The 115343-nt window shown below is 40.0% G+C and carries 93 protein-coding genes and 1 pseudogene (1 of these 94 running past the window's edge); 82 read left to right on the top strand and 12 right to left on the bottom strand.

Annotated features, from left to right (window positions below; translation table 11 throughout):
* The 4 genes from AKA01nite_RS03405 to AKA01nite_RS03390 all read left to right on the top strand — a co-directional run.
* Nucleotides 1-875, top strand: partial view of a GntP family permease gene (locus AKA01nite_RS03405; protein ID WP_146923827.1) — the 3' portion only. Its footprint begins 469 nt before the window's first position; the window shows 875 of its 1344 coding nt (coding positions 470-1344); its start codon lies beyond the left edge, outside the window; the stop codon is at nt 873-875.
* A 93-nt stretch (nt 876-968) separates the two neighbouring features.
* The gene (gene gntK / locus AKA01nite_RS03400; protein WP_146923825.1) at nt 969-2501 is read left to right on the top strand and encodes a gluconokinase; all 1533 of its coding nucleotides are present in this window, start codon (nt 969-971) and stop codon (nt 2499-2501) included.
* Between the two features lie 806 nt (nt 2502-3307).
* The gene (locus AKA01nite_RS03395) at nt 3308-3811 is read left to right on the top strand and encodes a DUF421 domain-containing protein (RefSeq protein ID WP_146923823.1); all 504 of its coding nucleotides are present in this window, start codon (nt 3308-3310) and stop codon (nt 3809-3811) included.
* Between the two features lie 45 nt (nt 3812-3856).
* Nucleotides 3857-4867: a potassium channel family protein gene (locus tag AKA01nite_RS03390; protein ID WP_146923821.1), complete on the top strand. Its 1011-nt coding sequence runs from the start codon at nt 3857-3859 to the stop codon at nt 4865-4867.
* Nucleotides 4868-4989: 122 nt separating this feature from the next.
* On the opposite strand, the gene AKA01nite_RS03385 is transcribed toward AKA01nite_RS03390, so the two are convergent.
* Together AKA01nite_RS03385 and galE are read right to left on the bottom strand one after the other, a co-directional pair.
* On the bottom strand, nt 4990-6162 hold the full coding sequence (locus AKA01nite_RS03385; RefSeq protein ID WP_146923820.1) for an alpha/beta hydrolase family protein: 1173 nt from the start codon (nt 6160-6162) through the stop codon (nt 4990-4992).
* A 545-nt stretch (nt 6163-6707) separates the two neighbouring features.
* Complete coding sequence (gene galE / locus AKA01nite_RS03380; RefSeq protein WP_146923818.1) at nt 6708-7721, bottom strand: UDP-glucose 4-epimerase GalE; 1014 nt, start codon at nt 7719-7721, stop codon at nt 6708-6710.
* 322 nt (nt 7722-8043) lie between these two features.
* On the opposite strand from galE, the gene AKA01nite_RS03375 reads away from it, so the two are divergent.
* The 34 genes from AKA01nite_RS03375 to AKA01nite_RS03210 all read left to right on the top strand — a co-directional run bounded on the left by AKA01nite_RS03375 (nt 8044) and on the right by AKA01nite_RS03210 (nt 50094).
* Complete coding sequence (locus AKA01nite_RS03375; RefSeq protein WP_146923817.1) at nt 8044-9096, top strand: glycosyltransferase family 2 protein; 1053 nt, start codon at nt 8044-8046, stop codon at nt 9094-9096.
* Nucleotides 9097-9159: 63 nt separating this feature from the next.
* Nucleotides 9160-10596, top strand: coding sequence for a lipopolysaccharide biosynthesis protein (locus tag AKA01nite_RS03370; RefSeq protein WP_146923815.1), 1437 nt, complete (start codon nt 9160-9162; stop codon nt 10594-10596).
* Between the two features lie 19 nt (nt 10597-10615).
* A complete protein-coding gene (locus tag AKA01nite_RS03365; RefSeq protein ID WP_146923812.1) occupies nt 10616-11542 on the top strand; it encodes a glycosyltransferase family 2 protein in 927 nt (308 codons plus the stop codon).
* Between the two features lie 174 nt (nt 11543-11716).
* The gene (gene wecB, locus AKA01nite_RS03360; RefSeq protein ID WP_146923810.1) at nt 11717-12835 is read left to right on the top strand and encodes a non-hydrolyzing UDP-N-acetylglucosamine 2-epimerase; all 1119 of its coding nucleotides are present in this window, start codon (nt 11717-11719) and stop codon (nt 12833-12835) included.
* A 16-nt stretch (nt 12836-12851) separates the two neighbouring features.
* Nucleotides 12852-14045, top strand: coding sequence for a hypothetical protein (locus AKA01nite_RS03355; protein WP_146923808.1), 1194 nt, complete (start codon nt 12852-12854; stop codon nt 14043-14045).
* 30 nt (nt 14046-14075) lie between these two features.
* Nucleotides 14076-15164, top strand: coding sequence for a glycosyltransferase family 4 protein (locus tag AKA01nite_RS03350; protein WP_186805074.1), 1089 nt, complete (start codon nt 14076-14078; stop codon nt 15162-15164).
* Nucleotides 15165-15184: 20 nt separating this feature from the next.
* Nucleotides 15185-15928 carry a glycosyltransferase family 2 protein gene (locus tag AKA01nite_RS03345; RefSeq protein WP_146923805.1) on the top strand — a complete coding sequence of 248 codons (744 nt, stop codon included), beginning with the start codon at nt 15185-15187 and terminating at the stop codon, nt 15926-15928.
* Between the two features lie 13 nt (nt 15929-15941).
* Nucleotides 15942-17063 (top strand): glycosyltransferase family 4 protein, encoded by a 1122-nt coding sequence (locus AKA01nite_RS03340; RefSeq protein ID WP_146923802.1) that lies wholly within the window; start codon nt 15942-15944, stop codon nt 17061-17063.
* A gap of 49 nt (nt 17064-17112) precedes the next feature.
* Complete coding sequence (locus AKA01nite_RS03335) at nt 17113-18339, top strand: hypothetical protein (protein WP_146923800.1); 1227 nt, start codon at nt 17113-17115, stop codon at nt 18337-18339.
* Between the two features lie 22 nt (nt 18340-18361).
* Complete coding sequence (locus AKA01nite_RS03330) at nt 18362-19639, top strand: O-antigen ligase family protein (protein WP_146923799.1); 1278 nt, start codon at nt 18362-18364, stop codon at nt 19637-19639.
* Nucleotides 19640-19679: 40 nt separating this feature from the next.
* A complete protein-coding gene (locus tag AKA01nite_RS03325; protein WP_186805072.1) occupies nt 19680-20888 on the top strand; it encodes a polysaccharide pyruvyl transferase family protein in 1209 nt (402 codons plus the stop codon).
* A 24-nt stretch (nt 20889-20912) separates the two neighbouring features.
* Nucleotides 20913-22373 carry a lipopolysaccharide biosynthesis protein gene (locus AKA01nite_RS03320; RefSeq protein WP_146923795.1) on the top strand — a complete coding sequence of 487 codons (1461 nt, stop codon included), beginning with the start codon at nt 20913-20915 and terminating at the stop codon, nt 22371-22373.
* Nucleotides 22374-22392: 19 nt separating this feature from the next.
* Nucleotides 22393-23391, top strand: coding sequence for a nitroreductase family protein (locus tag AKA01nite_RS03315; RefSeq protein WP_146923793.1), 999 nt, complete (start codon nt 22393-22395; stop codon nt 23389-23391).
* A gap of 153 nt (nt 23392-23544) precedes the next feature.
* Nucleotides 23545-24993, top strand: coding sequence for an asparagine synthetase B family protein (locus AKA01nite_RS03310; RefSeq protein ID WP_146923791.1), 1449 nt, complete (start codon nt 23545-23547; stop codon nt 24991-24993).
* A gap of 78 nt (nt 24994-25071) precedes the next feature.
* The gene (locus AKA01nite_RS03305) at nt 25072-26091 is read left to right on the top strand and encodes a glycosyltransferase family 2 protein (RefSeq protein ID WP_146923790.1); all 1020 of its coding nucleotides are present in this window, start codon (nt 25072-25074) and stop codon (nt 26089-26091) included.
* 15 nt (nt 26092-26106) lie between these two features.
* Nucleotides 26107-27288 (top strand): glycosyltransferase, encoded by a 1182-nt coding sequence (locus tag AKA01nite_RS03300; protein WP_146923787.1) that lies wholly within the window; start codon nt 26107-26109, stop codon nt 27286-27288.
* Nucleotides 27289-27566: 278 nt separating this feature from the next.
* Nucleotides 27567-31361 carry an SH3 domain-containing protein gene (locus tag AKA01nite_RS03295; RefSeq protein WP_146923785.1) on the top strand — a complete coding sequence of 1265 codons (3795 nt, stop codon included), beginning with the start codon at nt 27567-27569 and terminating at the stop codon, nt 31359-31361.
* 80 nt (nt 31362-31441) lie between these two features.
* Complete coding sequence (locus AKA01nite_RS03290) at nt 31442-32485, top strand: LCP family glycopolymer transferase (RefSeq protein ID WP_246116976.1); 1044 nt, start codon at nt 31442-31444, stop codon at nt 32483-32485.
* 154 nt (nt 32486-32639) lie between these two features.
* A complete protein-coding gene (locus tag AKA01nite_RS03285) occupies nt 32640-33620 on the top strand; it encodes an LCP family glycopolymer transferase (protein WP_146923783.1) in 981 nt (326 codons plus the stop codon).
* Nucleotides 33621-33732: 112 nt separating this feature from the next.
* A complete protein-coding gene (locus AKA01nite_RS03280) occupies nt 33733-34902 on the top strand; it encodes a nucleotide sugar dehydrogenase (RefSeq protein ID WP_146923781.1) in 1170 nt (389 codons plus the stop codon).
* An 80-nt stretch (nt 34903-34982) separates the two neighbouring features.
* On the top strand, nt 34983-35990 hold the full coding sequence (locus tag AKA01nite_RS03275; RefSeq protein ID WP_146923779.1) for an NAD-dependent epimerase: 1008 nt from the start codon (nt 34983-34985) through the stop codon (nt 35988-35990).
* 268 nt (nt 35991-36258) lie between these two features.
* Nucleotides 36259-37002: a YveK family protein gene (locus AKA01nite_RS03270; RefSeq protein WP_146923778.1), complete on the top strand. Its 744-nt coding sequence runs from the start codon at nt 36259-36261 to the stop codon at nt 37000-37002.
* A 12-nt stretch (nt 37003-37014) separates the two neighbouring features.
* Nucleotides 37015-37713: a CpsD/CapB family tyrosine-protein kinase gene (locus tag AKA01nite_RS03265; RefSeq protein WP_146923776.1), complete on the top strand. Its 699-nt coding sequence runs from the start codon at nt 37015-37017 to the stop codon at nt 37711-37713.
* 19 nt (nt 37714-37732) lie between these two features.
* A complete protein-coding gene (locus AKA01nite_RS03260; RefSeq protein WP_146923774.1) occupies nt 37733-38503 on the top strand; it encodes a tyrosine-protein phosphatase in 771 nt (256 codons plus the stop codon).
* Between the two features lie 21 nt (nt 38504-38524).
* Complete coding sequence (locus tag AKA01nite_RS03255; protein ID WP_146923772.1) at nt 38525-40381, top strand: polysaccharide biosynthesis protein; 1857 nt, start codon at nt 38525-38527, stop codon at nt 40379-40381.
* 64 nt (nt 40382-40445) lie between these two features.
* Complete coding sequence (locus AKA01nite_RS03250; RefSeq protein ID WP_146923770.1) at nt 40446-41051, top strand: sugar transferase; 606 nt, start codon at nt 40446-40448, stop codon at nt 41049-41051.
* A 15-nt stretch (nt 41052-41066) separates the two neighbouring features.
* Nucleotides 41067-41936 (top strand): NAD-dependent epimerase/dehydratase family protein, encoded by an 870-nt coding sequence (locus AKA01nite_RS03245; protein WP_146923768.1) that lies wholly within the window; start codon nt 41067-41069, stop codon nt 41934-41936.
* On the top strand, nt 41937-42764 hold the full coding sequence (locus AKA01nite_RS03240) for a glycosyltransferase (RefSeq protein WP_146923766.1): 828 nt from the start codon (nt 41937-41939) through the stop codon (nt 42762-42764).
* A gap of 52 nt (nt 42765-42816) precedes the next feature.
* Nucleotides 42817-43974, top strand: coding sequence for a glycosyltransferase (locus AKA01nite_RS03235; RefSeq protein WP_186805071.1), 1158 nt, complete (start codon nt 42817-42819; stop codon nt 43972-43974).
* 55 nt (nt 43975-44029) lie between these two features.
* Nucleotides 44030-44956 carry an ATP-grasp fold amidoligase family protein gene (locus AKA01nite_RS03230; RefSeq protein ID WP_146923763.1) on the top strand — a complete coding sequence of 309 codons (927 nt, stop codon included), beginning with the start codon at nt 44030-44032 and terminating at the stop codon, nt 44954-44956.
* A gap of 19 nt (nt 44957-44975) precedes the next feature.
* Nucleotides 44976-46163 (top strand): O-antigen ligase family protein, encoded by a 1188-nt coding sequence (locus AKA01nite_RS09455; RefSeq protein WP_146923761.1) that lies wholly within the window; start codon nt 44976-44978, stop codon nt 46161-46163.
* A gap of 55 nt (nt 46164-46218) precedes the next feature.
* On the top strand, nt 46219-47412 hold the full coding sequence (locus AKA01nite_RS03220) for a CDP-glycerol glycerophosphotransferase family protein (protein WP_146923759.1): 1194 nt from the start codon (nt 46219-46221) through the stop codon (nt 47410-47412).
* Nucleotides 47413-47438: 26 nt separating this feature from the next.
* Nucleotides 47439-48731 carry a CDP-glycerol glycerophosphotransferase family protein gene (locus AKA01nite_RS03215; RefSeq protein ID WP_146923757.1) on the top strand — a complete coding sequence of 431 codons (1293 nt, stop codon included), beginning with the start codon at nt 47439-47441 and terminating at the stop codon, nt 48729-48731.
* 43 nt (nt 48732-48774) lie between these two features.
* Nucleotides 48775-50094, top strand: coding sequence for a lipopolysaccharide biosynthesis protein (locus AKA01nite_RS03210; RefSeq protein WP_146923755.1), 1320 nt, complete (start codon nt 48775-48777; stop codon nt 50092-50094).
* Between the two features lie 278 nt (nt 50095-50372).
* Here the strand turns inward: AKA01nite_RS03210 and AKA01nite_RS03205 are convergent.
* Nucleotides 50373-51673, bottom strand: a pseudogene (locus tag AKA01nite_RS03205) (IS1380 family transposase).
* 588 nt (nt 51674-52261) lie between these two features.
* On the opposite strand from AKA01nite_RS03205, the gene pseB reads away from it, so the two are divergent.
* The 7 genes from pseB to AKA01nite_RS03170 all read left to right on the top strand — a co-directional run bounded on the left by pseB (nt 52262) and on the right by AKA01nite_RS03170 (nt 60140).
* Nucleotides 52262-53266, top strand: a complete 1005-nt coding sequence (gene pseB, locus AKA01nite_RS03200; protein WP_146923753.1) for a UDP-N-acetylglucosamine 4,6-dehydratase (inverting) — start codon at nt 52262-52264, stop codon at nt 53264-53266.
* Between the two features lie 14 nt (nt 53267-53280).
* Nucleotides 53281-54471: a UDP-4-amino-4,6-dideoxy-N-acetyl-beta-L-altrosamine transaminase gene (gene pseC, locus AKA01nite_RS03195; RefSeq protein WP_222592470.1), complete on the top strand. Its 1191-nt coding sequence runs from the start codon at nt 53281-53283 to the stop codon at nt 54469-54471.
* 8 nt (nt 54472-54479) lie between these two features.
* Nucleotides 54480-55217, top strand: a complete 738-nt coding sequence (locus AKA01nite_RS03190) for a cytidylyltransferase domain-containing protein (protein ID WP_146923749.1) — start codon at nt 54480-54482, stop codon at nt 55215-55217.
* An 11-nt stretch (nt 55218-55228) separates the two neighbouring features.
* Nucleotides 55229-56689: a bifunctional UDP-2,4-diacetamido-2,4,6-trideoxy-beta-L-altropyranose hydrolase/GNAT family N-acetyltransferase gene (locus AKA01nite_RS03185; protein WP_146923747.1), complete on the top strand. Its 1461-nt coding sequence runs from the start codon at nt 55229-55231 to the stop codon at nt 56687-56689.
* Nucleotides 56679-57713 (top strand): pseudaminic acid synthase, encoded by a 1035-nt coding sequence (gene pseI, locus AKA01nite_RS03180; protein ID WP_146923745.1) that lies wholly within the window; start codon nt 56679-56681, stop codon nt 57711-57713. Before AKA01nite_RS03185 ends, pseI begins: the two co-directional genes overlap by 11 nt.
* A 301-nt stretch (nt 57714-58014) precedes the next feature.
* The gene (locus AKA01nite_RS03175) at nt 58015-58932 is read left to right on the top strand and encodes a bacteriophage abortive infection AbiH family protein (RefSeq protein WP_146923743.1); all 918 of its coding nucleotides are present in this window, start codon (nt 58015-58017) and stop codon (nt 58930-58932) included.
* Nucleotides 58933-59159: 227 nt separating this feature from the next.
* Nucleotides 59160-60140 (top strand): Lin1244/Lin1753 domain-containing protein, encoded by a 981-nt coding sequence (locus tag AKA01nite_RS03170; RefSeq protein ID WP_146923741.1) that lies wholly within the window; start codon nt 59160-59162, stop codon nt 60138-60140.
* A 43-nt stretch (nt 60141-60183) separates the two neighbouring features.
* Here AKA01nite_RS03170 and AKA01nite_RS03165 read toward each other — a convergent pair whose 3' ends face one another.
* Nucleotides 60184-61053, bottom strand: coding sequence for a competence protein ComK (locus AKA01nite_RS03165; protein ID WP_146923739.1), 870 nt, complete (start codon nt 61051-61053; stop codon nt 60184-60186).
* 470 nt (nt 61054-61523) lie between these two features.
* Here AKA01nite_RS03165 and AKA01nite_RS03160 point away from each other — a divergent pair, with 470 nt between their 5' ends.
* A complete protein-coding gene (locus AKA01nite_RS03160) occupies nt 61524-62558 on the top strand; it encodes an IS1096 element passenger TnpR family protein (RefSeq protein WP_146923737.1) in 1035 nt (344 codons plus the stop codon).
* Nucleotides 62559-62740: 182 nt separating this feature from the next.
* Here the strand turns inward: AKA01nite_RS03160 and AKA01nite_RS03155 are convergent, their stop codons facing one another.
* Nucleotides 62741-63844 (bottom strand): CdaR family transcriptional regulator, encoded by a 1104-nt coding sequence (locus AKA01nite_RS03155; RefSeq protein WP_146923735.1) that lies wholly within the window; start codon nt 63842-63844, stop codon nt 62741-62743.
* 152 nt (nt 63845-63996) lie between these two features.
* On the opposite strand from AKA01nite_RS03155, the gene AKA01nite_RS03150 reads away from it, so the two are divergent.
* Together AKA01nite_RS03150 and AKA01nite_RS03145 are read left to right on the top strand one after the other, a co-directional pair.
* Nucleotides 63997-65268, top strand: coding sequence for a GntP family permease (locus AKA01nite_RS03150; protein ID WP_146923733.1), 1272 nt, complete (start codon nt 63997-63999; stop codon nt 65266-65268).
* A gap of 30 nt (nt 65269-65298) precedes the next feature.
* On the top strand, nt 65299-66435 hold the full coding sequence (locus tag AKA01nite_RS03145) for a glycerate kinase (RefSeq protein ID WP_146923731.1): 1137 nt from the start codon (nt 65299-65301) through the stop codon (nt 66433-66435).
* 360 nt (nt 66436-66795) lie between these two features.
* Here AKA01nite_RS03145 and AKA01nite_RS03140 read toward each other — a convergent pair whose 3' ends face one another.
* From AKA01nite_RS03140 to AKA01nite_RS03130, 3 genes are all read right to left on the bottom strand, one after another.
* Nucleotides 66796-67413 (bottom strand): hypothetical protein, encoded by a 618-nt coding sequence (locus tag AKA01nite_RS03140; RefSeq protein ID WP_146923728.1) that lies wholly within the window; start codon nt 67411-67413, stop codon nt 66796-66798.
* Between the two features lie 354 nt (nt 67414-67767).
* Nucleotides 67768-68376, bottom strand: coding sequence for a plasmid pRiA4b ORF-3 family protein (locus tag AKA01nite_RS03135; RefSeq protein ID WP_146923726.1), 609 nt, complete (start codon nt 68374-68376; stop codon nt 67768-67770).
* 551 nt (nt 68377-68927) lie between these two features.
* Nucleotides 68928-69566 (bottom strand): nuclease-related domain-containing protein, encoded by a 639-nt coding sequence (locus AKA01nite_RS03130; RefSeq protein ID WP_146923724.1) that lies wholly within the window; start codon nt 69564-69566, stop codon nt 68928-68930.
* A 502-nt stretch (nt 69567-70068) separates the two neighbouring features.
* Between AKA01nite_RS03130 and AKA01nite_RS03125 the strand changes: the two genes are divergently transcribed.
* The 3 genes from AKA01nite_RS03125 (at nt 70069) to AKA01nite_RS03115 (ending at nt 73114) form a co-directional block, all read left to right on the top strand.
* A complete protein-coding gene (locus AKA01nite_RS03125; protein WP_246116975.1) occupies nt 70069-70602 on the top strand; it encodes a sigma-70 family RNA polymerase sigma factor in 534 nt (177 codons plus the stop codon).
* 21 nt (nt 70603-70623) lie between these two features.
* Nucleotides 70624-71472, top strand: coding sequence for an N-acetylmuramoyl-L-alanine amidase family protein (locus AKA01nite_RS09420; protein WP_146923720.1), 849 nt, complete (start codon nt 70624-70626; stop codon nt 71470-71472).
* Nucleotides 71473-71746: 274 nt separating this feature from the next.
* Complete coding sequence (locus AKA01nite_RS03115; protein WP_146923718.1) at nt 71747-73114, top strand: DUF4301 family protein; 1368 nt, start codon at nt 71747-71749, stop codon at nt 73112-73114.
* Between the two features lie 130 nt (nt 73115-73244).
* Here the strand turns inward: AKA01nite_RS03115 and AKA01nite_RS03110 are convergent, their stop codons facing one another.
* Entirely contained in the window at nt 73245-74279 is a 1035-nt protein-coding gene (locus AKA01nite_RS03110) for an amidase family protein (protein WP_146923716.1), read from the bottom strand.
* Between the two features lie 266 nt (nt 74280-74545).
* On the opposite strand from AKA01nite_RS03110, the gene AKA01nite_RS03105 reads away from it, so the two are divergent.
* The 18 genes from AKA01nite_RS03105 (at nt 74546) to AKA01nite_RS09375 (ending at nt 93598) form a co-directional block, all read left to right on the top strand.
* Nucleotides 74546-74914, top strand: coding sequence for a DUF2620 domain-containing protein (locus tag AKA01nite_RS03105; protein ID WP_091488664.1), 369 nt, complete (start codon nt 74546-74548; stop codon nt 74912-74914).
* A gap of 13 nt (nt 74915-74927) precedes the next feature.
* A complete protein-coding gene (locus AKA01nite_RS03100) occupies nt 74928-76229 on the top strand; it encodes a YhfT family protein (protein WP_146923714.1) in 1302 nt (433 codons plus the stop codon).
* 70 nt (nt 76230-76299) lie between these two features.
* The gene (locus AKA01nite_RS03095) at nt 76300-77172 is read left to right on the top strand and encodes a phosphotriesterase family protein (RefSeq protein WP_146923711.1); all 873 of its coding nucleotides are present in this window, start codon (nt 76300-76302) and stop codon (nt 77170-77172) included.
* Nucleotides 77173-77184: 12 nt separating this feature from the next.
* Entirely contained in the window at nt 77185-78303 is a 1119-nt protein-coding gene (locus AKA01nite_RS03090) for an aminotransferase class V-fold PLP-dependent enzyme (RefSeq protein ID WP_146923709.1), read from the top strand.
* Nucleotides 78300-79223, top strand: a complete 924-nt coding sequence (gene yhfZ / locus AKA01nite_RS03085) for a GntR family transcriptional regulator YhfZ (RefSeq protein ID WP_146923707.1) — start codon at nt 78300-78302, stop codon at nt 79221-79223. Before AKA01nite_RS03090 ends, yhfZ begins: the two co-directional genes overlap by 4 nt.
* 16 nt (nt 79224-79239) lie before the next feature.
* Nucleotides 79240-79593, top strand: coding sequence for a hypothetical protein (locus AKA01nite_RS03080; protein WP_146923705.1), 354 nt, complete (start codon nt 79240-79242; stop codon nt 79591-79593).
* Nucleotides 79594-79606: 13 nt separating this feature from the next.
* Nucleotides 79607-80767: a YhfX family PLP-dependent enzyme gene (locus AKA01nite_RS03075; protein ID WP_146923703.1), complete on the top strand. Its 1161-nt coding sequence runs from the start codon at nt 79607-79609 to the stop codon at nt 80765-80767.
* Between the two features lies 1 nt (nt 80768).
* Nucleotides 80769-81980 (top strand): phosphopentomutase, encoded by a 1212-nt coding sequence (locus AKA01nite_RS03070; protein ID WP_146923701.1) that lies wholly within the window; start codon nt 80769-80771, stop codon nt 81978-81980.
* A 107-nt stretch (nt 81981-82087) separates the two neighbouring features.
* Nucleotides 82088-83365 carry a serine hydrolase gene (locus tag AKA01nite_RS03065; RefSeq protein ID WP_222592469.1) on the top strand — a complete coding sequence of 426 codons (1278 nt, stop codon included), beginning with the start codon at nt 82088-82090 and terminating at the stop codon, nt 83363-83365.
* Nucleotides 83366-83740: 375 nt separating this feature from the next.
* Nucleotides 83741-84634, top strand: coding sequence for an SAP domain-containing protein (locus AKA01nite_RS03060; RefSeq protein WP_146923699.1), 894 nt, complete (start codon nt 83741-83743; stop codon nt 84632-84634).
* Between the two features lie 117 nt (nt 84635-84751).
* Complete coding sequence (locus AKA01nite_RS03055) at nt 84752-85012, top strand: DUF4282 domain-containing protein (RefSeq protein ID WP_218142358.1); 261 nt, start codon at nt 84752-84754, stop codon at nt 85010-85012.
* Between the two features lie 161 nt (nt 85013-85173).
* Complete coding sequence (locus tag AKA01nite_RS03050; protein ID WP_146923697.1) at nt 85174-86082, top strand: ROK family protein; 909 nt, start codon at nt 85174-85176, stop codon at nt 86080-86082.
* A gap of 36 nt (nt 86083-86118) precedes the next feature.
* On the top strand, nt 86119-87579 hold the full coding sequence (locus AKA01nite_RS03045) for a 6-phospho-beta-glucosidase (protein ID WP_146923695.1): 1461 nt from the start codon (nt 86119-86121) through the stop codon (nt 87577-87579).
* 51 nt (nt 87580-87630) lie between these two features.
* Nucleotides 87631-88746 (top strand): glycoside hydrolase family 5 protein, encoded by a 1116-nt coding sequence (locus AKA01nite_RS03040; protein WP_146923836.1) that lies wholly within the window; start codon nt 87631-87633, stop codon nt 88744-88746.
* A 183-nt stretch (nt 88747-88929) separates the two neighbouring features.
* Nucleotides 88930-90603 (top strand): hypothetical protein, encoded by a 1674-nt coding sequence (locus AKA01nite_RS03035; protein WP_146923693.1) that lies wholly within the window; start codon nt 88930-88932, stop codon nt 90601-90603.
* Entirely contained in the window at nt 90596-92155 is a 1560-nt protein-coding gene (locus tag AKA01nite_RS03030) for a hypothetical protein (protein WP_146923691.1), read from the top strand. Before AKA01nite_RS03035 ends, AKA01nite_RS03030 begins: the two co-directional genes overlap by 8 nt.
* 51 nt (nt 92156-92206) lie before the next feature.
* Nucleotides 92207-92989 (top strand): deoxyguanosinetriphosphate triphosphohydrolase family protein, encoded by a 783-nt coding sequence (locus AKA01nite_RS09380; protein WP_246116974.1) that lies wholly within the window; start codon nt 92207-92209, stop codon nt 92987-92989.
* A 189-nt stretch (nt 92990-93178) separates the two neighbouring features.
* Nucleotides 93179-93598: a hypothetical protein gene (locus tag AKA01nite_RS09375; RefSeq protein WP_246116973.1), complete on the top strand. Its 420-nt coding sequence runs from the start codon at nt 93179-93181 to the stop codon at nt 93596-93598.
* A 999-nt stretch (nt 93599-94597) separates the two neighbouring features.
* Here the strand turns inward: AKA01nite_RS09375 and AKA01nite_RS03020 are convergent.
* The gene (locus AKA01nite_RS03020; protein WP_146923689.1) at nt 94598-95395 is read right to left on the bottom strand and encodes a nuclease-related domain-containing protein; all 798 of its coding nucleotides are present in this window, start codon (nt 95393-95395) and stop codon (nt 94598-94600) included.
* Between the two features lie 427 nt (nt 95396-95822).
* On the opposite strand from AKA01nite_RS03020, the gene AKA01nite_RS03015 reads away from it, so the two are divergent.
* From AKA01nite_RS03015 to AKA01nite_RS02970, 10 genes are all read left to right on the top strand, one after another.
* Entirely contained in the window at nt 95823-96419 is a 597-nt protein-coding gene (locus tag AKA01nite_RS03015; protein ID WP_146923687.1) for a type IV toxin-antitoxin system AbiEi family antitoxin domain-containing protein, read from the top strand.
* Nucleotides 96416-97204, top strand: coding sequence for a nucleotidyl transferase AbiEii/AbiGii toxin family protein (locus AKA01nite_RS03010; RefSeq protein WP_146923685.1), 789 nt, complete (start codon nt 96416-96418; stop codon nt 97202-97204). The genes AKA01nite_RS03015 and AKA01nite_RS03010 overlap by 4 nt, the downstream gene beginning before the upstream one ends.
* Nucleotides 97205-97354: 150 nt before the next feature.
* Nucleotides 97355-98674, top strand: a complete 1320-nt coding sequence (locus tag AKA01nite_RS03005; RefSeq protein WP_146923683.1) for an IS1380 family transposase — start codon at nt 97355-97357, stop codon at nt 98672-98674.
* A gap of 725 nt (nt 98675-99399) precedes the next feature.
* A complete protein-coding gene (gene mazE / locus AKA01nite_RS03000) occupies nt 99400-99630 on the top strand; it encodes a type II toxin-antitoxin system PemI/MazE family antitoxin (RefSeq protein ID WP_146923681.1) in 231 nt (76 codons plus the stop codon).
* A gap of 151 nt (nt 99631-99781) precedes the next feature.
* Entirely contained in the window at nt 99782-102592 is a 2811-nt protein-coding gene (locus AKA01nite_RS02995) for a TOTE conflict system archaeo-eukaryotic primase domain-containing protein (RefSeq protein ID WP_186805070.1), read from the top strand.
* A gap of 550 nt (nt 102593-103142) precedes the next feature.
* The gene (locus AKA01nite_RS02990; RefSeq protein WP_146923677.1) at nt 103143-103373 is read left to right on the top strand and encodes a transposase; all 231 of its coding nucleotides are present in this window, start codon (nt 103143-103145) and stop codon (nt 103371-103373) included.
* 756 nt (nt 103374-104129) lie between these two features.
* Nucleotides 104130-105833, top strand: coding sequence for a sensor histidine kinase (locus AKA01nite_RS02985; protein ID WP_146923675.1), 1704 nt, complete (start codon nt 104130-104132; stop codon nt 105831-105833).
* Between the two features lie 2 nt (nt 105834-105835).
* A complete protein-coding gene (locus AKA01nite_RS02980; protein ID WP_146923673.1) occupies nt 105836-106021 on the top strand; it encodes an ATP-binding protein in 186 nt (61 codons plus the stop codon).
* A gap of 75 nt (nt 106022-106096) precedes the next feature.
* Nucleotides 106097-107152, top strand: coding sequence for a response regulator transcription factor (locus tag AKA01nite_RS02975; RefSeq protein WP_186805069.1), 1056 nt, complete (start codon nt 106097-106099; stop codon nt 107150-107152).
* Nucleotides 107153-107251: 99 nt separating this feature from the next.
* Entirely contained in the window at nt 107252-108244 is a 993-nt protein-coding gene (locus AKA01nite_RS02970; RefSeq protein ID WP_146923670.1) for an FMN-binding protein, read from the top strand.
* 308 nt (nt 108245-108552) lie between these two features.
* On the opposite strand, the gene AKA01nite_RS02965 is transcribed toward AKA01nite_RS02970, so the two are convergent.
* The gene (locus AKA01nite_RS02965) at nt 108553-109458 is read right to left on the bottom strand and encodes a nuclease-related domain-containing protein (protein WP_146923668.1); all 906 of its coding nucleotides are present in this window, start codon (nt 109456-109458) and stop codon (nt 108553-108555) included.
* A gap of 705 nt (nt 109459-110163) precedes the next feature.
* Nucleotides 110164-111042, bottom strand: coding sequence for a hypothetical protein (locus AKA01nite_RS02960; RefSeq protein WP_146923666.1), 879 nt, complete (start codon nt 111040-111042; stop codon nt 110164-110166).
* Nucleotides 111043-111349: 307 nt separating this feature from the next.
* Between AKA01nite_RS02960 and AKA01nite_RS02955 the strand changes: the two genes are divergently transcribed.
* The 3 genes from AKA01nite_RS02955 to AKA01nite_RS02945 all read left to right on the top strand — a co-directional run bounded on the left by AKA01nite_RS02955 (nt 111350) and on the right by AKA01nite_RS02945 (nt 115001).
* Nucleotides 111350-111985 (top strand): sigma-70 family RNA polymerase sigma factor, encoded by a 636-nt coding sequence (locus AKA01nite_RS02955; protein ID WP_146923664.1) that lies wholly within the window; start codon nt 111350-111352, stop codon nt 111983-111985.
* 36 nt (nt 111986-112021) lie between these two features.
* On the top strand, nt 112022-112876 hold the full coding sequence (locus tag AKA01nite_RS09415) for an N-acetylmuramoyl-L-alanine amidase family protein (RefSeq protein WP_146923662.1): 855 nt from the start codon (nt 112022-112024) through the stop codon (nt 112874-112876).
* A gap of 766 nt (nt 112877-113642) precedes the next feature.
* Nucleotides 113643-115001: a DUF4301 family protein gene (locus tag AKA01nite_RS02945; protein WP_146923660.1), complete on the top strand. Its 1359-nt coding sequence runs from the start codon at nt 113643-113645 to the stop codon at nt 114999-115001.
* The last annotated feature ends 342 nt before the right edge of the window (nt 115002-115343 follow it).

The following is a 115343-nucleotide window of genomic DNA, read 5'->3' as shown; positions in this document are numbered from 1 at the left end:
ACATTCCACCAACCCCAGGTCCGATCGCGGTCGCTGACTTGGTTGGTGCTGACCTTGGCTGGGTTATTTTATTCGGTGTGATTGCAGGGATTCCTTCCATGATTCTGGCAGGTCCTGTCTTTGGGAAATTCATTTCCAAACGCATCAATATTGGGATACCAGACTACATGAATATTGAAGATAAAAAATGGGAGAAAGAACTGCCAAGCTTTGGGATGATTGCTTCGATCATTCTTTTACCCCTAGCACTTATTTTGTTCAACACACTATCAACCGTTCTTTTAGAAGAAGGCAACATGATCAGAAGCATTTCTACCTTTATCGGTCACCCAATCGTAGCTCTACTTTTGGCAACACTATTGGCTTTTGTCATTTTAGGAACAAGACGCGGGTATTCACGCAAAGAAGTTCAAGACATAGCGACGAAATCTCTGGAACCTGTCGGGATCATCATCTTGGTTACCGGTGCCGGTGGTGTATTCAAACAAGTATTGATCGACTCAGGAGTGGCAGAAGTACTTGGCGAACAAATGGCGGCTTCACCACTGCCTCCGATTCTACTGGCCTTCGTTTTGGCTTCTACTGTAAGGATTGCTCAAGGGTCCGCGACCGTCTCAATGGTTACAGCTGCAGGTTTGATGGCTCCGATCCTGCCGACTCTTGGTGTTACTGGTCCTGGACTGGCATTGATCGTTATTGCAATCGCAGGTGGGGCAACAGCCTTCTCACACGTTAACGACTCCGGCTTCTGGCTCGTCTCCCGTTACTTTGGCTTGGACGAAAAAGCGACACTGAAAAGTTGGACAGTAATGGAAACGATCATTGGCTTCACCGGTTTAGCAGTGGCGATGCTTTTGGGTATATTCTTTATCTAAGCCTAAGCTGAAAAGAATACAGAAAAAGCTTCTCAAGCAGGGGCTTTTTCTTTTAAAATAGAAACGAGATGTATAACTGAAAGGAGTTATAAAATGAGTACGTATTCGATCGGTGCCGATATTGGGACAACCAGTACTAAAGCGGTGCTGTTTTCAGAAACTGGAGAAATCATTTACCAGTCGACAGTGGAGTATCCGCTTTTGACACCTGAACCAAAAATTGCCGAGCAGGATCCTGATGAGATTCTGGAAGCCGTGATTACCGCGATTCAAAATGTTATGAAAAAGTCAGCAGTAGACAAAGAAAAAATAACGGTGCTCTCATTCAGTGCCGCGATGCATAGTCTGATTGCCGTGGATGGCAAAGGAAAACCCCTGACGAACTCGATTACCTGGGCCGATCAGCGTGCTGAACCCTACGCGCAGCAGTTGAAAGAAACGACTGGCAAATCGATTTACGATAAAACGGGCACACCAATCCATCCGATGTCGCCTTTAACAAAGTTGATGTGGTTGAAAGCAGAAATGCCTGATGTATTTAATAAAGCACGTCGATTTATTGGCATCAAAGAATATATTTTCCACCACTTTTTCGGACAATACGTCGTGGATCATTCCATCGCTTCAGCAACCGGATTGTTTAACATGTACAACATGGACTGGGACGAAGAAGCACTGGAAACCGCTGGTGTGACGAGGGATAAATTATCCAAAATCGTACCCACGACAGAAGTCTTCACAAAGATGAACGATGACATTGCTGAGCGACTAGGCGTTCATCCAAACATGAAAACCGTTATTGGGGCAAACGATGGGTGCTTGGCCAACTTGGGAGTTAATGCAATAGAAAAAGGTGTGGTCGCCGTCTCTATTGGAACAAGCGGGGCGCTCCGAACGGTCACAGACAAGCCGGTAGCTGATCCTAAAGGACGTATTTTCTGTTACGCCCTGACAGAAAACCATTGGGTCATCGGTGGACCCGTCAACAACGGGGGGATGGTACTGCGCTGGCTGCGGGATGAATTAAGTGAGCGAGAAGTCGAAGAAGCTAAAGCGATCGGTGCGGATCCTTATGATGTGATTACCGATAAAATCGAAAAAATCCCTGCCGGTTCCAACGGACTTCTTTTTCATCCTTATTTGTCAGGAGAAAGAGCCCCTTCCTGGAATGCGAATTCTAGAGGATCTTTCTACGGCCTGGCTATCAATCACAAACGCGAGCACGTGATGCGTGCTGTCCTTGAAGGCATCAATATGAATTTGTATATGGTTCTTCTGGCCTTGGAAGAAGTGATCGGCATCCCCGACCGGATCCATGCAACAGGTGGCTTTGCCAAATCGACCGTCTGGCGTCAAATGATGGCCAATATCTTTAACCAGGAAGTCCATATCCCGCAAACGGTCGAAGGGGCGTGCTTAGGCGCGGCGGTACTCGGAAAATACGCGATCGGCGAAATCGATGATTTGAGAGAAGTTGAAAATATGGTCGAGACTAAAGCGATCAGCGTACCCGAAAAGGAAGAAGTAGCGGTTTATGAAGAACTCATGCCTCTGTATATCCGTTTGAGCCGACTATTCGAACAAGAATATGATGCCATAACCGAGTTCCAGCAGAAGTTTAAGTAAAAGAATGATTTTTGAAGTGCAGTCTCGCTTACCGGCGAGACTGTTCCTTTTTGTCTTAAGAACTTTAGTCGAAAAATAGCGAAACTGCTTAAGCTAAAGGATTTGCTCAAGGAGTTGAGACTATTCACGCTGAAACTGCTTAAGATAACCAATTTGCTTATGAAGTAAAGAAAGTTTCTGGACAAAGTCCTTAAGCTAACCCGTCTGCTTAACAAGTGAAAGCAAATAATTTAAGAACTCCTGAAGCTATCTTTTAAAAGTCGGACATACGCGCACGCCTGCGCGTATGCACAGCATTGAAAGCTTGATTCGGTGTGAAAAAAAGGGAAAAGAAGCACAACTCCTCTCGAATAGACGTAATCGAGTGAAAATAGTCAGAAAAACCGTACAATTCCTTTCGAAAAAGACTAATCGAGAGGAGTTCCAGGGGTTAGTCCATAAACTCCTCTCGAATAAACAAAACCAGACTATAAAAGATGAAAAAAGCCGCCGGATCGGCGGCTTTCCGATTGTTCTTAAGCACTTTTCGTTTCTCCAGTCAAAACTGCTTAAGCTAAACGATTTATTTAAGTAGTTGAGACTAAACACGTTGAAACTGCTCAAGCTAACCCATTATCTTAAGCAGATTAAACAAAAAATCAGCAAACTTCTTATGCAAACACGCAATCGACAAAACTTTGCCTTTATCACTCGCGATTTCCTAAGTGTATATGAATTGATTCTGTAAAATGTTTAAGATATATTTAAGAAAGGATCAACGGTGATCAAGAATATCATCAACCGATAACTGTGAAAGGAGAGAGAAGATGACACCGAAACAAATGCTTCTGCTATTTTTATTAGCACTATTTAGTTATATTGCAATTTTCATAGTGATTCGACTGTCGGGAAAGCGTACCTTATCCAAAATGAATGCCTTCGACTTCATCATCACTGTCACGATCGGCGCCGTTTTTGGCAGCACGCTACTTAACTATCAGACCAAATTCGTACAGGGCATTTATGTCATCGTCCTACTTTTACTGTTTCAGCTCATGACAAGTTTTCTCTCGTCACATATCTCATTTATGGAGTCTTTCTTAAGAGCTGAACCTGCAATCCTTTATTATAAAGGTGAGTACAAAGATGCGATCCTGAAGAAAGAACGTATTTCTAGAAATGAAGTGATTCAAATGGTTCGCGAAGAAGGCATTGGACAAATGGAAGACGTCGAAGCGGTCGTGCTGGAACCCAATGGCAGCTTGTCCGTTATAAAAGCTCAAAAAGGAAACGCCAAGCAATCAGATACCCTGGAAGATTTAAAAAAATAGCACGTTTTTAATGACAGTTACTTATTCAAGAAAGGAGACAAACGTATGACGAATCTGATCATTATGGTCGTCATCGGCTTAGCTATAGTCATTTTAACTATTGTAGACATCGTCTGGACGACTTTGTGGGTGGAAGGAGGAGCCGGCTTTATCACGGACAACCTGAGTAAAGGAACCTGGTTTGTGATGACGAAAATATCTGGTAATAACCGAAAAATATTACGCCTTACTGGCCCCTTACTCCTTATCGGTACGTTATTCATGTGGGTCGTTTTGTTATGGTTTGGTTGGTTTCTGGTCTTTTCAGCTAGCCCTCAAGCAATCATGAACACGTCAAATCCACAAGCGATCAGCTGGCACAATGTGATGTATTACTCAGGATATACCTTGTTCACGTTAGGATTGGGGGACTATTCTCCTGGCGGCCCTTATTGGCAATTACTAACAGCCTTAGCCAGCGGCACTGGTATGCTGTTTTTCACATTTGGAGCATCTTATATCATATCGATCGTCGGCGCAGTGGTAGATAAGCGCTCTTTTTCAAGCAGCATTTCTGAAATAGGGAAGAGTTCCGAAGAAATCATAAAAGCAGCCTGGAACGGGAAAGACTTCAGCGACATCGATTTACTCTTGATGAATCTGTCTGATAATTTAAGTAAAGTAGCCGTCAAGCATAAAGCGTATCCTTTATTACATTACTACCATACGAGTGATAAAGAAAAAACGATGTCGTTGACAGTACCGACGATCGACGACGCGCTTTCTATCTTGGCCTATGGGATAGAAGATAGAGCCAAACCTAATGGGATATTGCTGAAGAAGTTTAGAAATGGCGTGAAAGATTACTTAGATGTGCTTGAAGAGACCTACATGACCAAAGCAAATGACCCATTAAAGCTACCGGATTTAACTAAACTAAGAAAAGCCGGGTATCCAGTAGTAGCAGATGACGTGTTTGAGAAAAATATGAAGGGACATGAAGAAAGAAGACAGCAGCTCTTAGGCTTTGTCCTAAAAGATAACTGGAAAGAAGAAGATATTGTAACGTCAAAATAAGGATTAAGGCTAAGGCTAGACCATACGCGCTGCAGCGCGTATGCACATTATGAAACCCTTAAATGATGTTAAAAGCCGCCATCACGGCGGCTTTTGTCATATTAAGTATCACTTCTAGTATTTTAGCTATCTTGAGTCAGATCATAATTTTTGAGTAAACTATTAAAAGCTTCATTAGGTAATATCTCGTGGTCACCGTCGAATATTGTTAAAGATAAATTATTAATACCTTTACTGTATATTATATCTCTTTCGTCAAATAAAAAGGTTGGGGTGAATTTTTCGGATACACTTTGTGTGTAAACTAACTCAGAGAAAGCTTCTGGAGAAACCAGGTAATTTTTATCGTAATTTAAGTCGCGAACTAATTTATTATAAAAACGAATAGTATGACTGATAGGAACTGAACCTTTATACCCATCATTTATTCCAGCATATAACTGAATAATTGTATTACTTGCTTTTTTTATAGGAGTAGTTTGATGAAGAGGAGATCTCTTTCGTGCTTCCTCTAAATTAAGTTTATTATTTTGAGATTGAGTAATCTTAAGAATATCTTTTGAATAATTATTTTCTCTCACTTTACTTTCTCCATACCATGCAACTAGATCAGTTATAGGAACCCACGCAGAATAGGAGGCAACATCTTTAGTGGAAGTCATAAAGTGCTGGAGAGCAGCATGTCCGCCACCACTAGCGCCAACAATATGAATGTGCTCGGGATCGACATTGCCATTTTCTAAAGCATAATCTATAGCATCATCAATATCAGTCACAGCAAATTTACTCCCCCCAGCTTTGGGTGTTTTATTAGGACCTCTAAAGTTGGGTCGAATGTAATTCCATTTGTGATCAATAGCAAATGTAACAAGTGGGTCATAACGTTCAAATGATGCACTCCATTGATGCAGGCTTATAATTAAGGGCCGTTTCTCTTCTGATTTAACAAAGTATGCACCTTGTTGAGCGGAATCTATTGATGACATTATCTGAACGGTTACTGCCTCTTTAGGCCAAGATAAATCATTTACATCTGCTTTTTTTTCATTACTTTTTTTTATTTTGTCCTCATCAATTAATTTTTCTCGTGCACTATCATCCCGAATGTCTTCTTCATTTTTTTCATTATCCACACTGTTTTTTGTAATGTTATTTGAAGATTCATCACTTGTTATTTTCTCGTTTCTGGTTTCTTCGTCCGCCACTGAAATACCTGAGTCTCGTGTACCACTATATTCATTTACAAAGAAAATCAAAATGAACGATAGGAATAGAAAGGTTATAATTTTTTTCATTTAAAAACTCCTTAAGTAAAATCATGTATATAAAACTTAACATGAATTTCTGATAATATACATTTACTTTGTGACTAAATTATTTAATTTGCATTATTTAATATTAGAGCATCATAATTATTACTGAAAGTATCGATATCCAGTAGACCATACGCGCGACACAGCGCGTATGACCATTATGAAAAGCTTGAATGATGTAAAAAGCCGTCAAACGCTTGGCGGCTTTCCTATTGTTTTTCCATACTTTTCAGTTTTTCCAGCGAAACTGCTTAAGATAAGCGACTTTGTTAAGAAGTTTTGCTAAATGACGCCCAAACTGCGTAAGAAAGCTAATCAGCTTAAGCAGTTACCACAAATTTCCAACAAGCTCCTGAAGTAAACACAGTATCTTAAGAAGTTTCATCAAAATTATTCTAAACTACTAAAGATATTTTCAAAAAAAAGCAGACCATACGCGCAAGTCTGCGCGTATGACCATCATAAAAACCAATATAAACGTTAAAAGCCGCCATTCAGGTGGCTTTTCTCACAACAATCAAAATCTTTTAACTTTCATACCCGTTTGGATTGGTTTTCTGCCAATTCCAGGAATCGCGACACATGTCTTCGATCGAATGTGTGGCTTCCCACCCAAGCTGGTTTTTAGCTTTCGTAGCGTCTGCGTAACTTGTAGCGATATCACCCGAACGGCGGTCAACGATTTCATAAGGAATCTCAACATCATTTGCATTCTCAAAGGCATGAACGACATCCAAAACCGAATACCCTTTGCCGGTACCCAGGTTATAGGCTTCGACGCCAGTCATTCCCATGACTTTTTCCAAAGCCTTGATATGACCTTTAGCCAAATCGACCACATGAATATAGTCACGCACACCCGTACCGTCATGCGTGTCGTAATCAGAGCCGAAAACAGATAATTTCTCACGTTTCCCCACAGCGACTTGAGTAATGTAAGGCATCAAATTATTTGGAATATCATTGGGATCCTCACCGATACGTCCGGATTCATGCGCGCCGATCGGATTAAAGTAGCGCAAAAGGGCAGCGCTCCACTGATTATCCGCAATATACTGATCCTGAATGAACTGCTCGATAAACATTTTCGTGGTCCCATAAGGATTCGTTGTCGACAAAGGCATCTCTTCGACAAAAGGAGCCTCATTGTTCATACCATAAACCGTTGCGCTCGAACTGAAGACGATTTTCTTAACATTAAACTCGTTCATCAGCTCCATCAAAACGATCGTGCCATTCAAGTTGTTGCTGTAATACTTTAACGGCTTGGCCACCGATTCACCCACAGCTTTGTATCCCGCAAAGTGGATCACCGCATCCAATTCGTGTGCTTCAAACACCTCACGAAGTGCTTCTTTATCGCAAAGGTTTACTTCATGAAAAGGTACATCTTTTCCCGTGATTTCTTTCAATCGATTCAAGACTTCCGGTTTTGAATTTGAATAATCATCCACGATCACCACATCATAATTTTTTTCAATTAATTCTACGACTGTGTGACTGCCGATATAGCCAGCCCCGCCCGTTACTAAAATAGCCATCGTAATCGCTCCTAACAGTTTATTGTTTACTCGTGATCTTACACGCCTTCACACCAAACAGTTTACCACAGAATGTCCGCCGTTTATACAGGAACTAACCTTATATGACAAAATGATTAATTTTTAATAGCATTTGTAAAAATCTAAGTAAAAGCCTAGTTACTGAAAAAAACTGTGGTATAATTGCCTTTGATTAAAAATTCAATTAAAAAAGTGTCAGTATGCTAATTTTCAATGGATGAAACCAACCCAGGTAAACATTTCACCCAACTAATCCAGATAATTAAAATAGGGAACAGCCATTTAAGAGAGGATAATAATCATGTTTCCAGTTTCCATCATTATGCCCATATACAATGTAAAAGAACACTTAGCCAGAGCGATCGATTCGGCCTTAGATCAGAAAGAAATACTTGCTGAAATTATTTTAGTGGATGATGGATCCACTGACGGGAGTGCCGAAATCTGTGATGACTATGCTGAACGTGAACCGCTCTTAGTGAAAGTACTCCATCAGGAAAACAAAGGTTCCGGACCCGCGCGCAATGCCGGAATGGATCAGGCTAATGGTGAATACATATATTTTGCAGATCCTGATGATTATTTCGATAGACAGTTACTAAAGGACAATTACCGGCTTGCCAAAGAAACACGCCCGGACATTGTCGTCTTTGGGTATACAGAAGAAAAGGCAGGCAAGCCAAACGATCGAGAAGTCAAGCTACCTAATTTTCCGCAATTAACTACACAAAAGGGCTTCCGTAAGCATTTTGTGAATGTCTATCAGTTTTCACCTTATGCGCTCTGGAATAAATTATATAAAAAAAGTTTTTTGAAAAAGCACCACATTCGTTTTACCAGTCAAAAAACAGGACAGGATGCCTTGTTCAATATCGATGTATATAACTATTTAACCACCCTATCAGTGAACAGAAATGTTTATTATCACTACGTCACTCATTCTGGCTCATCTGTTAACCGCTACCGACCAGATCGTTATTTAATGGAAGATAATATCGCTCAGGCCTTTGAAGAAATGATCAAAGGGTGGGGCGAAGAGTACGCGTTCAGTCAATTGATAGCACAAGAATACTTCAACTCGGTTTACATCGAAACCAATAATTTAGTGCATAAAGACTGTCCACTGACCAATGAAGAAAAAGTAAAAAGACTTAAAGATATTTGGCAGTACGTTGGAGTCGAGAAAATCGTTCCATATAAAAAAAGTGACGCTAATCCGTTTCGTTATATGCTTTTAAAAAAATTGAAACAGAAAAAATTTGAACAAGCCTTGTTTTTAATGAAAAGCCGCAACCGAGTGGCCGAAAAATATACTCGAACATTTGGAAAAATCAAAAATCTTTTAAACACATGATCTTTAAAACTCGGTAACTAGTAACCGCAGAATAAAGAAACACTAAACAAGGAGAAAGCCGCTATGATGGAACAATTTAAACATGCCTTATTTTATACAGCGATCGGGAAGTATTCCATCGTGGTGGTTCAGCTGCTCGTCCAAGCCGTGTTGTCACGGATACTGACGCCCGCAGAATACGGCATCGTAGCAGCTGTCAATATCTTCCTCGTTTTCTTCCAACTATTGGCAGATTTTGGTATTGGACCAGCTGTTATCCAAAACAAAGAATTAAATAACAAAGAATTGAATGATATTTTTTCATTCAGTCTCTACATAGCTTTTGGCCTAGCCATCCTATTCGTTTTTCTCGGCTACCCGATGAGTCTCTTTTACGGCAATGACGTATTTATACCAATAAGCATGATCTTAGCCATCGCGGTCTTTTTCTACGGTATCTTAGTCGTTCCCCAGTCAATACTCCTTCGGGAAAAGAATTTCAAACTCGTTAACTTGACAACTGTTTTAGGATCCGTCGTTTCTGGAGTCATCTCAATCATTTTAGCCCTTTTGGACTTCAGTTATTATGCGATTATCATAGGAAACACAGCAAGAGCCGCGACATTATTCGTTGTGTTTTACATGAAGACCGATATCAAAATCAAACTGACATTTAATTGGGAACCGCTGAAAAAGATTTTCGCTTTTTCAAGAAACCAATTCCTGTTCAACTTTATCAACTACTTCTCACGAAATCTGGATAATCTACTGATCGGACGCTTTTTCTCTGCAAGTGCTTTGGCCTATTATGACAAAGCCTATCAAGTCTCACTCTATCCGAACCAAGTACTGACAAGTCTTGTGACCTCGGTGATCCATCCGATATTATCAGATTATGAAGAGGAAAAAGAACGCATCAAAAACGTCTATCTAAGAATTTCAAATTTATTAGCTACGCTAGGCATGCCACTGTCTGTCTTTTTATTTTTTACAGCAAAAGAAGTGATTTTATTTCTCTTTGGTGGACAATGGGACGGCAGTGTGCAGGCCTTTCAGATACTGGCCTTGTCGATCTGGGTTCAGATGATCCTCTCAAGCACCGGCGGCATTTTCCAGTCGGGGAACCGGACAGATCTCCTATTGCTGTCAGGCGTTCTGTCGACAGCCTTCAATATCACCGGGATCGTTATCGGTATTTTAATGGGACAGATCGAATATGTCGCAGCTTTTCTGGTTCTGGCATTCACACTGAACCTGATCCAGGCCAACTATCTGTTGATGATCAAGATGTTCAAGTCAAGTCTTTTGGACTTCATTAAAGTCTTGAGAAAACCATTGTATCTTGCCATTATGCAGGCGGGGGTGTTCTGGCTCTTGCCGGAACTGCCGTTGAATGTCTTCTTCAGTTTAGTTGTCAAAGGACTTGTATTCCTTATCGTCTGGATCATCGGCCTATTCATTACAGGTGAATTCAAACGACTAAAACTGGAGCTCGAGCGTGCACGTGGCATTAAAGAATAAAGAAGGGAGGAGCAATAACATGACGAAACCCTTAGTATCGATCATCGTACCCACTTATAATGTAGAAAGGTATGTCGAGGAGTGTATCGATTCCCTGCTCGCTCAAACCTACAAAAACACGGAGATCATCGTCCTGGACGATGCATCGACTGACGCGACCACGTATTTACTCAAGCAATATACAGAAGAGATCATCCTAATAGAAAATGAAAAGAACGAAGGCCAGGGGGCCAGACGGAATCAGGGACTAGAAATCGCCCAAGGGAAATACATCTACTTCATGGATGCCGATGACTGGCTGGAAAAAGATGCACTAGAAGAATGCGTCCAGCTGGCCGAAGCGACACAAGCAGAACTCGTCCGCTTCAACGGACTGGCTTTTTACGAAGGTGATCAGACGCTGGTCAATGAAAATAACTATGACTTTTCAGGAACACTCAAAAGCAAAAAGCTCTACACAGGGGAAGAAGCCTTGCAGAAAAATAGAAAAGCGTTCACGCCTTCTCCATGCCTCTACTTAGTTAATAAAGACTTGATCGACGAGAACAACCTGTCATTCATCGAAGGCGTCCTGCATGAAGACGAGTACTTTACGACCATCCTTTTTGCGAACACGCAAAGAATGACTTACTTAAACCAGAACTTTTTCCACCGGCGTTACCGGACGGCTTCGACCATGACGGCGCACACAAAGCAGCACAAGCTGAAGTCGTTCAACTCTTACATTAAAGTGTTTAAAGCACTGGAAGAAGAGTATGCGAAGCAAAAATACTCGGAAATGCAGAAGCAGTTCATCAAGCGCCAGCTGCTGTCCATCTATAACGGGCTGGTAACAAGTGACGTCCATCCGGAGATGAAACGCCGGCTGAAACAGTTCAAAACAGTGAAGCTGAAGGATAAACTGTTTATACTAGGTTCGCGGCTCAAACAGCAGATGAGAAAATAAGAATAAAAAGTGAATAAGAAAGCACTTACCTTTACCGGATTATGACAAAACACTTAAATTGTGTGGGTAGAGGTTCTTTTTATGGTAAAATAGCTGGTGATTGTGTCACACTATGAGTGTCCAGCACGATGACCAAACGAAAATTCATTAAATACAGAACGGAGAAGCAGCAGGATGAAAAAAAAGAAAATTGCGATCGTGTTTGGGACACGCCCGGAAGCGATCAAAATGGCACCCGTCATTCTTGAACTGAAAAAACATCAGGATGAATTTGAACCCTGCATCATCGTCTCTGCTCAGCATAGAGAAATGCTAGACCAGGTATTGTCGGTCTTTGACATCAAACCGGACCACGACCTGGATATCATGAAACGCAATCAGACCTTGTCTGACATCACCTCTGATGTATTGAAAGGGATTGAATCCGTCTTTTTAGAAGAACAGCCGGATATGGTCCTCGTTCACGGGGATACCACGACAAGTTTTGCGGCAGCCTTAGCTGCTTATTATCATCAAATCCCGATCGGGCACGTGGAAGCCGGGCTGCGCACCTATGACAAGTATTTCCCGTTCCCAGAAGAAGGAAACAGACAGTTGATCGATGCAATTACCGATCTGTTCTTTGTGCCAACTGAGACCACGAAACAGAACCTTCTAAAAGAAGGTAAGGATGAAAAGCAGATAGTTGTCACAGGCAACACTGTGATCGACGCTGTTCATTACACAAAAAACAGCACGACTAGGCATCCGACATTGGATTTGATGGATTCGAAACCTAACCAGAAATGGATCCTCTTGACATCACACCGCCGTGAGAATTACGGTGAACCGATGCAAAATATTTTTGAAGCAATCATTGATGTCGTTAACAAGCACCCGAATGTGGAAGTGCTGCTTCCCGTTCACTTGAGCCCGGTGGTGCAGCAGATGGCCCGTAAACTTCTAGGTAATCATCAGCGTATTCATTTGATTGAACCGCTGGAAGTGGATGTTTTTCACCAGGTAATGAACAAAGCCTACCTTGTTTTGACGGATTCAGGTGGACTGCAGGAAGAAGCGCCCGCCCTAGATAAGCCAGTTTTAGTCTTGAGAGATAAAACCGAGCGCCCCGAAGGTCTGGAAACGGGCACACTTAAAGTCATCGGAACAAAAAAAGCACATGTGATCAATGAAGTTAATGAGCTACTTAATAATAATGAACGCTACCAGCAAATGTCAGAAGCAGTCAATCCATACGGAGACGGCTTTGCCAGCAGCAGGATAGTTAAAGAAATCATCCGTTACTTCGAGTGAAGGAGAGACACTGAATTTGGACATCTCATTGAATGAAACAGAAATTTACAGAAGATATGCAGATCGCTGGTCAGTGCTGATATTAACTCTCGCAGCTGCAACTTTCCTAGTCAGTGACTGGGCGGTACTCTATTCATCGCTTGGAGATTTTGTTCTAGCATTCGCTGTGCTGCTGATTTTTCTGCTTGGAAAATTCCATATCCAAAAGAAACAGATGATCGTTCTGCTGACGGTAGTCACCGTTTTAGCTCTGACATTCATTTTGTCTTATCTATACAATGATTACTGGTTCAGTCTGCGACGGGCGATATTGTCGACCGTAAAACTGATTTTCTATTCGGTATCATTAGTATCACTTTACAACTACATTAAACAAGAACAGTTAAGCTCTACTTTTTTGAAACTGAACAATATATTGGCTATCGCGACCGTAGTCATCGGAATCATCTTGACCATACTGATATACTTAGACAGCCTTGAACTTCCCCATTTCGTCTGGAGCTTTACACGCCAGGACACAAGAAGTTACCTGTACGCGGGCAATGATGCCATCGTTCGGACGCGGAGTGTTTTTTCAGAACCGGCCCACCTGGGTCATTATCTGAACATTCTGTTCTTCTCGAATGTGATGCACAAAAAAAGTCAAACGAAGAAGACAGTGCTCTTCATTCTGGCGGCCGGTATCCTCTTGACCCTGAGTTACAGCATGATCCTGATTTTTCTCATCTCGAGTGCGACCGTGCTCATCGCGCGTCTCATTAAAGGTGATTTTTACTGGTCCGATTGGTACCTTGTCCCGGTAGCAATACTTGGAGGATTGATTATTTATTTCTGGGAATACATCGATGTCACGATCATCGAGCGAACCAAAAGTATCCTCAGCGGCGAAGACGGATCGGCTAATATCCGACTTTTCGGGGCATGGACGTATGTCGAACGGGACCGTCTTCTGATGGGTAACGGCATCGGACACACGCCGCCGATCACAAATATATACGCCTACATACTAAGCGATTTTGGTTTGATCGGTTTTATTCCCTCTATTGGTCTGACTTTATATATGCTGCTCAATAGTCTGCCGACGTTCATCTTCTTTGTGATGATGAATATGGCCAAAGGCGGCTACTTGAATCCGGCGTTCTGGATGTTCCTGCTGTTTGTTTTTCTCTACGGTATATCAAAGGAACAGAATGAACGAGACCTGTATTAAAGAGAAAGGAGGCACCATTTTATGTATGATATGTATCAAGTAATTGTAAATGTACTTTTAACGGCGTTGATCAGTGTAATGCTGACACCTTTAGTCAGGAAGCTTTCATTCAAAGTGGGAGCTGTTGATGTACCGAACAAACGCCGAGTGAATAAAGAAACGATGCCTTCCATGGGAGGACTGGCCATTTATCTGACCTTCTTTTTCTCACTATTCGTCCTGCAGCCGGTTCAGCTGAGTATTTCTGTTCCAATATTTTTAGGCGCAACGATCGTATTATTGACGGGGATCGTTGACGATATCAAAGAAATCAGTCCGAAAGCAAAGATGCTGGGACTGATCATTGCTGCTGTTGTCATTGTATTAATGAATGATCTGACAGTCGTTCAAGTAAGTGTGCCTTTTATGGAGGATATTTTCCTGCCGACTTGGATAGGATTTCCACTAACGATATTCTGGATCCTAGCGATAACGAATTCAATCAATCTGATAGATGGCCTGGATGGTCTGGCCAGCGGGGTGTCGATCATTGCTTTGACAACCATGGGAATCATCGGCGTTTTTTTCCTGGAATCGGCCAGTTTTGTGACCAGCATTATCATCTTTACCTTAGTAGGGGCCATTATTGGCTTTCTTCCCTATAACTTCTTTCCAGCCAGGATCTATCTGGGAGATACAGGCGCACTATTTTTGGGATTCATGATATCAGTCATGTCTTTATACGGACTGAAGAACGTGACACTGATCACACTGATCATCCCGATTGTTATCCTGGGTATACCGATCACGGATACAGTCTATGCGATGCTGAGAAGAAAACTCAATAAAATGCCCATGTCCAGTGCGGACAGGCACCATATGCATCACCGACTGATGTCTCTAGGGCTGACACATAAGCAGACCGTTTTGGTTATTTATCTTATTGCCGGAATTTTTTCTATGATTGCACTGCTATATCCGTTATCATCATTATATGGATCGATCCTGATCACCATCGCTTTACTGATCGGACTGGAAATCTTTATTGAACTGATCGGTTTGGTCGGCGAAGATAGACGACCATTATTGAAGAAATTAAGTCGTTTTGTGGATAAACTAAACAATAAGGACAACAAATAGTATAATAGTAGGGGATAATTATGAGTACGAAAAATCTAGTTTCGATAGTGATGCCAACATACAACGCTGCGAAATATATCAAGGAGACCATCGATTCTATCATCGGTCAGACCTATGAGAACTGGGAACTGGTCGTTGTCGATGACTGTTCGACAGATAATACGATCGATATCATCAACACCTATGACGATGCCCGTATAAATCTCGTTAAGCTCTCTAAAAATCAAGGGGCAGCAGTAGCTAGAAATACCGCGCTCCAGAACGTGACGGGTGAATATATTGCCTTTCTAGATAGTGATGATTTATGGGACAAGGAAAAACTGACGAAGCAGCTGAGCTTCATGAAAGAAAATGGTTATGTGTTTACGAGTACCGATTATGCTGAGATCAATGAAGCTGGCGAAAAGACTGGGACTGTCATCAAATCACATCCGAAACTGGATTATGAAGGTGTTTTGAAGTATTGTCCGGGCAACTCGACCGTCATGTACAATGCAAAAGAATTGGGCATCTTTTTCATCCCCGACATCAAAAGAAGAAATGATTTTGTTATGTGGCTGCAGGTCATCAAGAAAGCCAAATATGTATACGGCCTGCCCGAAGCGCTGACTTACTACAGAGTAAGGGAAGGCTCTTTGTCCAAAAACAAGAAGAAACTGATCAAATATCAGTGGAAAGTTTACAGAGATATCGAGAAACTGCCTCTTATGAAGTCTGTATACCTACTTATCCATAAAATCTACACAGTATTAAAAAAGAAATGAAGGGTGATGAGTCATGTTGAACGTCTTTCACATAAACTCGAATTATTTGACGTCAAGACTGCATGAGAATCTGGTCGAGAAACTTGAAGCCAAAGGTGTTAAGAACACGATCTATATGCCTATAAAAAAAGAAACGATCGACGAGTTCTTATACGAATCCAATTTTGACGTAAAGACACCTGTGACGTTTAAAGATAAGGATAAGTTCATATTCACCTGGAAACAGCACAAGATAATCAGTAAAATGGAAGAACTGTATGATTTCAAAAACATTGACGTTATCCATGCACATACCTTATTCACAGACGGCAATGCGGCACTTTATTTGTCAAAAAAGTATAATATCCCTTATGTTGTAACGGTGAGAGGGATGACAGACATCGACGGTTTCTTCAAAAAGCGAATCAATTTAAGAGCACGCGGCAGAAGAATATTAAGAGAGGCTTCACATGTCGTTTTTCTTTCTGAAGCCAATAAAAAGACACTGCTGTCCGAGTACATAAAAAACGACCGGACGTCACTTGAAGAAAAATCCAAAGTCATCCCAAACGGTATCGATGATTTCTGGTTCGAAAATGAATACAGGCCGAAAAAGATGGCGTCAGACACAGCAGTAAATCTTTTATACGTCGGCAAGCTGAAAAAATCGAAGAATGCACCGAGTGTCATAGAAGCTATGCGAATATTGAAAGATAAACATGCGATAGAAGCACAGGCTACCTTTATCGGGAAAATCGTCGATCAGGATATCTATGATGAACTCACTGCTGTAGAAGACGTGCCGGTCAAGGTCCTCCCGCCAGCAGGCAAGGATGTCCTTTTAGATCTGTACAGAAAAAACGATATTTTCATCATGCCGTCTTATACAGAAACGTTTGGACTAGTATATCCCGAAGCCATGAGCCAGGGACTTCCTGTCATTTACTCAATAGATCAAGGATTTGACGGGCAGTTCGCGTACGGCCAGGTCGGCTATCCAGTCGATCCTTACACACCGGAAGATATCGCTGATAAACTGGCTGAGATCATAAAGAACTACGAAACGCTCTCGAAAAACACAATCGATAAATACAAAATGTTCAACTGGGAAATTATTTCAGATGAACTAATGAATACTTACAAGGAAGTCAAATAGTCAGCTTAATATTTAATGAAAAGTGACAGGAGATATAAAGGAGAAGGAAATGACATTATATGCGTTTATGAGCGAAGTTTGGAAAATGGTAAAAGATTATCTCTGGTTGATCCTAGGGACGATTATTTTAGTCGTTGTTGCAGGATTAGGACTTCAGTATGCTCTGACATTCTTTGGTAGTAGCACAGAAAGTGATGAAGAAATCATCGATGATGATACGATAAATCAAGTGGGTGTCATTTCGTTGCATGCCGATTCTGATTTTAAAAACATTCGTCTGAATCCTGAACTGCATCCAGATTTGATTGAGGAAATTAAAGGAATGAAGGGATTCTCAACTGACTTTGCAGTAAATACAAATCCTGCTGAAGAGGATGAGGGCGAAACGGGTAATGAACCTGTCATCGATCTGGATAGTTTCGAAACAGCTAATATTCTGGAGTTGCTTTTAGGCATCGACCCGACCCAACATGCCCGTCTATATGAAGATCCTGATACGGGGAATTTACTGATGTCACTCGAGATCAATGCTGATTCCGGTGATGTCCGTTTGGTAGAAGCAACGAGTACAACAGATGTAATAGAAGTTCAGCTTGATGTCTCTGAAGCTGCTGAAACAGAAAACTTCAGCCTTCCATCAACAGATGCCGATTTAATGAATATCGGATGGAACTTTACACCTGACGGGGATTCATTAATGTCTATCAATACTGTCTATGATTTTATATCGGGAATGAATTACCCTATTCAATTAAACGATAACAGAAGAAATATACGTGTTGCCAATCCCACAGAATTTAATCCTATAATAGATTCAGAACAAGGCGGTTTCAATGTAAGAGCTTTGATCACTCGACTGGTATTATTAGTGTTCGGTGGAACACTTTTAGGTTTAGGCATAGCTTTTGTGCTTTCTATCCTTTCTAAAACGATCAAATACAGTTTTACGTATGGCTGGAATGCAGATGAATTATTCCTGAAGTTTGATGAAAGTGATTCAGCAAAACTCGTTGCCCATGACATGCTCGTGTCAGAAAACAACCATGTGGCTATAGTGGCTGAAAATCAGCTTGATGGAAGTTTAGTATCTGAACTGTCTAACACCTCAAAGGATGTAGGTATATTTAATAGTATTGAACACTTAGATGTATCGGATAAAATCGACGAAATCGTATTAGTTGTTCAGCGTAACTTCACATCGAAAGATTGGTATCGCAGACAGAGGAAACATGTCAAAGCATACCGCAATATAGATATTAAAATAGCTGAAGTTTAAAGAATGGCAGAAAGGGGAAAATATGAAAAAGCTAACGTATCTGCTCGTTATCTCTGTGTTTTTTGGAACGCAGATGTTTTCAGTACCGTTAGGTTTTGCTGAACTGTCAATGTATCGATTGACAGTTCTAGTTTTGCTTATGGGGACGGTGCTGACCTTTATTAATAAAGATGATTTATCACATCTTAATCATAGGATATCATTTTCATATTCAACAGTTTTCTTCTTTTGGCTGTTCTATGCTTTAGTCTCAGTTTTATGGGTTGAAAATTTATCAAGATGGCTCTATGGAACTTTTTTTATTGCTTTTGGAACGATATCTATTTACTTTATCTCGACTTATCTAAGTTCAAAAAGAGATTCGAAAAGGCTTATTATGATCGTGTTTGTAATGACACTCATGCATCAGCTGATAGGCTGGATCGAATTGCTTTTTAATACCTATTTCTGGGCAGATTTGAATTATATTGATAAGTATAATCAGTTTGATAAAAGTATTACTGAGCGAGTTCCTATCTCTATCTTTCAAAACATCAATGATTATGCCACACTTATATTATTCAGTATATTCATCGCATTGATCGTGCTGTTTACATCAAAACACCTGCTATTAAAATTTATCTCTCTCTTCATGATAGGCTCAGGAAGTTTCTTTATCTTCCAGGCCGGTTCAAGGGGGAATCAGCTGGGCTTGATCGTGGGACTTTTTGCTCTTGCTTTAGTGAAAATAATGGACCTGTCAATAAGTAGAAAAATTTTTATGACAGCTGGCGTATTGGCTGGATTATTTGTGATTGCAGTTATTTTGTCACCAGCTATCAGAAACTTTACTAGTGAAACGATCAGCATGATTATTGAGACGCAGTTTAGAGAAGGCTATTCAAACCGTTATCGTGTACATTTGATACTCAATTCCTTGTATTTCCTTGGTGTGACCTTTGGCTTTGGAGTAGGTGCCGGAAATCTGGAACATTGGATGACGAACCATGCTATTTATGAAGTGGATGCCAGAAATGTACATAATTGGTTTATTGAAATATTGGCAGGATATGGTATAGTTACTTTCGTTCTATACACGCTCATGTATTTTTATATGATGAGGAAATTGTACAATAACTTTAAATACTCCAATAACTCATATATACAGAAGGTTTCTTGGGTATTGTTAAGTTATCTCTTTGCTTTCTTATTCTCCTCGATATCTTCAGCTTCTAACATTATTATCGAATGGCAGTGGATCTCCTGGGGAGTCATTATTGCATTTATTAAATACTCAGATGAACACGCAAAAATAACTTAGATACTTCCGACTTTCAAATCAAATTAAAGGAATGATAAATATGAACAAGTACGTATTTATTTCAGGTGGCGAATTATTCAATAAAGGTGCTCAGGCTATGACGTTTATTGCCGTCGATCAGATGAAGAGACGATTCCCGGATGCCGAGATCGTCTTGCTCTCTACCAGCGACTACAAGCGCTCGGAAGAAGAGAAGAGCACGTATCGATTTACGATCCTGCCATTTTCAACAGGCTGGATCTATGATTACATCAGTGGACCAATCAGTTCAGCTTACAAGCTGAAGAACCTGGTCAAGAAACCTGCGAAGAGTCAGTACCAGAACGAGAAAGAAAAAATCGGTAAAATGCTGAATGATGTAGTTGCCTGGATTGATATCAGTGGCTACGCCTTATCTTCTCAGTTCACAGCCAATCGGTCGCTGGATTTTCTACTGCGTATCCTGACGGCAAAAAACTATGGGATCAAAATGGCCATCATGCCTCAGTCATTCGGCCCGTTCTCCTATAAGGGCAAGAATAAAGTCCTCATCGATTATTTGATGAAAAAGACCATGCCTTACCCAGTTAAAATCTATGCAAGGGAACAGGAGGGCTACGATATCCTGACCAACGAGCTGGGACTGAAGAATGTTGAACGAACGTATGACATGGTACTGATGAGCAAAGAACTTGATCTGACTAATGTCTATAAAGAGCTGCCGGAGTTTCCGTCTTATGAAGACGTTGAAAGTGCGATCGGCATCGTGCCGAATGAAGAGAATTTTAAGCATGGTAAAAGCGAAGATGTCTATGCGGCCTATAAGTATGCCATTGAAACAGCTTTGAAACACGATAAGAGTGTATATATCCTCAGACACTCTCACAATGACAAGGAAGTTTGTCAGAATATCAAGAACATGTTCAAGCAGGAAGAAGTTATTCTTTTAGACAAAGACATCAGCTCTCTTGAATTTGATATCTTAGTTGAAAAGCTGGACTTTATTATCGGGTCTCGTTTCCACTCGATCGTCCATTCTTATAAAAACCATGTACCGTGTATCGCGATCGGCTGGGCAACGAAGTATCATGAATTACTGAAACTGTTTGGTCAATATGATTATATGTTCGACGTGCGTGAAAGCCTGGATAAAGACAAGCTGAATGCTGCGGTCGTCAAGCTATTGAACGAATATGAAAATGAATCCAAAGTTATTTCTGGAAAATTGGCTGATGTACAGAATTCAACCGATTTATTTAAAGTCTTTTAAGGATCGAATGGAGAGAAGCAAGTCATGTCTAAATTGAAAAACCAGGCAGTCAATAGTATAAAGTGGACGACGATCAAAACCGTTATCAACTCACTGGCTGCTCCACTGCTGCTAATATTTAAAGCCAGATACCTGAGTCCTACTGAGTTCGGTGTCATGGCGATCATTAACGTTTTCGTTTCGCTGATTTCCGTATTTGAAAACTTCGGTGTCAGTACGGCGATCATTCAGAAAGATGAAATAACGAAAAATGAACGTTCATCGTTGTTCGTCTTTCAAACTGCATTTAGTGTGATCATCGGTATATTGATCATCGTATTTTCGCCAGTCATGTCGGCGATTTATGATATGGATGCCTTGACGAGCTTGCTGCCTATATTGAGTTTGTCCGTCTTCTTTAACGCGCCGGTCATCCTCTTCACAGCATTCCTTGAGAAAGAGCTGCACTTCAAGGCACTGTCGATCATACAGATCATCAGGGAGGCCGTACTGGTCATCGCCACAGTGATTTTTTTGATGATGGACTTTGGACTGCTGGGTGTCGTGCTTGGGCAAGTGGCCTCAGTTGCTGTCATGGCCATCTTAGTGATGATCGAATCCTATAGAGCCGACCTGCTTCATCTGTACTGGCATTTCAAGCTGAATGAAATCAGACCCTTTATCAAATTTGGTATTTACATTGTTGCAAAACAATTGATGACGCAAATCACTCATCATATCGATGAACTGATCATTGGTTACTTCCTGTCAGCTGAAATCCTGGGATTGTATCACTTTGCCAAGAACATGCTGGGCAAACTTAGAATTCTCATCACCACGTCATTTGCGAAAGTCATGTTCCCGGTACTCTCTAAAGTTAAGAACGACATGAGCCGATTGACGAATGCGTATAACAAGATATCCAAGTACTTAGGTATCTTCGCCTTCCCGATTTTTATCGGCATCGCTATGACGGCCCATTCATTTATCCCCGTGTTGTTCGGGTCTGAATGGATAGAGAGTACAGATTTCTTCATCATTCTGTCGCTGTCTTATATCCCTTATATCCTGACGGCTAACCTGGCGACATCGCTGCTTTATTCGGTGAATAAGCCTAACCTTGTTTTATATACGGATATCATCGTCAATTCAGTCTATATCCTAATTCTGCTGGTGTTTTCATGGATGGGATTAGGCATTTATTCTGTCGTAATTTTATACGCGGTATATCTGGTCATCAAGACCATGACCCTACAGTATCTCACGACGATGTATCTTCATTCCACGTTCAGAAGCTATCTGGCTCTATTTAAAAACACAGTGATTGCTTCAGTGCTCATGGTCCTGGTAGTCGCCGGGGTGCGCTACTTGTCAACGGGTAATGTGAGCAATCTCGTCGAATTGATCTTGAGCGTCATTGGCGGTGGCCTTGCTTACATGGTGACATATTATCTCATAGACAAAAAAACACTGATCAGCATGAAAGATCTGGCGTTGAACAGATAGATAGGGAAAGGAACGACTTATGAAAAAAATGATCAAAAAGATGATTCCGGATTCCTTAAGAGTCTGGTTAATCAAGCAAATCAAAGAATATCGAATGAAGAAATTAATGAAAAACGATCAGGAACGTTTCTTGAAATACAGCTTCGGAAAGAAGGACCTGACGGCATATAATCAGATCGAGGCGAGACTGACGAAAGAGTATCACTCGATCGAAAAAGGCTTGTCTTATAAAGAACTGCGTCTTGGCTTCGGCAAACAGGTCCTTCAGAATGTCCTTGAGCTGATGAAGGAATACCGTAGAAAAGGATATCCCTTGGACACGCATGTGTATCAGACTGCTCTGAGCAACCTGCACAGCTATATCGCCGTGCATGACGAAGCTGGCTTCAATGTGGATGCCTTGAAAGAAGAAGTGGCTCAGCTTGAGACAGATACGCCGGATACGTGTTCAGGCGGGATTCTTTACAAGTCGAAAGCGGAAGTCATGGAACAGTCCAAACAGGATTTTAAAACCTTTGCTGAAAGCCGACACAGTGTTCGAGACTATTCGGGAGTTCCTGTCGATATGGCTGAACTGGAAAAGGCTTTTGAACTGGCTAAACGGACACCATCAGCCTGTAACCGACAGTCCTGGAAGCTTCGTGTCGTTGAAGATCCTAAACTGAAGAAAACGATCCAGAAGAATCAGAATGGTAACCGCGGATTCGGGGACTACATCGACAAGTTCATCATCATCACAGCTGACGTTCAGTATTATGACCGGATCCGCGAAAGGAATCAGGCCAATATCGATGGCGGCATGTATGCTATGAACCTGCTTTACGCGCTTCACTATTACGATATTGCTGCCGTACCGCTCAGCGGCTCTTTGAACCTGAACCAGGAAAAAAACCTAAGATCTGCCTTTGATATCCCTGACTACGAGAACTTTATCATGTTTATCGGTGTGGGCAATTATGTAGACGACTATAAAGTGCCTAAATCTGACCGACGCGAAGTGAAGTACACGTACTACTAGTCAGCAGATCGATAGGCTGATCGAAAAAAAGTAAAGAGACATACTCCTTTATGTAAGAAGTTACGTAGTGAGAGTTGTCTCTTTATTTAAATACATAATAAAGGCACAAAAAGAGCACAGCAGCTGACTGTGCATCAAGAAAGGAAACTGACATTGAAATTCAACTATCTGATGAAGCGGACGATCGACCAGTCATACGAACATTTTATCGAACTGGATCCTTTTGTTTTCAACTATGACACCGATTCTTTGGCTGCCCAGGCGACAGACGGTGAAAAGACGGTCATCGCTTACGGCAAAATCATCGACAGCCGGAATCCGGATTTGACTGAACAGGCTATCGTAGAGAAACTTGCCCAAGCCAAAGACAGCGTTCAGCTGGTCGAGTGGACCGAATATATGGCCGGACGTTATGTCCTTATCTATCAAAACACAAAGGAATTGATCCTGTTTCCCGATGCAACGTGTTCGGTCCCGATATTTTATTCCGTAATAGAAAATAAATGGCTGATTTCTTCAAAACAGAAAACGATCGCTGATGCGCTTGAGTTGCCTATGTCAGATGCGTCCGTCGAGATCAAAAGCCAGGCCGAAGAACAGCAGCCGCTTCCTTATGACCGTTCAATGTATGAAGGGATAAGAGTGGTGATCCCCAACCATTTTCTGAATGTGAAAGATCAGCGCGCCAAGCGATTCTTTCCGATCAGAGAGCTTGAATCAAGAAGCGTGGATGAAGTCATCAAAGAAACGATCACACTCACACAAAACGTCGTAGACAGTTACATGATGGAGGATGATCTTGTCATCCCGCTGACTGCGGGGAAAGACAGCCGGCTGATCCTTTCTTTCTTCAAAAAGTACCAGGACAGGATCCAGCTGTACACCTTTGATCATCAACCGAAAGAAGCTGAACCGGATGATATAAAGATCCCAAGACAACTGACAAGCAGACTGGGACTGTCTTATCAAGTCCTGCCTAGAGTACAGATGGATGATGAGACCTTTAAGTCGTTCGTTAACTATTTTTCAGGGACGCAGAACCGACGCATCTTGGAAAACGCTCTGACACTGAAACAGTCTGGACTAAAATCCAGCCGTTTCGTTACTGGGGACATCATACCGATCGTCAAAAGCAACTTCGGTAAGAAATTACCGGAAAGTCTAGCGACCACAAACTATCTTGTAACGAAAACACACAACTATTCAGATGAAAACAAAAGGATCGTCCGGCAGTGGCGAAAAAACGTCAAAAAGCATGCGCACGAAAACGGCGTTTCTTTGTTTGATTTGTTTTTCTGGGAAAGCCGTTTGGGGCGCTGGCTGCCGAACAACATGAGCAACTATGACACGATGAGTGATCCCGTGCTTATTTTCAACAATCGGCGACTGATCGAAAGCTGGATCTCCATCCCAAGAGAACAGCGAGTGGACACTGATTTTCATGAGCAGATCATCAGTCGACTCTGGCCGGAACTGCTGGATATCCCGCTGACCTCTGGGACAGGTCTAGTCAATGATCTGACCCGGAATTCCTATGTTTATTACGGGGCGACTTTTTTCAAATATTACCTAAAAAAAATTCAAAAAGTAATCCAGCACTAATATGAAAGAGAAATAACCAACACGATGAGAAGACCTGACAGCTAGAATAATGACCAGGGTCTTAAAAGGAGTTAGAAAATGAGTGAACAGAAGTTAGTTTCGATCATTATGCCGATTTATAACGCTGAAGAGTACTTGAGAGTGAATCTGGAAACGATCGCGGCTCAAACCCACACTAATTTAGAAGTACTGCTGGTGGACGACGGATCGACGGATCAGTCTGCAGTGATCGCTCAGGAGTTCTGTGAGAAAGATGCGCGTTTCCGTTATTTTATCCAGAAAAATCAGGGGGCACCAGCCGCAAGGAACTACGGTTTCAGAGAATCACATGGACAGTATGCGCTCTTTGTCGATTCCGATGACATCTTAAAGACAAATGCCATAGAGTTATTGTACCTTGTGGCTGAAAAGCAGGATGCGGATCTAGTGATCGGCCAGTATGACACAATCGATGAACAGGGCATGCCGCTGGAGACGAAAAAGATGCAGTACGAAAAAGATGAGATCTACGAGGTGGACGAGCATCTGGATACTCTGTTTTTATTGTCGCCGATGCCAGGAAACAAACTGTATAATGCCGAGCTGCTTAGAGAAAAGGATCTGTTTTTCAGCGACTTGAAACGGGCGCAGGACCTGAACTTTTATTTGAAGCTCCTGCTCTATGCTGACAAGGTCTGTACGCTTTCTGACACAACTTATCTATACCGTATACGTTTGAACAGTATCAGCCATACCGTGTCCCCCGTAATTCTGGAAACGATCAGAAGCGTGGAAGATGTGGAAGACTTTTATCGTCAGAACAGTCGATACGATGAGCGTCTCTTCAAGACATTGAAATTCAAGTATTATGCCGATCAGCTGGCGAAGATACCGCAGATCGAAGATAAAAAGGAACGGAAACAAACCTATGACCGACTGGCTAGGGAACTTAAAGCAATAAAAAGAGAGTCGGTCCTAGAACGATTCCAGTCCAAAAAATACAGTATCGTCAAGACGAAGCTGATGTTTCCTTTGCTTTTCAAGAGTGAACTGTACAGCTGGATTCAGACAGCTAAACTGAACAGGCGGGACCGGATCAATCGCCGTTCTCACGAATAAGTAGGGTGGGGTAAAATGAAGATAGTCTACATCGCGAATTTGAATCTGCATGTCAAAGGAGGTCTGTTTAAAGCAACCTTCGAGCGGATCAGCAGAGTCAAGGAACAAGTGGATGATGTTTTCGTCATCAATAACAATTTCTACGACAGTGCGGTCATTAATTTAGTGAAAAAAGTGCTAAACAGAAAAGACAGCCGATTGAAGAAACCGGATATAAGCACCTATAAAAATGTCGAGATTAACAATACCAATTTTAAGCGCACGATTTTCTTCTATTTCAAACGAGTACTGAAACTGAAAAGTACAGAGAACGGTATGATCAGACACTACCTTAAGCACTATAAAGAGGAGCTGGAAAGGGCGGATATCATCCATGCGCATTTCGGCTGGGTGAATGGCTACATTGCCTACGAACTGAGCCGACAACTGAATAAGCCTTATTTCATCACGCTGCACGGAAGCGACGTCAATAAAGTCTGGAAGCATAATCGCTCACGCTTGGTCGAAGCGATGGAACAGGCTGAAAGGTGCTTCTTCGTCAGCAGTCAGCTCCTTGAACAGGCTATAACCTTAGGGTATTCGGGTAAAAACGCGTTGATAACTTATAACGGCGTAGACACCAAGCTGTTTTCTCAAAAAGACAAACGAAACTACAACCGAGTAGGGTTTGTCGGTACGCTGAAGAAAGTGAAAGGAGCAGATCTGCTGCCTGATATTTTCAAATGTATTGAAAAATACAATGGAGAAACAGACTTTTTCGTCATTGGGGATGGACCGCTGAGAAATCAGCTGGAGCAGGCTTTTAAAGAGCGGGATCTGGATGTCGAGATGCCGGGCCTCGTTGATTACGATGATGTGCCCGAGCTGCTCAAGACGATGGATGTCTTGGTCGTACCAAGCAGAAATGAAGGCTTGGGTATGATCGCACTTGAGGCAAATGCCATGGGGATTCCTGCAGTCGGCTCGGCAGTTGGTGGGATACCTGAAGCGATCAGTTTTGAAGAAAACCTCATTGCCTTCACCGATGATCTGCCTGAATTAATGGGGAGTCGCGTAGCTGAGATTTTGAGCAGTGAGTCTGATTCTTCAAGGTACAGAGAACGTGTACTGGCGAAGTTCGACTGGGATAAAATCGTCGACATTGAAACAGCTGCTTACGTAAAGGCTCTAAACAAAAATCAATACGTTAACCCTTGAGGTTCGAAAGAACCATCAGATGGAAGAGACTTAGGTCTCGAGCCGGTCTAATGGTTCTTTTTGTGTAATTATGGAGTCCATGTATATAAATCGGTGACTCAAATGTGACAAATGAGTATTTATTATCCTATGATTCTCATTTGTCAAATAATTGTACCATTTGAGTATATTAATACAATTATTTTAATAAAATCACTGTATATTTATATCTTTATGATATAATTCACTTGGATACAAAGTTGAACTATAAATAATTACAATTGAAGGGTGGAGTTAGAGTGAAACACTATAGAAGTATGAATGTCAGGGTCAAAAGCCTTATTTACAGCAGTGCTATATTAGCTGCCTTAGCCCCGGCAATGGAAGCAGAAGCACAAGAAGCTGAGACGCCCGACGTAACTGAACAGATTGAACAAGCACCGATCGTAAAAGAGAACCGTGACGAATTATTAGAGATTTTATCACCGCATATAGAGCAAATAGGATCTGAAGACTTATCGCTTTACACAGTGATAGAAATCACACAGACGTTACATATAAACGAAGATTACACGGAAGCACAAGCTCTTTACCGCATCTTGGGTACATATCCTGAACTGGATGATACGGTTAAAGCGTATTTACATAAAAATGGACAGCTTGCTTTGAATGAAACATCTCCAGAAGAGTTCACGCTAACTGAAGAACAGATAATCGAACTTCGGTCAGTTAGTGTTCTAACTGAGAGCGATGTAGATCAAATAGTGATGATGGAAGAGAATACTCAAAACAGTACGGAGCCAGTCGAGGAATCTTCTGAAAATCTATCGGAACTGTCTGAGCATGTAAGCGAAGCACCGGAAGAAGACCAGCTGGCAGAGACGGAAGAAGCAGCTTCAGAGGATCTTGAAAGTGAAGTGGTCGAAGAAACTGAACCGTATATTAAGCTGTCAGAAACCGAGGAATCTGCGGACAGTGAAGCAGAAGATACACTAATTTCAACTCAAGAAGAAACAGAAGAAGTGTCAGCTGAAATTACCGAAGAAGTAGAAAAAACAGCTGAACCGGTAACTGAAGCGGTAGCTGAACCCGAAGAGAAAGCAAGCAAAGAACAGGCAACTTTCATGACGACGTCCAGCACATCTGATGCAGATGCGCTTTATAACACGTCTATTGAATCAAGCTCAGTCACAGAGGCCTGGTACACAGCCATAGAAGGATACACCAAGTATCCGAATGACAAACGCTTTGAATATGCGATCGAAAAAGCTGCTGGTCGTAGTCTTAACTATGCCGATTCGCTGGCATCAAGAGATAAGACGGACAGTGCACTAGCTTACTACAAGCGAACGCTGGACAGCCCTTGGCTGACAGAAGCACTCACAATACGAGCGACTGATTCAATTACAGCTGTGGAGGAATCATTGATGAAACCTTCCAGTTCGGAAAAAGCTGATGAATTATATAACACATCGATCAACTCCGGTTCAGTCACCGAAGCCTGGTATACAGCCGTAGAAGGATATAATACTTATCCAGACGATAACCGTTTTGAATATGCGATCGAAAAAGCAGCGGTGCGAAGCTTGAATTATGCTGATTCGCTGGAAGAGAGAAACGATCTAGCTAGTGCGCTTGCGTACTATGATCGTACACTAGACAGTCCATGGCTCACTACTACGCTAAGAAATAGAGCAGAAACATCTAAGACACGTGTGTCAAGAGCTATCGAAGAAACGGATAAGGAAGCGTTGTATCAAGCGTCAGTGAGTTCCGGATCTGTTTCAACTGCCTGGTATAAAGCACTCGAAGGCTATAACAAATATCCAGGGGATGCTCGCTTCAAAGATGCGATCGAAAAAGCCGGCGTCCGTAGTTTGAACTATGCCGACTCCCTGGAAGACAAAGGCAATTTAGATGGCGCCTTAGCTTATTATGGCCGTACGCTTGAAAGTCCTTGGCTGACTTCGGCATTAAAGGACCGTGCAGAGACATCTCAAGCACGTGTATCACAGGCTATTGAAGAAGCAGAAAAAGAAACTCTGTATCAAGAATCTGTAGGGTCGGGTTCTGTTTCGACATCTTGGTATACGGCACTCGAAGGCTATAACAAATATCCAAATGATGCCCGTTTCAAAGATGCGATCGAAAAAGCCGCGATCCGCAGTCTAAATTACGCGGACTCTCTGGAAGCAAAAGGTAAAGCCACGAATGCGATTCCTTATTACGCCCGAACGATCGATGCACCGTGGATGACAGACACTTTGATCAAGAGAGCGACAGATTCCAAAGCGCGTATGCTTAAAGTCATTGAAGAAGAAGACAAAACGGCTCTTTATAATGCCTCTGTCGATTCCCCCTATGTCTCAGAAGCTTGGAACAAGGCGATCGAAGGGTATACGAAGTACCCGACTGATAGCCGATTCCAGGATGCGATCCGGAAAGCAGCTGTGCGTAACTTGAACTACGCGGATAGTCTTGAATCTAAAGGAAAGGCATCAAGCTCGATTCAGTATTATGATAAGATTCTTAATGCACCATGGATGCCGAACGACTTGTATGAACGCGCATTTAACTCTAAAGAAGAAATGTTGAAGTATCTTGATTCTGATTATGTCTATCAGGAGATACTAAAAGAAAAGAATCAGATCATCGCCTGGGAGATGGCCGCAAAAGCCACCATCGATCATCCGGAAGATGACCGTATTTCAGACTATATCACTAAACAGGCCGAGATCATCCTGGCTGATGCGATCGCTCTTCACAAGGACTATCAGTATGACCGTGCGATCCAGCGCTATGATTTGTTGATCACTGGCCCGTCTGATCTGTATGATGATGAAGACATTGCCGAAAAATACAAGATCCTGGCTATGAATGATCTTATTCCGAACCATGCGTCCTACCAGAACTCTTATTATTACGAATCACTTGATGAGGCACTGGATGAGCAGATGAGACGTGCACCCCAGACGCAGTCAGGCGGTAAATGGGTGAATGCTTCACGCGCTCAGACTGAATACTATCTGAACCCGGATAACTTCATTAAGAGCATCGACTACGATAAGGAACTAGCTAAAGTGACCGGCATCGTTACAGCCAGTGCTCTGAATGTCCGCAGCGGAAGTGGCACGAGTCATAGTGCAATCGATATGGTGTACAACGGTAAAGAAGTGACGATCATCGGTGAAGCAAACGGCTGGTACGAAATCATGTATGTCGTTTCTGGTCAGAACCGTACAGGTTGGGTCTCAGGCGTTTATGTACAAAAAGACAGCAAGGAAAGCATCAAGCATGACTTTAATGATGCTTACAATCCGGTAGCACGCATCATAGTCGGCACATTAAATGTCAGACAAGGGCCTGGAACGAGCCACAGCATCGTCACGCAGGTGCACAGCGGACAGCGCTACACGATCCTCAAAGGCAGCGGTGGCTGGTATCAGCTCGACTTAGGCAATGGCCAGCATGGCTGGGTCTCAGGCGAGTATGTCACCGTTTCAAATACCCTTGATAAAGACCTGCTGCAATTCTTGAAACTGTCCGGTTCGTCAGGTATTGATGAAACGAGGCTAAACGAAGAGATCGGGAACAGCGGCGTATTGACTGGGAAAGGACATATCTTCTTGGAAGCAAGCCAGCGCTACAATATCAACGAGATCTATCTGCTAGCTCACGCGAAGCTTGAAACAGGGAACGGCTCGTCATCTCTGGCGAAAGGCATTGTTGTCTCAGAAGTAGACGGAAAAGCTGTTGAACCGAAGAAGGTCTACAATATGTTCGGTATCGCAGCCTTTGATAGTTCGCCGCTCAAATCAGGTTCTGAATATGCCTACAAGATGGGCTGGGACTCAGTGGACAAAGCAATCATGGGCGGTGCTGAATGGATTTCCAAACAGTACGTGAACCACGCCACACATAAGCAGGACACCTTGTACAAAATGAGATGGAACCCGCTTGATCCTGGTGCACACCAGTATGCGACAGACATCGGCTGGGCATACAAGCAGACTCATACATTGAATACACTGGTCGAAGTTTCTCAGAGATACGATCTGCATCTGAACTTTGACATTCCTGTCTATAATCAGTAATCGTTAATCTAAAAGACTGTTGTCTCTTAACGGAGATGACAGTCTTTTTGCATGTGTGATGATTTAGTGAAATATTGGTCATGCCTATTGAGTTGCTCGGAAAAACTGGTAAAATAGGAAAGATAGAAAAAGAAGAAAGCAGGAATCTTATGAACAAGCAAACGCGTTCTGAAAGAAACAGTAAAAATAACAAGAAAACAGCAAGTAAAATCGTTTTAAAAATCGTCTTATTCTTTTTGCTCATCTTGGTAGCTGCCGGTGGCTATGTCGGCTGGCAGGTGTGGAGCGACCTTCAGAGTACGACGGACAATATGTACGAGGCGGTTGAAGACCGTCAGGAACATGCGGCTCGCCAGGAGAAACCTGTCGATGTCGACAGCGGTGAGGATCCCTTTACGGTCTTGATCATGGGTATCGATAACGACGGCGACAATGTCGAGCACGGTCGTTCTGACACGATGATGCTGGTGACCGTCAATCCGAATACGGAAAAGACAAGCATCGTAAGCATTCCAAGAGACACTTATACTGAAATCATCGGGAGAGGAATCAAAGACAAAATAAACCACGCCCATGCCTATGGTAAAGCCAGTATGGCGATGGATTCAGTCCAGAACCTCCTAGACGTGCCGGTGGATTACTATGTGTCGGTAAACATGGACAGTATGCAGCAGATGGTCGATGCGGTGGGTGGCGTCACAGTAACTCCGCCGCTCTCATTCAGTCAGGACGGCTTCACGTTCAGGGAAGGGGAACCGACGCATCTGGAAGGGGAGAAAGCTTTGGCTTACATCCGCATGCGTAAAAAAGATCCCAAGGGTGACTACGGACGTCAATTCCGTCAGCGCCAGATCATCGAGGGTGCGATGAAGAGTCTGGCTTCGGTTGATTCGATCCGTAACTACAGAGGGATTTTAGACACACTTGGCAATTCGATGAAGACCAACATGAGTTTTGCTGAAATGCAGGATCTCTTCAGCAATTACCGTGGGGCGGCGAAAAACATCGAACAGGATCAGCTTGCCGGAAGCGGCACGATGATGAATGGGATTTACTACGAAATTATCCCGGACGAAGAAATTAGCCGCGTCCAGAGTCATTTAAAAACAGAATTAGAGCTATAACGCAGAAGAAGTCCCTGACTTGAACAGGGACTTTTTGCATAGACCTGAAGTTCGTATAAACTTCAGTATCTTTCTAGGCAACACCATTCGTGAGCATGGTATACTAAAACAAGATTAAGAAGATTTCTATTAAAAAAATGAAAGTTGGAACGAGATGGATGAACAGTCAAAGCGGTCGAAAAGCAGTAGACCTAAAAAGAAGAAATCAGTCTTGAAAATCGTTTTACTTGTCATACTTGGCCTATTGATTCTAGTTACGGGGATCGGCGGCTATGTCGTTTGGCGTGTGTATGACGATGTGAAAAGCACCACAGAGGTCATGTACGAACCCGCCGAAGAGCAGGAGCCGCATGAAAGCCGGCTCAACAAACCGCTTGTGGTGGATGACGGTGAGGATCCGTTCTCTGTCTTGATCATGGGGGTGGACACAGGCGACTTTGACCGGGATTACACCGGACGCTCAGACACGATGATGTTAGTGACCCTGAACCCGAACACAGAAAAAACGAGTATCGTCAGTATCCCGCGTGATACCTATACAGAGATCATCGGCGAAGGATTTAAAGACAAGATCAACCATGCCTACGCTTTCGGCGGGACCAGTATGGCGATGAACACGGTGCAGAACCTCTTTGACATTCCGGTGGACTACTATATCTCCGTCAATATGGAAAGCATGCAGACGATCGTGGATGCCATTGGCGGGATCACAGTTGTACCGCCGTTGTCATTCGAACACTCCGGAAACACTTTCGTCGAAGGCGAGGAAACACATCTGACCGGAGCTCAGGCTCTGTCATACTCGCGCATGCGCTATGAGGATCCAGAAGGGGACTACGGACGCCAGTACCGGCAGCGCCAGGTCATTGAAGCTACGATGAAGCAGATCGCTACCCTTGAATCCGTGCGCAACTACAGTTCGGTGCTCGAGTCGATGAGCAGTTCAATGAAGACGAATATGTCCTTTGATGATATGGTGGATATGTTCAACAAGTACCGCAGCGCCGTAAACGAAGTAGAACAGATCCAGCTCTCAGGCAGTGGGACTTATATTGATGAGATTTATTACGAAATCATCCCGGATGAAGAGATCGAACGGGTGCAGGAACATCTGCAAAATCAATTAGAGCTATAGAGCTAAAAGAGTGCATCGATAAAGAGGAGCACTCCTTATAATTTATATTGTGATATATATTTTTAAGTGGTAAACTAAAAAAGATGAACGAACTATGAGAGGAATGAATTGAATGAACGTAACAGTAGTAGGTTTAGGCTATGTCGGCTTGTCTAACGCCGTTTTATTGGCACAACACAACACAGTGAAAGCCATTGATGTCATACAGGAAAAAGTCGATATGGTGAATGATAAAAAGTCACCGATCGTTGATAAAGAATTATCTGAGTACTTAGCGAATAAAGAATTGGACCTTGAAGCAACGACAGACAAAAAGGTCGCTTACGGCAATGATCCGGAATTCGTCGTTATCGCAGCACCAACGAACTATGATGACAAGACGAACTATTTTGATACCTCAGCCGTAGAATCCGTGATGGAAGATGTCTTGGAACTGGCACCTAACGCAACGATGATCATCAAGTCAACGGTTCCTGTCGGTTACACAGAAGAGATCCGTAAAAAATTCAATACGGATAAGATCATTTTCTCACCAGAATTCCTGCGTGAAGGGAATGCATTGTATGATAACCTGCACCCAAGCCGAATCATTTTAGGTGAAAAGTCAGAGCGTGCTCAGAAATTCGCTGACTTATTAGTCGAAGGGGCTGAAAAAGATGACATCGATGTGTTGTTGATGGATTCAACAGAAGCTGAAGCTGTGAAGCTCTTCGCCAATACTTACCTGGCTCTGCGTGTCGCATATTTCAATGAGCTAGACACCTATGCTGAAGTTCATGGATTAGACACACAGTCGATTATCGACGGTGTCTCACTTGATCCACGTATCGGAGACCATTACAACAACCCGTCATTCGGTTACGGGGGTTACTGCCTGCCGAAAGATACGAAACAACTCTTGGCAAACTATGATCAGGTACCAAACAACTTGATCCGTGCGATCGTGGATGCGAACCGTACCCGTAAAGATTTCTTGTCTGACCAGGTCATTGCGATGAAACCGAATAAAGTCGGTATCTACCGCTTGGTCATGAAATCAGGTTCCGACAACTTCCGTCAGAGTGCGATTCAAGGCATCATGAAGCGCATCAAGGCTAAAGGGATCGAAGTCGTCGTTTATGAACCCGTCCTTGAAGAAGAGACCTTCTACAATTCTAAAGTGAACAATGACCTTGAATCATTCAAAAATGAAGTGGATGTTATTATCGCCAACCGGCTGACTGACGATATCAAAGATGTCGCAGACAAGGTCTATACGCGAGACTTATATAACAATAACTAAGAAAATAACGTCCTTCCAAAAGAAGGGCGTTATTACATATAGAGTCATATTAAAAATTATTAATAGAAAGAGATGAAGATATGAAATTACTCGTAACAGGAGCTGCAGGCTTTGTGGGTTTCCATTTGTCAAAAGCACTGCTTGAAAATGATATCGAAATTGTTGGTCTGGACAATATGAATGACTACTATGATCCACAGCTGAAAAAAGACCGTTTGGCGATTTTAAATGAAAAAGACAACTTTAACTTTTATCAGATCGATTTGAAAGACAAAGCAGATGTCGATGATCTATTTGAAAAAGAAAAGCCGACGCATGTTGTGCATTTAGCTGCTCAAGCGGGGGTCCGTTATTCTATTGAAAATCCCTATGCCTATGTCGACAGCAATCTGATCGGATTCATAAATATCTTGGAAGCCTGCCGAAACAATCCAGTGGAGCATCTCTTGTACGCGTCCTCAAGTTCAGTGTACGGCGGTAACAAGATCGCACCGTTCTCGACGAACCATAATGTGGATCATCCGGTGTCGCTTTATGCCGCCACAAAAAAATCAAATGAACTGATGGCGCACACTTACAGTCACTTGTACAATATCCCAACCACAGGACTGCGATTTTTCACAGTATATGGTCCGTTCGGCCGTCCGGATATGGCCTACTTCTCATTCACTAACCGTATCTTGAAAGGTGAAACGATCGATGTCTATAACCATGGCAATATGGAGCGCGACTTCACCTATATCGACGACATCGTTCAGGGGATCGAAAAACTGATCGACAAGGCACCAGAGCCAAACGCTGACTGGGACGAAGAGAAAGATGACATCAGTGAGAGCTTCGCACCGTATAAAATCTATAATATTGGTAACAACAGCCCGATCAAATTGATGCGTTTCATCAAAGCGCTGGAATCAGCGTTGGGTCAGGAAGCTGAGAAGAACTACATGGACATGCAGCCGGGTGACGTGAAGCGTACCTACGCGGACATGACCGATTTGGAACAGGACATCAACTTCAAGCCGTCAACGACGATCGAAGAAGGTCTCGAAAAATTCGTGACGTGGTATAGAGAGTACTATAACAAATAAAAGAAAAATATAATAACAAACGTCATCTTCAAAGATTCTCTATGAGACTTTGAAGATGTTTTATTGTTTAAATGTTTATAAAATGACAAATACCTGATGTAAGCATTACCAATTTTGTCTAAAATTTGTCTATTAAAAAAATGAAAGTATTTAACTCTTTAAAACCCCTTAAAACATCCTGCCATATTGTGGTACTATTAAAACTGTTAATTAAAGTATAGGTAATTTACACTATCTAAAAATATTTTTGCGCTATCAGGAGGAAAAGATGGAAGAAGAAATCAGTTTGGTCGAGTTATTCGCCATTATAAAGAAAAGATTAGCTCTTATTATAAACTTAACATTGCTGGGACTGCTCATTACAGCGATCTACACCTTTTTTATCGCCACGCCGGAGTACAGTGCGACCACACAGCTTTTAGTGAATCGCAGCCAGCAGACGGAAGCCATCCAGCAGTCAGACATCAACACGAACCTGCAGCTGATCAATACATATAAAGACATCATCAAAGGACCGGTCATTCTAGACGATGTGAGAGAAGAAATGGACTTGTCTCTGTCTCACAGTCAAGTAGCCAACAAAATTTCTATCTCAAATGCCAGCGATTCTCAGGTCTTTTCAGTCAGTGTAACGGACACAGACCCGTATGAAGCTGCTGAACTGGCCAACACGACAGCGTCTGTTTTCCAGGAAAACTTGAACGACATCATGAATGTGGACAACATCACGGTCATTTCACCGGCGGTACCAAACACAACTCCGGTGTCACCGAACAACACCTTGAACCTGGCGATCGGCTTGGTCCTAGGCGGGATGATCGGTGTAGGCTTGGCCTTTCTTTTAGAGTTCCTAGACAACACGGTCAAAGATGAACGCTTTATCGTTGAAGAGCTTGGATGGACGAATTTGGGCATGGTCAGCAAGATGAGTCAGGACGACCTGAAAGCCGACCAGCATCAGCCGCTTGTAAATAACCAAGTAGAATCACGACGCGCACGGTCGCGAGTATAGAGGAGAGCGCATATGTTATTTAAAAAGAAAAAAGAGAAGACCTATTCATCACCCGGTCTGGTCACTTTAAACAAGCCGATGTCGCACATCTCGGAACAATTCAGAACGATCCGCACGAATATCCAGTTCTCTATGATCGACGACACCTTGAAATCGATCGTTGTGACTTCAGCAAGTTCTGAAGCAGGGAAGTCGACGATCGCGTCGAACTTGGCATCGACGTTTGCTTCCAGTGAAAAAAGTGTCTTGCTGGTGGATGCGGACTTAAGAAAGCCAACGATTCATAAACTCTTCAATACGATAAACACGGAAGGTCTGACGACGCTTCTAACAGACAAAGAAACGACACTCAAAGACGTGATAGTCAAGACACGGTCTGAAGGCCTTTATGTCTTACCGAGTGGTGCGATCCCGCCGAACCCGGCTGAGCTTTTAGGGTCTAACCGCATGCAGGAAGTGGAGAAAGAAATCCTTTCAGCTTTCGATTTAGTTATCTTTGACATGCCACCAGTATTGGTGGTGACCGATGCACAAGTCATGGCTGCACGCGCAGATGGTGTGTTGTTTGTCATACCTAAAGGCGAAGCGCATAAAGACAGTGTACTGAAAGCGAAAGACTTGCTTGAAAAAGTACAGGCCAATGTACTAGGAGCTGTACTAAACAAGGTAGAAGAAAAGGATAATTATTACTATTATTACGGTACAGAGTAAAAGATAGGAGACCAGGCTGATGATCGATTTGCATTGTCATATCTTACCGGGGGTTGACGACGGCGCTAAAACGATGGAAGAGTCTTTAGAGATGGCCAAAGCTGCTGTTAGAGAAGGCATCACACATATTTTAGCGACGCCGCATCATATGAATCGCCACTGGTTCAATGAAAAGCAGGACGTTATTCAGCTGGTCGACACCTTGCAAGCAGAACTTGATAGGCAGAGGATCGACTTAACAATCTTCCCCGGTCAGGAAGTGAGGCTTTATGGTGACATTCTAAAAGATATCGAAGAAGACAAGATCCTCTTCGCCGATGAACAAGAGCAGTACATACTCATTGAGTTCCCGACAGAGACGATTCCCAAGTATGCTGAACGACTCTTTTTCGACCTGCAGTCAAGCGGGAAGACACCGATCATCGTTCATCCGGAACGTAATCATGATTTTTTGAAGAACCCGAATCGACTGAAAGATTTCATCGACAAAGGTGCATTGGCCCAGCTGACAGCAGCGAGCTATACAGGCGGCTTCGGCAGCAAAATACAGAAGTTATCTAAGCAGCTTTTAGAAGCGAATCTCGTCCATTTCCTAGCATCCGATGCTCATAATGTCACGAACAGAGCCTTCCATATGCAGGACGCTTACGATAAATTAAGCAAAGAATACGGTACCAATAAACTTAATGAATTTCACAAAGTAACGAAAGACTTGATTAACGGCGAAGTCGTTGTCGTACCAGAAACAAGAGAAATCAGACAGTCATTTTTATCGAAATGGTTCAAATAAATAGTAGGAGTGGAAACAGACATGAATCGGACAATGAAACGCATCACCTTAATTACACTGGATTTGACGGTCTTTTATCTGACGGGTCTCTTTTCCTATTTGTTCCTGAGTCCGCTCGTTGGCCTGGATGCACAGCCGATGGTCACGTCCCTGCTTATAAGCATAGGGGTCTACATAGCACTTTCTTTTTACTTTAGACTTTTCGACAAGATCAACCGCTATACGAGTATCAGAGAAACAATCGTACATGCTTTGGTCGTGACCTTTGCTTTTGTGGTCAGTGATATCGTCACGATGCTCTTTGCACCGCTCAGCATGCGTTTCCTCTTCTTATGGTATCTCTTAGCAGTGATGATCATCCCAGCGAGCCGTGTTGGCTGGCGGATCATCATGGAGCACCGGATGAAAAAGGAAAAAATAAACGGCAAAGAAGAATTAAAAACACTTCGTACCTTGATAGTTGGAGCAGGCGAAGGCGGTGGGCTATTTATCCGCAACCTTCAGCACGATCCGGCAATCGAATTCGTGGGTATCGTCGATGACGACGACAACAAGAAAAATACCACCGTATATGGCGTTCCGGTACTAGGCAAGACGAAAGACATCGAAAACTTGATCGATACGTATGATGTCGACCAGGTGACGATCGCTATCCCGTCAATTTCTTCTAAAAACTTGGAACGTATCGTCTCTTACTGTAATGAAACAGATATCAAAGTGAACCAGATGCCTTCAGTGGAAGATATGGTTCAGGGAACGTATGAAGTCAATGAATTCAAAGAGATCGATGTCACCGACTTACTTGGTCGTGACGAAGTGAAACTGGATATGGAAAAAATCGCGACCCAGCTGTCTGGTCAAACGATTCTCGTTTCTGGAGCTGGCGGATCAATCGGCTCAGAAATATGTCGTCAGATCATCCGTTTCTCACCTAAGCGAATCCTTTTATTAGGACACGGAGAAAACTCAATCTATTTGATCAATAGAGAACTAAAACCTTTCGCAGACCAAAACAATATCGACTTGGTTCCTGTTATCGCGGATATCCAGGACCGTGACCGCATCTTTAAAGTCATGGCCCAGTACAAGCCCGACCGTGTGTATCATGCGGCAGCGCATAAGCATGTGCCTCTGATGGAGTATAACCCAACAGAAGCCGTTAAAAACAACGTCTATGGTACAAAAAACATGGCAGAAGGTGCTAAGGCAGCCGGTGTTCAGAGTTTTGTCATGGTCTCAACAGACAAAGCCGTTAACCCGCCGAACGTTATGGGCGCAACCAAACGAATCGCAGAAATGATCGTAACTGGACTGAATGAAGAAGGCAAGACGAATTTCGTAGCCGTACGTTTCGGGAACGTCTTAGGCAGTCGTGGAAGTGTCATTCCAGTCTTTAAAGACCAGATCAAAAAAGGCGGACCGATCACAGTTACAGACTTCCATATGACCCGTTACTTTATGACCATTCCAGAAGCCAGCCGTTTAGTCCTGCAAGCAGGATCACTAGCTCGAGGTGGAGAGATATTTGTTTTAGACATGGGCGAACCCGTCAAGATCGTTGACTTGGCTAAGCAGATGATTCAGCTCAGCGGAGCAAAAAACAAGGATATTAAAATCACTGAATCTGGCATTCGTCCTGGAGAGAAACTCTACGAAGAACTTCTAAGTAAGAGTGAGAATACCAAAAAACAAGTTTATGAGAAAATATTTATCGGTAAAGTAACGAATGCACCGCTCAATGAAGTGCTTAAGTTTGTACAAACGATCGAACAGCTTGAAGACGGTGAATTGAAAGAGCAGCTCATTGACTTTGCGAATGGCAGAATCGAATTAACAACTGAAGATACACAAGACGAATCATCACTGGCATACGCTTAAAGAAAAAAGCTTTGGCCTAATAACTAGAGGTCAAAGCTTTTATGTGAAAATGGGAGGAACTGAGATGAATTATTTAAAGGTAAAACGATTAATAGATATCATACTATCCGCAATTGGATTAATACTATTGTCGCCCATTTTTCTGATTCTCATCATTGCTATAAAGTTAGATTCAGAAGGTCCTGTCTTATTTAAGCAGAAAAGAGTAGGGATGTACAAAAAGCATTTCTACATATTAAAATTTAGAACGATGCGCATTGATACACCAAAAGATACACCCACACATTTACTAGATAATCCAGACCAATGGATCACAAGAGTCGGTAAGTTTTTAAGAAAGACGTCACTTGATGAATTACCTCAAATCATCAATATTTTTAAAGGTGATATGAGTATCATAGGACCGCGACCAGCTCTTTGGAATCAATATGATTTGATAGCGGAAAGAGACATACACAACGCCAATGACGTGCCGGCCGGTCTGACTGGATGGGCTCAAATAAATGGACGTGATGAACTCCCTATTAAAAAGAAAGCTAAACTCGATGGTGAGTACGTACAAAATATCGGTTTAGTCATGGATATTAAATGTTTCTTTGGTACGATATTTAGTGTATTAAAAAGTGATGGTGTCGTTGAAGGCAATACAGCTGATGAATCTAATAGCTAAGGAGATTGTTTAACCATGAAGAAAATATTAATCACTGGAAAAAATAGCTATATAGGAACTTCTGTTGAAAAGTGGCTCTTGAGAGAACCCGATAACTATAGTGTAGACACAATCGACATGAAAGATCCTTCATGGAAAGAAAAAGATTTTTCAGAATATGATGTGGTGTTTCATGTTGCAGGGATAGCTCATGTATCATCTGATCCGAAGATGGAAGACCTCTACTATAAAGTGAACAGAGACCTTACAGTTGATGTAGCAAAGAAAGCCAAATCAGAAGGTGTAAAGCAGTTTATCTTTATGAGCAGTATCATAGTTTATGGTGACAGCACATCGAGCAAAAGAGTTATAGATAGAGATACCATACCTACTCCAAGTAACTTTTATGGTGACAGCAAACTTCAGGCAGAAAAAGGAATCGAACCTCTCAATTCTGACGATTTTAAAGTAGTCATTGTGAGACCACCAATGATATACGGGAAAGGTTCGAAAGGTAATTATCCTAAACTATCAAAGTTGGCAAAGAAAACTCCAATTTTTCCTGATTTATACAATGAACGTAGTATGCTACATATAGATAACTTATGTGAATTTATCAAAGTTATGGTAGACCAAGAAGAGTCAGGATTGTATTTTCCTCAAAATAAAGAATATGTAACGACTAGTAATTTAGTACAAACAATTTCTAAGGTGAATGGAAATAAAATAATAATGACTAAACTTTTTAATCCAATTTTTAAGCGAATGTATCGATTTAATGTTATTAATAAGGTGTTTGGTAATTTAGTTTATGATCGATCAATAAGTCAATATCCTAAAAGTAATTACCAAATTAGATCGTTAGAAGAGTCAATCGAATTAACAGAACTAGGGAGTAAAAGTTAAATGGAAAGCAAATATAGTGTGCTAATGTCAATATACAAAAAAGAAAAGGCAGAGTACTTTGTTGAAAGTATTGAGAGTATGATTAAGCAAACTCTCATGCCAGATGAAATTGTGATTGTTAAAGATGGTGATCTGACAAAGGAATTAGAAGAAGTAATAGTTAACTACATAGATAAGTATCCAGGGTTATTTAATATTGTTTCACTAAAAGTGAACGTTGGATTAGGGAGAGCATTAGATGAAGGGCTTAAACATTGCCAAAATGAGTTAGTAGCAAGAATGGACACTGATGACATCTCTTTGCCTAATAGATGTAAGTTACAAATTGGTCAATTTAATGAAAACCCTGAATTATGTATCGTGGGCACAATGATTGATGAGTTTTATGATGTACCTGATAATGTTACATCCTCTAGGGTCGTCCCAACTACAAATGATGCTATATATAAATTCATGAAGCGACGAAGTCCATTTAACCATCCAACAGTTATGTATAAGAAATCTGAAGTGATTAGATGTGGTGGTTATGGGAAGATGAGAAGAAAACAAGACTTGGATCTGTTTTCACGGATGATTAATAATGGATGTTATGCTCAGAATATTAATCAATCCCTTCTATTGTTTAGATCAAATGAGGATAACTTTAAACGTAGAAAAAGCTGGTCATATTGTAAGAGCTACATTGATGTCCAGTATGAGATATGGAAGAGAGGTCATTGTAGTTTAAGTGATTTATCGTTTGTTACTACAGGGCAACTAGTCATGTTTTTAGCTCCGATGAGGCTGCTTAAAAAGGTCTCTAACAAGTATTTAAGAAATATGAATTAATTCAATTATATGTGAATTTTTATGGGCAGTTTAAAAAATGAGGGGTGTTTCTATGTTATATTTTATGATTGATAACTTAACTTATGGAGGAGCAGAAAGGCAAGCCACATACCTAATCGAGAATAGTATAGGGGTTGATGAGCTAGTTTTACTCGAAAACCACATAAAATATGAATTGAAAACTTCAATTCCAATACGATCAATTCATTCGAAAATATTGAGAATATACCAAAGACCTTTAGGAGATAGTTTTGCTGTTAAGGAACTGAGCAAAGTTTACAAGGATCGGGATACAGTAATTTCATTTCTTGAAAGAAGTAACATTGCCAACATTAAGATTTCATTGAATACTGGTCATAGATCCATAATTTCTGTTAGAAATTATATGTCAGAAAGATATAAAGAAAAGAAATACTTTTTTAGAATGAAATTAATAAAAAAATATTATCCTAAGGCAGATTTAATAATAGTTAATTCTATAGATTCAAAGAATGATCTAGTTAATAATTTTGATGTACCAGAAGAAAAGATAAAAGTTATTTATAATCTAATAGATATTGAAAAGATTAACTCTCTAAAGAATGATTCAATAGAAGATGAGTATAAAGAGATATTTGAATATCCAGTCATCTTGAACATTGGATCACTAATACCTCAAAAATCTCAAAAGCAATTGATTGATGCTTTTAAGAGAATTAAACAAAGTAACCCAGAGTATAAAATGGTTATTATAGGGGATGGAAAGTTGTATGAAGTTTTGGAACAGACGATTAAAGAAAACGGCCTTATAAGAGATGTGTTCCTACTGGGAAACACAAATAATCCATTCAAATATCTCAATAAAGCAGATATGTTTGTTCTAAACTCAAAATTTGAAGGTTTCCCAAATGTTCTGCTTGAATCTCTAGCTACGGGAATCCCTGTGGTGACAAAGAATTGTCTATCAGGACCAGCAGAGATGTTAAAAGTTTTAAATTATAAAAATGAAGAAATAAAACTTACTAAGTATGGATATATATTTCCACGTAAAGCATACGAGGTTGATGAAAAGAAAGAACTGAGTTTTTTGATTGACGCCATAAATAGAATGATTGATTTTAAAAAAAATGATTTAAAGAGTTATGATGACTTAAAGATTAACTGTATTAATAGAGCAATGAGCTTTTCTGTGGATAATATCGTTGAAGAATGGATTAAAGTAATCGAATAGCAGAATGATTTTACTGTTAATCGACAAACAAAATTTACCAAATGAAGGTGTTATTATGGATCTAAAAAGAATTACTAAGTTTGTTAAGCAACCTCAGCTTATTTTTTTATCATTAGGGCATATAGGGGTATTTAAATGGATGAAAGATGAAACTTATTTAAAAATAGCATTCTACTTTAAAATGGGTAAAAAATTAGATCTGAATAAACCAAAAACATATAGTGAGAAATTACAGTGGTTAAAGTTAAATGATCGAGACCCGAACTATACTAGTTTAGTCGATAAATATGAAGTGCGAAAATTTATAGAGAAAACTATAGGAGAGAATTACTTAATTCCTCTACTTGGCGTTTGGTATAACGTCGATGAAATTGATTTTGATGAGCTACCAAATGAGTTTGTTTTGAAATGTACACACGATTCTGGAGGAGTAGTTATCTGTAAAGATAAACGTGAATTAGATATAAAAAAAGCTAAAAAGAAACTACAGAAATCAATGAAACACAATTATTACTGGGGCCAAAGGGAATGGCCTTATAAAAACATAACACCTAAAATTATTGCCGAAAAATACATGATAGAAACAAGGGATAAAGATTTAAAAGATTATAAATTTATGTGCTTTAATGGAGTACCTAAAGTTGTTTTAGTTGTATCGAATAGGAATAAAAAAAATAATAATGTTCTAATGGATTTTTATGATCCAGAGTGGAACAAATTAAATTTAAAAAGGTCAAACAAAAAAAGCAAAGATGATTCGCATGAAAAACCCATTAACTTAGATAATATGCTAGAAATTGCTACAATTTTAAGCCGGGGATATCCTTTCATTAGAGTAGACTTTTATGAAGTAAACAGGAAACTTTACTTTGGAGAATTAACACTTTATCCTGCCTCAGGAATGGAAAAGTTCTCACCAGATGAATGGGATAATGTATTAGGTACATGGACTGATTTGTCTATAGCTTATAATAATAGATGATGGAAGAGGTTAAGATTAAATGAATATAAAAATAAAATTTAAAAATGTAATTTCACTTATTTCATATATATATATAATCTCACTATTAACCATGGCAAATCATGATCAATATTTTATTATCAATAGAATTTCGTTTGTCTTTTTATTTCTGATGTTCATCACTATTAGTATTAAAAGGAGGATTAAAATAGATCAGTCAATTTTAATCTTTTTACCGTTTGTATTTATTGTGATACTGTCGAACTTATGGGCAGTTGACAGAGCAGTTTCAGTTCATAGAACGGTTGGTATTATAACATATTTCTTGGGTGCATTAATAATTTATATCTTTCTAAAAGGTAAGTTCGTTAGTAAAAAAGCCTTAATGAGCTCTTTATTTATATCCTTGTGGATACTTTCTATTACAGCATCGTATGAATACTATTTTTTGGGTTTTTCTAGAGGGGCGGGAGTTGTCCAAAACGCTAATACGTTTGGTTTAAACGTTATATATATAAGTCTTATATTATTATTCACCATTAATAAGTCAAGTAAGCTATATAAGTGGAAGATATTTTTATTAATAATATTTATTATTAACTCAGTAATTGTTAGTGGGAGTAGGAAAATATTTATATCTGTATTTTTAATGTTGCTACAGTATGTATTAATGGAAACATTAGTAGATAAAAAAAGACTAAAAGTAATTTTTTATTTAATATTTTTTATTTTAATAGTAATTTTAGTTTTGAGTACTGATATTTTTCACGATATGTTTAAGAATATTGAGGCCTTTAATAGACTCTTAAGTAGAGACGATAATAGTTATAATATACGGACTGAAATGATTAATTCATCGATTAGTCTATCCAAAGAACGACCATTCTTTGGATATGGAATTGATAACTTTAGATCTATTTCAGTTTTTGGAACATATTCACATAATAACTATACAGAATTATTAGTATCCGTTGGTATAATAGGCATGTCACTCTATTATCTTATATATTTATATGTAATCAGGATTAATTATCATATATTTGTTAAAACTCGGAATATTAAAGTTTTTTCTTTCTTTGTATTATTCATAGTTATTCTACTCGTTCAAGAAGTCGCACTTGTAACAATAAATAGTCCAAGGAATTGGTTAGTTTTATTTTTGTTACTTTGGATGACACAAGACTTTCAGAAAAGATATCAACCATTTGATTATAATTTGTTACAATAATTTTTGATACTAATAACTTTTTAGACTTAAATTAATTAGATTGGAGTTATAAGACGTGAGACATATACAATATATTAAACAAATGTTAAAATTTTTCCTAGCATTTGTAATATGTAAGACTATATTAAGAAGTAACTATTCAAAAAAAATTTGGTTAATAGGCGAAAAAAAAACAGAAGCAAGAGACAACGCTTATCATTTGTTTAAATATATTAGGGAGAATCATCCAGAAATAAATGCTCATTATGTTATTAGCAACGATTCCCCTGATTTATATAAAATTGAAAAATATGGAAACTTAGTAAGCCTATATTCTATGAAACACTATATATATTATCTAACATCATCCAAGCTGATTAATTCACAACTCTCTGGGGCATTTCCATTCTGGCATTGGTTTACGAATGCTTTTCCATTTTTGAAAAATAAATCTCAGCACTCTATTTATTTGAAACACGGGGTTTATAAAGATGAAATGGATCATAAAGTGGATTACTCTAATACCCAGTTCTCCTTAGTCTCTTGTGTAGGAGATAAAGAGAAAAAATTTTTCATAGATACTTATGGATATCCTGAGAGTGTTGCCCAAAGTATAGGGCTATGTAGATTTGATAATCTGCCCACAGAGAAGACTAGTGATCATAGACAAATTTTAGTTATGCCTACATTTAGGAATTGGCTCGTTTCAAAAAATAGAATGGAAGATGCTTCTGACAATGAAAACAGTAAATTTATAAAAAGTGAATTTTTTAAAAATTATCTAGATTTTTTTAATAGCGAAGAACTTGAAAAGATTCTGAGTAAATATAATTACAAAGTAGTTTTCTATCCTCATTATTCCATCCAAAGTTATTCAAAGGTATTTAAAGAACATATCAATCCCAATATTATTGTTGCGGATAGATTCCACTACGATGTTCAAGAATTATTAATTAACAGCTCTATACTTGTCACAGATTTTTCGAGTGTTTTTTTTGACTTTGCATATATGGGAAAACCTGTTATATATTATCAATTTGATAAGGAAAATTATAGAAAAAACCATTATAAAAAAGGATACTTTAATTATGATTCTGATGGATTTGGAAATATAGTGGGTAATACTAGTGATTTAATAAGTGAAGTGGAAGAATGTATAGTTAGAGATTTAAAGTTACCATGTACTATAAAAAAAAGGGTAGATGAATTCTTTGAGTATCGTGATAATAATAATTGTAAAAGGACTTTCGAATTTATTAATAATCTGTGAGATGTTTAATCATCTGGAGGGTAAATATGGGAAATTATCATCAATTTAGAGTGAAATATGATATGAAGTATAAAATATATTATGATAAGTATTATTATGCAATGATTCTCTTTGATATGGTTATTAAAAATTATGAAAGAGGAACTACTCATCTGTCGGTCTCTTTACTGAATGAAATCAAAGGAAACTTCAAAGGATCTAAAAATTTTTGGAAGAATATTTTAACTAGTTTGATTTCTAAATTAAACTATTTATATAGCAAAATAAAACGTCATAATTCTGTTTTAATCTTAGACTCTAATAAGTTTAAGTTATTAAACGAAGCAATAAAAACTAACACGAAAAAGAATAAAAAAAGCATCAAAGTAGTTGCTCCGAAAAAGATAATGGATATAAGAGGAATAATTATACCGAAGACAGTTATATACAATAAGGATTTAAAAAACCTACTAGAAAGTATTTCTATTGAGAATTTACCTGAAATATTGGAAAATGAGTATCTTATGAATTCGTTTAATTTGAATATTAAGAAATCTGTATTTCAAGTTAATCAAATTTTAAAAGTAAACAATATTGAAAGCATATATACGATAAGTGATCAAAAGTTCGAAAATCGATTAATTTGCGAAGCTGCAAAATTATCCCAGATTCCTTTTTTTGTGTTTCTACATGGATATCCTCAAGGTGGCGAATATATAGGGGTGCTTCCATTTCACGGAAGCAAACTTCTTGTATGGAACAGAGAACAAAAAGAACGCTTAAGTAAAATAATGGATATTAATAAGCTGGAGATATTTGGTTATCCTAAGTTTGATAAACTTTATTTAAAGAAGTTCCAAAATGTTAGTACTATTAAAAATAAAATTACATTTATTTCTCAACCTTTCGAAGAGACTGGTATTAATTTCAAAAGGGAACTTGTATATTCTAAACTATCTAAGTATAAGGATGATAATTACATAATAAATATAAGGTTGCATCCAAAAGAAAAAGATGACTTAGTAAAAATTAATCAAATAATTAATATGGGATTTAAAGTATCGACCGATTCTCTATTATATGATATATATAGTAGTAGTAAAATAATTGGATATAATTCTTCAGTATTGTATGAAGCTTTTTTAATCTCTAATGATAAAGTTTATCAAATAGACGATGATACTCCTATTAATTTTAAATATAGTTTTATAAAGAAATTATATTTAGAGGATTTAGAAGAAATTAAAAATAATGATAATCATAATACTATAACCCAATCTAAATATTTAATTGAGGATTTTAAAACAGAAGTTAAACATCTATTAATTAGTGATAATTAGATTAGTATATTATCTTTTGTAATATATATAAGTAGGTGAAATATTGGTAAATATTACTAGATTCATAAATTATAAATCAAAAAAGATAAAAAAAAATAAATTTACTAAAAATATAATAATGTTAACAAGTGGGAGTTTAATAGCTCAAATAATAAATACCTTTTCTACACCATTAATAACTAGGTTATACTCACCGGAAGAGTACGGCGTCTTAACTATTTATGGATCCATCTTAGCAATGATGTCAATTAGTTCTTTGAATTACGAACAAGCGATACCGATAGCAGATGATGAAGATGCAGCGAATAATGTACTGTTTTTAAGTTTTTCTATTTTATTTACATTTGTTATATCTACGACCTTTATTATAGCAATGTTTGGTTCTTCTATATTCGAGTATTATGATGATAGTGGGATACTTTATACCTATAGATATTTTTTGCCTATTGGGATGTTATTTACAGGTATGTATAGAATCTTTATTAAATATGCTTATAGAAAGAAAAATTTTGATATTATTTATAGAACAAAAGTAACCCAAAGTATTACTGGTAATCTAGTGAAAATTTTCGGAGGTTTTTTTGGTCTTGGGTCGATAATGTTAATAATTGGAAAAATCGTTGCGAATAGTGCAGGTGTAATTAATCTATCTAAGCAACTAAGTTCTGAAAGCTATTCTAATCTAAGTATTTCTAAACTATATTGGTCCTTTAAGAGATATATCAAGTTTCCGCTTTATTTAACTCCTAGTACTTTTTTTCAAAAATTTACAAATCAAATACCGATTATATTTATCGGAATTCTATATGGTAGTGAAATGCTGGGATACTATGGTCTTGCTTATAATATAGTTAAATTACCCATGAATTTAATAGGACAGTCAGTTAGTAATGTATTTTATGCTGAAGCAGCTACATTAGGAAAAAGTGATCCAATCAAATTGAAAAGATTATCTGATAAACTAATCATTAGACTTGTATTTATTGGTATGATTCCTTTAATAGTGATTCTTCTCTTTGGTCCGCATTTATTTTCGTTATTTTTTGGTATTGAATGGTATCATTCAGGCGTATATGCTAGAGTTATATCGTTTTTGGTGTTTTCTAACTTTATATTTACTCCTGTAAGTAGAGTATACGAAGTCTATGAAAAGCAAAGAGAAATATTTTTACTAAGTTTATTTAGATTATTTATATCTGGATTAGGATTTGGAGTTTCATATATTCTTAACCTGAATTTTATATGGGCATTAATTCTTTACGTAATCGCTTTATCTTTTGTGTATTTAATTACGTACTTAAAGGCACAGAGAATATTGACTGATCAAATAAGATTATTTAATATTTATAAAGGTCAAAAATGATACATCGAAATAAATTAAATTGCTTATCGAAAAAAATTTAATGAATTAATGCTAAACCTGAATAATTCATAGTTCTGCATATAAGCTATTTTCTTGAACAAATTTCCTGTCTTTTAAATTAGTCAGTTACTTTTTTCCAAAATAATATGCTTTTGAATATGATGACTACGGGAGAAACTCATATTAATAGTCCTTTGTCTATTTAAGGGCAGACTGACCCCTTGAGAAAGAATCGGTTAAAAATTTATGTGATAAACGATCTAAATCCATTGTTTGGATCACCGCAGGCGTTCGAAAACCTTATAAAATTCAGTTTGATATACATGATAACTCGACAGTTTGAGATAGATCTTTCTGCCTGTTTTAACGAGTTTACCAGCAACTTTGAGCAATGTCAGTCGGATAGAATGAATCGTCATACCCCGATTCACTTTTACAAATCCAATGGTCTTTAAAAAATTGACGAGGTTATAAGCCAGGACACTGATCATCATTCTGATGTGATTTTCCAGGAAGAGTGGGCTATCTGTTTTATCAAAATAAAAGCCTGATTTCGCTTCTTTGATGAAATTATCCATTGTACCTCGTTTGCCGTAAAGAGAGAATATGACTTCAGGCGAGACATAGTCGGATAGATTAGTCATAATAAACGTATGGTGAAAGAGCAATTCTCCTCCTTCTCGGACGGAACGTATATAGACACGACGGGGTTTCGACCAGGATTGTGCTTGATAAGGTAGTTAAAAATACTGCACTTCTTGCTCTTCCCATTCTTGATTGTCCCCGTAAAGAACGGAGTGTTCAGCTAACTGACTTAACCTCCGATTGCTCTTTAATCGGATAACGTACTGGCTTTCAGTTGCTTTACAAGACTCATACACCTCTGGTGTGGCGAATCCGCTGTCACCCCGAACCAATATGTCGGTATGAGGTAAAGTGGTCTTGTAGTATTGTAACAACGGGTTCATAAAAGCCTTTATCCCTTTGGATGTGTACTGATTTCCTGAACGCAGCTCAGCTTTCAAAAAATCCCCGGTCAGTCCGTCGAAGGCATCCAAAGGATGATAACCGTAGGTTTGATAATGTGCATTATAATCTGTTTGTTCTTGATGACTAAAAGTATCTGAATGTGTGGAATCGACATCAATGATTAATTCGGTGTCATTGCGAATCAAATGAGCTTTATCAATGAGCGACTGATTTAATGCTTGTAATTGACCCACGTTTTTCTCGGTGAAACGATCTAAAACCGTGAGATTGACGATTGTGATGCCAACTGCTTTTTACCTAGTACGACTTGAAATACTGGATTTCGTCTTAATAGATTAGCTGATGAGTCAGCCGAATAACCAGCGATTAACTGCATAATAAGCTGTTCTAATATCGCTAAGTTATCATGTGTGAAGTAAGCGCGGTTATCTTTGATGTCTAGCAGAGATTGTGACAAATCAGAGAACTGGAAGGTGTCTATCACTTCTTTTACCAAGACTAAACCCGAATCACTCGATAAGCGACCACCTGTATGTGAAATAGTAATGTTTGCATTGAATTTTACCTGGTTTTTGTGTAAGCTAATCATTAGAAGAACTCCTTTCTTATGGTTGGTTTCGACACCTTTACCATATCAGAACGGGGTTCTTTTCTCATCACTTAACGGGTTAAAATGAAAAAGTAATTGTAGACTGCCGTTAGGCAGTTTCAGACGGTTTAAATTAAAAGTATGAATTATTCAGGGCTAAAAGATTTAGTTAACTAGGGCTATTTTAATTATAATAATTGTATGAATTTGCAAAAAATATAACTCAGGTTTTTATTTATTAATATTTCTAACTTGATTAAATTTATCATTCTGCAGTTATTTATATAAAAATATATTATGAAAAATAAAATTAACTATCTACGATAAAAGGGTTTTTTAGATAGTAAAATAACCGATATTGATGGAAACTTTTAAAGAGATAACTAATTCCTATCATAGTGTATTATTTTATTGTGATAGAAAGGCTGTATTAATCAAAGTATTTATAGATTTCGTTTATTTATATATGAAATATAGAAATATAGATTCTTTGATTTTGAAATTTAAAAATAAAAAGGTAACACTGTACAATATCTTGAATATATAACTACCAATATAAATATAATAGTAATTAAAAAGGAGAAAATTATGCTTAATAACAAATCGATTTTAATCACAGGTGGAACCGGATCTTTTGGCAAACAATTTACAGAGATGGTTCTATCAAATTTTGATCCTAAAAAAGTTATCATATATTCCCGGGATGAGTTTAAACAAGATGTCATGAGAAAAATGCTGACAGAGAGATTTCCTGAAAAAATATCTAAAATGAGATTTTTCATTGGTGATGTACGGGATAAAGATAGACTGTACCGTGCATTTAAAGGGGTAGATTATGTCGTTCATGCAGCAGCTATGAAGCAAGTTCCCGCATGTGAATATAATCCTTTCGAAGCAATCAAGACAAATATTAACGGTGCTCAAAATATTGTAGATGCAGCGATAGATAGAGGCGTCCAAAAAGTGATTGCCTTATCAACGGATAAAGCTGTAAACCCTATTAATCTCTATGGTGGGACAAAATTAGTTTCTGATAAATTGTTTGTTTCTGCCAACTCTTACCGCGGTGATGAAGGGACCATATTTTCAGTCGTTAGATATGGTAATGTATCAGGAAGCAGAGGATCAGTTATTCCATTCTTTAGAGAATTGTTGAACCAGGGCGTCAAGGATCTTCCTATCACTGATGAAAGAATGACACGTTTTTGGATGACGCTAGATGATGCGGTAGATTTAGTAGTCAAAGCCCTTGAAGAATCTAAAGGCGGAGAAACGTACGTCTTTAAGAACCCGTCATATAAAATCACAGATGTTGCGGAAGCAATTAATCCTAATGCTGACTATAACGTTGTCGGTATTCGAGAAGGAGAAAAATTGCATGAAGTTATGATAACGAGTGATGATTCGCGCGGAACTTATGACTATGGCGATTACTATATCATCTATCCGAATTATACCTGGTGGACTAAAGATACAGACTTCAAGCCTGGTGGAACGCTGATCGAAGAAGGCTGGGAATATAATTCTGGCAACAATACGGAATGGCTGGACGTAGAAACACTACGAGATAAAATCAATGAACTAGGCTTATAATCGGGGGAATGACAATGGATAAATTAGCAATCAATGGTGGGGAACCCGTAAGAGATGAATTATTAACTTATGGTAAGCAATCCATCGATGACGATGATATTCAAGCAGTTGTAGATGTATTAAAAGGGGATTTTTTAACAACAGGTCCATATGTTAAAGAATTTGAGAATAAGATAGCAGAATACGTCGGGGCAAAATATGCTGTGGCCGTTTCAAACGGAACAGCCGGATTGCACATGGCCTGTTATGCCGCAGGAATCACTGAAGGTGATGAAGTGATCGTCAGCTCTTTAACTTTTGCAGCTTCGTCAAACGCTGTATTGTACTGTGGAGGAACGCCAATATTTGCCGATATAGATCCGCTCACATATAATATCGACGTAAAAGATATCGAAAAGAAAATTACGGACAAAACTAAAGCAATTATTCCTGTAGATTTCACGGGTCAATCGGTGGATATGGATGCGATCAAAGTATTAGCTGAAAAACATGATCTTGTCATTATAGAAGACGCAGCTCATGCCTTAGGCAGTGAATATAAAGGGGAAAAAGTTGGATCACAGGCTGATATGGTAGAATTCAGTTTTCATCCAGTTAAACCAATCACAACTGCTGAAGGCGGAATTGTAACGACGAATAATGAAGACTACTATGAAAAAATGATGGAATTTAGAACACATGGTATTACAAGAGATCCCGATAAATTAAAAGTTGATCATGGGCCATGGTACTATGAACAGCAAACACTTGGATATAATTACCGGTTAACTGATGTACAAAGTGCATTAGGAACAAGTCAACTGAGTAAATTAAATAATTTCATTGAAAGACGTCGGGGAATTGTTGGTATGTATAACAAGGCATTAAAGGATATTGAAGAAATCACCACTCCGTATGAAGCTGAGTTCTCTAATTCGGGATGGCATATTTATGTTATCAAGTTAAATACCGAAAAATTAAACGTATCGCGTAAAGAGGTCTTTGAAGCCTTATATGCTGAGAACATTGGAGTTAATGTTCATTACCTGCCAGTATATTTACACCCTTATTATGAAGAGTTAGGATATGAGAAAGGCCTTTGTCCGAAGGCTGAGGCATTGTATGAAAACATCATTACGTTACCTCTACACCCGAACATGACCAACGATGATGTTAAAGATGTTGTTGATGCTATGAATAAAGTACTAGATTACTACCGAAAGTAGGCTTTTTAATGAAAATTGGTGTAGTTATACAAGCAAGAATGGGTTCGACACGTTTACCAGGAAAGGTTTTAAGAGAACTAAAAGGGAAGTCCGTCTTAAATCATGTTATTGAAAGAGTAAAACAGGCAGAAAAAGTTGATCAAATAATTATAGCAACGACTACACTGTCTAAAGATAATGTAATTGAATCTGAAGCAAAGAAAAATGACGTATCATTCTTCAGAGGAAGTGAAAGTGACGTTCTATCTCGATTTTATTTTGCCGCAGTTGAAAATAAGTTGGATGTTATTGTCAGGGTTACTTCAGATTGCCCTTTGATTGATTCTAGACTACTGGATAATATGATTGACTTTTATCTGAATAACCAATATAGTCTGGTTTCAAATGCAGGTACAGAGCCCGAAACTCGGAACTTTCCTAGAGGATTGGATATAGAGATATTTGCCTTTTCATTACTTGAGAGTGCATTCAAGAATGCACAAGAAATGTACCAAAGAGAACATGTCACCCCTTATATCTATGAAAATACAGAAGATGTTCACTATTATAAAGCAAACCATGACTTATCTGGTTATAGGTGGACGTTAGATACCGAAGAAGATCTGCAGTTAATTACTGAGATATACGAAAAACTTTATCATGGAGAACACGATTTTTACATGAATGATGTTGTTAACTTATACCATACACATCCTGAATTGTCGGAGATCAATTCTCATATAGAGCAAAAAAAATTAAATAAGTAGGATTGATTGAAATGAAAGTGAAAATTCTTACAGAAGGTGGCAAGTCTATTGGGTTAGGACATCTTTCACGCTGTTCTGCTCTCTATGAAGAATTGCTTCATAGAGAAGTTATAGTAGACTTTGTCGTTAATGGAGATGTTGATTCGGTAAATTTTATTAAAGAATATCCCATTATAAATGTAGACTGGCTAAATCATGATTATATAAACAATAATATCTCGTCAAATGATTATGTTATTGTTGATTCATATCTGGCCACTAATGAAGATTATCTAAAATTAAAAAGCAAATCTCGAGAATTGTTTGTCATAGATGATTTTGGTAGGTTACACTATCCTGAAGGAACTATAATCAATCCTTCTTTAAATACTGAAAGTATAGATTATTCTTGTGCGAATAAACATTCCTTGCTCTTAGGACCGAGGTATGTGATCGTTCGGTCTGCTTTCGTAAAAGAAGAGAACAGAACACTCCGAGATAGTGTTAAAAAGGTAATAATCATGATGGGTGGAACGGATATAAGAAATTTGACACCTGCTTTAATTGAAACCCTTGCTTCAAAAAATCCTTCTGTAGAATTTAATGTAGTAATCAATAAAGCTCAACATTCAGAATTGAATTTAGGAGTAAATCCCAAAAATGTCTCTTATCATTCTAATCTTACTGATATAGAAATGAGTCGATTGATGTCTGAAAATGATATTGCCATCACTGCTGCCGGACAATCTATTTATGAATTGATGGCTACACAAACGCCATTCCTCGCAATTCAAGTTATAGATAATCAAAAAAACAACTGTGATGCAATAATAAAGCATATTTCTCCTGAGATAGTATTTCATTATACTGATACTGATTTATTGACCAAGATAGAATCTGCATTTCACCAAATTGAGGATAGAACTGTACGAAAAGAACTCGTTAAGAAACAGCGACAGCTTATAGATGGAAAAGGATCACAGCGGATAGTAGATGCGCTAATTTATAAAAGCAAAAATAAGAATATCTGTATAAGAGAAGCTAAACTAAGTGATATTGAGAATGTTTATAATCTTTCCAACCAAGATTATGTGAGAAGACATTCTATAAATAAAGAGAAGATTGCTTGGAAAGATCATATTAAATGGTTTGAAGGGGTGATTTCGGATCCTGATGTCGTTTTTTATATTGTTACGAATAAAAATAACGATTTTCTAGGGCAAGTCCGTTATAGCCTTGAAGGAATCAATGCTACGATAAGCATAAGCCTCTCGAAAAAAATTCAAGCTCAGGGGTTAGCAAGTTTTATTTTAGAGGAAAGCATAAAAAAATTATTTAACGAAAAAAAGAATATTAAAATGATTACTGCTTTTGTATCTGTAAATAACGTAGCCTCTATCAAAATTTTTGAAAAGGTAAATTTTTGTAGAAAGACTAGCGATGCTGACCTATTAAACTATCAATTAAGGAGAGAGCAGATCAATGATAATTGAAAACTTCGATACCGACAATAAAGTATTTATTATTGCGGAACTATCCGCAAATCATGGGCATGATATCAACATTGCAAAAGAGAGTATAAAAGCAGCCAAAGAATCTGGAGCAGATGCTATCAAAATCCAAACGTATACAGCGGACACCCTAACGATAGACTGCGATAATGAATACTTTACACTAAGTAGTGGCACCATTTGGGATGGGCGCACGCTCTACGACCTTTATAGCGAAGCGTATACACCTTGGGAATGGCAAAAAGAACTCATGAATTATGCTAATAGTCTTGGACTTATCTTCTTTTCAACGCCATTCGATCATTCCTCAGTAGATTTCCTGGAAGACCTGGGTGTTCCTGTGTATAAGGTCGCTTCTTTTGAGATAATGGATATTCCACTAATCGAGTATATTGCCTCTAAAGATAAACCAATGATCATATCGACGGGGATTGCGGATTTGAGTGATATTGAAGAAGCTGTCAACGCCTGTAAACGGATGGGTAATGATCAAATAGTTCTCTTAAAGACGACGTCTTCTTATCCGGCAAAAATTGAAGATGCCAATTTAAATACGATACCTAACATGAAAGAAACCTTCGATGTGGAGGTCGGCTTATCTGATCACACGATTGGTTCCACTGTTCCAATCTTATCGGTAGCTTTAGGAGCTAGAGTAATCGAGAAACATTTTATTCTCAATAAGGAAATTGGTGGTCCTGATTCAGAATTTTCTATGGAGCCAGACGTTTTTAAAGAGATGGTAAAATTAGTCAGAGATGCTGAAAAAGCATTAGGGAAAATCGATTACAGTCTAACAGAAAAGAAAAAGAATAACAGAAAACTTGGACGTTCTTTATTTGTCGTTGAAGATATTAAAGCTGGAGAAGAGTTTACTTCAAATAATGTCAGATCTATTAGACCCGGAAATGGTATGGCACCTAAAAACTATCCAGAAGTCTTGAATAAAAAAGCAGTGACTGACATTAAACGTGGATCTCCATTACATTGGGAAATGATAAAATAAAGTTCCCATAAATTGTGGTTGTACAATTAAGGGCGTTGGTGAGACAGTATCTTACTTACGTCCTTTTGTTTATATTACAAGATAAGTGTGTTCGCCTGTTGTGTATCATGTTGACTACCGCCAGCGAAAAGCCCCTCCCATGGTAGCAAAAGAATGTACCAGTTTTTGCCATTTTAACGTACCACTTAATGAAATATCCCATAACTATTTTATTCGAGACAGCTATGGGATGCATTCATTTAATCCATAGGATCATATTGTTTTTATAGTAGTCAGATATAATAAGGAAAGGGATTTATGTATGAATTTATTCGTTATAGGCAACGGTTTTGACTTGGCCCATGGATTATATACGACATATATAGACTTCAGAGAATTTTTAGAGTTTGAAGATTGGAATTTTTTGAATCGCTTCGAAGCTACTTATGGAATAAATTCTGTTTGTAATCCTAATTATGCTAAAAGCTTTTTGTGGAAAGATTTAGAAAATAGTATTTCAAATATCGAAGAGGATAGAATAGCTGATGAAGGAATATATATAGAACTAGGGCTAGAAGTTGGAGATGAGTATGTAGAAGATACACTAGATGAACATTGGGAGACTACGTATGGATTTATAATTGAGTTCAAAGAATACTTAGAATCATGGGTCAACACAATAGAAGTAGATGCAGTAAGGAGAACTGAACTAATTAATCAAGAAGCAGAAGATTTATTCTTGACTTTTAACTATACATTGTTATTAGAAGAAATTTATGAGATTGAAAAAAGTAAGATTTTGCACATTCATGGTTCAGTTGAATTAGATGATTATGACTCCCTAGTATTGGGGCATGGTAATAAAAAGAAACTGCAGAATGCTAGAGAGAAAGCGAGATTAGCGACAGAAAGTTTTTCTGAAAAGGAGAGTAGTATTTATAATGCAATAGGAAACTATTATGAAAGAACCTTTAAGGATGTAAAAATGATTTGTTTTTCCCATACTGAATTCTTCAATAATCTAAATGAAGTAGAAAAGGTATTTATTATTGGACACTCGATTGGTGACGTTGATTTACCTTATTTTGAGAAAATAAAAATAAACGTTAGAAAAAATACTACTTGGTGTATTTATTATTATCATGAAGAAGAAAAATCTGATTTTCAAAATAAACTTCTATCAATAGGTGTTGAATTAGAGAAGATAGAACTATTACATTCAAATCTTTTTTTCAATTAGTTTAAATTTTTAAAGATATATCTAAAAAACTTGAGTGATCGAGTAAAAAGGATTATTAGTAAAAAAAATATTTCAGTTATAAAATTACGTCTATTAATAGAAAAACTAATTTCGTATGGGAAATATGGAAATAGTGAAAACATTCTGGTAACACTTTCCATTTTCATATCGTTATTAATAAGGGAGAGTCTATTTCCTAAATTATAACGAAGAAGAGAGTGTTTACTATGGCGCGTCCACTACAAATAGGTTTAAATTATTTCCCACTGGATGTTACGTTTGATCAGGATGATAAAATCGCATTGATCGAATCTGATTTTGGTATCGAAGGGTTTACGGTTATCGTCAAATTGTTAATGAAGATTTACTCCGAAGGGTACAGCTATCACTGGGGTGAAAAAGAAGTGAAGCTATTTAGCAGAAGGACTGGTGTTGCTGTTTCTACCGTTACTGACATTGTAGACGCAGGTCTCCATTGGGGCTTATTTAGTCTGCCTCTTTTTAATGACTACGGTATTTTGACCAGTCGTGGGATTCAAAAGCGCTACTTTGAAGCAGCGAGTCGTCGTAAAGATGTTCCTGTAATTAGAGAGCATGTCCTTTTAAGCGAACAGGAAATCGAGAAATACCCTAACTTGAGTATGGTCTCACTTTATCCTGAAGTAGCAGTTGAAAATAACCATGTTGACAGTGATGTGGACTCAACGGAATTAATGTCTACAATAACTACACAAAGTAAAGTAGAGGAAAGTATAGTAAAAGAAAGTAAATCATCATCACAAGTTGAAAAAGAACTAGATGATTCCGATGATGATTTATTACATATCCTTAAAGAATTTGAATCAAAGGTTCAAGTGCCTACACCCCAAATAGAAAAACAACTGAAAGACTGGCTAGCTGTCTTTGAACAGTCTGTTATTCTAGAAGCGATCAGACGAACGCACATGAGTGGTAAGTCGTTTGCTTATATGAATGCCATACTGACAGACTTCCAGAAGAAGGGCGTAAGGAGCTTTGAAGACATTTTGCCTTATGACCGATCCTTTAAGCATCGCCAGAAGTCATTTACTAACCATGTACCAAAGAGTGAATCTCTACCGGAATGGGCCAAAGATGATTACACTGATGTAGATGATCCGGTTGATGAAGATATGAATCAGAAAATCACGGAGTCACTTAACCGTATACGACAAAAACGGCAAAACTAAAACAGGACCGCCGAGGTTTCGGCAGTCCTGCTGAGGTTAGTGATCAGTCTTCGTCGTTGATCTCGTTGTCGTCATCTAATTTTTCCGGTGGGAGAAGATCCAGCAGTGGATCGCCTTCTTTGAGGAGATCCTGGACGATCCAGCGTCCCTGAAGGAAACTTAATGTCATTAGCCAAGTTGACAAAAGAGGCAGAGGCTGCGAGAAATGGCTGCTTACAGTACATCGGGTCACGACGTTAGGGCGGCTGCTGAACTCTTTTTGATGGTGCATGAGTGCCAGCCATTCCGTCGCCATCCGCTGCTGGGAATCAGACAAGATCTTAGTCTGCCTGACCAAACGGCTGGCCGTTTTATGCGAAACATTAAGTGTCAGTTCATGTTTGCCGTCGATATTGAAATACGTCGCCTTTTGGTGCGGCGTAATCGCCTGCACATGATGCAGACCGAGCCAGCTGACAGGTTTTCGGCTCGCTCCGTTAAGCGGTGTAAAGCAGAGTGTGCCACAGACGAAGGGACACTGACTGAAGATACCTAGTGACTTGCCCAGCTGCATCGTTGCTTTATAGTTTACACCTATGTAATTCATGTAGCGGGTGATGATGTGAGTCGTGGTCTCTTTTGACTTAAGCACGCTGCCATTGGTCTGAATGACTAGGGTATTATAAGGCGTAGTGGAAACCTTAGGCAGATCGCACACATAAAACGAGTTGTCATCCAGAAGCAAGTACGTTTGCTTAAGCGAAACATCTAAAAAGTCGAGCACACTGTCTTCTATGATTGACAAAACCCTAAAATCAGATCCTTTCTGTTCCGGTATCAGGGCATAAGGTCTTGCTTTTTGATCTTCTGAACATCTGACAAGGGCATCGAAACTGTCTATCATGCTGTCAATATATTCTTTATCATAATCCAATAAACATTCCTCCAGGAAAGTAATTAACCACTTTTGATAGCGATTTCACTATTATTATAATATATATTTATGACTTTGGAACATTATGAGAAAAATAATACTTTAGTTATATCGAACTGTAATATCTACCTGAAATCCGTAAGGATATCTGGACCAAACATCTTTGAAATGCTCCATTTGAAATTTTTCGCCAGGCGAAAAATCACATCATAAGATTATTTTCTTACTCACGAGTAGAAACGTCACAAGTGAGTGCGCTGTTTGGTCTCACTTATAACGATTAAGGCTTATCTTTACAAGTTACACAATTTAACCTGTCCACTAGTCACGTTTCGGAATAAACGTAACAAGTGAAGCACAAACAGTATCTCACTTGTTAGGATCTAGGCTTTAATTCCATCTGGAAGACAGACATGATACACTTTACCTAATAGGACATACGTAACAATTCATAAAGTGGAGGGTAAAGAATGCCAAAAACTCAAAAAGACATTAAACCCGTACGACTAAGGCTGGAACTGATGAGTGACTACTTGTCCAGTGACGAGAAGGTGATGCTGAAACGATACGGCGAGTCATCTTCGGGTGACCGTATCACAAGAGAGGTGCTGATCCCTTCTGACATGACCCTGCATGCGCTGCACTATGCGATGCAGAAACTGTTCGGCTGGCAGAATTCGCACTTAAGGCAGTTCAATTTACCGGAAGATGTCTATCAGGAGCTGACTCAGGGGACAGTTAAAGGCTGGTCAGATCTGGTCGGGGTGCTGTTTCAGCCGCCGTCAGAAGCGGAACATGATTTGTTCTGGGACGATGATTATGAATCCGGTAATTTTAACGCCTGGCTGCGAAGGAAATATACGGGCCCGTATCGATACGGTGGTTACTTTGAACAAGCTGACGTGGCAAGAGCAGATGTAAATGAACTACTAGACCGGTTCGAAGAGCTGGAGATACAGGAACCTTTCTCCGACTATCTAGAGCGCAGACAGACAGATCCGGCAGCTGAACCGAAAGTGTTAGGCAAGAAAGCACTGGTCGATATGACCCTGGACGAAATGAATGAGGCCGTCGTTATGGAAAGCGGGCCAAAAAGCTTGATGGAGAGTCTTCTGATCACAGACGTGTTAGGCTACGTTGACGAAGAGGTGAGTAGTTCCGGCTTGCCCGTGACACAAGCACTGTATTATGAGTATGACTACGGTGACAGCTGGATCGTGAAGGTGACCAAGCTGAAAAGTTGTGATGACCTAGTGGCTGATCATTCCGTCACACAAGAAGAAGTGGACGCTGCTAAGGAAATTGTGCTGACGAAGCATAAGCCGGTCTGTCTTTCAAGAGACGGGGTAGATGTCATGGACGACGTCGGTGGCTTGAGCGGCTTTGCGAACTTCTTAAAAGCGATCAATGAACCCGAAGACAAACAAGAAGCGGCAGACTTCAGACGCTGGGCCAGAAGTATGGACTGGAAACAAAAGAAAGTAGTTCCCCAGAAGGTCTTGTAATAAACAAAAAAGCGTTGAGCTGAAATTTGGCTCGACGCTTTTTTGCTTAGAAACGGCACACGAAAACGAAATAGTGACTGCCACCTGCGAGATGTACCAGCGGGGGCTGTCGTATGGCATTAATCAGTGAGTCCATCGCAATATTCACCTAGATGTATTTTATTATTTATTCCCAATCATAGCTATTCCATATAGTCCAGTAAGAACGCAACATACAGACAGACATAGTCATTTAATATCTTTGGATCGTATCCGGTGTATTGAGTGAGTTTATTTAATTTATACTGAAATGAGTTTTTATGTATATAGAGTTTATCTGCACTTTTATTGATACTTTTGCTCATTTCACCATATACTAAAAGGATTTCTTTCAATTCTTCATATTCTTTTGGCGGGATGAATTGAAGGATTTTTTTTTGTATAAGTGAGATACGGCTTTTGTCTATAGAAGTCAGTATTAATCCCAAATCCAACTCGTTAAAATGAAGATAAGGTTTTTCAGCATACAGTTTGTTCCAATGTAAAGCATTAGCGGCGTAGTCGAATGATTGATTGGCTGTCACCAACGAATCACTGACGGGTCCTATACCGAAATAATAAGGAACATTAAAGTAAGAAGTGATCTTGTCTGATAGGATTTTAAGCCATACATTTAATTGATCAAGTGATGTCTGTTGCACGAAAAGGTATAATTTATGCTCGATGATTATAAATATGACGTCATCTATAGTATGGGTATACCTGGTGATGATTCTATAAATCTCTTCGTATTGATAATTGAAGGTCGTTTTAAACTCACCAATGATACACAGATGAGGCAGTGTATAATCATAATTGAACACATTAGAAGATTCATTATTGGAATTTATCAAATGATGATTGAGTATCCTGTTAATGATATAACGTGAGCGATCATGTTTTTTTATATTAATGTCTTTAATCAAATCTTCTTTAATCAATATTTCGGTCATCTTTTTAATAATTATACCGTTTTTCTCTACTTTGCAGCGTTCACCTGTAATTCCAACGACTCCGATGACTTTATCTTCGAGTTCGATAGGCATATTGATCCCTTGTTTACTACCTTTGAAACTGCTGTCATCGTCTATGATTAGAGGTTTTTTGTTCTTTAATACAGTGTCAGCGCCGGCGTGGAAGTGGCCAATTCTACTTTTATCTGTACTGGCTATTATTATACTTTCACTATTCATAAAATTGATTTCTTGTGATAAGACATTTTTTAGTTGCAATACGATCTTTTGAGCAATAACTGAAGAAATTTCCATAAAGATCCGTCCTTAAGTCATAATAAACACTTTATATAATTATATTTGGTCTCTGTAACAAAAACAAGGTAAATATAATTGGCCTGTACGATATAGAAAGCGCATTCAAAAGTTAGTAGTATTAGAGTATCAAATACATTAGGAGGATACATATGGATATACAAGTATCAGCATTAGGTGCTGTTATAGGATTACTGATTGCAATAGGACTCATTTTCATCAAAACTCCGCCTATTTACGGGTTATTGATAGGAGCATTGGCCGGTGGCATGATCGGTGGAGCTAATCTTGCGGAAACAGTTCAACTAATGATTGGCGGAGCACAAGGTATGATGACCGCTATTTTAAGGATTTTAGCGGCGGGCATTTTGGCAGGTGTATTAATCGAATCCGGTGCTGCCGAGTCGATCGCCCGGACGATCATTGATAAGATAGGTGAAACACGTGCCTTGTTTGCCCTAGCTCTAGCTACTTTATTACTAACTGCAGTTGGGGTATTTGTTGATATTGCTGTTATTACTGTGGCACCGATAGCATTGATCATCGCTAAAAATGCATCGATTAGTAAATCATCTATTTTATTAGCAATGATCGGTGGCGGAAAGGCAGGGAACATCATGTCTCCTAACCCTAACACTATTGCTGTTTCGGAAGCTTTTGGAAGCCCTTTAACATCAGTTATGTTAGCAGGCGTTATTCCTGGGATTTTCGCCTTATTTGTGACTTACTTTGTTGCCAAACGTATATCAACAAAAGGAGTCACAGTCGCAGCTAGTGAATTAGATTCTAATGGTCCAGAAACAAAGGATCTCCCGTCTTTTTTGACAGCGATTTCTGGTCCAATCATAGCTGTTATACTCCTGTCACTAAGACCTGTTGCAGATATTGTAATCGATCCAATGATCGCCTTACCTTTAGGTGGTGTGGCTGGATCTCTTATAATGGGTAAATTCAAAGGCATTATCGATCAAGCTACTTTTGGATTGAGTAAAATGTCATCAGTGGCTATTCTATTGATCGGGACAGGTACCATCGCTGGAATCATTACGAACTCTACCTTAGGAGAGGTTTTGATCGACGGTGTAGCAAGTTTGGGATTACCGGTATACTTACTAGCGCCAATTTCGGGCATTGTTATGTCTGCAGCGACGGCTTCCACAACTTCGGGTTCCATCGTAGCCAGCTCAGTATTCAGTTCGCCATTACTTGAATCAGGTATTAGTGCATTAGGCGGTGCTGCAATGATCCATGCAGGTGCGACGGTGTTAGACCATCTGCCACATGGTAGTTTCTTTCATGCAACCGGCGGAAGTGTCTTAATGAGTTTTAAAGAACGTCTAAAATTGATACCTTATGAATCTCTGATCGGACTGACGATCACGATCGTATCAGTCATCATTTTTGGACTATTTAACCTAGGATGAAATAGAAAAACTGCGTAAAGGAATGAGAATATGAGAATAGTAATTGCACCTGATTCATTTAAAGAAAGTATGACGGCTTTAGAGGCAGCTAAAGCAATTGAAGAAGGTTTCAAACATATTCTGCCAGAGGCAGAATATGTTAAAGTCCCGATGGCAGATGGTGGTGAAGGAACAGTCCAGTCGATCATTGATGCAACTGGAGGGACACTGAAAGAACTGATGGTAACGGGACCTCTTGGAAAACCTGTAAAAGCTTTTTACGGTCTGTCTGGAGACAAGAAAATCGCTGTAATCGAAATGGCAGCTTCTTCCGGTCTGGATAAAGTAGATCCAAAAGACAGAAATCCACTATTAACAACAACATATGGATTTGGTGAATTGATCAAGGACGCCTTAAATGAAGGTGTCGAGGAGATCTTGCTTGGGATCGGGGGAAGTGCCACGAACGACGGTGGTGCAGGGATGATCATGAGTTTAGGTGGTAAACTGCTTGATGCCAATAAAGAACCTATTTCACCGACCGGTCAAGGATTGAAAGATTTATATTCTATTGATATAAGTGGGATACATCCGCGAGTTAGTGAAGTAAGTATTCGTGTGGCTTGCGATGTTGATAATCCACTAACAGGGAAGCAGGGAGCTTCACATATTTACGGACCTCAAAAAGGCGGAACATCAGAACAAATTAATACATTAGATGAAAATCTTTCGCATTTTGCTCAAGTGATAAGAGAATATATGGACAAAGATATCGAACATACCCCTGGAGCAGGAGCTGCAGGTGGTTTAGGCGGCGGAATTTTAGCTTTCTTAAACGGAAAGCTCGAACGTGGTGGAGACTTGCTCGTCGACATGCTGGACCTTGAAGAGAAAATAAAAGGGGCAGACTTAGTAATTACAGGAGAAGGTGGAATCAATCATCAAACGATTTTCGGGAAAACACCGATTGCTGTGTCACAAGTAGCCAAAAAATATGATGTCCCAACGATTGCTTTTGCAGGATGCTTAAATAAAGGTTATGACAACATTTTTGACGAAGGTATACACGCCGCCTTCAGTATTATCCCAGAGTTTTCTTCAATCGAAGAGGCACTTTCAAGCGGTTATGAAAACCTGAAAAACACATCAATGAATTGCGCAAAAGTTTTGAAAATTGGATTGAAATAATGAATAGAAACGACTGATACTGTAAATGGATCAGTCGTTTTTTAGGGAAATAAATTTTTGACTCGATAAAAGGTATAATTAGCAATATCCATTAAAAATTATGCGCTAGAAGAATAGATGCTAGGCTACTGATAAGTCAAATGTCAGTGGTTTTTCTTCCGACTTAAATGATTTTATGTCTCGTGTTTACTGGATCTAAACTCCGCACTTCAAGGCTTATTTCAGACTGGAATACTCCTCCGGCCGCGGGTATGTTTCACTGGTACAAATGTGTATCAGTAGTAGCAAAACCACAAAAAAGCGTTGAGCTGTATTTTCGGCTCAACGCTTTTTGCGTAGAAAAGACAAGCAGTCGTGTGCTTATCTTTTCTTCTTTTTCTTTTTGGCTTGTTTTTTGAGATACTTTAAGCGCATTTTCTTTTGACGCGCAATTCGCTCTTCCGGCGAAAGCGAGGGAGCTGAGGTTTGTTTGCGCTGTTTCTTAGGTTGTGCAGGCTGTGACTTCACTTCAGTTGCTTCGTCTTTTGAAGCTGTTTCTTCGTTAGGTTCACTTGAACCAGCTGGTTTTTCTGACACTGTATCTACTGTCTCAGCTACTGCTTCAAGTGCCCATAGCTGACCGTCAGCGTTAAAAACGAGTCCGTGTTCGATAAGACTTAAAACATTTTCCTGTTCTTTATCAGACAGGTCGTCGCTGATTTCAAGTGGCTGGTCTGCATCAACCACTGTATTTGAATAAAACGCGTTAAGCTCTTCGTCAGATTTCAGAAGTTCTTTCTGAGCTGATGCCATCCACTCGATCAACGCTTCGATGATCTCGGCCTTTTTCCAGCTTTTAGCAATGTCCAAGTCATGACGCTCGATAAAATGAGCCAGCTGCTTCTTTGTGTACTGGTTGAGTGCTGCTTCTAGGGACTGTTTCTCAGGCGCACTCTTGATTTCCATTTCCTTGATTGTATCGATTAACTTATCGTTCATAATTAATTTTCTCCTTTTACCCAGATATAGCTAGTGTACCATAAAACCACTGCATTCTAACAGTTTTTTCACCGATAAACCGTGAGATAGGGGCATTTGCAGGCTGAAAGGAAGGAAATTTTTCGCCCAGCGAAAAATAACAGCATTGAAAAGCTCGTGATCGTGACAAGTGAAGACGATTTTGTGGTCCACTTGTCACGATTAACCGGAAACTTAACAAGTGGGGGAAGAAAAGCACAGTCACTTGTCATGAATAATGATAAACGTTACAAGTGGACGATGATTTTCCTTTCACTTATAAAGTTCTGACTATAAAGAAAAGCTGGCAGGGCCAGCTTTAACATAATGATTTAATCACATAAAGTCATTTCGGCTCAAAAACTCGTCTTTCCAGCCGTCAAATCGGTAGGTCTCGTTTATGTCTTCGGCGATTTCTTTGCCGTTCGGATTCGTTAGATCGAGCTGGCCGGACATCAAATCCCGGCGGGCGCCTTCAAAAGGAGCGTCGTTTTTTGCCTTAGTACAGAGCGGGTACTGGGATTCGGGATCCGGATCTAGTTTCTTTTCTAAAAAGATCTCGTGCTCCCAGTCGTCTCTGAAATCATAAGTGTAAATCACCCGGTCTTTATCCTGCTTGAACCAGTCAGACAGCTTTTCTTTCTCACCAGCCAGATAGCGGGGCAGGTCATAGTCTTCTGGATTAGAAAGCCTTTGTCTAAGCATAAGCAGCAGCGGATCACTTTCTATCATCGGCGTACCTTCCTCAGGACCGATCCGCGTACCGTTCAACCTTTTACCGCCTGACTTTCTTAGATCAAACTCATACAAGGAGTATCCCATCCAGTCGAACGCCGCCATGAGTATGTAATGAAACTCTAGAAAGCTCGTCTCACCTTCCACCTGAAGCCTCCGCCACACCGGCATCTCCACGTCTTTTAATGTCACCTTGAATTGATAGATCATCTAAGCACCTTCTTTGATTTTTGTAGTTTTATGATACCAGAAGGTGCGGCGGATTCGCAGTTTTTGTAGTTTGAAACAGTCGAATCGTTACAAGTGAAAGCTAAGTTTGAACTCACTTGTAATGATTAGCCGAAAACTTAACAAGTGAGCTTATTAAAATAGGTCTACTTGTCAAGATCAAGCCGAAACGTGACAAGTGACGTCATATTTTTCGTTCACTTGTCACATTTAAAGCTTAAAAGAGGACATTTTTCGCTCGGCGAAAAATAACAACTTGATCACGCGTCAGTATAGTAGCTGCCTCGGCCACGGTTATGTGTTCGGTAGTGAGTCTCCAGCACTTTCCGTATCCGGGACTTCTTCCAGTCATTCCCGCACCAGGTATGCGCGACGTCTTTAGCAAGTGGTGTCTCTGGGAAAAGCAGTTTGAATTCTTCAATGCTGCGGTGGATCGCTTGCGCTGCCGGTTCTTTTTGTCTGCAGACATTGCAGTAAATATTCTGACGGCTTTTGTTATAAGAAAAAGAGTCACAGTTAAAGCAGCGAATCCCTTATCTCAGCTGATCGAAAGAGTAAGCAGGCAAGTTAGTCGGGCGATACATTGAGTTATGCCGAGCAATGAGCTGTTTGGCAAGAGCTAAGTTCTTATTAGACTGTTTCGGCAAGGTATCAGCCAGGTCTTTGAAGTAACCGGCAAGCTGTCCGGCAAATAGAATAGTGTCTTTCTTGGATAAATCGTAAATATAACATTCAGGGTTGATGAAAACGACGTGCACTTCGATATCTATCGAATAGCCCAGCTGTATCAGCAAGTTATAGAGATATGAACGTTTACGCTCAGCTTGAGCGACGGGGTCTTGGATCGCGTGTCCCGAGGTTGAATAAAGCCCATTGTCCTTGTATACGAATGTCCCGCTGAAGTTCTTTACTTCGTATAGATAAATCTTTTCATCAGTAATTACCAGTGAATCGATTTGATAGAAAGTGTCTCGCGTAATGAGTAGCAGGTCATTAATGAAAAGGGCATCAATGCCAGACTCGTTGAGTATATGGTCAAACATCTTCTCACCCTCAAACCCTTTGATCTGATTTGCGTACTGTACTAGCTCTCCACCGGACAACGTCATCCGGTTATTTAAAGCTTCAAGAATGCGGTGGCTGATCGACTTCGAACGTTCTTTAAGTATCATGTGTGCCTCCTTTAAGCATTTTTACTATACATACTATATAATCGCAAACGATTTAAAAACTCACGAAAATAAATAAGGAAATTTTTCGCTCGGCGAAAAATAACAACATATAAAGCTTTTCTTGTTACAAGTGACGAGAATAAGTGGAGTCACTTGTAACGATTGAGCAGAAACGTAACAAGTGGGAATGAAAAATCGGTTCACTTATAACGATTACCAAGAATCTTTACGAGTGACCAGAATTAATGCACTCACTTGTAAAGATTCTCAAAAATTACATTAGAATTCGCTGAAATATGTGCTTTCCAGCTGACGTTATGAGCAGATCCAAAACCAAATAACAAGATTAAGTCCTTTTCGTCCATAAATCCATCTTTTTCGTCACTTTGAATGAGAAAGCCTTCCAGCGTAAATTAAGGGTGTACACAGGAAATGTACGACTACATTTAGAAGATCTTCTGGAATAGGAAAACCGATGAAAACGCAGGAGAAGATTAGGATATTGACGGAAGAGATGGCGGCTGACTTTTTCTTTGTGCACGATGCCATCGTCTACGGGGCACTGAAGAAATGCCAGATCCCTTATAATCATCCGGACTACGAGGATTATGTCCAGATCGGACGGATGAAACTGGTGGAGGCTTATGAATGTTTCCCGAAAGACTTGACGGAAGAAGAGGCTTTTTATCAGTTCACGGGCTATGCCTTTCAGAAAGTGAAGTGGGGCGTTTTGGATGAGATCCGAGTCAGGGTCCGCCGGGCAGAGCAGGAAGTTTTTATGCCGGAAGACTTTGAACCGCTGGTCGTAGATGAGCGCTCTTTGGTGGATGCGGAGATAGTGATGCAGGACATGTATCAGTCGATGCTTGCGTGTCTCACAGAGGGGGAACAGACGTATTTGAACGATGCTGTGATCTTACAGCTGTCGGTGAAAGATATCGCAAAGAAGCGAGGCGTTAGCCGGAAAACCGTCTATGCCTGGCGACAACGGGTGGCTGAGAAGCTAGCGGAGTACAAGTCAGTACTAAAAAATTAAACGGAGAAAAGAGGAAACGACATGAGTAAATCAATTATATTAGACGCCGGACACGGCGGGAACGACCCGGGAGCGAGCGGCTTTGGGATCCTGGAAAAAGACTGGAATTTAAAGATGACCTTGTATCAGTACAAGCGCTTGAAAGAACTAAGGGCTGATGTCCACTTGACAAGAGACAAAGACGTGACGCTGGAACATGTGCAGCGGGTAGCTCGAGTCAAGAATCAGTACCATGTTTGTGTGTCCAATCACTGGAACGCCTTTAACGGACAGGCGCGGGGGGGCGAAGTGATCCACTCTGTCCATGCCAAGCCGGCCTTTGCGGAGGATCTGGCTGAACGTCTTTTGGGAGCGACACAACTTCCGTTACGTCGGGTGTTCTCACGGACCATGAAGCCGGGGGTGGATTACTACTATATGCATCGACTGACTGGCAAGACCGAGACCGTGATCATCGAGTACGGCTTTATCGATAATGTGACGGACCATAAGGCGTTTCTAAATGACGAGTTGTTCTACGCTGCCGCAGAAGCAGTGATCGAAGGGATATGCAATAAAATCGGGATCGGTTATCAGCGTCAGGAGAGAGAAGGTTCTAGTAAGGTAGAGACTGAAACACCGGTTAAGGCAGTCAAGTCTGAAAATTACAGTGGGAAGCGACTGGTGAGCCACCACGACGGTAAGCTACGCTTTTACACTAAGCCCAGCTGGGAGGACAAAGACGTGTTCGGCTACATCACCAAAGATCAGGGCTTCCCGACTGTCCTGGAAAAGGTGACTATCGGACGAGGATCACAATATAAAGTGAAGAACTCGAAAGGTAAGGTATTCTATATCACTGCCAGTCCAGTGTATGTGAGTGTGAAATAACGTGTTTAGTTAATTAGTAGAAAGAGTCTGCCTAAGAGTCATGACGGCAGATTCTTTTTTTGCAGAAATAAGGGTACTATAATTTAAAAATAGGTGCTGACATTAATCCCATTCCTTATTTAAACTGACTAAGTATCTTAGAAACTTATCACGACGGGTAAGTTAATTAGAATCCCTTTGAAAAAAATGATATAGTAAGCTGCAATAGATACAGTAGATAACGAGACATTAAATCAACTCTATTCAAATCTCACATAAGGAGCGTTTGTATTGTATGGAAATGGATAAATTTAAAAATGGTAACAAGTATGTAGACATCGTGCAGTCAGTCACCGCTGAGGAATTGACGAATGCTGAAGGGATCAATGAGGCCTATACAAATTTTAAATGTATGAAATTCATACCTGCCAGCGGAGCAGCGACGCGGATGTTCAAAGACTTATATACATATCTAGAAAACAGAGAAGAGACGCCTTTCGTCCGTCGATTTTTCGATGATCTTCACCATTTTGCCTTTTACAAGGATTTAGTCGAAGAAGGAAACAAGGTGGATGCCGGCGAACTTGATCAGGCAGACAAAGTGGAAATCATTGATCGTCTATTAACCAGTAAGCTGAAGTACGGGAACTTTCCAAAAGCACTGATCAAAATGCATGCCTATGAAGACACAACGGCAACGCCTATCGATGAGCATATCTTTGAAGGTGAGCAGTACCTTGATCCTGACGCTGTCGATCTGCATTTTACGATCGCTCCGGAGCATGAAGAACTATTCAACGACTATATCAGCGGACTCGTCGCGGACAAACCGCACGTAACTATTTCGTATTCTTTTCAAAAAGAGGAAACGAAGACCCCGGCAGCCGATATGGAAAATGAGCCGTTTTTACTTGAGGATGGGGAAGTGCTGTATCGTCCCGGTGGGCACGGCTCCTTGCTTGAAAACTTGAATGATCTGGACGCGGACATACTGTTCATTAAGAATGTAGATAATGTGTGTCACAGAAGCCAGGTAGAAGAGACGATCCAATCGAAGAAGGAATTGGCCTCTGTCGGACTAAAAGTCAAGACACAGATTGATGCGTATATAAAAGACTTAAAAGCAGACGACTTTGATTTGGATGAAATTGAAGCTGTCCTAAAGGATACGCTGAATATCTCACTCAAAAAAGAACTCACCAAAGAGTGGGCCCTGCATTTCCTGGACAGACCTCTGCGCGTGTGCGGGATGGTCAAAAACAGCGGGGAACCCGGCGGCGGACCGTTCGTGGTCGATAATGGCGATTATCTTGACCTGCAGATCTGTGAGAAGTCTGAAATCGACTTAAACGATCCACATAAGCTTGAGATTCTCAATTCGTCTCAGTTTTTTAATCCGGTAGACTTGGTGTGCTTTGTGAAAGATTATAAAGGACAGAAGTTCGACCTGATGGATTACCGAAAGGAAGACCGGTACTTTATCACCGAAAAATCCTATAAAGGGAGACCCTTAAAGGCGCTGGAACATCCAGGCCTGTGGAACGGATCGATGCATCACTGGAACACATTGTTTGTGGAAGTGCCTGAGTCGACCTTCAACCCAGTGAAAAATGTCAATGATCTATTAAGAGAAGGACATCGAGAAGCAACCATGTCAGTCTAACTAATCAATTCTTATTACAAAAAAGGTGTTCCTGGCATAGAAATCAGGGACACCTGTTAAATAAACTCATTGATTTTATAAAAGACCTTCAAGGACAGATTTTTTCTGTTCTCGAAGGTTTTTTTATCGTTTATTCAGCTGTTTTGAAACCATCACTGAAATAATGACTAAAATTCATGAAATAGTTCTTCAATAGAGGATCTTGCTTATTAGCTAAGTCTGAAGCGAAGGCTAGCATCCTTGAAATGTCCTCTGGAGTATCTTTGCATAAGAGAACATATGATGTGGCATGCTCACCTGTTGGAATGGTCACGGCTGCAGCACCTGCCATGTTGGCCACTCGGATAAGTCCTTTGTTTCCTTTATGCTGATGTTCTTTCGCCTGGGGCCCCATATGCCCGAGGACAGTATCGCCTAAACCCTGAAAGTCCACAGGCCCTTCTTTAGAGATGATGCAGTCGTGTTTACCCAAGTTCTCTTCAAGATATGGAATGAGTAGTTCTCTTGATTCATTTAAATCTACTTTGTCAGTAGTGCTGATGCTATCTGTTAGGTGCTCATTTTTCTCTAATGCTCCATTGATTTCCAGAAGATCAAAATGGTTATTCTGATTGTTTTGAGTAGGTACAGGTATAACCACTTCTATTGCTCTTATCAATGCGTCAAATTCACGAGTGATAAAACCGATCGAGGGCGTGAAGGCATGTGCATCGGTCGAATATTTCCTGAACTTGCTTGTGTGTTCTTTACAGATGGAAGGAGAGATGAAGCCGAATAAGTTAAGAGACATTGCCGGAGCCAGAACGGATCCGCCGCCATCCGTTCCGATGCCAAGGTCATTGATACCTGTCAGGACATTGATGGCTGTGCCGCTGGACGAGCCGGTCATAGGCCGTCCTGTGATCGGATTTCTCAGACGTGTATCTATGGCTCTACCACCTAGACTGAAAGCATCCACTGTGTGTAAGCCATAATGCTTTGTGGATTCAAATGTTGTTACTAAAGAATTTGGGATTTCCGGTCGGTCCTTTACACCGATATATGAGAAATGGTCATTTTTCACTTTGTCGATGATCTGAGGGTAGACCTTTACCACAGTCTGGTAAGGATCCTGCAAGGCAAGAAAAGTCTTCTTCGCTAGATGACGCATAATGTCTACGTTCACGTAAATTCATCCTTTTCGATTTATTTACTTAAGTTTAAATTAAACCTTGCAAAAAAGAAATAGGCGTACTATACTATGAGCAAGAAAGCGTTTCAATTTATTAAATCGTGTAAATTTGAGAGGAGGATAAATCGTCACTCTTTAGCTGGTTTTATAGTAAGACAGTAAGAAAGCCCATCTATTATCTCGACAGGTTGATAGATGATATTTTTAACTATAAATTTACAAAAAAATGTAAATTGAAATAAATCAAAAGGAGAATCACTATGATTAAAATTGTAGTCGGCGGACAGATCGATAAAAAAGAAGTTGCCAAAATGGTCGAAGAACACGCGGGTGATAAAGCAGAAGTGGTCGTAAAGAGCGACTTGGATGCAGCCATGTCACTGAAAAACAATGAAGCAGATTATTACCTGGGTGCCTGCAACACAGGCGGCGGTGGTGCACTAGCAATGGCGATTGCCATGATCGGCAGAAAGAATACCTCAACTGTTTCTATGCCGGGAAATATCATGTCAGATGAGAAAATTGCGGAAGAGGTCCAGGCAGGCAAGCGTGCCTTTGGTTTTACAGCTCAGCATAAAGACAAAGTCATTCCAGTTATTATCAGAGAAATCCTCAAAAAAGAAGAATAAAGGAGACTAAAAAATGGATGTATTACAGTTAGTTGTGATTGGTGCACTGGGTGCGATGGCTACCATCTTAACAAATAGAGGGATTGCCATTTTTAATGATGGTTTGAGACCCATCATGCCAGAATATTTTGATGATCATGCCATCAGCAGACAGGAACTTGCCGCGACCAGTTTCGCCGTCAGTTTTGGTCTGGTTATCGGCTTTGGTATTCCGGTATCCATCGGTGCAAGTATTTTACTTATTCATAGTGTCCTCTTGATGACAGACATCATCGGTACCTGGACACCCAACACTAAAATGGGGTTGGTCCTAGCCGGCGTCTTGGGTGCTGCATGGGGGATCGGGTTAACATTAGGTTTGCAATTCATCGTTGATTTATTTGCACTATTGCCTGTTAACTTCCTAGATGCATTGGGCGCTGTTGGGAATCCGATCGTCGTGGCATTCTCACTCTTCCCAGGTATTGCTGTTGCTTATCAGCACGGTTTCAATAAAGGTGCTTTAACAGCCGGAGTCGGTGCTTTCGTCCTGGTCCTCGTCAGACAGTTTGGTACATTCAACTTGCCGGGCGGACAAGCCGTGACGATCAGTGCTGAAGGAATGACGTTACTTACAGGTATGCTCTTCATGCTTTACTTCGCTGTTCGAGTCAAAGGCGAATCGACCGAGAACCAGAACTTAGTCAATATTTTTGCTGAACGTGTCAAGAAGATCAGAAAAAATATGATTTTACTGTCACTGACAGGCGGACTAGTCGCTGCCGCAACCAGCTTGACGCTGATTGCTGGTGACCCGATTTCATTGAGCTTGATGGATAGTGGACAATTCGGCGAAGCGGCACTAGCTGCCTTTGCCCGAGGGATTGGCTTTATTCCACTCGTCTTTTCAACGGCGATCGTTACAGGTGTATACAGTCCGGCTGGAGCGACTTTCGTCTTTACCGTTGGTATACTACTTCAAGGCAATCCGATCTTTGCCTTTATTTTAGGGGCTTTAGTCATGCTGATAGAGATTTCACTATTAAGTGGGGCAGCCAAAGGGCTTGACCGTTTCCCAGGTGTGAGAGAAATGGGTGAACACATCCGTTCAGCAATGAACCGTGTGCTGGAAGTGGCACTACTGATCGGCGGGGCTTTAGCCAGTGAACAGATCGCACCAGGTATCGGCTTCTTCTGGGTGATCGGTGTTTATCTGCTCAACCGTACAGCTAAAAAACCATTGGTCGATATGGCTGTCGGGCCAGTAGCCGCTATCGTCCTGGGAATAATCGTGAATATTCTATTCCTGTTGAACCTATGGACACCAGCTGCATAAAATAATTTAAGAGGCTAGGTTTAAAACCGGCCTCTTTACTATTACTTGAAACATAAAAAGGGGAATCATTATGTTAGTAGACGGTTATACCTATGCACATGAACACACGACGATCGATCTGTCGTCGCTGAAAAAAACAGAAGATACAAATTTGAATCTCTTCGACGAAACAGTGGAAGAGTATAAAAAGCTCTACGACAAAGGGGTACGCAATGTCATCGATGTGACCGTCAGAGGCATGAAGCGTAACCCGGATTATGTCAGGCAAGTCGCCGAAGCCAGTGGCATGAATATCCTGCAGTCCACCGGCTGGTATCAGGACAAGTTTCTACCCGATTATATCGAAACGAAATCGGTGAGCGAACTCGCTGACATGATGATCAAAGACATCAAAGAAGGGCTGGACGGTACGGAAGTCAAAGCTTCTTTGATCGGTGAGATCGGGACGAGTAAGAACGAAATGACCGGCCGTGAACGGAAAGTCTTCGAAGCCGCTGTCTTAGCGCACAAGGAGACGGGCGTGCCCATCACGACACATACCACTTTAGGCACATTCGGAAAAGAGCAGGTCGCCTTTTTCAAATCAAAAGATATGGATCTCAGCCGGGTGGTCATCGGGCATGTTGATTTGACCGGAGACGTCGATTATGTGCTGGACCTGTTAAAAGAAGGGGTCTTTGTTGAATTTGACACCGTCGGCAAGGAGAACTACATGCCTGACATGACCCGCGTGGAGATGCTGAAGCGCATCGAAAAAGAAGGCTACACTGACAAGGTGTTCCTCTCCATGGATATCACCCGCCGGTCCCATCTTGAAGCCAAGGGCGGCATGGGCTATGCCTATCTGCTTGACAGCTTTGTGCCACTGATGAAAGAGAACGGCATATCCGACCGGTTTATTGAAAAGATGCTCAAAGAGAATCCGAACACATTTTACAGCTAGAGGAGGGATACGATGCAGACATTTCCACTAGAAAGCATCAGTATAGAAGAAGCAACACACAAGCAATTCAGATTCGTTGACTGTATGACCAAAGTCTTTCCGGGAAACGCTATGCTTACCAGAGGTGACTTAGGCGTCGTGCCTGGATTGAATAAACCGGAGACGACAAGAAAAGTCGAACAGGTCATCGCTGATTTCTTTGAGGCAGAAGACGCTATGCTAGTCAGAGGTTCGGGAACGATGGCTATCCGCTACGCCTTGTATAAGACAGTCAAACCAGGCGGGACCCTGCTTGTACACGATGCACCGATCTATCCGACCACGAACGTGTCGCTTGATATGTTCGGCATCACAGTCGTCAAGGCGGACTTCAACGATTTAAACCAGTTGAGCGAAGTCTTGGAAAACAAAGAGATCGATGGCGCGCTGGTTCAGCTGACGCGTCAGAAGCCGGATGACCGCTATGATTCAGGAAAAGTTATTGGATCGATGAGAGAGCTGAGACCAGACTTACCCATCGTGACAGATGACAACTATGCGGTCATGAAGATCCCAAAAATCGGCGTGGAAATGGGTGCGACCTTATCTTGTTTTTCCACATTCAAACTACTCGGTCCTGAAGGTATTGGCTGTATCGTCGGAGACAAAGACATAATCGCCCAGCTGAAAAAGGATAATTATTCAGGCGGCTTGCAAGTCCAGGGGCACGAAGCGATGGATGTACTGAAAGGTTTGACCTATGCGCCGGTATCCTTGGCGATTTCTGCTGAAACGACGCAGCGGGTTTATGAAGACCTTAATAATCAGGCCGTAGAAGGCGTGAAGCAGGCAACAATCGCTAACGCTCAGTCGAAAGTGCTGCTGATAGAACTGGATAAGCCGATTGCTAAGAATGTGTTAAAGGCAGCGGAAAAACTGGGGGCTGCCCCGCATCCGGTCGGTGCCGAATCCAAATATGAGATCGTCCCGATGTTTTACCGGGTATCGGCTACCTTTTTAGAATCAGATCCGACTTTAGAAAAACGCATGATCCGGGTCAATCCGATGCGTTCAGGACCGGAAACAGTAATCAGAATACTCAGTGAAGCGATTCAAAGCGTCAAGAAAACAGATGGAGACGATCGCTCATGAGTGAATCATTTTTCAAGAAAAAGGGCATTGCGATCGAAAATATTGCATCAGAGATCTATTTACTGAACGTCAATGACCGTCTGCCCATCATGAATGAGCTCGAGCAGAAATATGACCTGTCTCGCGGGACCGTTCAGAATGCACTGGCTTTTTTAAAAAAAGAAGAAGCCATTAAAACGAAGAGCCGTGGGCACCTAGGGACCTTCCTCGAGGAGATCGACTACAAAAAACTGCAGAACTTTGCCAACGCCGATCGCTTGGTCGGGACCATGCCACTGCCTTACTCCAAGCTCTATGAAGGCTTGGCGACCGGGCTTTATACCCTGTTTAACGACCAGCAGATCAAACTGAACCTGGCCTTTTTGAGGGGAGCGAAAGAACGCATCGAAGCCTCAGAAAGCGGAACCTATGACTTTGCCGTCGTTTCACGCTTTGCGGCAGAAGAAGAAATCAATAATGGTAAAGAAATCGCTATCGCATTAGCCTTTGGACCGAATACTTACCTGTCCAAACATATCCTGATTTTTTCAGACAAAGACAAAACGGAAATCGAGGACGGTATGAAGATCGGTATCGATGAAGACTCGCTTGACCATTATCATCTGACGAAAGACCTGACAGAGGGTAAAAAAGTCACACTTGTCAATTATCCAGCCAACCAGCTGATCCATGCTATCCGGGAAAAAGAGATCGATGCCGGTGTCTGGAACTATGATGAAATTATTGAAAAAGGGTATACCGATCTAAACTATGTGGATATACCAGTGAAAGACTATCATGCAAGTATCAGCGAGGCGGTCATCGTCTGCTCAAAAGAACGACTGATGATCCAGTCCTTATTCAAAAAGAACATCTCGATCGAGCAGATGCATGACATCCAGCACAAAGTGAAGACGGGACAGCTGGTCCCACGATTTTAGAAAAAGGGGAACGACTATGATACAGGAAAAACTAGATCTATTAAAAGAAAATAAGGTGATCGATCAGGTTGCTTATGACTACTCACAGGAAGCTCTGGCTTATCTGAAAAAGAAAAAGATCATTGAGGAAGATGATGACGCAGATGTATTGATCACGCACTTGGCTATGGCGACCGCGCGTCAAAGCACCGATGAGAAAATCGAAGGTGTGGATGATGCGATCTTGGCCGAAATCCAGTCGGACAGTCATTACGGTCAGGCTAAAGAATTATGGGATGAACTCAAGGCATTCGCCCCAGCAGAATTTGAAACCAACGAAGAAGGCTATTTCCATCTTCACTTAGTGACGTTGTTACAAGAAAAGCAGTAGAGGAGACGATAACATGTTCTTGGAGATGGTAAAGAAGCGCAATCCGGAATTGATCGATTATGCTGTTTCTCTTCACCAGCAAGGCATCATATTACCTGATACGTATGTCATCGATCTGGATAAAATAAAAGAAAATGCGACAAAAATGGCTGCGAAAGCGAAGAGTCTTGACATCGAGCTATACTTTATGACGAAACAGATCGGCCGCAACCCAAAAATAGCGGAAACACTTATTGAAGCAGGTATAAAAAAAGCCGTCGTGGTCGATTATAGGGAAGCCGAAGTCATGATGAAACACAACATCCCCATCGGCAACGTTGGACATCTTGTCCAGCTTCCGACTCACTTTATCAAGAAAGTGATGGCCTATGGCGTGGATTACATCACCGTCTATTCAGTAGAGAAACTGAGACAGATCAATGCCGTCGCAGAAGAACTGAATATGAAACAAAAAATCATGCTTCGTGTGATCGATGAAGGGGATGCGTTGTATCCGGGACAGTACGGCGGATTTCAGCTAGATGAATTGAACGAAATAATGGATGTGCTTAAGTCTTTTGCGCATTGCGACATTACAGGTTTGACCTCTTTCCCGTGTATCTTATATGACAAAGAACTGAAAGACTTCAAGTTGACACAGAATGTAAAGACACTCAAAAAAGCAAAACAACGCATGCAGGCATCTGGATTTGACATCCAAGAGATGAATGTCCCATCTGCCACGTCTATTAAAACCTTGCCTCTATTCAAAGAAATGGAAGGTACCCAGGGCGAGCCGGGACATGCCCTGTCTGGCACATCACCCATGCACGCGGAAGTAGAACTGGAAGAAAAACCAGCCTATGTTTATGTCAGCGAGATCTCACACAATAGTCAAGACAGTGCATTTGTATACGGTGGCGGCTACTATGCACGAGGCAATCTTGAAAATGTATTGATCGATGACGAGGGCAAACGAACGGAAAGCAGTGTCGAACCTTTCCCGAGCGACAATATCGATTATTACCTAGAAATTGATGGGAAGCAGACGATCGGTGCCACGGCTATTATGGCCGCGCGTACGCAGATTTTTGTTACCCGAAGTCGGGTCGCTCTTGTTAAAGGATTGAATGACAATAAACCGGAACTTGTAGGTATCTATACCAGTCAAGGCAGCGAGGAGGAAAGGATTTAAAATGGGAAAATTTATAGTGATCGTACTGGACAGCTTTGGCGTCGGTGCCATGGATGACGTACCAAAAGTCAGGGCACAGGACATAGGAAGTAACACAGCGCTCCATATCATCAAAAATAAGCCCGATTTAAAGATCCCGCATCTACTAAAACTGGGATTGATGAATACTATCGGCGAAGAGTGGAAAGATTTCACATTTTCAAAAGGGGCGAACTGGGGAACCTCTAACCTGTCCCATCAGGGAGCCGATTCATTTCTAGGTCATCAAGAGATCATGGGGACGATCCCACCGATCCCTTTGAATGAGCCATTCAATGCATCGATCGATCGGGTCAAAGCACACTTAATTGAACAAGGTTATTCAGTCAGAGAAGTCGGAGAGAAAAACGAACCCAAAATTTTAGTCGTCAATGACTGCGTGACTGTCGGAGATAACCTGGAAACGGATCTGGGACAGGTCTATAATGTCTCAGGGTGTCTGGATATCATTTCTTTTGAAGACTTAACAAAAATCGGGAAAGCCGTCAGAGACGTCGTGAAAGTTTCGCGCGTCATCACATTCGGCGGTGAAAATGTTTCATTGGATGATCTACTCAACGCGCGGAAAGTGAAAGATGGGGGATTTGCAGGTGTGGATGCACCGGAGTCGGGTGTCTATGATGAAGGGTATCAGGTCGTACATTTAGGCTACGGGATCGATCCGAATGTCCAGATCCCGACCATTCTAGATAAAGAAAATATCGATGTCTCTCTCATCGGAAAAGTCGCTGATATCGTACAGACTAAAAGCGACCGTCTTTTCCCGGGGGTGGATTCACAGTATCTCTTTGACCAGCTGATGAAGCAAGTGGATGAAATCAGTCACGGCTTTATCTGTCTGAATATACAAGAAACTGACCTGGCCGGACACGGTGAAGATGTCGAGCGCTATGCTGACAGGCTGGAAGTCAGCGATAAAAACATCGGTCAGCTGCTTTCTAAACTTTCTAAAGATGATATTCTGATCGTCATGGCTGACCACGGCAACGACCCGACCATCGGCCACAGTCAGCACACCCGTGAACGCGTTCCTTTGCTGATCTATTCTAAAGGTATGCAGGACAAGCAGATCGGGAACCGCGAGACAATGTCTGATGTCGCCGCAACAGTCAGCGACTACTTTAAAGTCGCTAAACCGGCAAACGGCGAGTCGTTTTTGAGTAAGTTGAAATAAATCAGTAAGCCTTTTTGGAGGTGGTGCTTAGGGACAAAGGGTGGATACTGATTTTTTAGTTGTTGTCGATGAGTGATAGTCGTCTTAGAGATGTAGGAGGAAATAAGTTGAAAAAGAAATTTATTACAACAGCAGGTTTGCTCGTCAGTCTGATGTTCATGTCGCCAATTACTGCTTTGGGTGCGTCCGATAAACTGAGTCACGGCTCGCCTCAACAGGCAGATATGGATAAGGAAACTTTATCTGAAATCGATATTCTAGTGGAAGAAGCCATTGAAAATGACGTGACCCCCGGGGCTGTCGTTTTAGTGGCCAAAGACGGACGTATCGTCTTTGAAAATGCCTATGGCTATGCTCAGCGTTATGACATGGGGGAAGAACTGAAGAACCCTAAAAAAATGACAAACCAAACATTGTTTGACTTAGCATCAGTCACCAAAGTAATGGGGACCACGCAGGGGATCATGAAACTCGTTTCTGATGGGAAACTCGATGTCAACGAAACGGTCGCTACTTACATTCCGGAATTTGGACAAAATGGTAAAGAAGACGTCACGATCGCTGATTTGTTGACACATACGTCTGGGCTGACTCCTTGGGAACCAACCTACCTGTACGCAAGTAATACTTCAGAAGCGAAAGAGTATCTCTATGATCTTTCCCTTGAATATGAAACAGGAACAGACAGAAGATACAGTGATTTTAGTTTCATGGCATTAGGGTATGTGATTGAAGCAGTGACTAATGAAACCTTAGACGAATTCCTGGAAGGCGAGATTTATCAGCCGCTGAAAATGAATAATACATTCTTCAATGCAAGCGAGAAAACCAATCGTCCCATCGCAGCTACTTCGTGGGGAAATCCTTATGAATACAAAATGGTCGATGATCCAAACTTTGGTTATTACGTTGAAGAGGATGCCGATACCTTTGATGGCTGGAGAGACTACACATTAGTTGGCGAAGTGAATGACGGAAACAGTTTTTACTCGCATCAAGGCGTAGCCGGTCACGCAGGCGTGTTCTCAACAGCTCGAGACTTGGCTATATTAGGTCAAACGATGCTCAACGGGGGGTCTTACGGAAAAACGACTCTCTATTCAGCGGAAGTTGTCGATCAGTTTACTTCTGAGCAGCGTTATGGCCAGGGCTACGGATGGGAACTAAATAAATCTTGGTACATGGGGTATAGTCATCCCGAAGAAGCCTTTGGACATACAGGATTTACAGGCACTCAAGTCGTTTTCGACCCCGTCAATGACTTACAGATCATCGTGCTTGCCAATAAACAAAATAATGGGCAATTACCAAGTGGATCATATCGAAGCACCGGAACCTTGTCAAGAAATATAGCAGACACCGTATATGAATCATTAGAACAGTAAATTATCGAGAGAAAGATCTTTGACGCTTAATATTTAAGTGTCAAAGATCTTTTTTTGTCTAACTTGTGAAAAATATTGTAATCCTATTGAAAAAAAGGTATACTTTTGATTGGTAAGGTGAATACACTATTATTTGTAATTATTATCATTTAATACTTATATATAGTGTAATATTTGCCAGTAATTATAATGAATTAGAGATATTTATAAAATTGGTATTAGCAAAGAAAGGTGTGAACACATGAGTATTTTTGGTTTTCACAAAGAGAAAGCAAGCAATCAGATACCAATAGGAAGAGAGGGGATTCAAGGAGAAGCAGGAGCGAACGGCGTGAAACATCGGATATCCTTCCGGTAAAGAAATGGATCAAGCGCATGAAACCGAATGAATCAGACCTATACCCGCACGAAGTCCTTCTCCTGTCCTATGCCCCTACTTACTACATAGAAAAGAACAGCTTCCCTAAATTCTGGTGGTACCGTTACGGTGTGAAAAATGTCGATAAAGGCTTGAAGTCTCTGAAAAAGAGAGGGTTTCTTAAAGTGGGATCCGTTGAGTCGGCTAGCCGCAATGAAACGTTGGAAGATTTGAAAGATATCTTGCGCACGCATGGTCTTAAGGTATCAGGCAATAAAGATGAACTCGTGCATCGTCTGCTCGATGAGGTGCCGGAAGACGAACTGAGCACCTTGTTCCGTGACCGGACGTATGAACTCACAGATAAAGGGCAGGCCGTTCTCTCAGCGGAGGAGCACATTCCCTATATCCACCGCCGCAGCATCGAGGATCTGGATATCTGGACATTGAATGAGAAAGTAAAGGCGAGTCCGGGTTCTTCATACAGAGACATCGTCTGGGAATACATGAACAAGAAAAGCCTGAAATACTACAAGCACTCGGACTTTGGGATGTACCGCAACTGCCGACTGTCGATGGCCGAGTTCCTTGAAGAAGAAGGGAAAGACGATTCCGCCTTTATTTATCTGGCAGAAGTCGTGCGGATCGACCTGAGCGGACTATCTAATGGTTTTAATATGGATGAACTTGAGGCACAAACTGATCGCTTCTTCCCGTATAGTGAATCTCAAGCTAAGATGGCCCCTGGTATAACGAAGAAAATCCAGAAGTATCAAACAGAAAAAGACCTGTCTGATGACGAACTGAAGTCGAAACTCATCGACCTCATGAACCGCCTCCAGCTCCCATTCAGCCTCTTCACCGTCGAAGAAGCCGCCGAGATCGCAGTCATGGAGATACATGGGGATTGAGAAGGACTGGAGAGGATTTACCGGAAAGTGAAGGAGCGGTTTGAAGGGGAGTATGACAATTAATGTTGGTTCAATGCTGAAAATAGAAAGAAACTGATACTTATATGGAGGATTATAGTGAATTATAATGCTGAAAAACCAAAAGATTCATTCTTTAATTTTGATACCATGATCACACCGAAAATCATACAAATCATTTTTTACATTGGACTCGCTGTAAGTATAGTATCGGGATTGACGACGATAATTAGTGGCGACTCCGTTTTTTTAGGATTAGCTATTTTAATCATAGGTCCATTAGTGATCCGAGTGAATTGTGAACTCGTCATAGTGATTTTCAAAATCCATGAAGCACTGCAGGATATGCGGTATAGATAATAGGTTTGGAAAACTTCTAAAGACCATACAACTCTTTAGAAGTTTTTTTACGTGATGAAATCATTTTTTTTGTACTCGAATTTAAATAGAAAAAAGGAAGTGTAAGCGTTATACTTGTATCATGACTTTTCTTAAAAATCTTAAGTAGCTGGAGGGATAATATGAATCAAACTTTTACGCTCGGCATCGATGTGGGCGGGACGAATATCAAATATGCGCGGGTGTTTGCTGACGGGACACTGGATCAAAAACAGAAAGTCGATACACCGGACACGTTGGAAAGCTTTTTAGACCAGCTCGATAGGATCTATAAGCAGTTCGATCCAGAAATGGTCGAAGCGGTGGCGATCAGTCTGCCGGGGAAAGTCGATTCCAAGAAAGGCATTGTCTATTTCGGCGGTTCGGTGAAATACTTGCACGATTTCGACTTCCATAAGCATTTCAGAGAAACTTATGGCAAACGCTGCACGATCATCAATGACGGGAAGGCAGCGGCTTTATGCGAACTCTGGCTGGGGAACCTGCAAGGGATTAAAGACGGACTGGTCATTACTTTGGGGACTGGCGTCGGTGGCGGTATCATCATCGACGGCAAGCTGCACCAAGGCAATACGTTTCAGGCCGGGGAGCTGAGTTTTATCACCCAGGAGCCTTTTAATCCGGATAGAGAAAAGATTATCGGCTATCAGCTGTCGGCCGTCAATTTCATCGGAAAGTGCGGGGACATGCTGCAGCTTGAGAAGCCTTATGACGGCGAGAGGGTCTTTGAAGAGATTTGCAGGAAGGATAATCCTACGTTGAATGCCATGTTCTCTGCTTACATAAAACGACTCCTGAACCTCATAGTGAACCTGCAGGCGATCTTGAACATGGAAAAAGTCCTGATCGGCGGCGGGATCAGTGAGCGGCCGATCGTTCTGGATGAACTTAAGCGGCAGTACGGCGAGCTGAGAAAAGTATCGCCTATTTTCGGACAAGTTTTTGAAGAACTCGTTTTTGATACCTGCACCTTCAAGAATAATTCCAACATCCTGGGCGCCGTTTATGCCAGCATGCACGAAGATGTTTAAACTGTCTAAAAGAATGGAGTTTTAATGATGACACAAATGAACGACGCGTTTCCCAAAGACTTCTTATGGGGTGGAGCGGTGGCTGCTCACCAGATCGAAGGGGCGTATGATGTGGACGGAAAAGGTCTGTCGACAGCGGACGTTTTGACGGCGGGTACTCAGAAGACCCCAAGACAGATCACCCAAGGGGTTTTGCAGGGGCACTACTATCCGAACCATGAAGCGATCGACTTCTACCACCGCTACAAAGAAGACATCAAACTGTTCAAGGAACTGGGACTGAAAGCCTTCCGGACATCGATCAACTGGTCACGGATCTTTCCAAACGGGGACGACGCGGAACCCAATGAAGCGGGCCTCCAGTTTTATGACGACTTGTTTGATGAACTGCTGAAAAATGGCATCGAACCCGTAATCACTTTGTCCCACTTTGAGATCCCTTACGCGCTTTACGAGAACTACGGCGGCTTAAAGAACCGTAAGCTGATCGACTTCTTTGTCCGGTACGCGGAGACGGTCATGAACCGGTATAAGGATAAAGTCACCTACTGGATGACCTTCAACGAGATCAACAACCAGCTGGATACCTTTGACGAACTGCACACCTGGACGAATTCGGCGGTCTTATTTGAAGAAGGGGATAATAAAGAAAAAGTCACGTTGCAGGCCAGTCTGAACGAGCTGATCGCCAGTGCCAAGGCAGTTAAAATAGGAAAAGCCATCAATCCCGACTTTCAGATCGGTTGTATGATGGCCTACGTGCCGGTGTATCCCTATGCGTGCCACCCAAAAGACATGCTGGCTTCGAGCAAGATGATGGAGAGGCGCTTCTTTTACAATGACGTTCATGTGCGGGGCGAGATCCCAAGCTATGCCAAAAAGCGCTGGGAGAGAGAAGGTTTCGAGCTGGACTATACAAAAGAGGATCTTTTGAGCCTGAAAGAAGGGACGGTGGACTATATCGGCTTCAGCTATTATATGTCGACAGCCGTCACTACGCTGGATGATCTGGACGGTCAGCCGATCCGCGACTTCCCTGAGGCGAAAGTGGTCGGGAACCCGTATCTGGAAGCCAACGACTGGGGCTGGCAGATCGACCCGAACGGCTTAAGGTATACTTTGAATACCGTCTATCAGCGTTACAATAAGCCTTTATTTATAGTAGAAAACGGGATGGGCGCTTATGACAAGATAGAAGATGACGGCAAGATCCGTGACGACTACCGGGTCAAGTACCTAAAAGCGCACATCAAAGCCATGCACGAAGCGATCGCCATAGACGGCGTTGACGTGATGGGCTATACACCGTGGGGAGTCATCGACATCGTGAGTTTCGGCTCCGGTGAAATGGAGAAACGCTACGGCTTCATCTATGTGGACAAAGACAACCAGGGTAAAGGGACCTTGGAACGCCGCAAAAAAGAATCCTTTGCCTGGTATCAGAAGGTGATTGAAGATAATGGTCTTAAGGACTTGACGAGCTGTGCGGACGAGTAGATTTTAGGGATAGCTTGAAGAGACTTTTTGGAAAAAGGAGCGGGTTAGTTGATGGAAGGAAAAATCAAAGGGGTGAATCTGGGAGCGTGGCTGGTCTTGGAGAAGTGGATGACGCCGCGGCTGTTTGACCGGTCACCCTCAGACGACGAATATTACTTGGCGTATGACATGGATGCAGCGGCTTACGAAGAGAAAATCAAAACGCACCGATCGACATTTATTACCGAAGGCGATTTTGTCAAGATTGCTGCGGCCGGTTTCAACGTGGTGCGCATCCCGGTGCCGTACTTCATCTTCGGTGACCGCGAGCCCTTTATCGGCTGTCTGGACGAACTGGACCTAGCATTCAACTGGGCGCGGGCGTATGGCCTTGAAGTGCTGATCGATCTGCACACAGCGCCGTATAGCCAGAACGCCTTTGACAACGGTGGGATCTCTGGTGTCTGCAAGTGGGCTCAGCATCCCGAAGAAGTCGAGTTCGTCCTGGGAGTACTTACGCGGCTGGCGGAACGCTACAAAACGGATGATGCCCTTTTTGGCATCGAAGTGTTGAACGAACCGCTGACCCCTGAGATGTGGGACATCATCGATCCCCAGGACCAGTTCGAACCGAGAGACAAGGAACTCGCTGAAGGCAGTGGACCGATATCGTTTGCCTTTCTCTATGACTTTTACCAGGAAGCGTATGACCGGCTGCGTGCGATTCTGCCTTCCGACAAGACCATCGTGTTCCATGACGGCTTTGACCTGAAGAAGTGGGAAGGATTTTTCAAAGAGCGGTCTTTTGACAATGTCATGCTCGATACGCACCATTACTTAGTCTTCAACGGTAAGCCGGATCAAGAAAACCTGGAGAATTATACGGCTCACCTGAATCAGATCGGGACACAGATCGAAAAGGTCTCCCAGTATGTCCCCGTGGTGACTGGCGAGTGGTGCCTCTTTAACCAGCATATCGCCAAAAACAAGCCGAACATGACAGACGAAGAAGTCACTGCCTTTTACAACGAATTGTGGCAAGCTTCCGTCGACGCCTGGAAAAAAGGCGACGGCTACTTCTACTGGACCTACAAACTGTTGATCGATACCGTGAACACCCCAGACAAAATCGGCAAGGACGCCTGGGACGTCAGCCGCGCCATCGCTCGTGGGTGGGCGGAAGTTTAATAGCTTTTAGCGAATAAAGACTACATGGGGCGACTAAGAGATAGGAATAATAGTAATTAATAGTTACAGTATTGACCTGTCATTTGATTAGTAATATGGAATTGAAAATATGTAATAGGTGTGAAAAACACAGTTAATATTTGAATTTTTTTAATGAAGCTGTTTTAAGGAGGAAAAATAAATATGTCAGTTGAAATGTACATTAAAGAGAAAGTTAAAAAGATAAGTGAGAAAGTTTATATTGCACCTGATATACCTAAAAAAAAATTAAACGCAGCACTTAAATCAATGGCACCAGATTTGAATCCTAATTATGTTGTTGCTATTATCGATACGTCAATATTTGGAGGAGGCAAGGATGGAGGAGTGATAACGGGTGAGATGTTGTATTTACATCCTTTTGTTTCAGATACATTTGTCTTGCAGTTTTCAGATATTGTTAAAGCTACATATGAAACTAACGAAATTGTAAAAGACAATGGAAAAGTCAAATTAGAGGAAAGTTTGAAAGTTGAATATAAAAACGGAAAAATAAGGGATGTTACTCAATATACTATAGGAATGGAAAACGAACATTTGAAAGAACTTATTAATGGGATAATAGATGAAGCTGGTGAAGAAGGAGAGTTTGTTTCAACTTCACAAGCCACTCCCTTATCTATGATGGATGAATCAATAAAAATAGATTATATAAAAATTATGTGTAATTTTGCTTATGGAGATGACGAACTCATTGATGCTTCGGAATATGCAGAGATTTTATCTTTAATGGTTCGTATTGAGTTAGATGTACCTTCTAGATTATTCATTCGGAAATATATGCTGGAGTCTAAAGACCATGAAGTTAATCAAGATATTATAGAGCGTCTAAGAGAAAAAATTGATGAAGGAAGCTTCGAACTAGTAAAAAAATCATTGATGAAAGACATCATTTATTTATTGAGATCCAAAGACAGAAATTTAAGCTGGCAAGACAATGAATTTATAGTAAACCTCAAAGATAGATTGGACATAAGTACAGATCAAATTGAATATATATCAGAAACAATTATAAATGATGAAGAAATTTTAGAACTGCGTAAAAATGATTCAGAAATAAAAAAATCTATGAAGGAAATTGCTTCTAAAGCAACTGCAGTAGGTGTCCCTTTGGCAGCTATTTACTTATCAGGATCAGTTTTGGGTGTTAGTGCAGCTGGACTAACATCAGGGTTAGCTGCTTTAGGAATGGGAGGAATCCTTGGTTTTTCAAGCATGTTTACTGGTATTGAAATGGCTGTTTTATTGGGTGTCGGTGCCTATAAGGGTGTGAAGAAAGTAACTGGAATCAGTGAATTGGAAAACAATAAACAAAGGGAGTTAATGATTCAAGCGATAATAAAAAATTCGCAGAAGTCTCTGAACTATTTAATAGAAGATTTAAATGAAATTACAAAACAACTTACCGTAGAACTTACTAAAGGAAAAGAAGCTGAGATTAAAATAAAAAAATTATCTTCTTTATTATCTATGTTGTCTTTAGGAGCTAAAGAAACAGGAAATAAAATAAAACATGCTCAAAAAGAGAGTATCATAATTAAACTTCCTTTAGTACTTGATACTATGAGAATCAATGAATTGACTTCTGAAGCAACTAAGAAAAAATATAGAAAAGTCATTTTTGAATGCTATGTCGAGAAAGAAGTAACTAAAGAAGATGGAACTCGAAAACAAGTGTTTCAATTGGACGAAAATTTGAATGAAAACACATTAGAACAACTTTATTCTATATTAGATGCTATTGGATACTATAATATGAAGGATGCAGCTCTTGCTTCTGCTAAAGGAGTAATGAAAGGAATCCTAAATAATGGATAAAAATAAAATAGATGAATTAGGAAAAACTCAATTGATACAAAAACATCAAAGCAATAGTATTGAAGATCAAGTTGTAAAAGTTTCTAAGGCAATCAATGATTTGAAAAGTACTAATGAAGATAACATATCCGAATTAGATAAATTAATACATCATGCCGAAAGTTTATTTGAAGTGCAAGGTAATGACATTGATGAAGTTAGTATGGATGATGTTAAGATAGAGGAAGTTATAACAGAGTTAACCTCTGAAGAAAAGAAACGAATAGACCTTCCTCGATTTAGAGTTTTAAATATAATTGAAGTTAAAGATGATGAATCATGGGATAGCTACATGGAAGCAGTACATAGTTATGCTGCAGATAATCATGTGGATTTGACAAAAAATCCTTTTGATGAGTTATTAACACAAAGAGAAAAACTCGATTTAAAAATGAGAGTTAGAGAAGACTATACTATGAAAAAAGCTCATTGTGATAAGTATGATTACATGATAGCTAGTTTCAGTGGTATCGCAGCTGGTACAATAGACAGCTTTTTTGTTGGTATGCCAGAGGCTAGCAAGTTGGGTAAGTGGACTGATAAAAAGGCTGATGAATTTGTAGAAAATATGGCGCAAGGAATTTGGAAAGCAGATGGCAGAAGTAATCGAGAAGGAAAACCTAAAAAAATACCTGATGATTTACAAAAGTGTATCAGTTACTTAGAACAAAAGTTTCAAGTTAATTATGATGCAAGATATGCAAAAGATCTAAATGTTGAAGATGGGGTTTTAGAGGGGATGAGACCAGTAAATCACCATATAAAATCCCTGAGTCATTCTCCAAGTATTATTGGTCTATTTTTTTCTATTCTGGATCAGTTTACAGATAATGCAAGCTTCATAGATAAAGGAAAAATCATACGCGTTGATACCAGTGACGGAAATACAAAATTAGTAGGAACTACTTTTCAAGGCAAACTTTTTAGTGGCTTTTGCAACTGGATAGGTCACCTTATATCTGATTTGGTAGGTTCAAGTTCAACAAGAAATATTAAAAGAGGAAAGACAGGACGAGGAAGTGGTGTCGGAATACCATTCTATGAACTGTTGCAATTTTGTGAGTTTGGTGAATTTAAAGTTAAAGAGGAAACGATTAATCTAGCAGAATTATCAGTTAAAGTATTTGAAAGAGGATACGATATACGTTTTGGTGCAACGATGGCTATTCCAGTTGTGCTGAATGAATTATTAATTCGTATATTGTGGGCGGTTAAACAGAGATATTATCATGAAAAATCATGGAAAGAAAGTATTCCCTTTGGAAATAAACCTGAACTTAGACGGATGTTGCTTATTGGTCATGGATGCTTGTGTATAGTAGATGGCATAGATGCTGGACTACGTTCAAAGGGAGAGATTATTGAATTTTCACTACGACTAAACATTATTGGATGGTCTCGTTTTGCATTTTCTGGGTTAATTGAAGTTCGAGCACTATATAAAGAAAATACATTAGATTTAGTTGCCTTAGATCAAGATTTGGAAAAAGAATGGAAGGCACTATTATTATAAGAATTTCTAGAGTTATTAAAGTTGTGTAAAAAAATGTAAAGGAGAATGAAAATGAATGACAAGATAAATGTAAACGGATTCAAAGAGCTGATTAATAGTCAATCAACATTACTTGGTGAGGCTGGAGCAACACGGATGAATACAGAGCCTGATTATCGTGATAGAAATGATTTTCAAAAAGATTATGCTCGTATACTATATTCTAGCTCCTTTAGAAGACTACAAGGAAAGATGCAATTAATGGCTGTAAATCCTGATTCATTTGAAAGAAATAGATTGACTCATAGTATAGAAGTTGCACAGATTGCACGGAGTATAGCTGAGAATGTTCATAAATGGAGTATGGAATATTTAGATTCTAAAAATGAGATATCAATTTATGGAAATAGTAAAGATTTGTATATAGTAGAATTAGGTGGTCTAGCTCATGACATAGGGAATCCACCATTTGGACATCATGGGGAAAGACTGTTAAATGAGTTAATGAAAGATAGAGGAGGTTTTGAAGGAAATGCCCAGAGCATACGTAATTTAATGCAAGTAGAAAAGAAACATCCACATCTTGCTGGTCTTAACTTAACTATTAGATCACTATTAAGTATAATTAAATATAATGTGTCGTATGAACAAGGCAATGAGAAATTTCTATATGATGAGCAATTTCAAAGTATAAACAAATTTTTGCGAAGACTTGAATTGGAAAAAAGTACTCGAACTCTAGATGTTCAAATTGTAGATGCTGCTGATGAAATAGCATATTGCGCTCATGATTTAGAAGATGCATTAAGTAAACACTACTTTTCAATTAATGAATTTATTTATGATTTAAAATAGAATGCTGAACATAACGAATATCCTTATGAATCTCAAGTTGGTGAGTTTATAAAGTGGGTTGACCAAGCTAAAAAAGTAGCTGAAAAATCAAAAGTTTATCAGTCTTCTGAAGAGTATTCATTCATTTTTCGGAAAGAGTTAACATCAATAATTGTAAATGAATTGATAAATGATATTGATATAATTTCTGTGAAAGATTTAAAAAATAATTTTGCAGAAATAACTGGAACATCTAGGGAGAACGAATTAGGCTTTAGAAGTTGGAAGTTAGTAAGAGGGATTAAAAAGTGTACTTTTGCTGGTGTAAACAGATCAAATGAAATTCAATTATACGAAAGATTAGGAACAAAAGTAACCAACGGATTATTTGAAGCTTTAACAGATAACAAATTTAACAAAAATCTAATGTTGCTTCCGGTTGAATATCGCTTCAAAGAGGATAAAAGCAAATCTTCAGAGGAAAACGAAAATATCAAATTCAGAAAAGTGACAGACTATATATCAGGTATGATGGACACTTATGCAATAAAGAAATATCAACAGTTTTATGGTGATGAAGAAACCAATGCGTTATATAGAGAGATAAAGAATTTCAAAAAAATAGATTGAAATAAATAAGTGATTCGACAAAGAATTTCAGTTTAGAATTTTTACAGATATGTATCTATATTTCTTAGTTCTTATTTGAGGGCGAAAGTCTTGTTGCCTCACATTTTTTATGCTTAAGCAGTCAGTAATGATGAGCTGGTCATTGATGTAACCGCTCTGGAAAAAGAGTAGTTATGTAAGGCATATCGACTGACTTGTGCGACAAACATCAACGAACCGGAAGCCAACATGGACTGGATAATCAACTACAACTTTAATGCAAAACTGATGGATAGAGATAGCATGCTTCTTTGAGATATCTGATCCCCGGCTGGTTTATGACACTTAATCAAGAATCTCAGGTAGTATATGCTGTTTCAATCAAACAGAATAGACCTTCATCCCTTCCATATAGGAAGCATCCGTTGATGCCTGGAAAAAAGGCGACGGTCACTTCTACTGGACCTACAAACTGTTGATCGACACCGTGAACACCCCGGACAAAATAGGCAAGGACGCTTGGGACGTCAGCCGAGCCATCGCTCGTGGATGGGTGAAAGTATAGTAGAAACTTCAAAGAGTCAAGGACAACTGCAGAATCAGTTGTCCTTGACTTATTTTTTTGGTAAATGGACGGTTGCAGTACAAGTAGATAATGAAAAGAGGCTCACTTGTACCGAATACCGTTTTGCGAGACAAGTAGCATACTTTTATATCCGTCACTTGTTCCGCGACGGTCTATTCGGAACAAGTAGACAATAAAATTGAGTGTCACTTGTACCTAAAAAGCTCAAAAGATCCTCAAGAAGGCAGATTTTGTCAGCTGAGCTGCCAAAATCAACAGCAGTAGACTTCAAATCGGATGGAAATTCTTTGCTCAGCGAAAAATAACTGCATATCATTACGAACTGTTTAATCGTAATAACTGCTTCTACTACAGGAGTGTACCTGGTAATGTTTTCTCAAAACTCGTTTGATCCTGGACTCTGAGAAGTCATTCCCGCACCAGTTGAGCATAGCCTACTTAGTGACAAGTTTTTCTGGGAAAAGAAGACGAAACTCCTCGATACTTCTGTGAATGGCATCAGCTGATTTTTCTTTATGACCGCAGATAGTACAGGTACGGATTTGCCTTGATACCGTGTACCCAAACGAGAAGCACTCGCTGCACATAATTCCCTTAAATAAACTTTCCAGTGGATAGTCAGGTAAATTGAGCGGACGATAGGAATTATTGTGCATAACTAATAGTTTTTTAGCTAAAGTTAAATACTTATGGTCTTGAATGGAAGCCTGTCCTGATAACGATTCAAAATGACTCGTTAGCTGGCCGGCGAATAGAATAGCAGGAGATTTAGGTAATGAATAGATATAATAGTCTGGATTAATGTAGACCACGTAAGCGATGATATTGATCTGATAACCATTAATTAAGAGTAAGTTATGAAGATAGGCTCGTTTACGTTCTGCCTGGTTCATTGGATTATGGATCAAATGGCCAGAATCAGAGGAAATATCGCCCTCTTTGTAGTGGTATGACCCCGTGTAATTCTTGATCTCGTATAGATAAATGCATGTGTCGGTTATAAGTAGTGAGTCGATCTGATAAGAAGTGTCTCGCGTACTCAGCAGCAAGTCACTGATCAGTATCCCGGGTACTCCAGCTTCTTTCATCTTGTTATCAAATTGGAGTTCGCCAGCATACCCTTTGAACTGGTTATCATACTGAGTTTTTTCACTAAGGGATAAAGTAGTACGGTGATCCAGCGATTCTAAAATACGATGAGTGACAGACTTTGTGCGTTCTTTAAGTATCAATTCGTTTAGCTCCTTTAAAAGTCGTTACTATATATATATGCAAACGAATCAGAAACTCACGAAAAGCATTAAAAAGATTTTTAAGAAGGTAGATTTTGTCAGCTGAGCTGCCAAAATCACCAAGCTTATTTTTAGAAATTGCTATTTGACACAAGTGCTTCTCTAAATGAGGACTCACTTGTACCAAAAACGGGAATGCGGTACAAGTGGCGGTTATAATATTGGCTGTCTCGCACCGAAACTGCTTATTTGGAACAAGTAGTCAATAAATTGGGCACTACTTGTACTGGAAACCTTCCAAAAAAGCTATAACTCATTAATCGTCAATAACCCACGAGGGGAAAACTTTTGTAAGTTTTTAAGAACGTGGTATGATGATCCTATATACCCGCAATGAAAAACTAATGCGGATAACGAGGTGCAAAAGATGATTGATGAACAAAAAATTTACAATGAGTTCGAAAAGTATGGAGGAGTATTGAAAACTTCGGAGCTTAATGCACTTGGTCTTAACAGTCGGCAGATAAAGAAGCTTCTGGAAGAGGGAGTGCTTTCTAAAATCAAACAAGGTTACTACGAACTTGCGGATAGAGTGAATGCAGAAGAAGTTATTATTGCTAGACTTTTCCCTGAAGCTGTCATATTTCTCGAAAGTGCTCTTATGCATTATGGCTATACCGATAGAATTCCAACAGCTTGGCAGCTAGCTGTAGACCGTGACAGCGAAAAGAGTCAGTATGCTATTGATTATCCTCTGATAGAACCTTACTATCAAATGTCAAATTACCTAAAAGTTGGTGTATCCACATTTGAAGTTGATGGTGTTAAGGTTAGTATATTTGATCGAGATCGTACGATGTGTGATATCATGCGTTATGAAAACAAACTTGAAAAAGAAGTGTTTACGAATGCAGTTAAAAGGTATGTCAAAGATCCAAAAAAGAATATCAGACATCTTTTTGAATATGCAGAAGTTTTTAACATAACTAATAAAACGCAGTCGCAGATAGGAAAGTGGTTATGAGAGACGATCCAAGTGCCTCAATACTGGCTAGATTAAAAAACAAAGCAAAAGATGACGGCATTGCTTTTCAACAGATGTTAAACCTATTTTTCCAAGAAGAATTTGTTAGACGCTTGTCTAAAAGCGACTATAAGAATCAACTTATACTCAAAGGTGGATTTTTGTTATATACAATCAGCGATTTCACAACGAGACCAACAGTTGATGCAGATTATTTATTAGAAAATCATCCCAATGATTCAGATTCTGTAGAGAGACTTGTCCGCTCAGTTATCGAGCAAAAGAGTGATAATGAATTTATGATAATACAGATACGCAGCATAGAACCAATTAGTGTAATAAGTGAATATCATGGTATGCGAGTGAATCTTATGGGAGAGATAGGGAAGACTAGAACACCTTTTAGTATTGACTTTGGTGTGGGAGATTCAATTGTTCCCACACCTATTGTTAGAACACTGCCTGTCTTACTCAACGGTTTTGAAAACCCTACGATTCTTACTTATTCTTTGGAATCAACCCTATCAGAAAAGCTTGATGCTATGATACGTTTTATGGAAGCGACAGGACGCATGAAAGACTTTTACGATATTTATTATCTGGCAATAACTTTTCCATTTGATGGTAAAAACGTACAGGATGCTATATTCAATACTTTATCTAAAAGAAAAACCTCTTATGAGAAAGATTCTGTACAAGTCATTGAACGATTGATTACGAATGATGCGATCCAGACAAGATGGCTTGCCTTTTGTAGAAAAGTTTTAAAATATGAATTAACCTGAACAATTCATACTTTTCGTTGAAACATGTGCCAACTGCCTAACGGCAGCTTAAATTTACTTTTTCATTTTCACCTGTTAAGTGATGAAAAAAGAACCCCATTCTGATATGGTAAAGGTGTCTAAACCAACCATAAGAAAGGAGTTCTCTTCATGATTAGCTTACACAAAAACCAGGTAAAATTCAATTCAAACATCATCATTTCGCATACAGGTGGTCGTTTATCGAATGATTCGGGTTTAGTCTTAGTTAAAGAAGTAATGGATACCTTCAAGTTTTCTGATTTGGCAAAATCACTTCTGGACATTAAAGATAACCGTGCTTACTACACGCATAATAATTTAGCGATATTAGAACAGCTCATTATGCAACTGATTGCTAGTTATTCGGCAGACTCGTCAGCTAATCTGTTAAGACAGGATCCAGTCTTTCAAATGGTGTTAGGCAGAAAACAATTAGCCTCACAATCGTCAATTTCACGGTTTCTGGATCGTTTCACCACGGAAAATGTGGGTCAATTACAATCATTAAATCAGTCGCTCATTGATAAAACGCGTTTGATTCGCAATGACACCGAGTTAATCATTGATCTCGATTCCACTCATTCAGATACCTTTGGCCATCAAGAACAAACAGATTATAATGCACATTATCAAACCTACGGCTACCACCCATTAGTTGCCTTTGACGGACTGACTGGAGATTTCTTAAAAGCTGAACTGCGTTCAGGTAATCAGTACACATCTAAAGGGGTGAAAGCCTTTATCGACCCATTGTTACACCACTACAATGAATCCATACCGAATACTGACATATTGGTTCGTGGGGACAGCGGCTTCGCAACACCAGAGGTGTATGAGTCTTGTGAAGAAAATGAAAGTCAGTATGTGATCCGATTAAAGAACAATCGGAGGTTAAGTCAATTAGCTGAGCAATCCGTTCTTTACGGGGATAACCAAAAATGGGAAGATCGGGAAGTTCAGTATTTTTCAATGCCTTATCAAGCACAATCATGGTCGAAACCCCGTCGTGTCTGTATTCGATCAATCCGTGAAGCAGGAGAACTCCTCTTTCAACACGCATTCATTGTGACTAATCTATCCGATAATGTCTCACCTGAAGTCATATTCTCTCTTTACGGCAAGCGAGGGACAATGGAGAATTTCATCAAAGAAGCGAAAAGTGGCTTTTATTTCGATAAAACAGACAGTCCACGCTTCTTAGAAAATCATGTCAGAATGATGATTAGTCTGCTTGCATACAACCTCATCAACTGTCTAAAGACTATCGGCTTTGATAAAAAGAACCAAGGGATGACTATTCATTCCATCCGACTAACATTCCTTAAAGTCGCTGGCAAACTTGTGCAAACAGGCAGACGAGCCTATCTAAAATTGTCGAGTTATCATGTGTATCAAACTGAATTCTATAGGGTCTTCGAGCGCCTACGGCGATCCAGTCAATGGATTTAAATCAGTCATCACGTTAATTTTTTGAATCAATCGTCTACAAGGGAGAAGTATGCCTTCAAACAAACAAGAGAATCGTAAGAAGGTTCATTTAGTTAAAATCTACTTCGAGAACGCACTATTTTGTAGAAAAATTCCCAATTTTTCCAAGAACGATTAATTTATTCAAGAAACCAGCTTAAATTATAGAGCTATGAATTATTCAGGATTAAGCTTGAGTGAGGTCATTATGGTGATTATTTCATTTATCGATCCACCTTTTCAAGCGATGATAAATAAAGAGACATTCTCAAAAAAATGGAATGCTAAGAAAAGAAAGTATGAATAGCATGACTGCACTAGAATACCCGCATCCGCGTTTCAGAGCGGGTGTTTTAGTGCAGTCATTTGTTTTGATTGGAATGTATTATTGAGAAGGTTTTGGCAGCTGAGCTGACAAAATCATAAACTTTGTTACCAAAGAGGTCTTAATTGGAACAAGTGCCAAAAGAAAGTTAGCTCACTTATCTTGCAAAATGGTTTGCGGTACAAGTAGCTGTTTTAACTCAGGGTTACTTGTGCCGAGACTGCTTATTCGGAACAACTGGGCAGGTATTCTGATATCACTTGTACCTCAACTGAAATACCTTGATCCAGAATGTTCGTATGTAGCTTTATAATAATACTGTTGTATGATAATTGTATTAATCGAGACTGCTAAGTATAATTAAAGACGAGGAGTGATTGTTATGGGGACAGCTAAGCTGCGCAAGCAAGGAAGATCAGTTGTTGTGACGATACCATCTTCTGAAGCGAAAACTCTGGATTTGACTCCAGAGTACTTCGTCAAATTCAATGAACACGGGACCATCATGTTGATTCCTAAACTTGACAATCCATTTAAACATGCGAAACCTGGAGAATATTATGAAGAGGACATATGGACAGATATACAACCGACTGGAATTGAAGTATGGTGATGTCAGTTTAAAAGTGTTCCGAACAACGGTGCTATTATTTCGACTAAATCTACTGGATTGTTCTTGAGAGAAAGTAAATTTATTGAGAAGATATCTAAAAATAAATTGTATTTATAAAACGACTTTTAATCATATGAAAGGTAGGGCATCTATGACTTTCAACCGGGACTATTATGAGAAAAAAATCCAAGAACTGACTACTGAAAACAAAAAGTTAAAACGTAAGATTCATAAACTTGAAGAGGAACTCCAGTCTTCGCAGAGCAGTGACGTTATTGAAGAAACAGTAAGCGAACTCTCGGGTGAACCTTTGGAAATTAAACATAAACAAAAAGAGTCAAGTAGTAAGCAGGCATCAGGTATCGATAAATACGCTGCCCCAACCGAAAAAATAAAGCTCTATCATTCTTTATTCAAAGGCAGAACGGATGCCTATGCGGAAAAGTTTATTCATTCCAAAACCGGGAAGCCCGGCTATGCACCTAAAAAGTTACCTTTCTGGGAAAGAACGGATGACAATACCTATGCTCCGTATACACCTGAAGTCATCCGAGAGCATCTTCTAGGCAACCTGATTGCCGGAGTCTTTCCGATAACTACAGATGACACATGCTATTTTTTAGCCATTGACTTAGATGGTGAAAACTGGAATGAAGATGTGAAAGCATTACGAGAGGTCTGCAGCACATTTGGCATTCCGATGTCTGTTGAACGGTCACAGTCAGGAAACGGCGCGCATTGCTGGGTTTTCTTTCAGACAGAAGTGATGGCCTCTACTGCACGAAAACTTGGGTCGGAATTGATAAGGCAGGCGATGACGAAACGCCATGAGCTTGACTTTGCATCCTTTGATCGGTTGTTTCCCAATCAGGATACTGTACCCAAAGGAGGACTGGGGAATCTGATCGCCCTGCCTTTACAAAAGCAAGCCAGAGCAAATGGAAACAGTCTCTTTATAGATACACACTTTCAGCCGATTGAGGATCAGTGGGCTTATTTGTCTAGTATCGAAAAGGTTTCCAGTGAGCAACTGGCTGTATTTATTGAAAAGCTTAAAGAAGAGAACGGTGAGATTTCATTAAGTGATAGAAATGAATCACGACCGCCTATTGAAAGTAGGGATTTCCCAAAAACTGTACATATCAAATTAAGTAACATGGTATACATTAAAAAAGAAGGAATATCATCTAAAGGCCTAAGTCATTTGAAGTGGATGGCTGCATTTTTCAATCCTGAATTCTATCAGCTTCAGGCGATGCGACGGTCGACGTATCGGGTGCAGCGTGTTATTTCCTGCCATGAGGAAACGTCGGACCATTTACTTCTGCCTAGAGGACTTAAAGAAAAAGTCATTACTTTGTTAGAGTCTTTGAGAATCAATGTGATTGTGGAAGATGAAAGGAATCAAGGGAATCATATCCCAGTTAAATTTACAGGGATTTTACGTCCTCAGCAGCAAGAAGCGGTGACTCGTCTGCTTGAACATGACACCGGAATTTTATGCGGTTCAACTGCATTCGGAAAAACTGTTGCGGCCATTAATTTAATAGCTGAAAAAGAAGTGAATACACTGGTTTTAGTTAATAAAGTCTCTTTGGCCACTCAGTGGAGGAAACGTATCGATGAGTTTCTCGAATGGCCAGAATCAGAAAGTGCTAAGTCTTTTGTTGGCCAGTTGGGTGGAGGCAAGAAGACACTGACGAATAAAATCGATGTTGCATTGCTGCAGTCACTGTATCGCAAGGGAACAGTAAATGAGTGTGTGAAGAATTACGGTATGATCATTGTGGATGAATGTCATCATATTTCTGCCTTCAGTTTTGAAAGTGTTTTAAAGCAGGCGAATCCAAAGCATGTGTACGGCTTAACTGCAACGCCTCGCCGGAAAGACGGTCATCAGCCGATTATTTATATGCAATGTGGTGACATTCGGTATCAGGACGATGCCAAGAAACAAGCAGAAAAACGTCCATTCAGTCACACGTTAGTTACAAGGTTCACTCCTTTGGATCAATCGATAAAAGAGGGAGATAATCTTCAGGACCTCTATTCTGACTTGATCAATAACGATAACAGAAATCGATTGATAGTTGAAGATGTCCTCGAAAATGCAAAAGAAAAACGATATAGTCTGATTTTGACTGAGCGAATTGAGCATATCAAGATATTGAAAGCGCTCTTGGAAGAAGAACTGGATAATGTCTTTGTTTTAAGTGGGAATCAGGGTAAGAAGAAAAATAATGAAGTCATGGAAAAACTTGAAGCTCATGAATCTGATGTCCCATTTGTAATAATTTCGACGGGTAAGTACATCGGAGAAGGTTTTGATGACTCAAGGTTAGATTCACTGTTTCTTGCGATGCCTTTCTCCTGGAAAGGAAGACTTCAGCAGTATGCCGGCAGGTTGCATCGGTTACATGAAGGCAAGTCTGATGTGCGCGTTTATGACTATGCAGACATTCACTTACCGGTACTCGAACGAATGTATCAGAAACGGTTAAAAGGATATGCCAGTATGGGTTATGAGTTAAAAAGTGACAATCAGGAAAACTCGAGACAAGCAATTTACGGTACAGATGATTACTACGATGCGTTGCTGACAGACTTAAAGGGATCTAAAGAGAATGTTCTAGTCAGTAGTCCTTCTTTGTCTTACAAGCAGCTAAATAAAATGTTGAATAATCTAGTAGAGCTTGATACAGATGTTAACATAATGACTAAAAGTGCTTCTGAAATCAAGAGTACTAAACACCGTGAAAGTAAAGAACGGTTGATAGACGAGTTGGAAAAAACTAGGTTAACTGTGAAAGCTCAAGAGAATATTTTTCATCGCTTTGTCATCATTGATAGTTACATCATTTGGTACGGTAGTATTGATGTATTGGGAAGACAATCCAGTGAAGGAACCTTTATGCGTATCGAGAGTCCGGTTTTGGCAAAGGAAATGGAGGAGCTTGTTTAGTTATTTATATTATTTTAAAATGAGCCTGCCGATTATGGTGGGCTTTTTGAATAGGTCAAGTATAGAAAGGATGTTTTGCACTTAAAAGCTTGAGATGAGATTTTTCGCCCGGCGAAAAATAACTGCATCGATCTAAAAATAGACTGTATTTGGAACAAGTGACAAATTAAATGAAGCTCACTTGTATCGAATACTTGGTTGCGGTACAAGTGAACGCTAAAAACGGGGATCACTTGTATTAAATAATCATTTGCGGTACAAGTGGAGGTCCGACAACAGTAAGCGATGAATAGTTAGGCACCTGTGAGTCCTAGCGGCCTCTTGTAAAACTTGAGATATCTTAAGTACACAGGACGTTTTATTTTGGAAAAGAATAAACAGTCTATCATACCGGTAACCCTACATGACGATAAAACTGATCGCCGACGCATTTCGAAGGTCTATTCACAGAAAATGGTGGTACATTTAAAAAATAGTCAGACAGAGCTACTAGTTTATGAGGGGATCGAATCCTCGACATTGCGAGTTCTCCCCGCGGAGATGTCATTCAATGAAACTCGTTGACTTTACTCAAGTAGAATATATTTTTATTGTGAGTGGAAAGACGGATATGCGCCGTCAAATTGATGGATTACATCTGCGAATATATCTGGACTACCTCTTAACTTACCTTCCAAAAAAAAACACCTTTGGAGGCTTATTTGCCATGGAATCCAAAGGTGCAGGTGGAACGTCGCTAGACATTCAGTCTATTATACCCTTCGGACAGTTCTCATTATAGAGGTGTCCGATTTTAATTTGTAGGTACTCAGCTATTCATCGCTTACTTTTTTCTGATGTTTCTGACTGTATTATGCTGTATTTTGAAATAACTTCATTCTTAGAATTAGTAATGTCAGTGGACACTTCCTCAGCCGTTTCGGCAGCTTCTGCTAGTACCAGACTGTACCATCGACGTTTTAAAAGAGTACGTATTCGATTAATGATAGAAGTTTTTCGAGATAAGTTTCTGACAAGTTGTCTTCGCAAAGAATTTTTTCCTTCGTCGAAATCCAGTACTTATTTTGTAATTTGTAAGAAATTCTGAATCGTTGGATAATACTTCTTTTTGTGCTTCATTCATCTAAACAGATAGTGGGAAACGACCTCTTCTATTAACCATCTCTTTGCAATCGATATATTGTGGCGTTCGATAAAGTAAGCGAATTGCTTTTAGGCGTAACATTCGTTTGTGGCTTCTAAGGTTTGTTTCTCAAAAGTGTTTTAATTTCAAACTCTGTTATTTTTTGTATTAACTTTGCATTCATTATATATTTTCCCCTCTTACACTGAATCTATATAGAGTAACATAAAAAATGCACGCTGTAACAGTTTGAAGGCGAAATTTCAGTAGAAATTGATGTCAGTCAGCTGGTTTTATCACTTAATTGTCATTAAATGGTGAGTGTTTTCATGTTATGATAATGAAAGTTATTTAACAGATTATTCTGTGTGGTTATGTTAATTTTTGAGCAATAAATAAGGGAGTAGACATGTGATGGTTCAGGAACAATTATATTTTACGGCAAATAGAAAAAACAGAATGGCACTCAACAGACGCCACTTATTAACTGCAATCGCTGCGGGTCTTTTGGGCATTGGGAGGATTTTCTTCTCATTCCAGATCGCTATCGATACGGTCTCTATAAACTTTGTCTGGAGTATTCTATTTCCACTACTCATTTCGTTGAGCTATGGGAAAGTCTACGGTTTGATCAGTATTACTTTTGGGGGATTGTTTTTATATCCGTATATTATGGGGCCAACGAACGGCTGGGCTTCGCTTGTGCCAATGCTGAGTCTGTATTTACTGATTTTCCTGCATGGATACGGTCAGGAGAGTAGGAATAAAGAGAAACAGTGGTTCAATCATCCGGTCGTTATTCAAAGTGCTTATTCCGTTCTTAGACTGCTTTTTTATGCTGTTTTGTTTCAACCTTTGATCCAGTTGAACGGCTCGTATTGGCCAGGGGAGGCGTTGACTTCGATCGATGCTTCAGTTGTTCGAGTGTTTTTGATCCGCGGATTGATCATGGAATGGCTTTTACTTGCAGTGACGTTTGTTTTGTTGCATTTACCCTTTGTCAAAAAGGCTTTGGGTCTCGCTGTCAAAACGAGTCAGCGCTTCAATACGCGTGTCTTTGCTTCAATGGTCACTTTTGGCTTAGTGTTTATGCTGGTATCGATCCAGATCCAAGCTCACTTGTTTCACGATGCTCCGATCACGATAATTGACTATCGTTTTACGAAAGAGCTAGGGTTTCTTCTGTTTTTCAGTGGGATTTTATTTACATTACTGAGTGGGGTGACGATTCACTTTCTGGAGCGTCATCTTGAGTCTGAAAGCCGGTTATTTAAATCTGCTCGCCGGTATCAGACGCTATTTGAATCCATGGATGATTTGGTCTTTGAGTGTGATGAACAAGGGACGATTTTAGAAGTTTCCGCTTCTGTTTTAAAAACGTTGAAATACGAACAGGTAGAAGTTCTGGGAAAGTCTTTCTTTAGTTTTATCAATAAAAAAAATGAAAAAGAGAACTGGCTGGAGGACATTAAAACGAACGAGACTGTAAAAGATGAAGCAATCGAGATCAAGACGTACGATGGAGACAAACGGTACTGGTCAATGCGCTTAAAAAAGGTTGCCTTATCTGACCAAGAAACCCGTCTCGTCAGCGTGGTCCGTGACTTTACCGACTACCAGTATGCGTTGAATCAGATTCAAAAACTTAACCAGACATTGGAAGATAAAGTTGATGAGCGTACTGAACGTTTGCACGAGACGCTTCTAAGCTTGGAGCGGTTTGTACAGATGGTGTCACACGACTTAAAAACACCTGCCCGGGCGATCAGTGCGTATGCTGAGGTTTTATTAGAAGATGAAAGAGACAGTTTGAATGCAAAGAGTCTCGCTTATTTGAAGCAGATTCAGGGCGTGACTGACGACATGATCCAGCTGATCGAGTCTCTGCTTAGTTACGCCATGCTTGGGACCAGGGAGGCAGACGCAGAGTGGATTGAACCAACGCCGATCATTGAAACCGTTCTGAGCCGATTGGAGCTGGCGTATCCTGAAACGATCTGCATGGTCGACTATCTCGGGGAGTTAGATAGAGTTTATGCTGATCGTATTTTGTTCCAGCAAGCCATCACTAATATTTTAGAAAATGCATATAAATATAAAAACCTGATCAATCTTTAAAGTTGACGTTTTCTTCTGATCCAGCTCAGCCCGGGTCTGTTACTATCCAGGATAATGGGATCGGGATCGATTCAAAAAACAAAGAACGAGTATTTGAGTTGTTTCAAACGGGCGATAATCAGTCATCAGGAATCGGGCTGGCAACGGTGAAAAAGATTATGGAAATGCAAAAGGTGAGGTTTATCTAGAAGGCGATCGTGGCGTTGGGACAAAAGTGACTTTAGAGTTAGACATGCCTAAAATAAATGAAGAAGGGAAGGGTTATGATGTATAAAGTCATGCTGGTGGATGACTGGGAGATTTTTCGGATCCAATTCAATCGAAAAGCGCACTTGGATGTGCAGAAAGATTTTGAGCTGGTTTACGAAGCGAAAAATGGATTAGAGGCACTGAACTATTTAAAAATGCACGACGTCGATTGTGTGGTCACTGATATTCGCATGCCGGTGATGGATGGGGTGGAATTTTTAAAAGAGACCCGACTGATCGATGAAGAACTGCCGGTCGTTTTCCTGAGTGAGTATGAGGACTTTCATTATGCCAAGGCAGCGATCACACACCGCATAGTTGACTATGTTGTGAAACCAGTCAGCGAGCGTGATATCGATCAGCTTTTCAGTAAGCTGAAAAAAGAATTGGACCAAAAGGTTGTTGAAAAAAGAGAAACAGGAGCTCCTTATGATGATTTGATCCCACAAATGGTCGAGACGATTACAGATATAGATAAGTTGAAACAGCTTATTGATACGTATATAAAGCGAGTTGACGCATTCGATCAGTTAGAGCCGGTGGTTCAATATGTGTCTTGTTTGAAGGTTCTGGACGAAGCCTTATGCCAACGTTACCCGTGGCTCAAACATTATCGACTGAAAGCACCGGCTGACTTTATGCATCAAAATTATCTAGAAGAAAAGAATAGCGGTCAACTTTTTAAAATAGCAGTGACGGGTCTGAGCCAAATAGTTTCATATTTATATTGCTATAGTGAAAAGCAGCCATTGATTGCTAAAGTGAGCGAATTGATCCTGAGTGATCCGAGGCAGCGGACGATAAAGTCACTTGCGGAAAGATTGTTTATGAATAAAAATTATTTGTCTGATGTGTTTAAAAAGGAAACGGGTGAAACGTTGAATGAATATATGAAAAGTGTCACAATAACGCGAGTCACGGTGCTGGCGCATACGACCGATTTGAAAAATTATGAGATTGCAGAAACGCTGGGATTTCAGCATGCGGATTATTTTAGCCGTTTGTTTAAAATAGTGACAGGGGAAACTTTGTCTGAACACCGAAAAAAAGAGAATCTGGATTTTGTGTAGGAAACATCTGTGTATCGTTCATTTACTCACAATCAAAACTTCTTTATACTTAGTTTAACAAATAGATTGTGTTAAACATCACATAAAGGGGTTTTTAATATGTCAAGATTTTTGAAAAAGTTCATGGTATTATCATCAGTATTTTTACTGGCAGCTTGTCAGGACAGTGCGGACGCAGAGAGCGAGAAGCCTGAAGAGGAAGTAGCCACTGAAGATGATACAGAGAAAAAGGATGAAACAGTGGATGCCACAACTGAGGCAACGACTGAAGGTGCCTACATACGCAATACAGAGCTTGAGTGGAGCGCTCAGCCTGAGTTGGGATTAGTTAAAGGGGATTACTATAGCACCAAAGAGCGTTTCAGACAGGGTCATGAGGGAACATTCGAATTGGTTCAATCTGATAACGAGATCGTGCATGTTCAATTCGATGAACAAACACGACCAAATTATTATAACCGTTTCTATCAGGACGTTCCTAAGCGCTTGTCAGAATACAACTTTGATATGGGAGACAAGAAAGGCGCAGCTTGGATCGAGAGTGTTGTCCTGGTTGAAGATCAGATGCTTGAAGAGCAGCGTGTGACCGGTGACTTTGATGTTGTGTCAGGTGCTTCAAATAGTATTGAACAATCCATGTTGCCGCTTGCTGAAAAAATCGATGAAATGAGAAGTCAGCCAACGAGCGAATCTTACTACGGGATCGCAGAAGACTTAGGAAACGGCTTGACTGCATATTTGAAAGTCATTCTTGATGGCGACACGATAACAGAAGTACGTTATGACGAGATTTTTGCGGATGATCCAAAAGATATCGAGGATCCAAAACTTAAACCATTCTACCGTCAGTCAAAATATGAAAGTGTGTCTTATGATGAACCTTATCGTATCGGGTTCAATGTCCAAATGGATGCGCTGAATGAAAAGGTAGTTGAAACTCAAGATTTACTAGACTTGTCAGAACTGCCAGCAATCGACGAGACAGGTGACTACAAATCTGCCGGCTTTACTGTCCGAAATGACTCATGCGATAACTATCTTGCTTTAGCTGAAAAAATTCAAGATGAGTTAAAAGCAGACGGCCATTTATAAGAAGTGAATTGAAAGAGTAAACAGTGAGCTGCCATTGATTTGATAGCTCACTGTTTTTTGGGTGTGTATAGTGGTGCCCTATCGGTAGGAGTTTTGGTAGATTGTTGCTAAAATCCTCTCGAATAGCTCTAATCGAAAGGATTCGCGATAGAATTCTGACATACTTCTACCGAATAGCCGTATTCGACAGGAATTTTAATAAATTTCATGTTTACTCCTCTCGAATAACTCAAAACCAGAGCTTTTTAAGGATGAAATTTTTCGCCGGGCGAAAAATAACAGCATTGGAAAAACTGATCAAGCGAAAATCACTTATAGTAACTGCTTCGACCAGCAGGATACAATCGATAATTTTCTTTCAAGACTGTTTTGATTTGGTACAAGGTAAATGCTTCATCACACCAGTCGTATACAAGGCGTTTGGTCAACGGACGTTCTGGAAATAATAGTTGTAATTCTTCTACAAGTCGATTGATTGCATCTACAGCTTTTTCTTTGTGTCCACATACCGAACATATTTGTGTTTGTCGAGTAGCTTTTACAGAAAGAGAGAGACAATTTGGACAAAAAACACCTTTTTTCAGTTTTTCATAATGGTATTCTGGTAAGTTTCCTGGACGATATGTCAGATCATGCATACGTACTAATTTCTTTGCCAATGATGCATTCGTTTTCTTCTGGTCAGGGGTGGACTCAATAATCGATTCAAAGTGTTTTGCCAATTGTCCAGCAAATAGAATTCCTGGAATCTTAGGCAAATCATAAATATAAAAGTCAGGATTGATAAAGACTACATGATTAGAAATGTCTAATCGATAACCGATACTTATTAGTAGATTTTGTAAATAAATACGTTTACGTTCCGCCTGAGCTACAGGATTTTGGAGAGAATAACCAGTCTCGTTATGAAGCGTTCCATTAGTATAGTGGTACTGTCCATAGTAATTTTTGATTTCATATAAATAAATGTGATCATCGGTAACCAGTAGAGAGTCGATCTGATAATATGTATCGCGGGTACTCAGTAATAAATCGTTGATCATTAAGCCCGGTAAGTTTGTTTTTGCGGCTTTTAAATCAAACGCTTTTTCGCCACTGTAACCTTTCACCTGATTATCGTATTGAGTTTTTTCTAAAGAAGTTAATCGTGACCGCTTATTCAGGGATTCCAGGATAAGATGGCTGATTGATTTGCTTCGTTCTTTAATTATCATGATGATTTCGCTCCTTAAATTTTGTGTCTACTATATATATATGCAAAAGAATCAAAAACTCACGAAAATAAATTATTAGATTTTTATAATGTTTTGTTTACAGAAAAAAAGGCTTGTTCAGTCAATTTTGTCAGCTGCCTGACAAAATCACCGATCTGAAAAAAACTACTTAAAAGTGTTAGCTAATCGACGGAAGTTAGGGCAAGGTAATATAAAAAACCTCTCGAATAGCCGTAATCGAAAGGATTCTGAAACGCAATCCTTTTGATTCCTGTCGAATAACGCTAATCGAGAGGAATTCGGACAAAAATCCTCATAATACCTTTCGAATAATCCACTTAAAGAGCTTATGTAGTCAATTTTGTCAGCTGCCTGACAAAATCACCGATCTGAAAAAAACTACTTAAAAGTGTTAGCTAATCGACGGAAGTTAGGGCAAGGTAATATAAAAAACCTCTCGAATAGCCGTAATCGAAAGGATTCTGAAACGCAATCCTTTTGATTCCTGTCGAATAGCGCTAATCGATAGGAATTCGGACAAAAATCCTCACAATACCTTTCGAATAATCCATTTCCTCTTCAAAAAACAACTTCATTACAATAAAACGTGCAGACCATTATTTTAAAAACTAACAATCTGCACGGTTATTGAATTACTTACAAGACACTGATCCTGAAACTTTTAACTTAAACTAAAATTTCACTTTAATAATCCTGATAGTCCAATTCATCTTCATCAGCCAGTAAATTCTTTTTATGGCGCTTTTTAATGTCGTCGATCAGTGGGTCGCCTTCTTCCAGGGACTGTGAAATCAGATCGAGTGACTGTAAATAAATGATCGTCATCATCCAGGACGAAAGCGGGGGTGTGTTCATAGTGAAAACGGAGGACGTTGACAGTCGGTCAATGATGTTATCCTCAGTGTATGTCCCTTTTTGTTTTTCACGCAGTTCAAGCCATTCGCGAACAACTTTATTCTGTGATTCCGCCATAAGACGCGTTTGGTGAGCGAGGTGTTTCATATGTTTGAATGACTGATTCGTCAGCAACTGATGCCCCTTGGTGATACTGAAAAGAGTGCCCTCAGCGTGTGGATGCATGTCACGCACATGATGAAAGGCGATCCAGTTACCTGGACGTTTGACTACGCCACGGTCGGGAGTGAAATAATAAGACCCCAAAACGAAAGGACAACATGTTTTTATTCTTAAAGCCAATCCGAACTGACGCACCCAGCGGTAATCTATGTTCAAATGTTTAAAGTAGCGCGACATGACTACTGCGGTGGTTTCCAGCGATTTTAGTGGTGAACCAGTCAGCTGGAAAACCAATGTGTTGTAAGGTGTGCTTTTTTCTTTGGATAAGTCATAAATATAAAAGGTCTCATGATTCAGTAGCAAGTATTTCTGTTCGATCGCTAAATCTATGTGTTCAAGCATATTGCCCGGTGTTAAATCAAGTAAATAAGTATAAGCGGGTGGGGGGCTCATCTCAAGATAATTCGATGCCTCTTTCTGTGAATCGTTCACGTAAAGGTTAAACCGATCAAAGACTTCTTTCTTATAGCTTTCGTCATAGTTCAATAACCATTCCTCCTTAGATACTGACAATATATGTAAACGTTTACTTTTAAATTATACACTAAGTTATGTATAAGGTATACACTTTTAAGATTATGAGAGAAATTTTATTTTAATGACTCGGTTATTGAATCGAAACAATAGTCCCAAGTGCTTTTTTATGACCAATTGTAGAAAACAGTCAATTGCCCTGCTTTTATTATAAAGATTTGATAATAAATGACATTATTTTCATACCTTTTAAAATGTCTTATTTGCCAAAATTAATGGACCGGCTCAAACCGGCAATGAAATCAGAGGAATCGGTCTTTTGAACAAAAGTATAGAACGCCGTAAAGTAGAGTCATACAAGGCCTTGTATAAATTAACCGAGAAGATCTTCGGATTAGAGGATAAAATGAAGCGACAGTTAACAGATGAGTTGGCAACAGATTTTCTATTCGTGCATGAGTCACTCGTTTATGGCGTGTTGAAAGCCTGCCACGTGGGATACACACAAGCTTACTACGATGATTATGTACAAATTGGAAGACTAAATTTGATCCAGGCGTATGAAGTTTTTCCTGAAGATTTGCGAGAAGAACAGAATTATTACCGTTTTACAGGGTTTGCCTACCAACGCGTGCGCTGGGCTATTTTGGATGAGTTGAGAAAAGCTGCCAAAGAACGAGAGCGTGAATCTGGTGTGATCGATACCAGTGTTTTTGAAGCTCCCATGTCAAATGATAGAAGTGAAGAATCGGTGGTCTACTGGGAGCTGTTTCAGTCAATGTTTGCTTGTTTGAATGAACAGGAAAAAGAATACCTTGAAGACGCCGTGATACTACGCTTGAATGTGTCGGCAATGGCCAAAAAGTACGGTGTTTCTAGGAAGACTGTGTATCAGTGGAAACAACGCGTCGGTAAGAAGCTGGCTCATTTTAGAAAAGATTTAGACGTGAATTAAAACGTAATTTATTTTGATCAGAAAAGAGGAATTTACATGACAAAAACAGTGAATATTGATGCCGGACACGGTGGAAAAGACACTGGAGCCAGAGCTTTTGGTTTAAATGAAAAAGACTGGACACTGAAAATGAGTTTGTATCAGTACAAGCGAATGAAAGTACTGGGCGTTGATGTGGCGCTGACTCGAACAGGCGATACGACACTCGAGCCTTTTCAGCGCGTAGCCCGGATCAAAAACCAGTATGATTTATGTCTCTCCAATCACTTCAATGCCTTTAACGGCGAAGCACGGGGAGTCGAGGGGATTTCTTCCATCCACAGCCGGTCACGATTAGCAGCGGATCTTGTCGACCGAGTTGTGAAAAAAACAGGTTTGCCTAAACGCCGTGTCTTTCAGCGTGAAATGAAAAAAGGCGTGGACTATTATTACATGCACCGTTTGACTGGGCGAACGGAAACGATCATTTTGGAATACGGTTTTATCGATAACAGGCAAGACGCTGAGTTTTATAAAGAAGATGCTAACTTTTTTGCAGCAGCAGAAGCAGTAATTGAAGGGATCTGCGTTGCTGCAGGACATAAATATCGACGACCCGGATCAGTTTCGAATGCTCAAACTAACCCTGAGAGAGACAAGAATGAGAAGGCAGCAGGAAAGCCGCTCTTTAAAAACAAGAGATTGACCAGTCACTATCCCGGCAAACTGCGCTTTTATAAAAAGCCAAGCTGGAAGGACGCTGACGTTTTCGGATACTTGACTATGGGACAACACTTTCCGACAGTTGTCAAAAAATTAAAAGTTGGGCGCAGTGAGCAATATCAGGTTGGAAATTCTAAAGGCGAAACTTACTACATCACCGCAAGTCCAGTATATGTACACATAAGTTGAATTTGTGGTCCCTTACTTTATTTTTCAGTAAGGGACTTTTTGATTGGACATTTTTCGCCGAGGCGAAAAAGTTCATCATTGGATGGGTTGAATTTCGGGGTTTTCTTAAGAAGTTTGGGTTAGACTGCTTAGAACTGCTTAAGCAAAATCAGTAGCATAAGCAGTTAGCCGTGCGAAACACGAAACTCCTGAAGCTAATCCATTATCTTAGGAAGTTTTAGTTGGATTGTGTAAAACTGCTAAGCAAATCAGTATCTTAAGAAGTTCCACTTTCAAAACAGGAAACTGCTGAAGATAAACCCGTAGCTTAAGCAGTTAGCTGCATGAAACAGGAGACTTCTTAATATAATTCGTTATCTTAAGAAGTTTACACAAAAATTTATTCAACTGCTCAAGCAAACAGAAAATAGATCTTTTGTAAAGGTTGATTTTGTCAAAGCCTTGACAAAATCGTCTACTAAATAATTCAGTGTTTTAAAAAGTGGATAAAAAAACGTCAAACTTCACAAAGCTAATCATACTATATAAACATTTCGACAATGAAACAGTTAGGCACTTATTAAAAAACAGAGCAGTCGTTAAATGACAGGATGAATAGCGGTGTCTCAATTGTCTTAGTGCATGGGATATGCTATATTTAAGGAGTAGAGAAAGATTAAAAAGATACACTTATAACGAGCTGTTGTCTATTTATTCCTTTTACCTGTGCATAAAATCGGTCCAATTTTTCATATAATTTATAAAGAAACGGGAGAGTGGCAGATACATGTCGATAGAAAAATTTAAAAAAGGGACACCGTCAGTAGATATTACCCGGGCGGTCACCAAAGAAGACTTCGAGCAGCCAAGCGAAGTCTCAAAAGAATACCTGAAACAGAAATGTGTTAAATTTATACCAGCAAGTGGTGCGGCGACACGTATGTTTAAAGCGCTGTACACATTTTTAGAAGATGAAAAAGAGACAGACTTTGTCATGCGGTTCATCGATCATTTAGAAGAGTTTGCATTTTACGAAGAAATCGAAAAAGCGATGGCACCAGAAACGATCGATAAAGAAACACATGAAGGACGCTTAGCTATCGTTCGCGCCTTACTTGAAGGAGAACTGAATTACGGCTTCTACCCGAAAGCGTTGATTGAGATGCATCGCTATGATTGGGGAACAACGACACCGATCGACGAACATATTTATGAAGGCGAGCAGTACTTAAATGAAGATAATGTTGAACTTCATTTCACAATAGCTAAAGAACATGAAAAGATGTTTAATGATTACGTTGATCCATTGATGGAAAAAAACGAACATTTGAATATTAGCTACTCATTCCAGAGTCCAGAAACCGATACGATTGCTGTTGATATGGATAATGAGCCTTTCAAACTGGAAAATGGCGAAACGCTTTATCGTCCAGGCGGGCATGGTGCCTTGCTACAGAATTTGAATGCGCTTGATGCGGACATCATTTTCATTAAAAATATCGATAATGTCTGTCACCGCAGTCAAATAGAAGATACGATCCATTCGAAAAAAGAACTGGCTTCACTCGGTGTTGAAGTGAAGAAAAAAATCGATCAGTACATTGAAGATCTGATGTCCGATGATTATGATTTAAAAGAGATCAACGACTTTATAAACGATACCCTGACGATTCATTTCAAAGATGAACTGACAAAAGAAAAGGCGCTGGCTTTTTTAAACCGTCCTTTAAGAGTGTGTGGCATGGTCCAGAATCAAGGCGAACCCGGCGGCGGACCGTTTGTTGTCGATAACGGCAGATTTACTGACTTGCAAATTTGTGAAAAGTCAGAAATCGATTTAAATGATGAAGAAAAAGTAGAAATTTTAAATAACTCAGAATTCTTTAATCCTGTCGATTTGGTCTGTTTTGTCAGAGATTACAAGGGAGACAAGTTTGATTTAAGCAAATATGCGAACGAAGACCGCTACTTTATCAGTGAAAAAACACATGAAGGCCGACCTTTGAAAGCGCTGGAACATCCAGGACTTTGGAACGGCTCGATGGATAACTGGAATACACTATTTGTGGAAGTGCCTATCACGACTTTCAACCCAGTTAAAAACGTGAATGACCTATTAAGAAAAGGCCACCGTAAAAGCAAATAAATCATAAATTTTAAAAACCGTCTACTAGCCATAACTAGTCAGACGGTTTTTTTGAACGAAAGAATTTAAAAATGAACTTTTTCGCCGCAGCGAAAAAGTCTTTCTTAGCTTAAGCATTGAGTGAAAGATAACGATAAACTGCTGAAGAAACCTCCGTAGCTTAAGCAGTTTAATCTAAGTTTTTATAAAGTACTAAAGGAGAACCGTTTTCTTAAGTAGTTGAAGAAAAAACAAGTAAAACTTCTGAAGCTGACTCAAAATTTACTTCTTAACACAACCACCGATTAAGAAGCAAAATAAATTAATGTAAACGCCTAAGTAAGCGGTTGCATATCTTATAGT

The sequence above is a fragment of the Alkalibacterium kapii genome, from assembly GCF_007988865.1.
GTDB classification, from domain to species: Bacteria; Bacillota; Bacilli; order Lactobacillales; family Carnobacteriaceae_A; genus Alkalibacterium; species Alkalibacterium kapii.
Note: the sequence above shows the minus strand (reverse complement) of the source record. Positions and strands in the feature narration are given on the sequence as shown.

Bases quoted from the DNA above. Each gene is read 5' to 3' on its own strand.
- gntK (WP_146923825.1), top strand. From the start codon at position 969: ATGAGTACGTATTCGATCGGTGCCGATATTGGGACAACCAGTACTAAA.
- AKA01nite_RS03395 (WP_146923823.1), top strand. From the start codon at position 3,308: ATGACACCGAAACAAATGCTTCTGCTATTTTTATTAGCACTATTTAGT.
- AKA01nite_RS03390 (WP_146923821.1), top strand. From the start codon at position 3,857: ATGACGAATCTGATCATTATGGTCGTCATCGGCTTAGCTATAGTCATT.
- AKA01nite_RS03385 (WP_146923820.1), bottom strand. From the start codon at position 6,162: ATGAAAAAAATTATAACCTTTCTATTCCTATCGTTCATTTTGATTTTC.
- galE (WP_146923818.1), bottom strand. From the start codon at position 7,721: ATGGCTATTTTAGTAACGGGCGGGGCTGGCTATATCGGCAGTCACACA.
- AKA01nite_RS03375 (WP_146923817.1), top strand. From the start codon at position 8,044: ATGTTTCCAGTTTCCATCATTATGCCCATATACAATGTAAAAGAACAC.
- AKA01nite_RS03370 (WP_146923815.1), top strand. From the start codon at position 9,160: ATGATGGAACAATTTAAACATGCCTTATTTTATACAGCGATCGGGAAG.
- AKA01nite_RS03365 (WP_146923812.1), top strand. From the start codon at position 10,616: ATGACGAAACCCTTAGTATCGATCATCGTACCCACTTATAATGTAGAA.
- wecB (WP_146923810.1), top strand. From the start codon at position 11,717: ATGAAAAAAAAGAAAATTGCGATCGTGTTTGGGACACGCCCGGAAGCG.
- AKA01nite_RS03350 (WP_186805074.1), top strand. From the start codon at position 14,076: ATGTATCAAGTAATTGTAAATGTACTTTTAACGGCGTTGATCAGTGTA.
- AKA01nite_RS03345 (WP_146923805.1), top strand. From the start codon at position 15,185: ATGAGTACGAAAAATCTAGTTTCGATAGTGATGCCAACATACAACGCT.
- AKA01nite_RS03340 (WP_146923802.1), top strand. From the start codon at position 15,942: ATGTTGAACGTCTTTCACATAAACTCGAATTATTTGACGTCAAGACTG.
- AKA01nite_RS03335 (WP_146923800.1), top strand. From the start codon at position 17,113: ATGACATTATATGCGTTTATGAGCGAAGTTTGGAAAATGGTAAAAGAT.
- AKA01nite_RS03330 (WP_146923799.1), top strand. From the start codon at position 18,362: ATGAAAAAGCTAACGTATCTGCTCGTTATCTCTGTGTTTTTTGGAACG.
- AKA01nite_RS03325 (WP_186805072.1), top strand. From the start codon at position 19,680: ATGAACAAGTACGTATTTATTTCAGGTGGCGAATTATTCAATAAAGGT.
- AKA01nite_RS03320 (WP_146923795.1), top strand. From the start codon at position 20,913: ATGTCTAAATTGAAAAACCAGGCAGTCAATAGTATAAAGTGGACGACG.
- AKA01nite_RS03315 (WP_146923793.1), top strand. From the start codon at position 22,393: ATGAAAAAAATGATCAAAAAGATGATTCCGGATTCCTTAAGAGTCTGG.
- AKA01nite_RS03305 (WP_146923790.1), top strand. From the start codon at position 25,072: ATGAGTGAACAGAAGTTAGTTTCGATCATTATGCCGATTTATAACGCT.
- AKA01nite_RS03300 (WP_146923787.1), top strand. From the start codon at position 26,107: ATGAAGATAGTCTACATCGCGAATTTGAATCTGCATGTCAAAGGAGGT.
- AKA01nite_RS03290 (WP_246116976.1), top strand. From the start codon at position 31,442: ATGCCTATTGAGTTGCTCGGAAAAACTGGTAAAATAGGAAAGATAGAA.
- AKA01nite_RS03285 (WP_146923783.1), top strand. From the start codon at position 32,640: ATGGATGAACAGTCAAAGCGGTCGAAAAGCAGTAGACCTAAAAAGAAG.
- AKA01nite_RS03280 (WP_146923781.1), top strand. From the start codon at position 33,733: ATGAACGTAACAGTAGTAGGTTTAGGCTATGTCGGCTTGTCTAACGCC.
- AKA01nite_RS03275 (WP_146923779.1), top strand. From the start codon at position 34,983: ATGAAATTACTCGTAACAGGAGCTGCAGGCTTTGTGGGTTTCCATTTG.
- AKA01nite_RS03270 (WP_146923778.1), top strand. From the start codon at position 36,259: ATGGAAGAAGAAATCAGTTTGGTCGAGTTATTCGCCATTATAAAGAAA.
- AKA01nite_RS03265 (WP_146923776.1), top strand. From the start codon at position 37,015: ATGTTATTTAAAAAGAAAAAAGAGAAGACCTATTCATCACCCGGTCTG.
- AKA01nite_RS03260 (WP_146923774.1), top strand. From the start codon at position 37,733: ATGATCGATTTGCATTGTCATATCTTACCGGGGGTTGACGACGGCGCT.
- AKA01nite_RS03255 (WP_146923772.1), top strand. From the start codon at position 38,525: ATGAATCGGACAATGAAACGCATCACCTTAATTACACTGGATTTGACG.
- AKA01nite_RS03250 (WP_146923770.1), top strand. From the start codon at position 40,446: ATGAATTATTTAAAGGTAAAACGATTAATAGATATCATACTATCCGCA.
- AKA01nite_RS03245 (WP_146923768.1), top strand. From the start codon at position 41,067: ATGAAGAAAATATTAATCACTGGAAAAAATAGCTATATAGGAACTTCT.
- AKA01nite_RS03240 (WP_146923766.1), top strand. From the start codon at position 41,937: ATGGAAAGCAAATATAGTGTGCTAATGTCAATATACAAAAAAGAAAAG.
- AKA01nite_RS03235 (WP_186805071.1), top strand. From the start codon at position 42,817: ATGTTATATTTTATGATTGATAACTTAACTTATGGAGGAGCAGAAAGG.
- AKA01nite_RS03230 (WP_146923763.1), top strand. From the start codon at position 44,030: ATGGATCTAAAAAGAATTACTAAGTTTGTTAAGCAACCTCAGCTTATT.
- AKA01nite_RS09455 (WP_146923761.1), top strand. From the start codon at position 44,976: ATGAATATAAAAATAAAATTTAAAAATGTAATTTCACTTATTTCATAT.
- AKA01nite_RS03215 (WP_146923757.1), top strand. From the start codon at position 47,439: ATGGGAAATTATCATCAATTTAGAGTGAAATATGATATGAAGTATAAA.
- pseB (WP_146923753.1), top strand. From the start codon at position 52,262: ATGCTTAATAACAAATCGATTTTAATCACAGGTGGAACCGGATCTTTT.
- pseC (WP_222592470.1), top strand. From the start codon at position 53,281: ATGGATAAATTAGCAATCAATGGTGGGGAACCCGTAAGAGATGAATTA.
- AKA01nite_RS03190 (WP_146923749.1), top strand. From the start codon at position 54,480: ATGAAAATTGGTGTAGTTATACAAGCAAGAATGGGTTCGACACGTTTA.
- AKA01nite_RS03185 (WP_146923747.1), top strand. From the start codon at position 55,229: ATGAAAGTGAAAATTCTTACAGAAGGTGGCAAGTCTATTGGGTTAGGA.
- pseI (WP_146923745.1), top strand. From the start codon at position 56,679: ATGATAATTGAAAACTTCGATACCGACAATAAAGTATTTATTATTGCG.
- AKA01nite_RS03175 (WP_146923743.1), top strand. From the start codon at position 58,015: ATGAATTTATTCGTTATAGGCAACGGTTTTGACTTGGCCCATGGATTA.
- AKA01nite_RS03170 (WP_146923741.1), top strand. From the start codon at position 59,160: ATGGCGCGTCCACTACAAATAGGTTTAAATTATTTCCCACTGGATGTT.
- AKA01nite_RS03160 (WP_146923737.1), top strand. From the start codon at position 61,524: ATGCCAAAAACTCAAAAAGACATTAAACCCGTACGACTAAGGCTGGAA.
- AKA01nite_RS03155 (WP_146923735.1), bottom strand. From the start codon at position 63,844: ATGGAAATTTCTTCAGTTATTGCTCAAAAGATCGTATTGCAACTAAAA.
- AKA01nite_RS03150 (WP_146923733.1), top strand. From the start codon at position 63,997: ATGGATATACAAGTATCAGCATTAGGTGCTGTTATAGGATTACTGATT.
- AKA01nite_RS03145 (WP_146923731.1), top strand. From the start codon at position 65,299: ATGAGAATAGTAATTGCACCTGATTCATTTAAAGAAAGTATGACGGCT.
- AKA01nite_RS03140 (WP_146923728.1), bottom strand. From the start codon at position 67,413: ATGAACGATAAGTTAATCGATACAATCAAGGAAATGGAAATCAAGAGT.
- AKA01nite_RS03135 (WP_146923726.1), bottom strand. From the start codon at position 68,376: ATGATCTATCAATTCAAGGTGACATTAAAAGACGTGGAGATGCCGGTG.
- AKA01nite_RS03130 (WP_146923724.1), bottom strand. From the start codon at position 69,566: ATGATACTTAAAGAACGTTCGAAGTCGATCAGCCACCGCATTCTTGAA.
- AKA01nite_RS09420 (WP_146923720.1), top strand. From the start codon at position 70,624: ATGAGTAAATCAATTATATTAGACGCCGGACACGGCGGGAACGACCCG.
- AKA01nite_RS03115 (WP_146923718.1), top strand. From the start codon at position 71,747: ATGGAAATGGATAAATTTAAAAATGGTAACAAGTATGTAGACATCGTG.
- AKA01nite_RS03105 (WP_091488664.1), top strand. From the start codon at position 74,546: ATGATTAAAATTGTAGTCGGCGGACAGATCGATAAAAAAGAAGTTGCC.
- AKA01nite_RS03100 (WP_146923714.1), top strand. From the start codon at position 74,928: ATGGATGTATTACAGTTAGTTGTGATTGGTGCACTGGGTGCGATGGCT.
- AKA01nite_RS03095 (WP_146923711.1), top strand. From the start codon at position 76,300: ATGTTAGTAGACGGTTATACCTATGCACATGAACACACGACGATCGAT.
- AKA01nite_RS03090 (WP_146923709.1), top strand. From the start codon at position 77,185: ATGCAGACATTTCCACTAGAAAGCATCAGTATAGAAGAAGCAACACAC.
- yhfZ (WP_146923707.1), top strand. From the start codon at position 78,300: ATGAGTGAATCATTTTTCAAGAAAAAGGGCATTGCGATCGAAAATATT.
- AKA01nite_RS03080 (WP_146923705.1), top strand. From the start codon at position 79,240: ATGATACAGGAAAAACTAGATCTATTAAAAGAAAATAAGGTGATCGAT.
- AKA01nite_RS03075 (WP_146923703.1), top strand. From the start codon at position 79,607: ATGTTCTTGGAGATGGTAAAGAAGCGCAATCCGGAATTGATCGATTAT.
- AKA01nite_RS03070 (WP_146923701.1), top strand. From the start codon at position 80,769: ATGGGAAAATTTATAGTGATCGTACTGGACAGCTTTGGCGTCGGTGCC.
- AKA01nite_RS03060 (WP_146923699.1), top strand. From the start codon at position 83,741: ATGAAACCGAATGAATCAGACCTATACCCGCACGAAGTCCTTCTCCTG.
- AKA01nite_RS03050 (WP_146923697.1), top strand. From the start codon at position 85,174: ATGAATCAAACTTTTACGCTCGGCATCGATGTGGGCGGGACGAATATC.
- AKA01nite_RS03045 (WP_146923695.1), top strand. From the start codon at position 86,119: ATGAACGACGCGTTTCCCAAAGACTTCTTATGGGGTGGAGCGGTGGCT.
- AKA01nite_RS03040 (WP_146923836.1), top strand. From the start codon at position 87,631: ATGGAAGGAAAAATCAAAGGGGTGAATCTGGGAGCGTGGCTGGTCTTG.
- AKA01nite_RS03035 (WP_146923693.1), top strand. From the start codon at position 88,930: ATGTCAGTTGAAATGTACATTAAAGAGAAAGTTAAAAAGATAAGTGAG.
- AKA01nite_RS03030 (WP_146923691.1), top strand. From the start codon at position 90,596: ATGGATAAAAATAAAATAGATGAATTAGGAAAAACTCAATTGATACAA.
- AKA01nite_RS09380 (WP_246116974.1), top strand. From the start codon at position 92,207: ATGAATGACAAGATAAATGTAAACGGATTCAAAGAGCTGATTAATAGT.
- AKA01nite_RS03015 (WP_146923687.1), top strand. From the start codon at position 95,823: ATGATTGATGAACAAAAAATTTACAATGAGTTCGAAAAGTATGGAGGA.
- AKA01nite_RS03010 (WP_146923685.1), top strand. From the start codon at position 96,416: ATGAGAGACGATCCAAGTGCCTCAATACTGGCTAGATTAAAAAACAAA.
- AKA01nite_RS03005 (WP_146923683.1), top strand. From the start codon at position 97,355: ATGATTAGCTTACACAAAAACCAGGTAAAATTCAATTCAAACATCATC.
- mazE (WP_146923681.1), top strand. From the start codon at position 99,400: ATGGGGACAGCTAAGCTGCGCAAGCAAGGAAGATCAGTTGTTGTGACG.
- AKA01nite_RS02995 (WP_186805070.1), top strand. From the start codon at position 99,782: ATGACTTTCAACCGGGACTATTATGAGAAAAAAATCCAAGAACTGACT.
- AKA01nite_RS02990 (WP_146923677.1), top strand. From the start codon at position 103,143: ATGAAACTCGTTGACTTTACTCAAGTAGAATATATTTTTATTGTGAGT.
- AKA01nite_RS02985 (WP_146923675.1), top strand. From the start codon at position 104,130: ATGGTTCAGGAACAATTATATTTTACGGCAAATAGAAAAAACAGAATG.
- AKA01nite_RS02975 (WP_186805069.1), top strand. From the start codon at position 106,097: ATGATGTATAAAGTCATGCTGGTGGATGACTGGGAGATTTTTCGGATC.
- AKA01nite_RS02970 (WP_146923670.1), top strand. From the start codon at position 107,252: ATGTCAAGATTTTTGAAAAAGTTCATGGTATTATCATCAGTATTTTTA.
- AKA01nite_RS02965 (WP_146923668.1), bottom strand. From the start codon at position 109,458: ATGATAATTAAAGAACGAAGCAAATCAATCAGCCATCTTATCCTGGAA.
- AKA01nite_RS09415 (WP_146923662.1), top strand. From the start codon at position 112,022: ATGACAAAAACAGTGAATATTGATGCCGGACACGGTGGAAAAGACACT.
- AKA01nite_RS02945 (WP_146923660.1), top strand. From the start codon at position 113,643: ATGTCGATAGAAAAATTTAAAAAAGGGACACCGTCAGTAGATATTACC.